The sequence below is a fragment of the Belliella aquatica genome (genome assembly GCF_014637795.1).
Lineage (GTDB): Bacteria > Bacteroidota > Bacteroidia > Cytophagales > Cyclobacteriaceae > Belliella > Belliella aquatica.
This window is the reverse complement of the sequence record NZ_BMFD01000001.1, coordinates 401,537-516,879: the sequence shown is the minus strand read 5'-3', so window position 1 is coordinate 516,879 and position 115,343 is coordinate 401,537. Positions and strand designations below refer to the sequence as shown.

At 38.1% G+C, this 115,343-nt stretch carries 101 protein-coding genes and 1 pseudogene (2 of these 102 running past the window's edge); 41 read left to right on the top strand and 61 right to left on the bottom strand.

Annotation, left to right across the window (positions count from 1 at the left end):
* The 5 genes from glyA to IEV57_RS02130 all read right to left on the bottom strand — a co-directional run.
* A protein-coding gene (gene glyA, locus IEV57_RS02150) for a serine hydroxymethyltransferase (RefSeq protein ID WP_188439143.1) crosses the window boundary here: on the bottom strand, positions 1 to 331 show its beginning. Its footprint begins 938 nt before the window's first position; 331 of the gene's 1,269 nt are visible here — the first part of the coding sequence; its start codon is at positions 329 to 331; its stop codon lies beyond the left edge, outside the window.
* Positions 332 to 474: 143 nt separating this feature from the next.
* Positions 475 to 1,155, bottom strand: coding sequence for an SGNH/GDSL hydrolase family protein (locus tag IEV57_RS02145; RefSeq protein WP_188439142.1), 681 nt, complete (start codon positions 1,153 to 1,155; stop codon positions 475 to 477).
* 290 nt (positions 1,156 to 1,445) lie between these two features.
* Positions 1,446 to 3,713 carry a TonB-dependent receptor gene (locus IEV57_RS02140; RefSeq protein ID WP_188439140.1) on the bottom strand — a complete coding sequence of 756 codons (2,268 nt, stop codon included), beginning with the start codon at positions 3,711 to 3,713 and terminating at the stop codon, positions 1,446 to 1,448.
* Between the two features lie 79 nt (positions 3,714 to 3,792).
* On the bottom strand, positions 3,793 to 4,155 hold the full coding sequence (locus tag IEV57_RS02135; protein ID WP_188439138.1) for a DUF8478 family putative metalloprotein: 363 nt from the start codon (positions 4,153 to 4,155) through the stop codon (positions 3,793 to 3,795).
* A gap of 149 nt (positions 4,156 to 4,304) precedes the next feature.
* On the bottom strand, positions 4,305 to 4,532 hold the full coding sequence (locus IEV57_RS02130) for a hypothetical protein (protein WP_188439136.1): 228 nt from the start codon (positions 4,530 to 4,532) through the stop codon (positions 4,305 to 4,307).
* Positions 4,533 to 4,735: 203 nt separating this feature from the next.
* Between IEV57_RS02130 and IEV57_RS02125 the strand changes: the two genes are divergently transcribed.
* Entirely contained in the window at positions 4,736 to 5,110 is a 375-nt protein-coding gene (locus IEV57_RS02125) for a UDP-glucuronosyltransferase (protein ID WP_188439134.1), read from the top strand.
* Here IEV57_RS02125 and IEV57_RS02120 read toward each other — a convergent pair.
* On the bottom strand, positions 5,107 to 5,337 hold the full coding sequence (locus IEV57_RS02120) for a hypothetical protein (RefSeq protein WP_188439133.1): 231 nt from the start codon (positions 5,335 to 5,337) through the stop codon (positions 5,107 to 5,109). The two genes, IEV57_RS02125 and IEV57_RS02120, sit on opposite strands and share 4 nt — an antisense overlap.
* A 94-nt stretch (positions 5,338 to 5,431) precedes the next feature.
* Between IEV57_RS02120 and IEV57_RS02115 the strand changes: the two genes are divergently transcribed.
* Complete coding sequence (locus IEV57_RS02115; protein ID WP_188439131.1) at positions 5,432 to 6,337, top strand: AEC family transporter; 906 nt, start codon at positions 5,432 to 5,434, stop codon at positions 6,335 to 6,337.
* 277 nt (positions 6,338 to 6,614) lie between these two features.
* Here IEV57_RS02115 and IEV57_RS02110 read toward each other — a convergent pair whose 3' ends face one another.
* From IEV57_RS02110 to IEV57_RS02055, 12 genes are all read right to left on the bottom strand, one after another.
* Positions 6,615 to 9,629, bottom strand: a complete 3,015-nt coding sequence (locus IEV57_RS02110; protein WP_188439129.1) for an AsmA-like C-terminal region-containing protein — start codon at positions 9,627 to 9,629, stop codon at positions 6,615 to 6,617.
* An 85-nt stretch (positions 9,630 to 9,714) separates the two neighbouring features.
* Positions 9,715 to 10,512, bottom strand: coding sequence for an inositol monophosphatase family protein (locus tag IEV57_RS02105; RefSeq protein WP_188439127.1), 798 nt, complete (start codon positions 10,510 to 10,512; stop codon positions 9,715 to 9,717).
* A gap of 133 nt (positions 10,513 to 10,645) precedes the next feature.
* A complete protein-coding gene (rsmI, locus tag IEV57_RS02100; protein ID WP_188439125.1) occupies positions 10,646 to 11,329 on the bottom strand; it encodes a 16S rRNA (cytidine(1402)-2'-O)-methyltransferase in 684 nt (227 codons plus the stop codon).
* 1 nt (position 11,330) lies between these two features.
* On the bottom strand, positions 11,331 to 11,558 hold the full coding sequence (locus IEV57_RS02095; protein ID WP_188439123.1) for a 4a-hydroxytetrahydrobiopterin dehydratase: 228 nt from the start codon (positions 11,556 to 11,558) through the stop codon (positions 11,331 to 11,333).
* A 12-nt stretch (positions 11,559 to 11,570) separates the two neighbouring features.
* Positions 11,571 to 11,837 carry a DUF493 domain-containing protein gene (locus IEV57_RS02090; RefSeq protein WP_188439121.1) on the bottom strand — a complete coding sequence of 89 codons (267 nt, stop codon included), beginning with the start codon at positions 11,835 to 11,837 and terminating at the stop codon, positions 11,571 to 11,573.
* A gap of 194 nt (positions 11,838 to 12,031) precedes the next feature.
* Positions 12,032 to 14,143: a peptidylprolyl isomerase gene (locus IEV57_RS02085; RefSeq protein WP_188439119.1), complete on the bottom strand. Its 2,112-nt coding sequence runs from the start codon at positions 14,141 to 14,143 to the stop codon at positions 12,032 to 12,034.
* 74 nt (positions 14,144 to 14,217) lie between these two features.
* The gene (locus IEV57_RS02080; protein WP_188439117.1) at positions 14,218 to 15,504 is read right to left on the bottom strand and encodes a hemolysin family protein; all 1,287 of its coding nucleotides are present in this window, start codon (positions 15,502 to 15,504) and stop codon (positions 14,218 to 14,220) included.
* A complete protein-coding gene (locus tag IEV57_RS02075; protein ID WP_014771806.1) occupies positions 15,504 to 15,722 on the bottom strand; it encodes a hypothetical protein in 219 nt (72 codons plus the stop codon). Before IEV57_RS02075 ends, IEV57_RS02080 begins: the two co-directional genes overlap by 1 nt.
* Positions 15,723 to 15,745: 23 nt before the next feature.
* Positions 15,746 to 16,348 carry an LPS export ABC transporter periplasmic protein LptC gene (gene lptC, locus IEV57_RS02070; protein ID WP_188439115.1) on the bottom strand — a complete coding sequence of 201 codons (603 nt, stop codon included), beginning with the start codon at positions 16,346 to 16,348 and terminating at the stop codon, positions 15,746 to 15,748.
* An 80-nt stretch (positions 16,349 to 16,428) separates the two neighbouring features.
* A complete protein-coding gene (locus IEV57_RS02065) occupies positions 16,429 to 17,733 on the bottom strand; it encodes a tetratricopeptide repeat protein (protein ID WP_188439113.1) in 1,305 nt (434 codons plus the stop codon).
* 11 nt (positions 17,734 to 17,744) lie between these two features.
* Positions 17,745 to 19,028: a BamG family beta-barrel-assembly machinery protein gene (gene bamG, locus IEV57_RS02060; RefSeq protein WP_188439111.1), complete on the bottom strand. Its 1,284-nt coding sequence runs from the start codon at positions 19,026 to 19,028 to the stop codon at positions 17,745 to 17,747.
* Positions 19,012 to 19,737 carry a type III pantothenate kinase gene (locus tag IEV57_RS02055; RefSeq protein WP_188439109.1) on the bottom strand — a complete coding sequence of 242 codons (726 nt, stop codon included), beginning with the start codon at positions 19,735 to 19,737 and terminating at the stop codon, positions 19,012 to 19,014. The genes bamG and IEV57_RS02055 overlap by 17 nt, the downstream gene beginning before the upstream one ends.
* A gap of 140 nt (positions 19,738 to 19,877) precedes the next feature.
* On the opposite strand from IEV57_RS02055, the gene IEV57_RS02050 reads away from it, so the two are divergent.
* Positions 19,878 to 20,939, top strand: a complete 1,062-nt coding sequence (locus IEV57_RS02050; RefSeq protein ID WP_188439106.1) for an anhydro-N-acetylmuramic acid kinase — start codon at positions 19,878 to 19,880, stop codon at positions 20,937 to 20,939.
* Positions 20,940 to 21,347: 408 nt separating this feature from the next.
* Here the strand turns inward: IEV57_RS02050 and IEV57_RS02045 are convergent, their stop codons facing one another.
* Complete coding sequence (locus IEV57_RS02045) at positions 21,348 to 21,824, bottom strand: hypothetical protein (RefSeq protein ID WP_188439104.1); 477 nt, start codon at positions 21,822 to 21,824, stop codon at positions 21,348 to 21,350.
* Between the two features lie 281 nt (positions 21,825 to 22,105).
* Here IEV57_RS02045 and IEV57_RS02040 point away from each other — a divergent pair, with 281 nt between their 5' ends.
* Both IEV57_RS02040 and IEV57_RS02035 read left to right on the top strand, forming a co-directional pair.
* Positions 22,106 to 23,332 (top strand): Glu/Leu/Phe/Val dehydrogenase dimerization domain-containing protein, encoded by a 1,227-nt coding sequence (locus IEV57_RS02040; RefSeq protein WP_188439102.1) that lies wholly within the window; start codon positions 22,106 to 22,108, stop codon positions 23,330 to 23,332.
* Positions 23,333 to 23,524: 192 nt separating this feature from the next.
* Positions 23,525 to 25,030, top strand: coding sequence for a sodium:proton antiporter (locus IEV57_RS02035; RefSeq protein ID WP_188439100.1), 1,506 nt, complete (start codon positions 23,525 to 23,527; stop codon positions 25,028 to 25,030).
* Between the two features lie 229 nt (positions 25,031 to 25,259).
* On the opposite strand, the gene IEV57_RS02030 is transcribed toward IEV57_RS02035, so the two are convergent.
* Together IEV57_RS02030 and gpmI are read right to left on the bottom strand one after the other, a co-directional pair.
* Positions 25,260 to 25,817 (bottom strand): hypothetical protein, encoded by a 558-nt coding sequence (locus tag IEV57_RS02030; RefSeq protein ID WP_188439098.1) that lies wholly within the window; start codon positions 25,815 to 25,817, stop codon positions 25,260 to 25,262.
* Positions 25,817 to 27,340 carry a 2,3-bisphosphoglycerate-independent phosphoglycerate mutase gene (gene gpmI / locus IEV57_RS02025; protein WP_188439096.1) on the bottom strand — a complete coding sequence of 508 codons (1,524 nt, stop codon included), beginning with the start codon at positions 27,338 to 27,340 and terminating at the stop codon, positions 25,817 to 25,819. Before gpmI ends, IEV57_RS02030 begins: the two co-directional genes overlap by 1 nt.
* A 217-nt stretch (positions 27,341 to 27,557) precedes the next feature.
* Here gpmI and IEV57_RS02020 point away from each other — a divergent pair, with 217 nt between their 5' ends.
* Together IEV57_RS02020 and nadC are read left to right on the top strand one after the other, a co-directional pair.
* The gene (locus IEV57_RS02020) at positions 27,558 to 27,959 is read left to right on the top strand and encodes a DUF4783 domain-containing protein (RefSeq protein WP_229744208.1); all 402 of its coding nucleotides are present in this window, start codon (positions 27,558 to 27,560) and stop codon (positions 27,957 to 27,959) included.
* A 39-nt stretch (positions 27,960 to 27,998) separates the two neighbouring features.
* Positions 27,999 to 28,862, top strand: a complete 864-nt coding sequence (gene nadC, locus IEV57_RS02015) for a carboxylating nicotinate-nucleotide diphosphorylase (protein WP_188439094.1) — start codon at positions 27,999 to 28,001, stop codon at positions 28,860 to 28,862.
* 74 nt (positions 28,863 to 28,936) lie between these two features.
* Here the strand turns inward: nadC and IEV57_RS02010 are convergent, their stop codons facing one another.
* Both IEV57_RS02010 and IEV57_RS02005 read right to left on the bottom strand, forming a co-directional pair.
* Positions 28,937 to 30,169, bottom strand: coding sequence for an ammonium transporter (locus IEV57_RS02010; protein ID WP_188439092.1), 1,233 nt, complete (start codon positions 30,167 to 30,169; stop codon positions 28,937 to 28,939).
* Between the two features lie 61 nt (positions 30,170 to 30,230).
* Positions 30,231 to 30,569, bottom strand: a complete 339-nt coding sequence (locus tag IEV57_RS02005; protein ID WP_188439090.1) for a P-II family nitrogen regulator — start codon at positions 30,567 to 30,569, stop codon at positions 30,231 to 30,233.
* Between the two features lie 341 nt (positions 30,570 to 30,910).
* On the opposite strand from IEV57_RS02005, the gene IEV57_RS02000 reads away from it, so the two are divergent.
* A complete protein-coding gene (locus tag IEV57_RS02000; protein WP_188439088.1) occupies positions 30,911 to 31,816 on the top strand; it encodes a nucleotidyltransferase family protein in 906 nt (301 codons plus the stop codon).
* A 70-nt stretch (positions 31,817 to 31,886) separates the two neighbouring features.
* Here the strand turns inward: IEV57_RS02000 and IEV57_RS01995 are convergent, their stop codons facing one another.
* Positions 31,887 to 33,026 (bottom strand): TlpA family protein disulfide reductase, encoded by a 1,140-nt coding sequence (locus IEV57_RS01995; RefSeq protein ID WP_188439085.1) that lies wholly within the window; start codon positions 33,024 to 33,026, stop codon positions 31,887 to 31,889.
* Positions 33,027 to 33,138: 112 nt separating this feature from the next.
* Between IEV57_RS01995 and IEV57_RS01990 the strand changes: the two genes are divergently transcribed.
* Positions 33,139 to 33,555 carry a DoxX family protein gene (locus tag IEV57_RS01990; protein ID WP_188439083.1) on the top strand — a complete coding sequence of 139 codons (417 nt, stop codon included), beginning with the start codon at positions 33,139 to 33,141 and terminating at the stop codon, positions 33,553 to 33,555.
* Here the strand turns inward: IEV57_RS01990 and recF are convergent.
* Entirely contained in the window at positions 33,549 to 34,658 is a 1,110-nt protein-coding gene (gene recF / locus IEV57_RS01985) for a DNA replication/repair protein RecF (RefSeq protein ID WP_188439081.1), read from the bottom strand. The two genes, IEV57_RS01990 and recF, sit on opposite strands and share 7 nt — an antisense overlap.
* 104 nt (positions 34,659 to 34,762) lie before the next feature.
* Between recF and pdhA the strand changes: the two genes are divergently transcribed.
* The 4 genes from pdhA to IEV57_RS01965 all read left to right on the top strand — a co-directional run bounded on the left by pdhA (position 34,763) and on the right by IEV57_RS01965 (position 39,012).
* Positions 34,763 to 35,782, top strand: coding sequence for a pyruvate dehydrogenase (acetyl-transferring) E1 component subunit alpha (pdhA, locus tag IEV57_RS01980; RefSeq protein WP_188439079.1), 1,020 nt, complete (start codon positions 34,763 to 34,765; stop codon positions 35,780 to 35,782).
* A gap of 217 nt (positions 35,783 to 35,999) precedes the next feature.
* Positions 36,000 to 36,707, top strand: coding sequence for a tetratricopeptide repeat protein (locus IEV57_RS01975; protein WP_188439077.1), 708 nt, complete (start codon positions 36,000 to 36,002; stop codon positions 36,705 to 36,707).
* An 83-nt stretch (positions 36,708 to 36,790) separates the two neighbouring features.
* Positions 36,791 to 37,267 (top strand): 6,7-dimethyl-8-ribityllumazine synthase, encoded by a 477-nt coding sequence (gene ribH / locus IEV57_RS01970; protein ID WP_188439075.1) that lies wholly within the window; start codon positions 36,791 to 36,793, stop codon positions 37,265 to 37,267.
* Between the two features lie 425 nt (positions 37,268 to 37,692).
* Positions 37,693 to 39,012, top strand: a complete 1,320-nt coding sequence (locus tag IEV57_RS01965; RefSeq protein WP_188439073.1) for an aspartate kinase — start codon at positions 37,693 to 37,695, stop codon at positions 39,010 to 39,012.
* A 41-nt stretch (positions 39,013 to 39,053) separates the two neighbouring features.
* On the opposite strand, the gene IEV57_RS01960 is transcribed toward IEV57_RS01965, so the two are convergent.
* A complete protein-coding gene (locus IEV57_RS01960) occupies positions 39,054 to 40,175 on the bottom strand; it encodes an AAA family ATPase (protein ID WP_188439071.1) in 1,122 nt (373 codons plus the stop codon).
* Between the two features lie 161 nt (positions 40,176 to 40,336).
* Between IEV57_RS01960 and IEV57_RS01955 the strand changes: the two genes are divergently transcribed.
* From IEV57_RS01955 to IEV57_RS01940, 4 genes are all read left to right on the top strand, one after another.
* Positions 40,337 to 42,070, top strand: coding sequence for a M14 family metallopeptidase (locus tag IEV57_RS01955; RefSeq protein WP_188439068.1), 1,734 nt, complete (start codon positions 40,337 to 40,339; stop codon positions 42,068 to 42,070).
* A 67-nt stretch (positions 42,071 to 42,137) separates the two neighbouring features.
* A complete protein-coding gene (locus IEV57_RS01950) occupies positions 42,138 to 42,467 on the top strand; it encodes a DUF6787 family protein (protein WP_188439066.1) in 330 nt (109 codons plus the stop codon).
* A gap of 106 nt (positions 42,468 to 42,573) precedes the next feature.
* A complete protein-coding gene (locus IEV57_RS01945; RefSeq protein ID WP_188439064.1) occupies positions 42,574 to 44,364 on the top strand; it encodes an ABC transporter ATP-binding protein in 1,791 nt (596 codons plus the stop codon).
* Positions 44,365 to 44,500: 136 nt separating this feature from the next.
* Positions 44,501 to 44,731 carry a hypothetical protein gene (locus tag IEV57_RS01940; protein WP_188439062.1) on the top strand — a complete coding sequence of 77 codons (231 nt, stop codon included), beginning with the start codon at positions 44,501 to 44,503 and terminating at the stop codon, positions 44,729 to 44,731.
* A 34-nt stretch (positions 44,732 to 44,765) separates the two neighbouring features.
* Here IEV57_RS01940 and IEV57_RS01935 read toward each other — a convergent pair whose 3' ends face one another.
* On the bottom strand, positions 44,766 to 46,106 hold the full coding sequence (locus IEV57_RS01935; protein ID WP_188439059.1) for a transglutaminase-like domain-containing protein: 1,341 nt from the start codon (positions 46,104 to 46,106) through the stop codon (positions 44,766 to 44,768).
* Between the two features lie 136 nt (positions 46,107 to 46,242).
* Between IEV57_RS01935 and IEV57_RS01930 the strand changes: the two genes are divergently transcribed.
* Complete coding sequence (locus IEV57_RS01930; RefSeq protein ID WP_229744207.1) at positions 46,243 to 47,031, top strand: DUF3050 domain-containing protein; 789 nt, start codon at positions 46,243 to 46,245, stop codon at positions 47,029 to 47,031.
* A gap of 160 nt (positions 47,032 to 47,191) precedes the next feature.
* On the opposite strand, the gene IEV57_RS01925 is transcribed toward IEV57_RS01930, so the two are convergent.
* The 3 genes from IEV57_RS01925 to IEV57_RS01915 all read right to left on the bottom strand — a co-directional run bounded on the left by IEV57_RS01925 (position 47,192) and on the right by IEV57_RS01915 (position 50,832).
* Positions 47,192 to 48,334: a DUF4221 family protein gene (locus IEV57_RS01925; protein WP_188439057.1), complete on the bottom strand. Its 1,143-nt coding sequence runs from the start codon at positions 48,332 to 48,334 to the stop codon at positions 47,192 to 47,194.
* Between the two features lie 208 nt (positions 48,335 to 48,542).
* Positions 48,543 to 49,679 (bottom strand): DUF4221 family protein, encoded by a 1,137-nt coding sequence (locus IEV57_RS01920; protein WP_188439055.1) that lies wholly within the window; start codon positions 49,677 to 49,679, stop codon positions 48,543 to 48,545.
* Positions 49,680 to 49,689: 10 nt separating this feature from the next.
* Positions 49,690 to 50,832, bottom strand: coding sequence for a DUF4221 family protein (locus IEV57_RS01915; protein ID WP_188439053.1), 1,143 nt, complete (start codon positions 50,830 to 50,832; stop codon positions 49,690 to 49,692).
* A 167-nt stretch (positions 50,833 to 50,999) separates the two neighbouring features.
* Between IEV57_RS01915 and IEV57_RS01910 the strand changes: the two genes are divergently transcribed.
* Positions 51,000 to 52,199 (top strand): MFS transporter, encoded by a 1,200-nt coding sequence (locus tag IEV57_RS01910; protein WP_188439051.1) that lies wholly within the window; start codon positions 51,000 to 51,002, stop codon positions 52,197 to 52,199.
* 342 nt (positions 52,200 to 52,541) lie between these two features.
* On the opposite strand, the gene IEV57_RS01905 is transcribed toward IEV57_RS01910, so the two are convergent.
* The 3 genes from IEV57_RS01905 to IEV57_RS01895 are packed head-to-tail and all read right to left on the bottom strand — an operon-like array spanning position 52,542 to position 56,842.
* Positions 52,542 to 55,010 carry a bifunctional UDP-N-acetylmuramoyl-tripeptide:D-alanyl-D-alanine ligase/alanine racemase gene (locus IEV57_RS01905; protein ID WP_188439049.1) on the bottom strand — a complete coding sequence of 823 codons (2,469 nt, stop codon included), beginning with the start codon at positions 55,008 to 55,010 and terminating at the stop codon, positions 52,542 to 52,544.
* 23 nt (positions 55,011 to 55,033) lie between these two features.
* Positions 55,034 to 56,089 (bottom strand): lysylphosphatidylglycerol synthase transmembrane domain-containing protein, encoded by a 1,056-nt coding sequence (locus IEV57_RS01900; protein WP_188439047.1) that lies wholly within the window; start codon positions 56,087 to 56,089, stop codon positions 55,034 to 55,036.
* Positions 56,090 to 56,092: 3 nt separating this feature from the next.
* Positions 56,093 to 56,842: a segregation and condensation protein A gene (locus IEV57_RS01895; RefSeq protein WP_188439045.1), complete on the bottom strand. Its 750-nt coding sequence runs from the start codon at positions 56,840 to 56,842 to the stop codon at positions 56,093 to 56,095.
* Positions 56,843 to 57,029: 187 nt separating this feature from the next.
* Here IEV57_RS01895 and dxs point away from each other — a divergent pair, with 187 nt between their 5' ends.
* Both dxs and IEV57_RS01885 read left to right on the top strand, forming a co-directional pair.
* On the top strand, positions 57,030 to 58,946 hold the full coding sequence (gene dxs, locus IEV57_RS01890; RefSeq protein WP_188439043.1) for a 1-deoxy-D-xylulose-5-phosphate synthase: 1,917 nt from the start codon (positions 57,030 to 57,032) through the stop codon (positions 58,944 to 58,946).
* 66 nt (positions 58,947 to 59,012) lie between these two features.
* Complete coding sequence (locus IEV57_RS01885; protein ID WP_188439041.1) at positions 59,013 to 59,771, top strand: alpha/beta fold hydrolase; 759 nt, start codon at positions 59,013 to 59,015, stop codon at positions 59,769 to 59,771.
* Between the two features lie 140 nt (positions 59,772 to 59,911).
* Here the strand turns inward: IEV57_RS01885 and IEV57_RS01880 are convergent, their stop codons facing one another.
* Complete coding sequence (locus IEV57_RS01880; protein WP_188439039.1) at positions 59,912 to 61,336, bottom strand: DASH family cryptochrome; 1,425 nt, start codon at positions 61,334 to 61,336, stop codon at positions 59,912 to 59,914.
* A 127-nt stretch (positions 61,337 to 61,463) separates the two neighbouring features.
* Between IEV57_RS01880 and IEV57_RS01875 the strand changes: the two genes are divergently transcribed.
* Positions 61,464 to 62,045 carry a hypothetical protein gene (locus tag IEV57_RS01875; protein WP_188439037.1) on the top strand — a complete coding sequence of 194 codons (582 nt, stop codon included), beginning with the start codon at positions 61,464 to 61,466 and terminating at the stop codon, positions 62,043 to 62,045.
* A gap of 19 nt (positions 62,046 to 62,064) precedes the next feature.
* Here IEV57_RS01875 and IEV57_RS01870 read toward each other — a convergent pair whose 3' ends face one another.
* Complete coding sequence (locus tag IEV57_RS01870; RefSeq protein ID WP_188439035.1) at positions 62,065 to 63,021, bottom strand: Fic family protein; 957 nt, start codon at positions 63,019 to 63,021, stop codon at positions 62,065 to 62,067.
* A 292-nt stretch (positions 63,022 to 63,313) separates the two neighbouring features.
* Between IEV57_RS01870 and IEV57_RS01865 the strand changes: the two genes are divergently transcribed.
* Positions 63,314 to 65,368, top strand: a complete 2,055-nt coding sequence (locus tag IEV57_RS01865; RefSeq protein ID WP_229744206.1) for an alpha-L-rhamnosidase-related protein — start codon at positions 63,314 to 63,316, stop codon at positions 65,366 to 65,368.
* Positions 65,369 to 65,464: 96 nt separating this feature from the next.
* Entirely contained in the window at positions 65,465 to 65,719 is a 255-nt protein-coding gene (locus tag IEV57_RS19330; RefSeq protein WP_229744205.1) for a hypothetical protein, read from the top strand.
* On the opposite strand, the gene IEV57_RS01860 is transcribed toward IEV57_RS19330, so the two are convergent.
* Positions 65,720 to 66,142, bottom strand: a complete 423-nt coding sequence (locus tag IEV57_RS01860) for a secondary thiamine-phosphate synthase enzyme YjbQ (RefSeq protein ID WP_188439033.1) — start codon at positions 66,140 to 66,142, stop codon at positions 65,720 to 65,722. It abuts the gene before it with no gap.
* A 134-nt stretch (positions 66,143 to 66,276) separates the two neighbouring features.
* On the opposite strand from IEV57_RS01860, the gene IEV57_RS01855 reads away from it, so the two are divergent.
* Complete coding sequence (locus IEV57_RS01855; RefSeq protein ID WP_188439031.1) at positions 66,277 to 67,008, top strand: SIMPL domain-containing protein; 732 nt, start codon at positions 66,277 to 66,279, stop codon at positions 67,006 to 67,008.
* 156 nt (positions 67,009 to 67,164) lie between these two features.
* Positions 67,165 to 67,626, top strand: a complete 462-nt coding sequence (locus tag IEV57_RS01850; protein WP_188439030.1) for a YehS family protein — start codon at positions 67,165 to 67,167, stop codon at positions 67,624 to 67,626.
* Between the two features lie 5 nt (positions 67,627 to 67,631).
* Here the strand turns inward: IEV57_RS01850 and IEV57_RS01845 are convergent, their stop codons facing one another.
* From IEV57_RS01845 to IEV57_RS01805, 9 genes are all read right to left on the bottom strand, one after another.
* Positions 67,632 to 68,765: a DUF4221 family protein gene (locus IEV57_RS01845; protein ID WP_188439028.1), complete on the bottom strand. Its 1,134-nt coding sequence runs from the start codon at positions 68,763 to 68,765 to the stop codon at positions 67,632 to 67,634.
* 19 nt (positions 68,766 to 68,784) lie between these two features.
* Positions 68,785 to 69,810, bottom strand: coding sequence for a DUF4934 domain-containing protein (locus tag IEV57_RS01840; protein WP_188439026.1), 1,026 nt, complete (start codon positions 69,808 to 69,810; stop codon positions 68,785 to 68,787).
* A gap of 54 nt (positions 69,811 to 69,864) precedes the next feature.
* Entirely contained in the window at positions 69,865 to 71,259 is a 1,395-nt protein-coding gene (locus IEV57_RS01835; protein WP_188439024.1) for a TlpA family protein disulfide reductase, read from the bottom strand.
* Positions 71,260 to 71,269: 10 nt separating this feature from the next.
* On the bottom strand, positions 71,270 to 72,574 hold the full coding sequence (locus IEV57_RS01830; RefSeq protein ID WP_188439022.1) for a carboxypeptidase-like regulatory domain-containing protein: 1,305 nt from the start codon (positions 72,572 to 72,574) through the stop codon (positions 71,270 to 71,272).
* On the bottom strand, positions 72,571 to 73,707 hold the full coding sequence (locus tag IEV57_RS01825) for a hypothetical protein (RefSeq protein WP_188439020.1): 1,137 nt from the start codon (positions 73,705 to 73,707) through the stop codon (positions 72,571 to 72,573). Before IEV57_RS01825 ends, IEV57_RS01830 begins: the two co-directional genes overlap by 4 nt.
* Before the next feature lie 64 nt (positions 73,708 to 73,771).
* Complete coding sequence (locus IEV57_RS01820) at positions 73,772 to 74,899, bottom strand: hypothetical protein (protein WP_188439018.1); 1,128 nt, start codon at positions 74,897 to 74,899, stop codon at positions 73,772 to 73,774.
* Positions 74,900 to 75,069: 170 nt separating this feature from the next.
* Positions 75,070 to 76,641 (bottom strand): Rne/Rng family ribonuclease, encoded by a 1,572-nt coding sequence (locus IEV57_RS01815; RefSeq protein WP_188439016.1) that lies wholly within the window; start codon positions 76,639 to 76,641, stop codon positions 75,070 to 75,072.
* Between the two features lie 182 nt (positions 76,642 to 76,823).
* The gene (locus IEV57_RS01810) at positions 76,824 to 77,642 is read right to left on the bottom strand and encodes a tetratricopeptide repeat protein (protein ID WP_188439014.1); all 819 of its coding nucleotides are present in this window, start codon (positions 77,640 to 77,642) and stop codon (positions 76,824 to 76,826) included.
* A 22-nt stretch (positions 77,643 to 77,664) separates the two neighbouring features.
* A complete protein-coding gene (locus IEV57_RS01805) occupies positions 77,665 to 77,973 on the bottom strand; it encodes an HU family DNA-binding protein (protein WP_188439012.1) in 309 nt (102 codons plus the stop codon).
* Between the two features lie 136 nt (positions 77,974 to 78,109).
* Here IEV57_RS01805 and mutY point away from each other — a divergent pair, with 136 nt between their 5' ends.
* From mutY to IEV57_RS01780, 5 genes are all read left to right on the top strand, one after another.
* Positions 78,110 to 79,207 (top strand): A/G-specific adenine glycosylase, encoded by a 1,098-nt coding sequence (gene mutY / locus IEV57_RS01800; protein WP_229744204.1) that lies wholly within the window; start codon positions 78,110 to 78,112, stop codon positions 79,205 to 79,207.
* Positions 79,208 to 79,259: 52 nt separating this feature from the next.
* Complete coding sequence (locus IEV57_RS01795) at positions 79,260 to 79,724, top strand: single-stranded DNA-binding protein (RefSeq protein WP_188439011.1); 465 nt, start codon at positions 79,260 to 79,262, stop codon at positions 79,722 to 79,724.
* 304 nt (positions 79,725 to 80,028) lie between these two features.
* Positions 80,029 to 81,378 (top strand): gliding motility-associated protein GldE, encoded by a 1,350-nt coding sequence (gene gldE / locus IEV57_RS01790; protein ID WP_188439009.1) that lies wholly within the window; start codon positions 80,029 to 80,031, stop codon positions 81,376 to 81,378.
* Positions 81,379 to 81,790: 412 nt separating this feature from the next.
* Positions 81,791 to 86,281: a glutamate synthase large subunit gene (gene gltB / locus IEV57_RS01785; RefSeq protein WP_188439007.1), complete on the top strand. Its 4,491-nt coding sequence runs from the start codon at positions 81,791 to 81,793 to the stop codon at positions 86,279 to 86,281.
* 1 nt (position 86,282) lies between these two features.
* A complete protein-coding gene (locus IEV57_RS01780) occupies positions 86,283 to 87,755 on the top strand; it encodes a glutamate synthase subunit beta (protein WP_188439005.1) in 1,473 nt (490 codons plus the stop codon).
* 150 nt (positions 87,756 to 87,905) lie between these two features.
* Here IEV57_RS01780 and IEV57_RS01775 read toward each other — a convergent pair whose 3' ends face one another.
* Both IEV57_RS01775 and IEV57_RS01770 read right to left on the bottom strand, forming a co-directional pair.
* On the bottom strand, positions 87,906 to 88,379 hold the full coding sequence (locus IEV57_RS01775) for a DUF4890 domain-containing protein (protein WP_188439003.1): 474 nt from the start codon (positions 88,377 to 88,379) through the stop codon (positions 87,906 to 87,908).
* Positions 88,380 to 88,593: 214 nt separating this feature from the next.
* Positions 88,594 to 89,091, bottom strand: a complete 498-nt coding sequence (locus IEV57_RS01770) for a DUF4890 domain-containing protein (RefSeq protein WP_188439001.1) — start codon at positions 89,089 to 89,091, stop codon at positions 88,594 to 88,596.
* A 110-nt stretch (positions 89,092 to 89,201) separates the two neighbouring features.
* On the opposite strand from IEV57_RS01770, the gene IEV57_RS01765 reads away from it, so the two are divergent.
* Positions 89,202 to 89,651 carry a gamma-glutamylcyclotransferase family protein gene (locus IEV57_RS01765; protein ID WP_188438999.1) on the top strand — a complete coding sequence of 150 codons (450 nt, stop codon included), beginning with the start codon at positions 89,202 to 89,204 and terminating at the stop codon, positions 89,649 to 89,651.
* Here the strand turns inward: IEV57_RS01765 and IEV57_RS01760 are convergent, their stop codons facing one another.
* Positions 89,652 to 90,980 (bottom strand): NAD(P)/FAD-dependent oxidoreductase, encoded by a 1,329-nt coding sequence (locus IEV57_RS01760; protein WP_188438996.1) that lies wholly within the window; start codon positions 90,978 to 90,980, stop codon positions 89,652 to 89,654.
* 331 nt (positions 90,981 to 91,311) lie between these two features.
* Here IEV57_RS01760 and IEV57_RS01755 point away from each other — a divergent pair, with 331 nt between their 5' ends.
* From IEV57_RS01755 to IEV57_RS01730, 6 genes are all read left to right on the top strand, one after another.
* Positions 91,312 to 92,418, top strand: a complete 1,107-nt coding sequence (locus IEV57_RS01755; protein WP_188438994.1) for a glycoside hydrolase family 130 protein — start codon at positions 91,312 to 91,314, stop codon at positions 92,416 to 92,418.
* Between the two features lie 34 nt (positions 92,419 to 92,452).
* Positions 92,453 to 93,391 carry an ROK family protein gene (locus IEV57_RS01750; RefSeq protein WP_188438992.1) on the top strand — a complete coding sequence of 313 codons (939 nt, stop codon included), beginning with the start codon at positions 92,453 to 92,455 and terminating at the stop codon, positions 93,389 to 93,391.
* A gap of 101 nt (positions 93,392 to 93,492) precedes the next feature.
* On the top strand, positions 93,493 to 94,200 hold the full coding sequence (locus IEV57_RS01745; RefSeq protein WP_188438990.1) for a YebC/PmpR family DNA-binding transcriptional regulator: 708 nt from the start codon (positions 93,493 to 93,495) through the stop codon (positions 94,198 to 94,200).
* A gap of 55 nt (positions 94,201 to 94,255) precedes the next feature.
* Positions 94,256 to 94,828, top strand: a complete 573-nt coding sequence (yjjX, locus tag IEV57_RS01740) for an inosine/xanthosine triphosphatase (RefSeq protein WP_188438988.1) — start codon at positions 94,256 to 94,258, stop codon at positions 94,826 to 94,828.
* A 96-nt stretch (positions 94,829 to 94,924) separates the two neighbouring features.
* Positions 94,925 to 95,239 carry a thioredoxin family protein gene (locus IEV57_RS01735; RefSeq protein ID WP_188438986.1) on the top strand — a complete coding sequence of 105 codons (315 nt, stop codon included), beginning with the start codon at positions 94,925 to 94,927 and terminating at the stop codon, positions 95,237 to 95,239.
* Complete coding sequence (locus IEV57_RS01730) at positions 95,220 to 95,477, top strand: DUF6952 family protein (RefSeq protein WP_188438984.1); 258 nt, start codon at positions 95,220 to 95,222, stop codon at positions 95,475 to 95,477. The genes IEV57_RS01735 and IEV57_RS01730 overlap by 20 nt, the downstream gene beginning before the upstream one ends.
* A 164-nt stretch (positions 95,478 to 95,641) precedes the next feature.
* On the opposite strand, the gene IEV57_RS01725 is transcribed toward IEV57_RS01730, so the two are convergent.
* Complete coding sequence (locus tag IEV57_RS01725) at positions 95,642 to 96,622, bottom strand: virulence RhuM family protein (protein WP_188438982.1); 981 nt, start codon at positions 96,620 to 96,622, stop codon at positions 95,642 to 95,644.
* 207 nt (positions 96,623 to 96,829) lie between these two features.
* On the bottom strand, positions 96,830 to 97,816 hold the full coding sequence (locus IEV57_RS01720; protein ID WP_188438980.1) for an NTPase: 987 nt from the start codon (positions 97,814 to 97,816) through the stop codon (positions 96,830 to 96,832).
* 269 nt (positions 97,817 to 98,085) lie between these two features.
* Here IEV57_RS01720 and IEV57_RS01715 point away from each other — a divergent pair, with 269 nt between their 5' ends.
* Positions 98,086 to 98,997, top strand: a complete 912-nt coding sequence (locus IEV57_RS01715; protein WP_188438978.1) for a M28 family peptidase — start codon at positions 98,086 to 98,088, stop codon at positions 98,995 to 98,997.
* 68 nt (positions 98,998 to 99,065) lie between these two features.
* A complete protein-coding gene (locus IEV57_RS01710) occupies positions 99,066 to 100,844 on the top strand; it encodes a chloride channel protein (RefSeq protein ID WP_188438977.1) in 1,779 nt (592 codons plus the stop codon).
* 2 nt (positions 100,845 to 100,846) lie between these two features.
* Here the strand turns inward: IEV57_RS01710 and IEV57_RS01705 are convergent, their stop codons facing one another.
* The 3 genes and pseudogenes from IEV57_RS01705 to tpiA all read right to left on the bottom strand — a co-directional run bounded on the left by IEV57_RS01705 (position 100,847) and on the right by tpiA (position 102,620).
* Entirely contained in the window at positions 100,847 to 101,032 is a 186-nt protein-coding gene (locus IEV57_RS01705; RefSeq protein WP_188438975.1) for a hypothetical protein, read from the bottom strand.
* Positions 101,029 to 101,771, bottom strand: a pseudogene (gene prmA / locus IEV57_RS01700) (50S ribosomal protein L11 methyltransferase). Before prmA ends, IEV57_RS01705 begins: the two are co-directional and overlap by 4 nt.
* 87 nt (positions 101,772 to 101,858) lie before the next feature.
* Positions 101,859 to 102,620: a triose-phosphate isomerase gene (gene tpiA / locus IEV57_RS01695; RefSeq protein ID WP_188438973.1), complete on the bottom strand. Its 762-nt coding sequence runs from the start codon at positions 102,618 to 102,620 to the stop codon at positions 101,859 to 101,861.
* Between the two features lie 72 nt (positions 102,621 to 102,692).
* Between tpiA and IEV57_RS01690 the strand changes: the two genes are divergently transcribed.
* Positions 102,693 to 103,196: a regulatory protein RecX gene (locus tag IEV57_RS01690; protein WP_188438971.1), complete on the top strand. Its 504-nt coding sequence runs from the start codon at positions 102,693 to 102,695 to the stop codon at positions 103,194 to 103,196.
* On the opposite strand, the gene IEV57_RS01685 is transcribed toward IEV57_RS01690, so the two are convergent.
* The 8 genes from IEV57_RS01685 to IEV57_RS01650 all read right to left on the bottom strand — a co-directional run.
* Positions 103,193 to 104,395: an ATP-binding protein gene (locus IEV57_RS01685; protein ID WP_188438969.1), complete on the bottom strand. Its 1,203-nt coding sequence runs from the start codon at positions 104,393 to 104,395 to the stop codon at positions 103,193 to 103,195. The two genes, IEV57_RS01690 and IEV57_RS01685, sit on opposite strands and share 4 nt — an antisense overlap.
* Positions 104,396 to 104,599: 204 nt before the next feature.
* A complete protein-coding gene (gene lacZ, locus IEV57_RS01680) occupies positions 104,600 to 107,713 on the bottom strand; it encodes a beta-galactosidase, LacZ type (protein ID WP_188438967.1) in 3,114 nt (1,037 codons plus the stop codon).
* Between the two features lie 190 nt (positions 107,714 to 107,903).
* Positions 107,904 to 109,805, bottom strand: a complete 1,902-nt coding sequence (locus IEV57_RS01675) for a glycoside hydrolase family 43 protein (protein WP_188438965.1) — start codon at positions 109,803 to 109,805, stop codon at positions 107,904 to 107,906.
* Between the two features lie 5 nt (positions 109,806 to 109,810).
* Positions 109,811 to 111,013 (bottom strand): glycoside hydrolase family 88 protein, encoded by a 1,203-nt coding sequence (locus IEV57_RS01670; RefSeq protein WP_188438963.1) that lies wholly within the window; start codon positions 111,011 to 111,013, stop codon positions 109,811 to 109,813.
* Positions 111,014 to 111,028: 15 nt separating this feature from the next.
* Complete coding sequence (locus tag IEV57_RS01665; RefSeq protein WP_188438961.1) at positions 111,029 to 112,321, bottom strand: BNR repeat-containing protein; 1,293 nt, start codon at positions 112,319 to 112,321, stop codon at positions 111,029 to 111,031.
* A gap of 1 nt (position 112,322) precedes the next feature.
* Positions 112,323 to 113,531: a DUF2264 domain-containing protein gene (locus tag IEV57_RS01660; protein WP_188438959.1), complete on the bottom strand. Its 1,209-nt coding sequence runs from the start codon at positions 113,529 to 113,531 to the stop codon at positions 112,323 to 112,325.
* Between the two features lie 34 nt (positions 113,532 to 113,565).
* Complete coding sequence (locus tag IEV57_RS01655; protein ID WP_188438957.1) at positions 113,566 to 114,906, bottom strand: rhamnogalacturonan acetylesterase; 1,341 nt, start codon at positions 114,904 to 114,906, stop codon at positions 113,566 to 113,568.
* Between the two features lie 144 nt (positions 114,907 to 115,050).
* On the bottom strand, positions 115,051 to 115,343 hold the 3' end of the coding sequence (locus IEV57_RS01650; RefSeq protein WP_188438955.1) for a glycoside hydrolase family 88/105 protein. It continues 1,078 nt past the right edge of the window; only the last 293 of its 1,371 coding nucleotides appear in the window; the start codon falls outside the window, past its right edge — the gene reads right to left on this strand; it ends in the stop codon at positions 115,051 to 115,053.

Sequence of the window (115,343 nt, the reverse complement as noted above, 5' to 3'; positions counted from 1 at the left end):
AACCTAAGATGCTATCTCCAGCATTCAAAACTGCAAGAAACACCGCCGCATTAGCTTGTGCACCGGAATGTGGCTGAACATTCGCCCAAGTAGCTCCAAAAAGCTTTTTGGCACGATCTATTGCTAATTGCTCGATCTGATCGACCACTTCGCAGCCACCGTAGTAGCGCTTATTTGGAAGGCCTTCCGCATATTTATTTGTTAGCACACTTCCTGCCGCTTCCATTACCTGCTTACTGGTAAAGTTTTCTGATGCGATCAACTCAATACCTGTCTTCTGACGGTTTTCTTCTTTTGCAATAAGGTCAAAGATTGCCTGATCTCTTTTCATGGATATGATTTTTAATAGGTAGCCCAAAATTAGTTTTATTCGATGGATTATCCAATTGAAAGTAAAGCTAAAAGCCTAACTTAAATGAACTAGCTTATAAAACTTTGAGGACGTATTTTGTTTGAAAAAACTAAATGTTGATCTTATTTGATGTATTTCTTCAAACCTGAAAAAATCCTATTAGCGATCCTTTCCATTCCTAAATCTCCTGGGTGTGTAGCAACGCCAACATTGTCAAATTTACCTATGGCCATGTTTTCTTGGTAATCTCCTAAATCTGAAAGTTCGACTAACTCCCAATTTTGCTCCGCTGCAAGCCTTCTCAGTTGATCGTTGGTAATGGCATTATTCCAAAAAGTGGTGGTTACGATTACTTTTGACGGTCTATCTTCAAAAAAGTAATTCATAAAATTAAGTGATGCAATTTTGAGATTGTCACTTTCTACCGTTGAAGCATCGACATTTTCTCCATATCTGATTACGATAATATCTGGCTTGAAGTCTAACAAAGAATCATAAGCCGCAAAATCGAAATTATCAAACCCTCGCTCAAATGGAAACACATTCACTCCTTTCAAAACAATTTCAGGGGATTCAACTTGCAATTTTGCTCTTAGCTGAGAAATAAAATCTTTACTTGGTTCCGATGCAGCCATTCCCCAAGCATTATTCCAACCAACTTCCGGAGTAGGAGGACACCAAGTTATACTGTTTCCTAAAACAAGAATATTTTTAGGCTTTGGTCCTACCTCTGTCACTTCCTGATCAGAACATCCTATAAAAATCAATGCTACAAAAATTAGATAATATTGTATATTTTTCATCTTTTTCATATAACAAAAAGCTAAACTAGCTTAAAAAGCCTGATTTTAAAAATTCCAAAATAGAAAGATAAGATTTAATGGGTTTTTTGTCTTATATCAACTTTCTGTTTACAATTGACTTGAGGTTTCAAAACTTGATTGCTCTTTTTAGAATCTAATTATTAAAAAATCAAACTATTCGATATAAGTTTTCCCCAAAACTCACAAAACCAAATAACCCTCCAAACTAAATGTCTGAAGGGTTATTTTCACCTGCTAAGTTTATCAAGTCCGCCTTTTTCTCTTGCTTCTTAAAACGGAATCCTCACATTCAGCGCTACATTTCTACCCATCTGATTCACACCAAAAGGTCTGAAGAGGGATAAGTGATCGACGTAAGTTTTGTTGAGCATATTCGATCCGCTGATGTAGATATCAAGCGCTTTTCCACCCATCATCACTTGACTTCCCACATTTAGTCCTAACAAGTAATAACCTGGAGTAGCTTCCTCCAAAGGTGCTTCTCTGTTTTGATCAAAAATGTATGAACCCAAAACACTGATGTATGGATTCTTCAAAGCTCCTACATTATTCAATCTGAAATCAACTGATTGATTCCATCTAAATGCTGGGATATAGGGCAAATAGCTCATATCTGATCTTCTTTGGCCGATAACCATGCTGTAGGAAGTAGATGCTGAAATCCACTTGGCTGCTGTTGGGTGAATATCCAATTCCAACTCACCTCCATATAATCTTGCATCTGCCTGCTCAAATTCCCAAACCGTCAAATCGCCTACAAAATCATCTGTTGGAGCGAAGAAGATATAATTGTCAATGTGATTGTAGAACACCTCTCCTGAGATAGAGAAATTTGACCTGCTGTATCTGACACCAAAATCAGACTGAATATTCTGCTCTCTGACAAAGTCAGCACTTCCTCTTTCAAATCTATTTGTTCCCGGGTGTGGTCCATTGGAAAACAACTCACCCAAATCCGGCGCTCTGAATCCTTGTGCCACATTCAATCTAAACCTCCAAGCAGAATTCGGCCTGAAGGTCGTCCCAGCACTTGCTGTGACACCATCAAAAGTTCTGGTTAATGTTCTGTCTGCTGGCTCTCCAGGAAGCAAGAATCCATAATCAACAATATGATCCGCACTCGCATCTGCTGTTACTTTTCTGTAATCATATCGAATACCACCTTGAGCTACCCACTTGTCTTTGTTGTAGTTCAATAAGAAATAAACCGATCTGTCATCCTTTTTAGCATCAGGAATCAAATATTCATTAGCATCCTCGTAATTCACATTTTGCAAATAAAATCCCTGAACTCCCAAAATCGCTTCAACATTTGGGAATAGCTCTTTGGCGTATTTGATATCATACATGAAGTTGGATTGCCTCAAACCCAAATCCACCTCATCTACTGACCCTTCTACTTCCTCTCTAAAGTTGAAGTGATAGCCGAATGTTGCTTTCAAGCGATCTTCACCAACAAAAATATTTGTCTCTGAATTGATAAAGTGATCTCTTACATCTTGGAAAGGAAGTTGTACTTTTCTGTCTCCACGGTTTGTCACTAATTCACTGACATCTTCCTCATCAATGATTCCGAGGTTTTGTCTCAGATAAGTGTAGCGTAATCTGGTATCTCCCCATTTTTTGCGCAATCCAACTCCCGCTTTGATATTTTGTGTATTGAATCTCGTATTGCCGACAGCATTGCCATCTCCATCCAAATAATCCGCATGTGATTCTGCCGCTGCTCTCAAAGACCATAAAAATCCGTTTTCGCTCGCTCCTTTTGCTCCAGCATCAGTTCGGAAACCTAGAGAATTGCTGTATCCTCTCAAATTCACATCCCCCTCAACAGTTCCTGGAGCAGCATCTTTATCTTCAATCAAATTGACAACTCCTGCCATAGCGCCCGAACCATAAATGATCGATGCCGGACCTTTGATCAATTCAATGTTACCAATCCCCGTTTCTGATAAACCCAAACCATGGTCGGCACCCCATTGCTGATTTTCGAATCTTGCTCCCTGATAGACAGACAAAACTCTACTGAATGACAAACCTCTAATCACGGGCTTACTGATCCCAGGACCTAAAGAGATTTCATTTACGCCAGGTGTTCTGGTAAGTGAAGTCATCAAGCTTGGAGAAGGCATTTTTAGAATGGCATCTCTACTTACTTTTTCGATAGAAATGGGCGAGCTTTCTTTGCTCATGATATATGCTCCTGAGACAACCACTTCATCAATATTAGAAACAGTCTCTTCGAGTTCAATCACAACCTGCCTATTGGATGTACTAAGCCTTACAACTTCTATCTGAGTAGCGTAGCCGATATAGGAAAACTGTACGGTTATATTTCTTTCTGGCATTGATCCAAGTGAAAAAGTGCCATCCAATTCTGTGACCACCCCTCGATTGAGTTCGGGAACGAAAACGGAAACACCGGGAATCGGCTCTCTTGAATTCTTGTCAATGACTTTACCTGTAATATCTCTATTCTGTGATGCCAATGTACCTAGGGAAATAAGGCACATTGCAATTAGTATCATTAATCGCATTGCGTTGATTTTAATTTGGGAAAATAAAACTAGTACTCTCTTTGTCTGTAAAACAAAGGAGATTTAAATCAGAAAAAAATCAAATGCAAGGTGGTCCCCTATGCTCAAATCCAATTTCTATTTCTACAAAAGAGTCTTTTGCTTTTACAAACGTATCTGCTGAAGTTTTTGAAATATCAGGGGATTGAAAATCAAATTGAAAATCAAAAATAAAATACTCAGCATGGGAAATAAGATCTAGGTAAATCAGTTCTTCTTCCGTGTGACCATGATCCGGTAATTCCTGCTGCTCCTCTGTCAGTAGCGGGTGAGCGTGTGTGATGATTCGGCCATTGTCAAGCTCGTGGGAGTGAAAAAAGAATACCCCGTTCGCTAAAACACTTAGCAACAATGCCAAACAGAAGTGGCTAAAAAGAGGTAATATGTTTCTAAATTGACTCACGCTTTACAATAATCTTCAAACTAGATATTTGCTGTTTGGTTGCGAATATAGCGAAGAAAGTTGATTTGACTTTTATAGAATTACTTTTTGATGGTGTTTTGGGGTTTGGGTGGTGGATTTATTTATGATCTGCAATAATCACCAAAAAATTAAGAAATGAATTCAGAGATATTTTTTGACTTTCTTTTATGCTTGACATAATTGATTACATATAACAAACATAAAAGAAACCAAAATATTCCCATTGTAGTCCTGTAATCTGGTCTCCCAAATGATGTTGCATTCATCAAGTCCTCAAAAAGACCATGACCTAATACTGCTACTCCAACAACAGCCCAGATGAAAATAAATATATTGAATGGTATTATAATTTTCATGTGATTGAATGGTATAATTTTTAAATAATATTCAAAGTAAAACTATAACCTTGATTTTAAAAGGAAAACATAACATTTTACACATAAAATATAAGTCTAAAATAATTAACGATTCAAAAATCAATCTGAGCAAAATTGAAGATTTATAAGATTATAGCTTTTTTGACGCTTCCATCACAAATAATTATCCCTAATTTTACTCCGTGATCAATTTTAACTATAGACCGGAAAGTTATTTCAATGGAACAGGGCCGAATACGCTGCTTTGTAAGCTGAGTTATCCTGAAAGTCAGTGGGGTGAGGAAATTAGCATTTATGCCAATGCCTTGGATGGTGTGTATTACTATGAAGCAGTTGACTTTTATGGCAATGAAATCAAACTGAATCCCGAAAAATCTGATCAGCCACTGACGCTTCAAGAGCTGATTTTTATGACGGAGACGATGGATGTGGATCCAAAAAGTGCTCAGGGAAATATTGAATTGACTTTATCAGGAATCCCGCTAGCGGAAAGTCTGATTTACAATCACCTCGAAGCCTATTTTGCCGAAAAGAGAAAGACCTTTGGGATGATCTAAAAATCCAAAATGGTCTCGTAAGCCTTGGATAACACGTGGTTGGTTTTGAACCAGTATTCGTAAGTCTCAAATGAAAGGCAATCCTGTAATTCTACTCCGTGCAAATGGACTTTTTTCAATCCATCAGATGGCAACCAACTCCTCAAGTCGTTCGCCTGATCAATGGTCAGTTGGGATAGTTGCACAAGCTTCTGTCCTTCGATTTCTATGGGTATTAGTTTAGTCATAACTGTCTTATTTTGAACCCAAATCAAATCAAAAAAATTAACTTGTTGGTTAAAACCAAATTACGATTGTGTTAACTTTCGGGGAATTCTGCTTATGACAAACCTTATCATCGTCATCATTTTTCTTCTCGCAGGCATTGGCCTTCAGTTTGTACGGCAAGTACCTGCCAATACCGCACAGTATCTTAACAAATACTTGATCTATGTGGTGTTGCCCATTTTAGCCTTGAAATATATCCCCGAGATTGAGTTGGAACTGTCTCTGCTTTGGCCTATTTCCACTGCTTGGATAAGTTTTGGCATTTCTTGGTTACTTTTTGGCACCTTGGGCAAGCATCTCAATTGGAAAAAATCTCTTACGGGCTGTCTAATCATCACCACAGGATTGGCAAATACTTCTTTTGTGGGTTTTCCTATCGTCCAAGCACTCTATGGAGAAGAAGCACTAAAAATAGCCTTGTTGATCGATCAGGCAGGATCCTTTATTCTTGTCAGCAGTGTTGCTATAATTGTGGCTTCTATCTACTCTGAGGAGAAAAAACGAAAGCGAGATATAACAAGAAAGATCTTGACATTCCCACCATTCATCTTTTTCATCATTGCCTTCATGCTCAATTTATTAGATTTTCAATTTTCTGCTGGGATCTCTGCTATTTTTGATTTAATAGCAAAAACCCTCACCCCTGTTGCGCTGATTGCGGTTGGCCTTCAAATCAAAGTCAGTGCAGATGCTATTCGCTCGCAATACCTTTGGTTAGGTTTAGGGTATAAGTTGGTGTTGATTCCGGCGGTGATCTTTGTTCTTTTTGGGTTTGTATTTCGATTGGAGGACTTTGTCTTCAAGATATCCGTCATCGAAACTGCCATGGCCCCAATGATCACGGGTTCTATCATTGCCATTTCGCACAATTTAGAACCCAAGTTAGCCTCGCTCTTGGTAGGCATAGGAATCCCTCTATCATTTGTGACTATTGGGATTTGGTATTTTATTCTAGGGTAAAAAGTTCTCACTAAGAGGCGCTGAGGGGCAAAGGTCCCAAAAGGAAAAGTTTTGATTATGTATTTCAAAAATCCCCTCTGCGTTCCTTTGCGAACCTCTGCGGCTTAAATATTTTTGCCGCGGTGAAACGCTAAGAAGCGCAGAGGAAAAATAAATCGATAACCTTCAGGGTCATAACTGAAACCCAATATTAATCAAGCTATCCTCACAACTTTAAAACATTCAAACTTTCCAAAGTTAAAACAACATAACCTATGGATCCTCTGCGAGCTATTCACTAATTAGTCCCAGTTTTAGTAGTATCTATCTTCACGGTATCTGGCTTGACGACAGGCCTGGACTTGTTGCCTAAGACTCCACGAAGGATGCTTTTGGCTTCTTCTACTGCTTTATCTTTTGTTTCAGACACCTTTTTCTCTGCTTCTTTTTTGGCACTGTCTTGAAGTGCTTCTGACCTGGATTTTAATTCACTCTTGATGCTATCTTCTGCAGCTTTAAATTGCTCAGTCGCTTTTGCTTGCAAATTTTCCTTTTCAGAACTTACTCTTGATCTCAAAGCATTTGTCAGCAAACTCTCGATTGAATTTTCTCCAGAAAGCCCAATTTTAGGACTGTTGTATGTTCCTCCAAGATTGATAGAAACTGGAATAAGCGTAGAACCTGTAGCTTCTGTACCTGAAATAGTTGCTAGCAAATTATTGGCTTGAGAACCGAATTTACCTGCGGGAACTTGCATGTTGATCAGATAATTAATGGATCCATCAAAACCAGTACTTCCTTGGATATTGGCTTGATAATCCCAAAGTTTCAGATCAACAGGCCTTAGACTTAGCATCCCATCTTCTATATCTATCGGCAAGTTTAGATTTTTAAATTGAATCGTATTGGTATCATTTAACTTGGTCAGACTAGTCACTCCTTTTAAAACAGGGCTGTCTTTCAATGCGGCATCGAGGATCCTCAATATTCCCTTACCATCCAAAGATGCTAATATTGGCATCATATCCTGACCTAAGAGTCCAGCAAAATCAAACTTTGTGGAAAATTTCCCAGTCAAATGCTGAGCCACTGGGGCAAGTACTTTTACGGTATTGAGTGAATTAAATGCCTCTGCAATACTCAAGTCAATTACATTGAAATTCAAATCAAATTTTGGAGCTGTAAGATCACGAGGATCATAGGATCCATTCATGACTACTTGACCACCTAGCGTGGCCATAGAAGCTTCTCGAAAGGTTAAAATTCCCTCACGCAGTGTCATGCTGCCTTTCACTTGCTTTAGGTTCAAATTGTCATAAAGCACTTCGTTGGCAGCAATATCCATGGTAAAGTCAATGTTCTTCGGCAATTCGATCACGGTCAACTCCGAATCTTCTGAATCGCCGGATTCAACCATCCATTGGTTCACATTGAATTTTGGTGATTGTAATGCAAGCTGTCCTTTGAGCGTTTCATCATCCTTCAGGAAATAATTCATGTAATTGGACAAGAAACCTGAAGCGGTCAGTGGACTTTCGCCAACTCGTGCGTCAAATTTTGTCAAATTGATTCTTTCTGGAGTGAAATCTGCTTTGGCATCATTGATCCTAATTCCTTGTGGCAAGTCTGTTGACGTGTAATAGAATTTCTGAACCAACATTTCTCCACGCGTATCCAATCGGTTGAATCTTCCTTCCTCTACATCTTTGTATGATCCTTTTGATTTCAGATCGGCGATGATTTTCCCTTCCATGATGGTATTTTCAATAGGAAAAATGGCCATCATTTTCCCTACATCAACAGTTCCCTCTATCGCACCATCCCAATTCAACAATTCAAAATCCTGAATCCTCATGTTTCCATTGATTCTTTCATCTTCCAGTTCAAAACCAAAATTGCTCAGGTTGACCAAGAAATCATTCATATTTCCACTTGTATTCAAGATACTTGCGTTGACATTCAGCTTATCGATCGGGGCAGGATAATCAGCGCTTTTCACATATCCATTGGTGAGGAACATTTTGGCATCGATACTCGGAATGATATTGGCAACAGAATCATATCTGCCTTTTGCCGTAGCATTGACATCGAGCATGCCTTTCAGCGTCATTCCTTCAATCGGAAAAATAGAAGTCAATTCTTCCAAATTCAATTTCCCGACCAGATTCCCATCAATATCATAAGTCACTAAGTTTTCTAAAAGCAAACGACCAGAAATCGGATTGCTTCCGAAATTCATGTTGAATGCCGAAATATCGACTTTGGTCAAATCCAAGTTGTCCGTTGTATTGACCACTTTCATGGCCACATTGATATTGCTGACAGGTTTTGGCAAATCAGGATATTGGAACATCCCATCTACCACATTCAAATTGATATCGAATGAAGGAAAGCTATTGTCATTATAAATTCCTTTGAAAAACCCCTTGAAATCCATCGTTCCAGAGGTTTTGATTCCTTCAAAACTTTCTGAGTAGATTCCTGGAACGAGAGACAGGATGCTTTTGAAGGTATTGTCTTTTCCTGCAAACTCTATGTCAAATTCAATATCATCAGCTGGTAAGGCAACGTAACCAAAGAGATCAAAAAGGAAATCATTAACTGTAAATTCACCATCTGAGAATGCAAACTTCATGTTTTCCATATCCACATCCACATTGGTGTTCCCTCTAAAGCTTTTGTTTCTCAGGTAATTCGTGCCCTCGTAAGTTACATCAGCAATTAAAGCATTCATTTCCACTGGCAGTTTGTACACGTCTGCGGTAAAGTTTCCTTTCCCTATCATGCGGACATTTCCAAGAGCCATAAAATAATCCAATTGCCTATCGTCATAAATGAAATTGAGGTTCTTGACTTCGATCAGGTCAACACCAATTTCAAAAGTGCTTTCAGATTCAGCTATCTCTTCTGAAGGAATTGTAATATCATAATTGGCTTGGCCATCTTCGAGCACTTTTACATAAATGCTACCACCATCCAAATGCATCCCCGATAGCGAAGGTGTATCTGCAAAAAGTACAGACCTCAAATTGAAATCTACTTGCAGTTGATCCACATGAACTAGCGTATCATTTTGGAAAGGAGAATTTCCTGTAATACCAAATTCACGCAATGTCACGCTGACATCAGGAAAGCGCTTGAAAACACTCAAACTGATGTTGTTGAAATCGTAGTGAACTTGTGCATTGACAGACTGAGCAATTTCCTTGTCGATGCGCTCAATGATTTTATCTTTAAAAATAAATGGCACTGCTATCAAAGCAACCAAGAGAAAAGCAAAAACTGTCAGTATGATAATGAATGTCTTTTTCATAAAATAGAATTTTTAATCCCAAATACTTTAAACGTAAAGTGATAGAAAGTAGAGAAGCGATAAATGAAAAAGAATTAGAAAAGGATTATTTATTCCAGATTTGGTCAAGTTCCTTCCAAAGTTCTTCATGAACAGGTTTATTTCCAGCAATAATTTCTCTTCCAAAGATGAAGTCATCGCCTTTTTTGAAATCTGTTACTTTTCCACCTGCTTCTTGTACAATCAAAGACCCTGCCGCTACATCGTAGGAGTTGAGGTTGTACTCGAAATACGCATCCATTCTACCGCAGGCCACATAACATAAATCAGCAGCAGCACTTCCGAGTCTTCTTAATCCATGGGATTTTTGCATCAAAACCTTCATGATTTCTAAGTATTCATCAATCTGAGCAAAAGCACTATAAGGAAAACCCGTGGCAATCAAGCTTTGAGAAAGTGATGGTGCAGCACTGACATGAATTGGCGTGTCATTGCAGAAAGCTCCATGACCTTTGAGGGCATAGAAGCATTCATGAAGATTCACTTCATACACTACCCCTAGTACAATTTCATTGTCTTTCATCAAACCAATACTCACACAGAAAACAGGGATTCCATGAATAAAATTAGTAGTGCCATCAAGTGGATCGATGATCCAAGTGTAATTTTTATTTTCTTCCTCTCGAGTACCTTCTTCTGTGATAAACCCTGCTTCAGGCAAGACCTTCGAAAGTTTGTCAACAATGATCTTTTCTGCCTCCTTATCCACGTAGGAAACGAGGTCGTTCAGTCCTTTTTCTTCTACTTTTTTGAGGTCAAAATGCTGACGCTCTTTTCTGATAAAAGCGCCCGCTTCTTTGGCAATACTCTTAGTCTGATCAAGGACTTGACTTAAATCAATCATGGTTTTGAGTTGGTTGAGTTGATATTTTTTATTAGATACTTGTGGATATTATATGGGGATGCCTTTGGAAACTAATTAACTGATAACCAATAACTAGCTATCTTAACATTAAAATATCCACAAATATCATTTTCTATTTCCCTTGCACCACTAAGACGATTTCTCCTTTGATCGGATGCTCTTCGTAATAGGTAATCAGTTCGGCCAAGGTTCCCCTGACGTTTTCTTCGTAGATTTTTGTTAATTCTCGAGAAACACAAGCCATGCGCTCTTCTCCAAATGCCTCGGAAAATTGCACCAAAGTTTTCATAAGGCGATGAGGTGATTCATAAAAGATCATGGTTCTTTCTTCTTCGAGCAAACTCTCGATTCTGGTTTTTCTTCCTTTTTTATGGGGGAGAAATCCTTCAAAAGTAAATCGATCATTGGGCAGCCCAGAATTTACCAATGCAGGAACAAAGGCAGTAGCTCCCGGAAGACAATTCACCTCAAGTCCTGCTTCCCGCGCAGCTCTGACAAGGAGAAAACCTGGATCTGAAATCGCAGGTGTGCCCGCATCGCTACACATCGCCATTACTTCACCTCTTTCCATTCGCTCGATCAATTTCTCAACAGTCTTATGCTCATTGAAAATATGATAGCTTTGAAGTGGTCTTTGGATTTCAAGGTGTTTGAGTAGCCTCCCTGTCGTTCTTGTATCTTCGGCAAGGATGACATCTACTGATTTGAGAACTTCGATAGCACGTAGTGTAATATCACCTAGATTACCAATCGGTGTGGGGATCAGGTAGAGATGAATATGTTTATCTTCTGGCATCTTAAATTTTGTCGATCGCAGCGGCTAACTTTTTGTCTTTCTCTGTTACCACATTTCCTTTGTCATGGGTTGTAAGCTCGATCGTTACCGAGTTGTAAACATTGCTCCAATTCGGATGGTGACCTTGAGCTTCTGCCAAAAAAGCAACTCTTGTCATAAAAGCAAAAGCTTCTTGGAAGTCACCAAATTCAAAAGTTCTTACCAGTTTATTATTTTCTTCTTTCCACATCTTGTTTTTGATTTAAAGTGAGATTACGCCTTCTATTTTAGAAGCACGTTCATAAACATCCAACACCATGCCACTTGATCCCATCATGGCTTGAATAGTTACACTCACATATTTTCCTTTGCTAGAGCTTTTGGTTTCGATTGCATTATTTGGCAAAAGAGCAGCTACTTCATGTTCTTGTCCCGCGGGAACGATAAATTTAAACATATACAAAGCCGGAAAGGTCATCTGAGCTTCTAGTTTTTCCTTGAAAGCTTCTTTATCGAATGTCTTGTTCATATGATTACGAATTTAAGGGATAAACGTGATTGAAAAAAATAAAAAAGTCAACAGACGATGGTCAACGGTCCACGGAAGATGGAAATGATCCAAACACATTCTTTTTAGTGGATAATACCAGCAGAAAAGAAAAATTGTGTTACACAAAAAAACCCGTGAGTTCGTCACGGGTTTTTTGTAATTATTATTCTTTCTTAGAAGAATTTGTATCTGTAGTCTTTCACTTTAGCCAAATCCTCTAATGCCATCATAATCATGTAGGCAGTTCTCTGGGAATTGTTTTGAGTGATTTGATTTTGGAAGCTTGTATAATCTGCTACTTCACCTGCTGGAGTGATTGAATTCAATTTAGCAACGATAACTCCAACATCTTCATGAATTGGTTTGGTCATCTCTCCTGAGTTTTTCAATCCGAAGATTGCTCCAATTGCTTTTGGTGCAAAACCTACGCCAGGCAATACACTAGCACCTAGATTCAAATCAGCTGTATTTCCTAAAGAAGCGGCATCATCAAATGTTGCTTTCATTTCTTCAAGCGTTGCCATTCCTTTGATTTTTTCAGAGATTTTTGCAGCTTTCTTTTCATTTCTTACTTGGATAGTTGCCTGTACTCTCGCTTGCTCAACTGATGCAGTACCTTCTTCATATATACCTCTCAAAGAAGCTACAACATAGCTATTGTCTAATTCAAATACTTGAGAAACACCACCCACTGAAGCATCATTGAATGCCCATCTGATGATTTCTCTTGCGTTGGTTTGATTGTTTAAGTTTCTAGCAAATGCATCTACTCCATTTGCTTGAATGATTCTGTAGTTTGAAGCTTCAGCATTTGATTTGAATTCACTCGCATTTCCAGAGTTTGCCGCAAAAGCATCTGCATTTCTAAATGCATCATTTCTGGTCGCATCACTTGGACCTAGTTCTAATTCAATCGTTGCAACCTTGGTTGTCTCAGTCTTTGGCATCTCTGTCACATTGATAATGTGGAAGCCATATTCTGTTTCGACCAATGTATTAATCAAACCAGTAGATTTAGCCGCGAAAACTGCATCTGCAAATTCAGTCACGAAGTCTTCTTTTGCAAACCAACCTAAGTCACCACCTCTTTGAGCAGTACCGTCCTGTCCATATTGAGATGCTGCTGTCGCAAAGTTTAATCCTTCTTGGATATCTTTCAATACTTCTTCTGCACTTGCTCTTACCTCTGCTTTTGCAGCGTCTTCAAGGCCATTCGTTCCGAAAAGAATATGACTCGCACGCATTCTTGCCGTGCCATTATATTTCGAATTGATTTTATAAGAAACATAAGTTGAATTAGGCGTAATAAATGGACCATAAGTCTCACCTGCTACAATTTCATCTACATTCAAAGTCAATGACTCTGGAAGGTTATCACCTGGAAGATATGTTCTAAAAGGATTTTCACCCTCTGAATTTCTGATTGCAAAAGCAGAGTCGGTCTCAGTAGCTCTCAATTCCTCTGTTAAAGTTGTGATTTCAGAAATCACTCTCGCAGAGTCTTCACTGCTTGGCTGAAGTTCAAAAACCACATAGTCTAGATCCGCAGAATTAGACACTTTAAATTTGTCTTGATGCTTGCTGATGTAAGCCTTCAAGTCTGCATCTGAAACTTCTACTTCAGAATCTGGAACAGCATAGAATGGAATGAATACATGATCCACATCGGCAATGCTATTAGACGCTTTGTGCTGTAGTTTAGCTTCAGCTGTCGTGGCGTACTCAGAAGTAGCCAACAAGTTGTCATATTTGATTCTCAATCTCGCATCAGCAAAAAGCTTTTCTTGCTGTGCCCAAAAAGCTCTTTGCTCTGGACCCGCAGTTTCTAAACTCTGAAGAAACGTAATCAATTGACTTCGGTCAAATTCACCTGTAGCGGGATTTACCAACTGTTGTCTTAATTCAGCAACGATATTTTGACCTTGAACCATGTCTACCAATTCCGCATCGGAGATAGTAAGACCTAATTCTTCATATTGGTCTTTGAAAACCTTCTCGACGATCAATGCTTGCCACGCTTGTTCACGTATGCTATACATCTCCGGCTCTGATGGAGTTCTACCTGTATTCTGCTGGAAAGAGAATTTGACATCCTCTATTTTACGAAGGTATTCTTCATAAGAAATACTTTCACCTGCAATCTCACCTACTTCATTGGAATTGCCACCCAAAAGGGTTGAATTAGGGCTCAATATGTCTCCTCCTACGAGGAAAAATATCAAACCTACTGCAATTACACCGATTGCAAGACCTGTTCTCTGTCTGATTTTTTTAATTAATGCCATTCTTCTGGTTTTTTGAAGTGCCGCAAAATAATTACATCTAAAGCTAAATTCAAAATATTATCGCTGTCAATAAATTACTTCTTGGAAATTAGTGCGGAATTGACTTTGATTTTCAAAGTATCTATGCGGTGGTCCTGCTTGGCCACTACGGTAAAGGTAAATGCCCCATAGGTGACGGATTCACCTTTATTGGGGATATTTTCAGCCAATGAAATCACCAAACCAGAGAGTGTTTCGAACTCTCCATATGGCAATTCCCAGTTATATTTATCATTCAAATAATCTATCTCATGTCGGGCGCTCATCAGGTATTCGTACTCGGAAACCTTCTGTTCTACCAAATCATCATTGTCATACTCGTCTTGAATCTCTCCAAATATCTCTTCGATGATGTCTTCCATGGAAACAATTCCACTGGTTCCACCAAATTCATCCACTACTAAAGCCAAACTTTTACGCTCTTGAATAAATTGTACCAAAAGCTCATTAGCAAGAGCCGATTCTGGAACAATAATGATCGGAGTTAGAATATCTTCAATGGTCTTCGGCTTCTTGAATAATTCTAATTGATGACAATACCCAATTACATCATCAATCGTCTCGCGGTAAACGATGATCTTTGAATGACCACTTTCAGCAAAGACTTCTTTCAATTCGATAATACTCTCATCAATCTCTACCGCGGCAATATCTGTACGGGGAACCATGCATTCCCTCACTCGAATGGTTTTGAATTCTACGGCATTATCAAAAATCTTAGAATCGACCTCCACTTTAGCATCTTCTCCTGCTGCATGTAGGTTATTTTGAATAAAACTATTCAAGTCTGTAACCTTAAAAACTGGCTTGTCTTCAGAATATTCTAATCTCAAAACATGGGTGATAAAAAACCTGGAAAGACCTACCACAAACCACACCACCGGATACATGATGATGTAAATAATCATAAATGGCACAGAAAGTCCCGCCAACAAACTGTTCGGATTGAGCATAAAAATACTCTTGGGAATAAACTCAGCCGTGATCAGCACCAATATGGTAGAAAGCACAGTCTGAATCAGCATGATACTGACTTGATTGTCAAAATTATCTGGAACCCAACCCTGAATCCAAGGCTCGAGAAGACTCGCCATGAAGATACCGTATAGCACCAAAGCAATGGTGTTTCCAATTAAAGTTGTGCCTATAAATTGCCCAGGTCTTTTTACAAAGTTGGAAAGGATTTTTCCTGATAATTGGCCTTGCTTGCTTTGAAGCTCAATTTGAAGCTTATTTGCCGAAATAAAAGCAATCTCAACGCCCGAAAACAGGCCTGAAAAAATTAGTGTAATCAATACATAGGTAAAATACTGATATTCCATTACTTCCTTTTACTGGATTTTTTAGCTTTTGACTGCTGCTCCTTTTCTTTTTCTTCAAAGATAGCAGCGTTTTTCCGATATCTGTACCAAAATAAAAAAACTACTGCCAGCATAAAGACTGGATAAGACAAAGAGATTCCTGTCGTTATCGTCAAATGCGTACCTATTATCACCAAAGCGGCAGATAATGATAAAAGAATTATATCTAGTAATTTCATCTATTAACAATTATTTTCCAATGTTACTCTGGAATTTGGCGTTGATTATCATCTCCCTGAACATCCGTTTTGTTCTGCTTGATTTCATTCTCTTCACCCGGAATGATCGTCCTACTGTCAATCACTTTCTTGATTTCATATTCACTGAATGATTCATCCGCTTCCATCCCAGTACCCTTAATCAAGCGCTGAGGATCTTGGATGGTGACGAATTTCTCCGTGTATATTCTTTTTGTGGTCGGGTTCCAAAATAATTCCTCAGAAGCCAATTTTTGCTGTTTTTCCATGTTCTCCACCTGCACATCCCCTTCTCCTCTGTAAACATCATCTTTTCTGATGTAATATCCTCTGTCCGCACGGATCGTGGTCGTGAGTTCTCCTTTGTCATCGTAAAAGAATATTTCTATTCCTTCGGGAAATTCATAATCTCCACTAGAGAACTCTAATTGTTTTTTGGCCTTGAGATTGATTTTGATCTGCGTACTATCGGAGTGAACGAGGTCAATGTCATATCCTATACCTGTAGGACCAAGATAGGACTCCATAAAACTCGTATCCACCTCTTCCTTGCAAGAACTAAAGCTCACTACAAGTAGAATAAATACAAAGGACAGTAATCTCAACATGGATCAAATATACGTAATGCTTAAAAACAGAAAAAAGGCGGTTTTAAAACCGCCTTTTTAATATCTAAATAATTTTATTCTTAGTCTCTTGTTGCCAAAGTTACAGTCTCACCAATCCAACATCCTGTATTAATGGTGGAACCTGGCTGTAAACCTTCAGTAAATAACTCCTCTTTAGAGGGGAACTGGGCTCTCGCTGAGGCCATTCCAGAAGAACTTCCTGCTCTTTGGTAAGCATTGTAAGCTGCGATATATACTGATCTGTCTTTTGCTCTACTTACGCCACCTTTACAATCGTTAAATGATTCCATATACAATTGCGCTACAGTTAACCAAGCGTCTTTTGCTCTTTCTGGATCTAACTTTGCAGCTTCCATAGCAGCAGATCTAGCAGCACTTTTTCTTCCTGCTTGTGCATGTACTTTAGACAAGTCCATGTACACATCAGCTTTTTGACTGTCATCCTCAGCAAGTGTCAAAGCCTTCTCCAAGATCGGTTGCGCTTTATCATATTCTCTATTTTGCAAGTATCTCAATGCTCTTACTTGAGACGTAGCGAATGTTGGATTTTTAGAATCTATTAACTCCAAAGAAGTCATAAACGCTTCTGTATTTGTGCATTTATATTGTACAGAATATTTGAAGATTTGATTAGCTAAAGCTTCATCACCCATATTAGCTTTTAATTTCTTGCCTAAGGTATTTTCAATGAAGTCACAATCAATCAGTTCCATTGCAACAATTAATTGATCTCTTGTTGAAATTGGTACAGAAACATCAGTTCCATTCGATTCAGCCATCTCAACAAAAGAAGTTATTTCATCATATTTACTAATGATTTCTTCTTTTGAATATGCTTTATTGTAAGCATAATTTCGATAAACTAAATCATAATATGCTTGAAGCAACTGAGCTGATTCAAAATTCTTATTCACTTCAATTACCCTTTCAAATGATTTTATAGAAGCTGGTATTTTAGCTTTATCAGTTCTATAATAAATGTAAGAATAGAAAGCTTTATTTTCGATCCATCTTGCTTCATTATCAAATTTCTCTTTTCTAAGATCGAAAACTGTAATTACAGAATCCTGATAAACTCTTTTTTGAGCTTCATCTGAAACAGCACCAGCAGCTCCATGATATACTTTTACACCATTGATGTATATAGATTCATTCAAATCAGGAGCATTCACCAATAACCAGCTGAGTGGTTTGGTTGCTTCTACAAATTGTTCTGAGTTCATATAATCTACATAAGCAGCATTATACTCTCTAGCTGTTTTTTCTTTTTCTTCATCAGATGGCCAATTCCATCCGTCCTGTGCTTGGGCAAATCCCACCACCATGAAGGTCACTATCCCGGCTAATACAAATTTAAGTTTCATAGGTGTTTTGTTTATTCAAATGATCGTTTATAAAACCACGTGTTATCGTTAAGAGAAAATCCTAAACTAAAGTTTACATAATTTTCTCTAATTAGTCCATTATCTGTCGAGCCTCTTGTCCCGACTTTCACGGCTAGATTTACCATAGACAGGGAGTTTACTGGAATCGAACCTCCAAAATTGATGCCAATATCCGTAATCTGGGATTGGTTGACTATATAAGGAGTTTGCTGATATTCGAGTCCAACTCGGTACATGGTGCGTTTCAGCATGTTATCCATAGAAGTGACATCAGGGGTCCATTGACCACCCAATCCTATTTTGAAGCTCTCGCCAAGCTCTCCCGACTCTCCCGAAAAGGACCTATAATCGGTAAAGTCTTGGAACTGTGCTTCTAGTCCAACTACAAATTTATTAATTTTTTCGAAAGATATACCATAACCTAATTTATTAGGAAGGAAAATTTTTCCTCGCTCGTCATCATTGATCACATCACCTGGTTGATCTGGGTTATTTGCATTGCCCAAGTCAGCCACCTTTGCAAACTGCTTGCCTCTGATATCTCCAAATGCATGATAAATCATTCCTAGGTGTAGGTTACTTCTAGCACCTGTTTTGAAGAAATAATGAATTCCTCCTTTTACCGTGACATCCGACACAGTGAACCTTTCATAATACTCAGAAGTAGTCCCCACTTCAAATCCTGCGCTGTCTACTAAGGATAATTGATTCGTTCTTATGGTTGATCCAAATAAATAAGATCCATGAATACCTACACTCAGGTTTTTGGCAATCATGTATCCTGTTGATATGTAAGCTTCTGAAATCCCACCATCTCCTTCTACACGATTGATAGATCTTAAATCTGAATTAGCAACTTGCCCATTTACCAAAATGTTGTAATTCACACCACTTATTTGGTTTAATCCCATACCAACACTCATTTTCCCTGAGTTGATCGGTAACGACAAAGCTAAATACGATAAGCCTCCACCATCTAGACTCTCGCTTTCTGAGCTTGTTGCAGCCTGAACAGAACGGTAGTTCATTGCGGCTTGAAAATTAAAAACTGTGTTTCTAGAAGCAAGTGCGGGATTGACATTATTTATAGACCAAGCTGTACCGTAGCTAATTCCTAGTCCACCCATGGCTTGATTTTGGGTAAGTCCTCCGTAGTTGAATTCTCCAAGTCCAAGTGCACTGTAAGAAGAAGCACTTGATTGAGAAAAAGATTCTGAAAATATGAAAATGGCACCTACAGCACCTATTAATCGTAATCTATTTTTTATTGACATTGTAAGTTAAAATTCTATTCAATCCATAAAGGACCAAATTGGGGATTACAAATATGTGGTCTTTTGTTAAGGTTTCAAAGAATTTTGAGTCTCCTCCGCAAATAATGACCTTTAAATCTTGATGTTGCTGCTCATAAGCTGCTATAAACCCTTCGATTTCGAAGAGGATACCATGATATACGCCACTCTGAAGTCCTGATTCAGTTCGGTCTCCAATTATATTTATTTTTTTATTTTCTTTTAATTCCGCTAGAGGCAATCTTGCTGTCAACTGATGCATGGCTTGAAATCGCATTCTCAAGCCTGGCGAAATAGCTCCCCCAAGAAATTCATTTTTCTGGTTTAGAAAATCATACGTGATACAACTTCCTAAATCAATGGAAAGCAAATTGCCTTTACCAAACATAGCTCTGGCACCTACCGCAGCGGCTTTTCGATCTACTCCCAAGGTGTCGGGCGTCCCATATTTATTTGTGATTGGAATTGCCGTCTGTCTTGTCAAGTAGAGGAATTGAAAGTCCAACTTTATTTTCAACTCTGCTTCGCTAAATTTCACCGAGCTGATGATGCAATGCTCAAAGTCCAGCATTCCAATTTCAAGCATGAAATCCTCTAAGGATTCATAAGCCTTTTCAAGAACAATGTGCGCTTCTTCAAAAAGTGCTGTTTTGATTCTTGTATTGCCAATATCGATGATCAGATTTCTCAAATAAGCTTAAGTTTACTCCCGAATGCTGAAATTTTCATTTTGAACATTCGGCTAAATTAGTCATTTTCAACATCGGGCTGTTTTGAAAAGATTATTTTTAACTTTAAGGCTGAATATTTAACAAAAATTAACCCCTTACTATGTCTCAACAATACCATTTGATCGGCTTGATGTCCGGAACTTCCGGAGATGGTCTTGATATCGCCTATTGTCAATTTGAAAAATCTGAGAAATGGACTTTTAAAATTATAGAGGCAGAAACGGTGGCTTTTCCAAATGATTTAGAAAATCAACTCAAAAATTCACATCAGCTGTCAAGCCTGGAGCTTCATCTTTTGGATGTTGCCTTTGGAAAATGGATGGGCGAGGAAAGCAAAAAGTTTGTCGCAAAGCATCAGATCCAAGTAGAGGCCATCGCCTCACATGGCCACACGGTCTTCCATCAACCTGAAAAAGGTCTTAGTCTTCAAATCGGGAATGGCTGGGCGCTGCATGCGGCTTCTGGCTTGCCCGTTATCAATGACTTCCGCATGCTTGACGTGCAACTAGGAGGCCAAGGTGCACCTTTGGTTCCTATCGGAGATATGCTGCTTTTCGATGTGTATGATTACTGTATCAATTTGGGTGGCATTGCCAATATCAGTTTGGATGCTGCAGGTCAAAGGACTGCCTTTGATGTCTGCCCTTTCAATTTGCTTCTGAATCATTATGCTCAGCAAAAGGGGATGCCTTATGACAAAGGAGGAACTCTCGCAAGCAGCGGTGTTTTGTTCCCTGAAATTTTAAGAGAGCTCAATGAAATTCCATTTTACCATAAACGAGGAGCCAAATCTCTGGGAAGAGAAGATCTTGGGGTATTTTATGATATTTTGGAAAAGTACCCTAATGTACCGATGGAGGATAAATTACATACCTTAATCATCCACTATGTTTATCAGATCAAAAAAGTCATCCCGCAAGCAAAAGGGAAGATGCTTGTAACTGGTGGAGGTGCTTACAATAGCTTTTTTATGGAAGAATTAAGAAAAGCTATGGGGGAAAATCTCGATATTCCTAAAGCTGATCCAATCCTTATCGACTTTAAAGAAGCGCTGATTTTTGCCTTTTTGGGAGTGCTTCGCTTAAGGAACGAAAATAACTGCTTGGCTTCTGTCACAGGAGCAAGCAGGGATAGTTGTGGGGGGATGATTTATGGTATTTAAACAAAATCAGTGGAAACCCGAAAAATATGCGTGTCAATAGAACGCTGATTGAGCTGATTGAGCAGATGGTCACTGATCAAAAAAAGGATGACAAAATTTTATAGCAAATCCAAAAGATATTGAGCGTGTAGATACAACACCTAGCTAAGCGAATAAAATCAGTGGAAATCCGCAAAATCCGTATCATCCGTGTGCAAATAGAACGCTGATTGAGCAGATTGGGCGGATGATCGCTGATCAAAAAAAGGGTGACAAAATTTTATAGCAAATCCAAAAGATATTGAGGGTGTAGATGCAATCTACACCTTGCTAAGCGAATAAAATCAGTGGAAATCTGCAAAATCCGTGTCATCCCGATTTTCGGGACAGGTTCCGTGTGCAAATAGAACGATGATAAGAGGATTCTTTTTAGAAAGTTAATACCAGTCCAGATGCCAGGGGATCGACTTTAAAATCTAATCTCGTACTTGTCTTTTGACCTTCAAATAAGTTCTTATTGTATAAATTGACAGCTCTTTGCACATTAAGGTTGTAATTGGCTTCGAATATTGAGGCAGTGATTCCTAGACCCGTAGCCGAAAGGCCAACAATATCTCTTGTCCCAGAATCACTTATGAAAAAGGTAGAAATTAAACCTACAGTCGTGATCACATAAAGTGGCAATACTATTTTTTGGCTTCTCAATGCTTTATCCAAAAATTGCTTAGTATCTGAATTTAACTCCATCAATGTTTTTATTTCGCTGTTTTTAAGACGAGTTTCATTTTGATAGTATTTTGGAGCCGAAAGCAAACGGTTTTTTGTGTCTATAAAAGTATTTGCTTGTTGACCAAAAGAAGTAAAAGCAAAAGCAAGAAAGAAAAGAATTAACGTTATCTTTTTCATATACATTAGTTTTTAATTAAATAATCAAAAAAAAACAAAATCATATTTTTAGTTACGTTAGACTGTGATCCAAGTTGCAAAAGTCTAGAATTAAACTCAAAAAATTAATGAACTCCAAGTAGTCTAATAATCAAGAAATAGAGAAAATGCATTTCATCAAATCTGTAGACAATGTGAATCGAATTTATTAGTTTTCTAAATTCTTCAAAATCCATATCCATACTGTCTATCTCCCAAATATTTCTATTTTTGCCTAAGATTTAAACCCAAATTTTATACAGATGAAAGATTTACTCAAGAAATTTGAGAATAAGCAACCGGAGATTGTGTTTGAATGGAGCGATAGTGAGACAGAAGCAGAAGGTTGGGTTGTGATTAACTCTTTGCGTGGAGGTGCAGCGGGTGGTGGTACAAGGATGAGAAAAGGCTTGGACAAAAGAGAGGTAGAGTCTCTTGCCAAAACCATGGAAGTGAAATTCACAGTTTCAGGACCTGCGATCGGCGGTGCAAAATCAGGAATCAATTTTGACCCAAATGATCCAAGAAAATCTGAAGTTCTCAAAAGATGGTATGCAGCGGTCATACCTTTATTGAAAAACTACTATGGAACAGGCGGAGACCTGAATGTTGATGAAATCCATGAAGTCATTCCTATCACGGAATCCTATGGCCTTTGGCATCCACAAGAAGGTGTGGTAAATGGCCATTTCAACGCTACAGAACCTCAAAAAATCAGAAAAATAGGTCAATTGCGTCAAGGAGTTTCCAAAGTTTTGGAAGATCCAGATTATACGCCGAATGGACCCAAAAAATATACAGTAGCCGATATGATCACCGGTTTTGGCGTGGCTGAAGCGGTGAGACATTATTACAAAATCTGGGGTGGTCAACTCAAAGGAAAAAAAGCTGTCATTCAAGGTTGGGGAAATGTCGGTGCTGCTGCTGCTTGTTTCCTTGCAGTGGAAGGCGTGAAAATCGTTGGTATCATTGATAGAGACGGTGGTCTAATCAAAGAAGAAGGTTTCAGTCTTGACGAAATCAGAGAACTATTTATCCTTAGAGAGGGCAACAAATTGGTAGCAGAAAATATGATTCCATTTGATGAAATCAATGCAAAGATCTGGGATTTGAAATCTGAGATATTTATTCCTGCTGCAGCATCTCGATTGATTAATAAAGACCAAGCTGAAAGAATGGTGAAGGCTGGATTGGAAGTAATCTCATGTGGAGCAAATGTGCCATTTTCAGATCCTGAGATTTTCTTCGGTCCTACAGGAATGTGGGCAGATGAACAAGTTTCTGTGATTCCTGATTTTATTGCAAACTGTGGTATGGCAAGAGTATTTGCTTATTTGATGTCTGATAAGGTAGAATTGACAGATGATGGGATCTTCAAAGATGTGAGCAAGACCATTGCAAAAGCTTTGAAAAAAACACACGAAGTCAATCCACAAAAAACTAAGATCGCACAGGCTTCTTTTGAAATAGCGCTCAAGCAACTCGTATAACAAATTAACCAATCATCAGTCAGTATCAGATAATTTAAATTATTTGGAACTGACTGATCTGTTTTCACTAGTGCTTTTCATTCAAAATAAGTAGTTTAGCGGTATAAAATCTTTTAGAGCCATGAACTAATCTCTAAAAGTATATGCTAGGAATTAGGCTAATCTTTCGATATACCCCTTAATAACATTTGAATGAAGAATTTTATTGCTGCTATTTTGCTGCTTTCTGGAATTTTCTTTGTTTTCAACATTTCAGAAGTTAAAGCGCAAGCAGAAACTCAAACCGAAATACAAGATACTACCGCTCAGGATAACCCAATATCCAGTGTTGCTGCTCATATTCATGATGAAGCTCATGAAGAACATCACCATGCTGCTCCTGTTTGGTTGGTGATTCCTTTTGTGCTTTTGCTACTTATGATTGCAACAGGACCTTTGTTTTACGAGCATTTTTGGCATCACAATTATCCCAAAGTAGCTGTTGGCTTAGCCATATTAGTTGTTTTTTACTACCTATTTGTATTAGACAATGTCCACGGACCTGTTCATGCCTTAGCTGAATATGTTCAGTTTATTGCTTTGCTTGCTTCTCTCTACATCGCCTCGGGTGGGATTTTGATAGAAATAGACAAGAAATCCACTCCAATGGCCAATGTGACCTTACTTTTGGTTGGTGCATTGGTTTCTAATCTAATCGGAACGACAGGAGCTTCTATGTTGCTTATTCGACCATTCATCAGGTTAAACAAAGGTAATATTCAAGCTTATCACATCATTTTCTTCATCTTTATGGTGAGTAATGTGGGGGGGTCATTAACTCCAATCGGGGATCCTCCGTTATTTCTTGGTTTTCTGAAAGGCATTCCTTTCTTCTGGACATTGGAACACAATTGGCCTGCGTGGCTGGTAGCTTTGGCATTTTTAGCTACAGTTTTCTACTTTATTGATAGAAAAATGGGTAAAGCCAATGATGACGAGTTAGAAGAAATTACCTACACGAATAAATTCGCCTTGATTGGGTCGAGAAATTTCCTTTGGCTGGCAGTAGTCATAGCATCGGTGTTTTTAGATCCAAACGTAATCGAATGGGTTCCTGCGATCCATTATGATGGACAAAAATTCTCTTTCTTAAGAGAAATCATCATGCTTTCAGTAGCCTATTTCTCTTTCAAGTTTGCTGATCAAAAAGCAATCAAAGGGAATGAATTCAATTTCGAGCCAATCAGAGAAGTTGCCTTTATATTTATAGGAATTTTTGGCACCATGATGCCTGCATTGGAGTTGGTTGGAAACTTTGCCAAATCACCCGAAGGTGCTGCTTTGATTACTCATAATACGCTTTATTGGGGAACAGGAATCCTTTCAGGTGTGCTAGATAACGCACCAACTTACCTCAATTTCCTTGCTGCTGCTATGGCTTCACAAGGAGCAGAAATCAGCAATGTAGCGATGGTGAAAGATTTTGCGATGAATAACTATGAAGATTCAGCTTTTGAGTTGATGGCAATCTCTCTTGCTGCTGTTTTCTTTGGTGCCATGACCTATATCGGAAATGGTCCGAACTTTATGGTGAAATCGATCGCAGAACAAAGTGGAATTAAAATGCCTTCCTTCTTCGGATACATTATCAGATTCTCCATTCCAATTTTGCTACCTGTATTGGTGATTATTTGGTTGATCTTCTTTGCTTTTGTATAGCATCAATAAAGTTTGGTTTGTTTTATAACTCAAGTTTTGAATTTTAACTTTTCAAAATGTTTTGTTGTAGAGAACAACACAAAGGTCACAAGCATAAACTTGTGACCTTTGTGCATTCTTGGTATTCTCCTTCGTGGTAAATATTGCTTCTGAAATTAGAAGTGACTCCTAATAAGAAATGACCAATGAATCAGATTTTATAAATAGATGAATCGAAATCAATTCTATTTCAATCTTTCACGCTAGCTTTCACATGCATCAAGATGGGATCTAAAAAAACCACTTTTTGCTTCCCATCTATCTCAAATGAATCTATGATGCCTGCATCAACATTCATAAGCAGCCAACCTGTTGTTTCAGTTTCATAAAACGTATTCTCAGAACCAATTACAAATTCGATTCTCTTAACTTCTTGCTTGTCATTATATAAAATCTTGAGAGATTTTAGCTTACTTTTCTCTCCTTTTTTCAGATCGTAAATCGTTTCTGAATCATCTTTAGTGATTGAATACGCTTTTGCAAGAGCGGGTCTATTGATATCGGCTTGAATGAAAAAATCCAATTCTCTCAGCCACTCTTCCTGATTAGGTGTAACTTCAAATTTTTCGACTGTTTCTTTAATCTGAATTTCCTTTTGCAAGGACTTTCCTTCCAATTTTGAAGCTTGTTCCTCAATAAATTGCTCTAATTGAAAATAAGGAGGATCGAAATCCTCCTTATCTGATGTTTGAGTTTGACAAGCGATAATTGTTGTCAAAAAGAATATCCAAATAGTTTTTTTCATCATTATTTCAATAAAATGTGCCCTGTCATTTCTGCAGGAATTGCTACACCGAGCAAGGTTAAAATAGTAGGCGCCAAATCACCAAGTTTTCCATCGTTGACTTCTAATCTGTCTTGATCATCTACCATGATACAAGGCACCAGATTAGTGGTATGCGCTGTATTTGGCGAGCCGTCTTCATTGATCATCACATCCGAATTTCCATGATCAGCAATGACGATAGTCGTGTACCCATTTTGCAAAGCGTGAGTTATAACATCTTCTGCGCATTTGTCAACTGCTTCGCAGGCCTTAACGGCGGCATCAAACACACCTGTGTGCCCTACCATATCAGGATTGGCAAAATTCAGACACACAAAATCAACTTCCTTCTTTTTCAATTCAGGCTTGATCTTATTTGCAATTTCAAAAGCACTCATTTCAGGCTTCAAATCATAAGTTGCCACCTTAGGAGATGGACAAAGAATCCTGCTTTCTCCCTCAAAGACCTTCTCTCTCCCGCCGGAGAAGAAAAATGTGACGTGAGGATATTTTTCTGTTTCGGCAATTCTGATTTGTTTTTTGCCATGAGCGGCTAAGACTTCCCCGATTGTATTTTGAAGATTATCTTTTTCAAAAAGTACTTTTACACCTTTGAATGTCTCATCATAACTTGTGAAAGTGATGTAATTCAAAGCTAGTTTCTTCATTTTATAGTCTTCAAAATCCTTCTGAGTAAGCACTTGTGTGATTTCTCTTCCTCTATCAGTTCTGAAGTTGAAACAAATGACAACGTCACCTTCTTCGATTTTAGCTAAGGGTTTCCCTTCTTTATTTGCTTTGACAATGGGACGAATAAATTCATCAGTAACGCCGTTTTCATAGGACTTTTTGATCGAAGTTAGGATGTCTTTTGACATTTCTCCTTCGCCCAAAACCATCGCGTCATAAGCGAGTTTGACACGCTCCCAACGATTGTCTCTATCCATCGCGTAATATCTTCCAACTACAGAAGCGATTTCACCTGTGGAATCCTTTAGATGGTCTTGCAAATCTTGAAGATAACCTATCCCACCTTTAGGATCAGTGTCTCGACCATCTGTAAATGCATGGATATAGGCTTTTTCCAAACCATTTGCTTTTGCAGCGTCACAAAGGCCTTTGAGGTGATTGATATGAGCATGAACTCCACCATCAGAAAGCAATCCGATAAAGTGGACCTTTTTATTTGATTCTATCGCATATTGAAATGCTTCTTTCAAAATTAAATTTTCCTTTAAATCACCATCTGCTACTGCTTTGTTGATTTTTACTAAATCTTGATAGACCACTCTTCCTGCACCAATATTCATGTGCCCAACCTCTGAATTTCCCATTTGACCTTCGGGAAGACCAACAGCAAGACCTGAAGCTTCTAATTTAGAGTGCGGGTATTTTTCAAAAAGACTATCTACAAAAGGAGTATTGGCTTTATCGATAGCTGAAACGCTGGGATTGGGTGCAATTCCCCATCCATCCAAAATCATCAGTATTACTTTCTTCTTCATAGTGCAAATATAGGTATTTCTAATAGGTTTAATTTCCAATTATAGAACCTCAAAAATGAGCATTCTTATTTGTCTTTTCAAATTTATTTTAGCGCTTCATCTATAATTCATAATTATAACATGATAGATTTTGCAGATTCTAAGAGATTGAAACAATAGTTTGGTATTTATTAATAGATGCTATTTCTTTGGCTTAGAATTTGTTTCACCGACAGACATGAATAAAATAGTGCCCATATTGATTTCTTTTTTTGTTCTTTTAAGCCTATCGCTTTTTACATTTGCGAGTACCGAAGTAGAAAATGAGGTAATTTTTGTATCATTCAAAAATGGGTCAAGTAAAGATTTGGCGAGACATTTTGAAAATGGTGTTGAGCTAAATATTAATGGTAGTCAAGGAGAATTTTCTAAAAATCAAGCGGAATTAGTCTTAAGAGATTTTTTCAAGAAGTATCCACCCGAAGATTTTGAGATACTCCATGAAGGTTATTCAGGCGAACAAATCAAACATTATATCGGTACTTATACCTCCATGGGTGAGGCATATAGGATTTTGATCAAGGGAAAAATTTATCAGGAAGTCTATAAAATCTACAGTTTAGAAATCATCAGATACTAATTTTTAGCCTAATTTCCTTTATTTCCTTATTTTTGCCTTGTGAGAAATTTACCCTATTTGACCGATTCCAGCATCCAAAAATTTATTGAAAATGCACTTTTAGAAGATGTAGGTCCCGGAGATTATTCTTCCCTCTCTTCGATTCCCGCTCATCAACAAGGCCATGCACAATTGTTGATCAAAGAAGATGGGGTGATTGCTGGACTGGAACTTGCCGAAATGATTTTCAAGCAATTTGATCCAACCCTGGAGGTTGAGAGAATATCGAAAGATGGAGACTTAGTCAAAACTGGGGACATTGGCTTGCGTGTAAAAGGTAATGCGATTTCAATTTTGACAACCGAAAGACTGGTTTTGAATTGTATGCAACGCATGAGCGGCATTGCCACCAAAACACATCAGCTCAACAAATTAATCTCCCATACCAAAGCAAAGTTGATGGATACCAGAAAGACCACACCCAATTTCAGAATGATGGAAAAATGGGCCGTCGTCTTGGGCGGTGGAATAAATCACCGATTTGCACTCTATGACATGGTCATGTTGAAGGACAATCACGTTGATTTCGCAGGAGGCATAGAAAAAGCTATCCTTGCTACAAAATCATACCTACAGGCTAATCAACTGAACTTAAAAATAGAAGTAGAGACAAGAAATCTAGAAGAAGTTGCGGAAGTGCTTCGGGTAGGTGGAATTGATTACATCATGTTGGATAATATGGATTATCCGACCATGCGCAAAGCAGTAGAAATGGTCAATGGTCAGTTTCCTCTCGAAGCTTCTGGAGGAATTACGGAAGACACACTCAAAGATGTTGCAGAATGCGGAGTTGATTTTATATCCGTAGGAGCACTCACCCATCAGGTAAAAAGTATGGATATCAGTTTGAAAGCAATAAATTAGCTCTAAACATATACAAAAATAAAAAAAGGCCATTCACTGTGTGAAATGGCCTTTTTAATTAAATATGGCTGTGGTTAATCTTTTGTTGCAAAATCCGGATAGGCTCTCATGCTGTGTTCGTTGATGTCTAAACCTTCGATCTCCTCTTTTTCATCGACTCTAATCCCTACAGTTCTTTTCATTGTAAAGAAAATCAACCAACTCGCTACAAAACAGAAAGCTCCAACTACTCCAATTCCTATGAGCTGAGACCAAATTTGACTCATTCCAGCCAAGTCCCCAAAGAAACCAACCGCAAGTGTGCCCCAAATACCCCCAACCAAGTGAACTGAAATGGCACCGACTGGATCATCGATCTTAATCCGATCAAAGAATACAACTGCAAAAACGACTAATGTACCTCCGATAAAACCTATAATCGCTGACTCACCAACACTCATCAAATCAGCACCTGCTGTAATTCCAACTAGGCCAGCCAAAATCCCATTGAGAACCATGGTGATATCGTAAGTTTTGAATTTTAAATAAGAAGCCATTAAAGCCCCAAAAGCTCCTGAAGCTCCTGCAATAGCTGTGGTTACAAAAACCAAAGAAACTGTACCTGGATCAGCGGTCAAAACAGACCCTCCATTGAATCCAAACCAGCCAAACCATAGTAAAAATACGCCAATTGTAGCCATTGGGATATTGTGGCCAGGAATAGCACTCATGCCTTTCTCTGTGTACTTTCCGATTCTTGGACCTAAAAGATAAGCGCCTACTAGGGCACCCCATCCACCAACAGAGTGTACAATGGTAGAGCCAGCAAAATCATAAAACGGAGTAGCCAAAGTATCCAAAAATCCTCCACCCCATTTCCACATTCCTACAATTGGGTAAATAATTCCAACATATAGGATGGAGAAGAAAATGAATGGTCCAAGCTTAACCCTTTCTGCTACTGCACCTGATACAATTGTCGCTGCGGTGGCTGCAAACATGGCTTGAAAGATAAAGTCAGTGAAGAATGTATACCCTTCATTGTAAGCAGAAGTATTCCAGCCCTCAGGAAGGGAAATCCCAACTCCAGTAAGACCAAAGAAGCTCCCAATAAAATCATCTCCAGGATACATGAGGTTAAAACCAATAAAGGCATAAGTCAATAAGCCTATCGCTGGAATGATGGTGTTTTTAAAAAGTATATTAACAGTGTTTTTTGCTCGTGTGAGTCCAGCTTCTAGACTCGCAAATCCAAGATGCATGATGAAGACCAAAATGGTCGCCACCATCATCCAAAGATTGTTTATAGTAAACATTTCTTGATTCATAGGTTTGTATAGGTAGGTTTGAAATAGGTTGTACTAATAGGTGTCAATCAGAATTCTTTTCTTAGAGCGCATCTTCTCCTTTGTCGTTATTTCTGATTCTGTAGGCGTCGAGCACATCAGAAACAAAGATTTTTCCATCGCCGACTTCGCCTGTTTTTCCTTCAGTCAGGATACAATTGATCACAGGCTCGACCAAATCCTCTGTAGTTACGATTTCTATCTTCGTCCTTGGAATATAAGAGGGTTCAAAAGCGACTCCACGATAGGTCTGTGGGCGAGCATGCTCCAAGCCCATTCCTTTTACTTCGTAAAAAGAAAGAAACTTTACACCCAACCCTGCGACGCATTTATATATCTCTTGGAATTTGGATGTTCTAATGATTGCTTCGATTTTTTTCATTTTAGTCAATGAATTAGTGGTTTTCTTGAAATATAGACGCTAATGTAAAACAAAAATTACAAAAAAAATAAATCAAGTTTATTTTTAACCCTATTTTTATTAAAATCATGTTTAAAAATTACTTTTTGGATATTTTTCGATCTAATATTCTAAAATTTTATACTCTTTTAGATAAAATACACCTATTTTAATACCTAAATCCTGAGAAATTAGAGATGATGAAAACATGTTTTCGGATTTAATCTGGTGTAAACAGCCATATTTTTGTTTCAATTGCCTTTGTATGAGTGATGAAAGGAGTAAATTTGAATCCGTGAAATTTTAAACATCAATTAAAAATTATGCAAAACAAACCAACACTTTTGGTACTTGCCGCCGGTATGGGCAGTAGATATGGCGGAAATAAGCAAATCGACGGTTTCGGCCCAAATGGCGAAACAATTTTAGAATATTCAATCTATGATGCTATCAGAGCTGGATTTGGTAAAGTAGTCTTTATAATAAGGCAAGAAATATTAGAACTTGCTAAAGAAAAATTTCTTCCAAAGATCGAGGGGAAAATCGAAGTGGATTTCGTACTTCAATCTTTAACTTCTTTCGTCCCTGAGGAATTTCAAAATCCCGATCGTGTCAAGCCTTATGGTACCGCACATGCAGTACTTTGTGCCAAAGATGCTATTAATGAACCATTTGCAGTGATTAATGCAGATGATTTTTATGGCAAAGAAGCATTTGAGGTGATCGGCAAGTTCCTGAAAAACGGCGTACAACCAAATCTACACGCTATGGTAGGCTACGCAATACAAAATGTACTTTCTGAACACGGTACAGTCAGCAGAGGAGTATGTTCTATGAATGCTTCTAATCAGCTTATTGGCATGGTAGAAAGAACGGCTATCGCAAAAGAAAACGGGAAAATCATCGCAAATGGGGATGGTGAATCTATTGAAATCAAAGAAGGCACGCCAGTTTCAATGAATTTCTGGGGTTTTCATCCAGCAGTTTTCCAGCAACTTGAAAAAATGTGGGACGCATTTTTACCCGCAAACAAAGAAAATATCAAATCTGAGTTTTTTATCCCACTTGTAGCCAACAACCTGATTGAAAGTGGTGAAGGAGCAGTTGAAGTTTTGGAAGGTGGAAAAACCTGGTTTGGCGTAACTTACACAGAAGACAAACCTGTTGTAATCGACTCCTTAAAGAAAATGCACGATTCGGGAGAATATCCTGAAAATCTTTGGAATTGATTTACGACAATGAATCAAAAAAGGGCTGGAATCAAATTCCAGCCCTTTTTTATTGCTTCAACCTTTAAACTTACGCTCCTTTTGCTTCCAACAAAGCTGCTACAGCGTCATCTCCTGGTCTTGGTGCATTCGCATTGACAAGTTTGTTGTCTTTACCAATAATCAGGTATCTTGGAATGCCCCATACTTTGAAATATTTCATAATGTCCGCTTCAAAACCTTTACCAGTGTAAACATGCACACCTCGCATAGGATTTTTATCTAAATAATTCTTCCATGGTGCTTGCTGATCATCTACAGAAACATACATCAATACGATATCTTCATGTTCTCTCAGCTGCTTTTCAAAATCAGGAGTTTTTGTTCTAAAGGTATTGATACATGGACCGCACCAACTCGCCCACAAATCCAAATAAATCACTTTGTCTTTATACTCTGATAGACTTACTTTCTCTCCTTCCAAGTTCACAAAACTGAAGTCCTCTACAACAGATCCTGTTTTCAATTTTTCTAAAGAAATCAATCCATCCTTTAATTTTGCAAGATGGGTTGAGTTAGTATAATTCTTAGAAAAATCTGATACTGCCCTTTCACTATCTTCATAACTGCCAGTTAGCATCAACATGTCATTCATTATACTTGAAGCAGCAAAAAGTTCGCCTTGATCTCCAGAAATTGATTTAATTTGATCAGCGACATCTGTATTTGGCATTCCAAAAGGAATCTTCATTGCTGAATGCATTGCCATCATCAATGATCTCGCCAAGTCGTCCGTTAAATTTTTGATATCTTGATCTAGATTTGTTTTGGAAAGGTACTCTTTTAAGAAAACTAAGCGCTCTTCGACTTCCATTTCCTGAGCCCTATCAAGGTAGAGTTCTCCTAACTGAACGAGCATGGTGTGTGTAAAAGAAGCTGCTACACTTTTCTCATCCTCCATCAACTCCCCAGCATTGTCAAGATAAAATTGATTCATTTCTTTCTGAATTTCTTTTACAAAAGATATGAAATCCTCTTTGGAGGGAGCGTCTTCTACATCATATAAAACTGAGCTTACTTTTCCATAAAGATCGTTTTGGACATAATTTTCTAGTCCTGACATATAATTGACGTAGGATTCAGAGTAGTCTTGTGCCTTTACCGTCAAACTAAAAAAAAGACCTAAAAACAAAAATAGTGTCAGTTTTGAAAGTTTTAAGATGATGTTCATAAGTTTAGGTGTTAGTTTTGAATACTTCAAGAATAAGGTAGTCTGATAACTCAACGCAATTTCTTACTAATTTGATCAAAAAAACGAAAAACATTCCAAATTCATTACCAAGATGAAAAAAATCTTCTTCTACAGCGACACTATATTAAAAAATCTGGCCTTATTAATTTTGAGAGTAAGCGCAGGCTTAATGATGGCCACCCACGGATGGGCCAAGTTATCTGAATTCAGTGCCAAACTTCAGACATTTTCAGATCCGATAGGACTAGGACCAGCAGTTTCTTTACAGCTCGTGATTTTCGCAGAATTCTTTTGCGCCATTTTCTTAGCGATTGGATTTTTGACAAGGTTATCATTGATTCCTCTGATCATAGTAATGCTTGTAGCAGCTTTTATTGCACATGGGGATGACCCATTTTCAGCTCAAGAAAAATCACTTTTGTTCTTAACTATTTTCGTCAGCCTCTTTTTGTTAGGTCCCGGAAAATGGTCTGTAGATGGACAAATCAACAGAAAAAATAATTATTGATCCCAGATTCCTACTGCTCCGCTGTCAACCATAAAAAACTTAGCGTTTGAGTCAATCTCTCTTAAGATTGACTTGGACCGCTCAGGTCTTGCATCTGTGATAAACAACTGTCCAAATTTATGATTTGCGACTAATTTCATGAGCTTTTCGATCCGATGGTCATCGAGTTTATCGAAAATATCATCCAAAAGCAGAATTGGCTTGGTCTCTTTATGAGCAAAGAAAATTTCAAATTGGGCTAATTTAAGCGCAATGACAAATGATTTTTGCTGTCCTTGAGACCCAAATTTTTTGATAGGGTAGTTGTCAATTTCAAAGACAAAATCATCTTTGTGAATCCCCATTGTTGTCCTTTTTAGAATCAGATCTTTTTGTTGATTCTGCAAAAAAGCCCGTTCAAAGTCTGATTCCAAGCAATCTGAATCATACTGAATAGATATGTTTTCTTGTCGACCCGAAATATCGGCATAATGATCCAAAAGCAAAGGCTTGTATTCCTCCAAAAAGCGCTCTCTAGCTTTTGCAATTTGCATAGAGAGCTGGATAATCTCCCTATCATAAGGTTCTAACAAGGGTTTATTCACTCTGTTGGTATCAGCAAATTGCTTCAGTAACGCATTTCTTTGTTTGAGAAAATGCTGATAACGCACCAAGCTTTCTAGATAAGTTTTATCCAATTGACAAAGCATGTTGTCAAAAAATCGTCTCCGCTCCTCGCTTCCATCCTTTATCAAAAGGGTGTCATCAGGAGCGATCATCACCACAGGAAGCAAACCAACATGTTCACTCATTTTTTCAATAGGCTTCCCGTTTTGAATCAATTGTTTTTTCTTGCCTGATTCCACCACACATCGGATTTCCAAAGTCTTGGCATCCATGTCAAAATCACCAAAAACAGTAAAAAAATCTTGTTCATGCAGAATATTTTGGCTGTCTTGGGCATTTACCGCGCTTTTGGTTAGGCAGAGATAATGAATTGCATCCAGTAGATTTGTTTTCCCAGATCCATTGATCCCCACAAAGCAATTGATCTCTGTAGAGAATTCCAGCTTTGCCTGCTTATAATTCTTAAACTGATTGAGCTGGAGATTTTTCAGGTGCATTTTTAGAAACTGTAGTGTTTTTGACTATTTTCGCATTCGGACTTAAATTTCAGCCCTTTTGCTTATATTTGGGTCCTAATTTAGCATATTTTACAACAAACGATATGGCAAAGAAGAGTACGACTGCAAAGTCAAAAGCAAAATACTCAAAAGAAACATATGCTTACTGGTATGAAAGCATGTTGTTGATGAGAAGGTTTGAAGAAAAAGCAGGTCAACTATATGGTCAGCAAAAAATAAGAGGTTTTTGTCATTTGTACATCGGACAGGAAGCTTGTGCTGCGGGAGCAATCACAGCTTTGGAAAAAGATGATAAGTGGATCACAGCTTATAGAGACCATGCGCATCCACTAGGTCTAGGAACGGATCCAGGAGCGGTGATGGCGGAACTTTATGGCAAGGCAACCGGAACTACCAAAGGAAAAGGCGGATCGATGCACATTTTCGACAAAGAAAGAAACTTCATGGGTGGTCATGGTATCGTAGGAGCACAAGTTCCTATGGGCTTGGGTATAGGTTTTGCCGAGAAATACCAAGGCACCAAAAACCTTTGCATCTGTCACATGGGTGATGGTGCCGTAAGACAAGGTGCTGTTCATGAAGCATTCAACTTAGCCATGCTTTATAAAACTCCAGTGATTTTCGTAATCGAAAACAATGGATATGCCATGGGAACTTCTGTAGCAAGAACATCAAATGTAACTGAACTATACAAAATTGGAGAAGCTTATGACATGCCTTCTTTCCCTGTGGATGGAATGAATGTAGAAGCCATTCACGAAGCAGTCGCAGAAGCAGCTGAAAGAGCTAGAAAAGGCGATGGACCAACCTTGTTGGAATTCAGAACTTACAGATATAAAGGACACTCAATGTCCGATCCTCAGAAATACAGAACTCGTGAAGAGGTAGAGGAATATAAAGAAAGAGATCCAATCGCTCAAGTAAAAGCAACTATCCTAGACAATAAAATCTTAACTGAAGATGAACTCAAGGAAATTGATAAAAGAGTGAAAAAGCAAGTAGATGATTCCGTGAAATTTGCAGAAGAATCTCCTTGGCCTGATGGACAAGATGCTTTCAAAGACATCTACAAACAAGAAGATTATCCTTTTGTAATGGAATAAGCTAATTGAAAATTTTAAAACCCTTGAAGGATCTTCTTTCAAGGGTTTTTTGATTTTATAGAAGCCAAAACAGTCCAAAAACATTTTATAATATTTTAGTTTTGACTAATTAATAATAACTTTTCTTCACTTTTTGTGGTCAGATTATTAGGTATTAGTTCAATGGCTTTGCATTTGTATCAAAGAAATATATCTTTGCGCCAATAATTTTAATAGAATGGCTAAGAAACAAACAAAAAATAGCGAAGTAGAGTACGAATTACTGGAAAACCCAGAGGTAATCGCAAGCAGATTAGAAAGAGGTGAAGACTTTGTAAAAAAGAACTCAAAAATCTTTGGCGGAATTTTAATTGCTGTGGTGATTTTAATTGCTGGCATCTTGTTTTTCCAAATCAATAAGCAAAATCAAAACGAAAAAGGTCAAGCAGAAATGTTTCAGGCTGTATACTATTTCGAGCAAGATCAAACTGACTTGGCTTTAAATGGTGATGGTACGAATGCTGGCTTTTTGAAAATAGCTGAAGATTATTCAGGTACTGATGCTGCTAATTTGGCTAATTTCTACATTGGTTCTATTTACCTATCAGAAGGTCAATTTGAAAAATCAATTACTCACTTAAAGAAATTTTCAGCTGACGATTTCTTTGTACAAGCTAAAGCGTTTGCTTTGCTAGGTGATGCTTATTTAGAATTAGGCAACACCAGTGAAGCGATCTCTAATTATAAAAAAGCGTCCACTGAGAGTGAAAATAAATTTTTCACGCCAAGGTATTTGAACAAACTTGCTGTCGCTTATGAAGAGGCAGGAGACATGGCAAATGCTATCAAAACTTATGAAACTATCGAAGAGAAATACTTCGAGTCATACGAATATACAAACGCACGAAAGCATAAAGCTCGCTTGGAAGGTCTTGCCTCTAAGTAAATGCTTTCTATACATCGCATTTTAGAAGAGTAAGATCAGAAGGTCTTACTCTTTTTTTATTATCAAACTCAACAACGAAATTTATGGCTACTTCCTTAAAAAGCTTAAGTCAATACACTGACAAAAATATTATCGATGTTTCTGGAAAAAAATTCGGTATCGTCGTATCAGAATGGAATGATCAAGTAACCGAGTCCTTATTTTCCGGTGCTTTGGAGACTTTACTGAAACATGGTGTAAAGAAAGATAATATCTACAGAAAAAATGTTCCCGGATCATTTGAACTGACCTTAGGAGCGCAATGGCTTGCGGAATTAGAGGAAATAGATGCTGTCATCTGCTTAGGCTGTGTAATCCAAGGGGAAACACGTCATTTCGATTTCATCTGTGATGCTGTTGCCAATGGTATTACAAATGTAGGTTTGAAGTACAACAAACCAGTCATTTTTGGAGTTTTGACTCCCGATACATTACAACAGGCGTTGGATAGATCAGGAGGAAAGCATGGGAACAAAGGAGACGAAGCGGCTATTACAGCTGTCAAGATGCTAGGGTTTTAGGAGATGGGAGAAAATAGATAGAAGCAAGAGGCGAGAGTCAAGAAGCAAGAAGCGAAGATGCAGTAAACCCCTAATGGACTTGCCTGTTGCAGACAGGGTTGAACTTCTCTAAATCAAAAGAAAAAAGTGTCAATTAATCTCAGAACGTGAGAATTTGCCCTGAAATAACTGTTCCGATACCGATAGTTCGTCACCGAAGGTTAAATTTCTTCAATCAATGAAATAAAGTACCAATCAATTTTAGGACGTTAAGAAAGATTGAGCTAATTCTTAATTCATAACTAGAAATCAGATATTCTAAATTTAAAAAATCTCGAATGTAGAATATCGAAATGTGAATTGTAGAAAATAAAGTGAAAGGAAAGAGTCGGGAGACAGAAAAACCAAAATTGGAATCAAAAAACAACCTCAAACCTAACAGATATATGAAAATAATGAAATTCGGGGGAACGTCTGTGGGCAGACCCGAAAGAATGCATCAAGTAAAAGAGCTGATCACGAGAGACAACCAAAAGAAGATTGTTGTCCTATCAGCACTATCAGGCACCACTAATGCACTTGTAGGAATCGGTGATGCACTTGCTGATGCTGATAAGACACTTGCCAAAGAGCGTATTGATACTTTGCACAAACATTATTTAGCGTTTTATAAAGAGCTACTCAAAACAGAATCAGCTCAAAAAAAGGCCGAGAAAATCATCGCTGAGCACTTTGAGTTTCTAAATATTATCTTGAAGATTTCATTTAATGAAGCAATCAACAGGGATATTTTAGCTCAAGGCGAGCTGCTTTCAACCAAGCTGTTCTACACATTACTTCAAGAACTCGATATTCCAGCTGTTTTCTTGCCTGCCTTAGATTTCATGAGTATCGATGAAAATCACGAGCCTGAACTCAAGAAGATATCTGAAAAGCTTGAAAGCATTCTTGGCAATTATGCCGATGAAAGCATTTTCATTACTCAAGGATACATCTGCAAAAACCATAGAAATGAAGTTGACAACCTGAAGCGTGGTGGATCGGATTATTCTGCTTCCCTGATTGGTGCAGCCATCAATGCCAGTGTGGTGGAGATATGGACAGACATCGATGGAATGCATAACAATGATCCAAGGATAGTTGATAAAACCCGACCTATTGCAGAAATGTCATTTGACGAAGCTGCCGAGTTGGCCTACTTTGGAGCTAAAATTTTACATCCCGCATCCATTTGGCCTGCACAGCAGAATAATATCGCTGTAAAACTCCTGAATACCATGGAACCAGATGCTCCAGGGACAACCATCACCGCGCAAGAAGTTGGGATGGGAGTGAAAGCTTTAGCAGCAAAAGATGGCATCACAGCGATCAAGATCAAATCAAGCCGAATGCTTTTAGCTTATGGTTTCTTGAGAAAGGTCTTTGAGGTTTTTGAGAAATATAAAACTTCCATTGACATGATTACTACGTCAGAAGTTGCCGTGTCAGTTACGATCGATGATGTATCTCATTTGAATGAAATAGTCAAAGAGCTTCAGGCTTATGGAATTGTAGAAGTCGACCAAAATCAAGCGATTATTTCTATAGTAGGAAATATGATTGCTGAGTCCAAAGGAAGCATTGCTCAGATTATGAATTGCCTGACAGCCTACCCGATCAGGATGGTCTCTTATGGTGGAAGCCGGCATAACGTCTCCCTACTCGTAGATGCACAATTTAAAAATGCTGCGCTACAAAGTCTAAACGATGGACTCTTTGAATGGTAAAATCTTCAAATCCCCTTTTTGATTTTCAGAAAGGGGATTTTTTATAACCTAGCCATCCACCTTGCCAAAAGTACTTCATGGGCAAGGTAAATTCCCTCATCTTCGATGACTAGCTCTTGTTTTTGAAGGGATTTTATCGCTGTATTTACCGTACTGGCAGCACCCAATTGATACTTATTGATAAACTCTTTTGAAAGTGGATTTTGTAGAGGCTCTTCTTTGGCGATAGCCTGAAAAACCTTCCACTGTGTCTTCGTGAGCATCTTGGGGAAATTAGCAAAAACAGCTTGCTGCTGCGCCAATATATCGGCTCTCACCCGGTGGAAATCTGATTCTTTTACAGTTTGACACTGAGCATAGAGATAATTACAAATCAATTGAACGGTATAAGTCTGACCCCTCGACCAGTCAATGATTAATTCAATAATCTCCGCAGAAATCACCTTTTTCTTTGCAGCAAAATGCCCTTGAATAAACGGAGTATATTTCTCCAAAGGAATTGGTCCCAATGAAATCAATTGTGCACTTTGATAGAAAGGTCTATTTTTCTCCAAAAACATCTCGGCCATCATTCCTCTATGACTTCCCGAAAAAATAAACCTGATACTTGGAAATTTTTGAACCCAAGTTCTAAACATGGCTTCGGCATTTCGCTCACTGTAAGTTGCCACATGCTGAAATTCATCAATCGCAACTACTATTCGCTTTTTTCGCTGATTCAAAAATTCTCCCAATGCTTGAAGTGATTGTTCTTCGTGTCCTTGAGCATTCAAACCTAAATTCAAAGACGGAACACCTGATACTGGATCAAAACTAATTGACGCTCCTATAGAGGAAATCATTTTTTGAATGGTCGCATTGATCCCTGATTTCGTTTTTCCAAAGCGATCAAAAACAGCTTGAGACAATTCCTTAACTGCATCTTCCAAAGTTACCGCCGACAAAAAATCTACATAAAGGGTTTCATAGTCGCCTGAATCTTCTATTTCTTCAAAAAACCGTTGAACCAAAGCGGATTTCCCAAGTCTTCTCCACGCATATAAGACTACATTCCTGCCGTTTTTGATGTGCTCTTCGAGAATAAGCAAGTCATCCTCTCTATCGCAGAAATAAGCTTTTCCGTGGTAAGTATTCAATACAAAAGGATTATCAGGCTTTTTCATCTTTCAAATATTCTGAACAATCGAATTTAATTAGCGATATAATATTACGTACATTGCGTTACGCAAATTACGTAACGCAATGTACATAACAAATTTAGGTTTATCAAAACCAATTATAAAATCCTTTTAGTATTTATTCTTCTTTTTGGCCAAATTCGGGGATGAAGAAACTTGCAATCCTTTTTATTATGCTTCTGACTATCGGAAGTGTCGCTGCTCAAGATCGTTATGAAACCCATTTTGAAAAATCAGATGGGAAGCAAACGCCTGTTTACTCGGACGTTATCGCCTATTTTAATCAATTGGCCAATGATTTCGAATCAGTAAAAATGGTCGAAATGGGTGTGACGGATTCAGGATTTCCTTTACATGTTGTATTGTTTGACACACAAAAGGTGTTTGACCCAATAGACTGGCATAAAAATGACCGTTTGATTTTGTACATCAACAATGGAATTCACCCTGGAGAACCTGATGGAATTGATGCTTCCATGATGTATTTGAGAGATATTTTACTCGGGAAAATTGAAGTTCCAGCTGATATAGCAATTGCGATTACACCTGTTTACAATATTGGTGGACATCTCAATCGCGGTTCACACAGCAGAGTAAATCAAAATGGCCCTGAGGAATTTGGTTTTAGAGGAAATGCGAGAAGCTATGACCTCAACAGAGATTTCATCAAGGCAGATACAAAAAATGCCCGTTCATTTCAGCAAATTTTCAATTGGCTGAAGCCACATGTGTTTATAGATACCCATGTCAGCAATGGGGCAGATTATCAGCACGTGATGACTCTGATATCTACACAACACAATAGATTAGGCGGACAACTGGGTGAATACTTAGAAAAAGAGCTCAATCCTGCCCTTTATAATGGAATGAAGGCAAGGGATTTTCCAATGATCCCCTATGTCAACGCTTATGGAAGCAAACCTGAGAATGGGTGGCCTCAGTTCAAAGACAATGGAAGGTACAGCAGTGGTTATGCAGCACTTTTCAAGACTTTGAGTTTTATGCCTGAGACACATATGCTCAAACCTTATGATCAGCGTGTGGAATCAACTTACGAGTTGTTCTTAACGTTCACCGATATTTTCCAAAAGGATGCGTCCAAAATCGTGGAAATGGCCAAGGCAGATAGAAAAGAAATTGCAACAAAAGAGCAATTTGGTCTCAACCATACTTCAGACAGAAGTTCGCATAAATTGATGGAGTTCAACGGATATGAATCAGGGATGAAACCTTCTGATATTTCTGGATTGCCTAGACTTTATTACGATCGCGAAAAGCCCTTTTCGGTTGATATCAAATTCTATGATGTCTATCAGGCAGGACTAGAAATCAACAAACCAGAAGCCTATATTATTCCACAGGGTTGGCACACAGTTATTGACAACCTTAGGAGAAATAGTGTTCAGGTGCAAGAATTAAAGCAGGACACGAGTATACAAGTTACTGTTTATCACATCAAAGATTTTCAAACTGGACAGAGACCATATGAAGGACATTATTTGCACAGTAAGGTTGAAATAGAAAAATCAGCTGCAATGATGGATTTCAGAAAAGGAGATCTCATGGTGATGATGAATCAAGAAGCAAATAACTACATCATAGAAGTTTTAGAACCACAAGGAGAAGACAGTTTCTTTGCTTGGAATTTCTTTGACACCATATTGCAGTCCAAAGAAGGCTATTCTGCGTATGTCTTTGAAGATTTGGCAGCAGCGTTTTTGGCTGAAAACCCTCAGCTCAAAGCATCTTTGGAAAAGGCCAAATCCGAAAATGAGGAATTAGCAAAAAGTGGATCAGCACAATTGAGATGGGTCTATGAAAACTCTCCTTGGAAAGAAAAAGAGCATAACAGATATCCTGTGTATAGGGTAGAAAATTGATCCTTGAGAAACTTATCACTAATTTCGAAAGCTAGTCCAAAAAGAAAAATTACCCTTCAGAAAGTACATGGCTAAAAAAGAAAGTACCCCTTCATTCTTAGAAAAACTTCAAACTAAATGGAAGCTGAAAAGTCTCTGGCAAGTGGTGATTGTCTTGTTGGTTTTTGCTTTGACGGGATTTACTATTTTGTTTATCAAAAAACCAATTTTTGACCTTTTGGGAGTTAATATGGAAAGTGGGGGATTTTGGAAAACAATCCTGTACCTACTTCTTGTTTTACCTTTATACCAAGTTGTTCTGCTATTTTGGGGCTTCCTATTGGGGCAGTTTGACTTTTTTTGGGAAAAGGAAAAACAAATCTTTAGAAGAATATTTGGTAGAAGGAAAAAAGACTAAAGTTTATCAAAATCTAGAGTTTTCAAAAAAAACTCAAATCAAATGGTCTTGACAAATCATGATTGCGTAAATTTGTAGATTATATCAATACAGAATAAATATTTCAATGGCGAAAAAGAAAGGTAAATCTCTAGAAGAGCACGAAAAGCGAAAGCTTAACAAAGAAAGTCTAGGGAAATTAGGAGGGATTTTTAGATTTATTTTGCCATATAAATGGACTTTTATTTTAGGTCTTCTTTTCTTGTTGTTGTCAAGTCTGACACTCCTCACATTTCCTTATGTTGCCGGTAAATTAATCGATACCGCTTCGGGAGAATCTTGGCTAATCAAGGACATCAATGGAATAGCCTTCTTGCTTTTAGGCATTTTGTTAATCCAAAGTGTTTTTTCCTTTTTCCGTGTTTGGCTTTTCGCAAAAGTTTCCGAAAGAAGCATGCGAGATGTTAGAATTTCGCTTTATAGACAGTTGGTGCAACTTCCGATGACGTTTTTTGACAAACGAAGAACAGGTGAGTTGATTTCCAGAATCACTGCCGATGTCAGCATGTTGCAGGATACTTTTTCTACTACTTTAGCGGAGCTTTTCCGTCAGATTATCACCCTGCTAGCAGGTGTCGTATTCTTGATGGTGACCACACCAAAACTCACTTTCTTTATGCTTGCCACTTTCCCGATTTTGGTAATCATAGCCATTGTTTTCGGGAAATTTATCAGAACATTATCCAAAGAAGCACAAGATGAACTTGCAGCAGCCAATGTCATCGTCGAGGAAACTTTGCAATCCATCATGACAGTGAAGTCATTTGCTGGAGAAGATTACGAATCCAATAGATATAGAAATGGATTAAATAAGGTAGTAAAAGTTGCCCTAAAAGCTGCCGGATTTAGGGGTGCGTTTATTTCCTTTATCATATTTGCCTTATTTGGCGGAATCGTCGCGGTCATGTGGTACGGAGCAACATTGGTTGCCTCAGGAGAAATGAGTGTGGGAGATTTGGTTTCATTTGTTCTTTACACCACTTTTATAGGTGGGTCTATTGCAGGCTTGGGAGATATCTATGGTCAGATCCAAAAGGCGATTGGGTCATCAGAGCGTGTGTTGGAAATCCTTCAGGAAACGCCAGAATTCTCCACTGCTGATTTCCAACAAGTACCAATGAAAGGAGATATCTCCTTTTCTAATATTGGTTTTACTTATCCAACAAGACCAGAAATCGAGGTTCTCAAAAACATCAACTTAAATATCGCAGCGGGAGAAAAAGTAGCGCTCGCAGGACATAGTGGCGCCGGAAAATCTACCATCATCCAATTGCTTCTCAGCTTTTATCCAATCAACAGAGGTTCACTCACTGTAGATGGCAAACCTGTCAATCAATGGAATCTCAAACAACTCAGATCCAACATTGGTATCGTGCCACAGGAAGTACTACTTTTTGGTGGAAGTATCAGGGAAAATATCGCTTATGCAAAGCCTGACGCCACAGAAGAGGAAATCATCGAAGCCGCCAAAAAAGCCAATGCATGGCAGTTTATTAGCAAATTCCCTGAAGGATTAGAAACCAAAGTCGGGGAAAGAGGAATCAAACTATCCGGTGGACAGCGTCAGCGTGTGGCCATCGCAAGAGCAATTTTGAAGGATCCTGCCATCTTGATTTTGGATGAAGCCACTTCTTCCCTTGATGCCGAATCAGAGTCATTGGTTCAGCAAGCATTAGATGAATTGATGAAAAACAGAACCACCATCATCATCGCCCACAGGCTGTCAACTATCAGAAAAGTAGATCGAATTTATGTTCTTAAAGACGGAGAAATTGTCGAAGAAGGCACGCATGATGCCCTTGCAGGACAAGAAGAGGGCTTCTATGCAAACTTGGTCAGATTGCAATTTGCAGAGTAAAATTATTCCCTATTAGTGGTGGATTTAGGAGGTTTTATCGGAATTTTATTGGGTTTTATTAAAAATACCTATATTTGAATTGCATAAAGATCACAAAAAGACAAAATAAATTACCACCCTTTAATTAAAACTAATCATGATCAAAAAATTCAAATCTCTTACAGCAATGTTATTCGCATTCGGATTCCTATTTGCGGTAGCGACCACTTCATGTGGTGACAAAAAATCAGATGGCGAGTCTGAAGATGCAGCCACGGAAGAAATGATGGAGGAAACTCCTGAGCATCCTGCTGAAGGTAGTGAACACCCAACTGAAGAGGGAGAAGGCGAGCATCCTACCGAAGGTGGTGAGCATCCAAGCAACTAATTAAAAATCCCGGGTTTCGAAACCCGGGATTTTTTTATGCACCTCTTTCAAATGAAAATCTAACTTTTGGATAAATGACTTCTCCCTTGACTTCTACAAGTGGATAAGCGATAAAATTTATTGGTCCTGTACCTGGGCTAGGATTTACTTTTAAGTCTCTCCCCTTGCTGAGTTCTATTCTGTTGGCTGGGTGTCTCCCAAAATAATAAGTCGCTAAAGCAGTGTATTTATTTCCTTCTGAAATATCGACAGGCCACCATTTCCCATCAGCATAAAACTCCGCCCAACAATGGTACCCGTCTATTCCGCCTTCATTCCTATCTGATGGAATCGATGCGCCAATTGCAAATCGGGAAGGAATTCCGATGCTTCTTGCCAATGAAATAAAGAAGGAATGAAATTCGGTGCAATTTCCCGTCTTGGTATCACAAGCATAGACGGCATCCCCTCTTCCATAATCTCCAAATTTCATATAGCGCATATTATCAATGATATAATCATAGAGTGCGCGTGCTTTGACCAAATCGCCATCATTTTCCTTCCCCTTCGTGGCTTCCAGTGCTATTTCTTCAAATTCCCCACCGATCGGCATCAATAAATTAGGCTCCAGATACATCGGGTCAACTTTTCCATTTGCATCATAAGGCCCTTTTTCTATTCTATTTACATGGTAAATGATCTCGATTTCTGACCCACTATGCTCAGGTCCCAATTCCATGTAGATCATTTTATTACCATTTTCTTTATCTTCTATATTCCTTTCTTTCGTCGGCAGGTTCATAGACTTCACTGTAATCGTTTGAAAGTCGTCAGATTGTGCAATCGGAATCCATACCTCTGCCTTTTCCTTCAACTCAGGAAGCTGTGCATAATAGGTGAAATCAAAACTATCTTCCAGTTCTACGACACCCAACAAATCAGATGATGCAGTTTCAACTGGTACTTTTCTCCATGTTTTATCCACCACTTGCTTCCATGTGTAAAAAGGCTTCCCATTTAATTTGTGTAGGGAAGTTTCTGTCACTTTCATTTCTCCAGGTTTGCCTTCCAAAAAGAAATCCACATCATATACATCGCCTTTCTCATCTGCCAAATCTACACAGGCAAAATGCTTGCTTGGACCCAAATTACTGAGGTATTCTGTATGCACGCGCACAAGTTTGAGACGGAGTTGCTTTTCTTCATTATTGATCAAAAAATAACCATTATTATCTGCCGTCTCAGCGTCTATGTAGGCTTTAATTCCAGCCTCTATTTCATCAATGGATACCCGCTTTTGTATTGCTGTCTCCACCTCTTGATTGTTATTATCAGTCCTCTGACAAGCGAATAAGGAAAAAAGTAAAAGAAAGAAATACGGTTTTAAGATTTTCATAAAATTCGTTTTTTTGGGATTACTTCAAATATAAGATTAAAATTTTTATGCTCATATAGAGGCAATTGATTTACAATTTTCAGAAATATAGAAATCAATTTGAGCCGTTTTGAGTTTGATTCTCGTAAATCAAAACATGATGAATCAGAATATTGAAAAACTCCTGGCTGAAATCAAGCCATACAGAAAAGCCCTACTTGATCACCCCATATACAATGACCTCAAAACGCTAGAGGACTTCCAAAATTTTATGGAACAACATGTCTATGCAGTATGGGATTTTATGACTTTACTGAAAGCTTTGCAGCTGAAATTAACAGGAACCAGTATTCCTTGGATCCCTTCAAACGAGCCTGCAGTCACCAGATTGATTAATGACATCGTTCTTGCAGAAGAGAGTGACGAAGATGGACAAGGCGGGTATTGCAGTCACTATGAGTTGTATTTGAGAGCCATGAAAGAAGCTGGAGCAAGTACAGAAAATATCAATCTGCTTATTCAAGATTTAAGAGAAGGAGCTTCTTTTGAAAAAGCACTGGAAAATTTGGATCAGCCTGATGCTGTCAAACATTTCCTTAAAGTCAACTATTCGGTGGTCCAAGCTGGAAAGCCGCATCAAATCGCTGCTTCCTTCACCTTGGGCAGAGAAGAATTGATCCCTGACTTATTCCGTCAACTGGTCAATGACCTGATCAAAAGTAAACCTGGTGAATTACAAACTTTGGAGTATTACTTCGAACGACATATTCATCTGGATGAAGATCATCACGGACCATTAGCCATGAAAATGTTGGATCACCTTTGCGGCAATGATCCTGTAAAATGGGAGGAAACGAAGCTTGCTGCTATTGAAGCACTGGAAGCGAGAAAAGTACTCTGGGATGGGATTCATAAGTCATTGAAAAGTGCTCTTATTTTGAAATAATTAGATAGTAACAAAATTCAATTCACCAAAAACCATGATTTTTGGTGAATTGAATCCCTATATATCGTAATATTCGGTGAATTGACTAAATAAAATGACATATAGCGTGTTCTAGGAAGCTGTTTCAAATAATACAAAAGATTTTTCTTGAAGTAGTACGTTAATCAAGCCTAATCCTCACAAACCCCAATTCATCATCAATATTTTCATAAAGCCAGATGGTACTATTTAGGAAGAAGTACTTTGGTGGTTCTTTAGTGTAATTTTCGAGTTTTGTTTCCTTAATGATCTTTAGGTTTTTGTCCAAAAGGGTTAGAAAAACCTCTGATTTCAAAACTTTTGGACTGCCATATTCATCCAATTCTTCTCCATAGATGGTTTTATAGGACATTCTGACAAATTGCTGAGAAATCGAATCCCAAGAAAGTGGCATAAAATTTATTGACTCACCAAACATTCTAAAATACTTCTCACCTTCTTCCATTTCCACTGTTTTGGGAAGTTTAGCTTCATTTTTATTTCCTGTCAAAGTACTATTCCAAGGAACTAAATACAGAGAATCCAAAACCATATCGTAGACATAAGCTTCATTGAAAGCCATGTTTGTCATAATTATTCTTTCATCAACAGAAACTGGATCAGGCGAAGGGCAAAATGCTCCTACGGAACCTCCACTTGATTCAAACTCCATTCTGAACTCCTTAAACTTTTCTGTTTCTGGCAATTGGATTTTAGCAAATGATTCATTCTCTAGGTCATATTTCATCAAGAAATATTCATTGTCTTCCCATTTCACGTAAAGTCCAAATATTGTATTTGGATCTTGAGGATGCTCAAATAAGCGGATCGGTAGGAAGCCTGTACCTCTAAACTCATCATCAACGATTTTACTAAGCCTAAAATCCCTGACTTTTTCTCCAGATTGATCAAAAACTCCATGGAGTCCATAAGACCACATCACGATTTGATCTTTGGGTGTCAAGGAAAATCCCGCAACATAAGTCTCGATACCATTCGGCCCTTCCTTTTCAAATTCAAGGGTTTTCTCAAAAGTCAAAGTTTCTAAATTGATTTTATCAATTTTTGGCTGCATGAAAACAAGGTTATATAGGTATTTACCGTCACTTGAGATTTCAGAACTACGTAAACCTCCGTTCAGGTCAATAATCCCATCACCGGCATCCACCACCACAGTATCTTGAGTCAAATTAAATTCAAAATTCTCCAAAGACTCGTTTTTCTCAGTAGAGCAAGCAGCTATGAAAGACAGCCCAGATATCATTCCGATTATAATTTTTTTCATTTTATGTTAGTTTATGGTTATCCTCACAAATCCCACAATTCATCATCTATATTTTCATAAAGCCAGATTTTGGCGTCTTTGACAAAGTGCTTGGCAGGTCTTTTCTGGATTTCAGGGATTTTTGACTCAGCAATATGCTTAAACTCTGCATCAAATACGCCTCAAACAAAACATTGAAGTAAAACTAAGGACATTCCTTAAATTCAATTTAATTAACTCCAATTCTGATATACCCCAACTCGTCATCCACATTCAAATAGGCATGGATTTTTCCATCTTTCACAAACTGTGCAGTTGGAACTGATTTGAAAATTTCTGTAACTTCCTTTTCTCCAATGACCTCAAAATCGTTATTGAGGATGCTAATGAAAACCTTAGACTTAACCGCTTCATCTGCAATTTTGGGTAAATTGTAATGCGCAAATCTGTAAAAAACCTTATTCTGATCATCCCAAAAGAGCTTGGAAAAACTAACTTCCTGTTGAATTTGCTGTCTAACTTCTGTCATAGCCTCCAAAGTAGACACATCATTTTGATAAGTCCCCGACTTTTCGTTTGGGGTTAATGTATTGGTGATGGTACGATAACTTAAGGAATCAGCTTCAGGATCATATTCATATAAAGCATTGAAAGCATTAGACCAAAAAATTAGCTTGTCTTGATGTCTATCTAATGACAAAGAAGGGTAAGTCATCGACATACTCATACCTCCTCCCTCTTCAGACTTAAAAGTCACTCTAAAATTTTCCCTTTTATCGTACTCTGGTAATTCAATCAACTTCGTTTTCTTATTTTCCAAATCGACTTGGATGATATTAGAATTCAGTCTTTCAAAATTTGAAATGGTACAATATACTGTACTTCCATCATCAGAAAACCCAAGTGGGTTAAGAGACTCTTTTTCACCTAAACCTTCTTTCATCCATTCTTCGTCCATTTTGACTTTTTTGATCAAATTGCCATTCATGTCTGCGATGACGATTTGATTCCATTCTACGAAAGCCACTTTATCATCACCAATCAACATCATTTGATAAGGATATTGACCTACGCCATTTGGCCCTTCTTTCTCGTAGGGCATTTTCTCAAGTAAGACCATTTCATCTAGATCCACTACTTCTAAATTGTAGGATTGGATATCCCAAAAATAAAGTCTGTCTACTTTATCATTTATGTTATGGCTATAAGATTGAGTAGCCGCCATCAGGATTTCATTGCCAGAATCAACTACCACTGTATCCATGCTTATGGTCATATCTGCATAAGAATTCGCTGTGTTCTCTGAATCTTTACCTCCGCAAGAGTCCAAAATTGTTACAAAAAGAATAAATACTAATTTTTTCATGGTTTGTGGATTAATTTAGTGTGAGTTTGATAAATGCTAGTTCGTCGTCAAAATTTTGATAGAGCCAAATGCTACCATCTTTGACAAATTCATTTTTTGGTTTTTTTAGGGTTTGCACTACTTCATATTCTTTTAATAAATCGAAACCTAAAGAATATTCACTGACGAAAATTTTAAAGTTATCAGTTGAAACTTTTCGATAGAGCAGTCTCAAGTATCTGTCGTTTTGTTCGTCAAATAAAAACTTACCATAGTTGAACTCCTTCTCCATCTCTAAGATAAGGTTTTGCCATTCTTCAAAATCATTGATGGATGCGATGGGTTCTGATTTTAGAGTCTGTGTTGCCACCTGAGAACCTAGATTATAAAATTCAAGATTGGTTTCGTTTAAATTATATACATACAAGCCATCAATAGCATCAGCGCTTATTAATATTTTGTCTTTCAGTGCATTGAAATGAAGAGTCGGCAAATGTACTTTCATGTCCATCCCATTCTTACTTTCATACAGGAGTCGATAATTATCCAATGCATTAAATTTTGGTAAAGGATTAACAGATCCTTGATAGTTTTCAAGATTAAAATGATTCAGCGTTGGATTGAATTTTTTGAACCCTACTTGAAATCCATAGGTATCTGAAGTTGCTTCATCAAAATGCAATATTCTAGGAGCTCCTACTTCACTGAAAGCCTTTCTCAACTTTTCTTCATACAAGTCGATCTCCTTGAGCTTTTCTCCTTTAACATTAAAGAGAAGCACTTGAAAAGGATTTAGTAAAACAAACTCACTCTTATTAAGCATTTGAAAATGTGAAAATGAATTTGTTCCAGCTCCATTTGGACCATCTTTTTCAAAAGTGATCCGGCTTTCAAGGGTCAAATTTTCTAAATCAATGACTTCAAGTATGGCGTTGTTTTGATCCCAGTGGTACAGGTATTTATGGTCTTCCAGTAGACTTACCAACTCAAATTTCACAGCAGCTTGAATTAATTCATCTCCAGAATCAATAAACAAGGTGTCGATTGAAGCCTGAGTAAGTTGAAGTGAATCCTCCAAATTCAAGGAGCCATCTTTTTCTTTACATGAAAAAGAAAAGGTTAACAAAAAGATATAATTTACTGCTTTAACCCAAGATTGATTCCTAAATTTCATATGAGGAGATTTTTAAAAGTTTCAATATAAACTAGGTTTATAAAAAATCATATATTTCTTTGGATAAATTAACATCTTCTCTTACAATTATTTCATATCCTACGTGACATAAGTCTCATTTAAAAAATCAAAGAAGTACTCACTTTTGCAGATAGAATTAAATTTCAATGAAAAGCGTACAATTAGGACTCAAAGAAAACTGGAAACAATTTACCCTCTTAGTCATCATCAATGCTTTTGTCGGTGGGATGGTTGGACTAGAGCGAAGTATTCTTCCACAGATAGCAGAGGTTGAGTTTGCCATCGCTGCCAAAACAGCAATTTTGTCCTTTATAATTGTTTTCGGAATCGTCAAGGCCATTACGAATTACTTTGCTGGAGCATTTGCCAATAAAATAGGAAGAAAAAACTTACTCGTTATTGGTTGGCTGTTTGGTTTGCCTGTTCCTTTTATCTTGATGTTTGCGCCTTCATGGGATTGGATAGTAGCAGCCAACGTACTTTTGGGAATCAATCAAGGTCTTGCTTGGTCATCTACTGTGGTGATGAAAATTGACCTAGTCGGTGAAAAGCAAAGAGGCTTTGCCATGGGGCTGAATGAATTTGCAGGCTATCTGGCCGTGGCGGTAGTGGCTTTTCTTACAGGATATATTGCTGCAGAATACGGTTTGAGACCTTATCCATTTTATCTGGGAATTGGATTGGCTGTTTTGGGATTGTTGGGAAGTATTTTCTTCATCAAAGACACCCGAAAGCATGTTGCGGCCGAAAACCAACACAGTGATGTTCCCAAACTGAAGAACATCTTTTGGGAAACCACTTGGAAGCATCCGAACCTTGGATCGGTCACTCAGGCTGGATTGATCAACAACCTCAATGATGGGATGGCTTGGGGAATATTTCCTATTCTACTTTCTGTCAAAGGTTTTGATCTTGAGCAAATTGGCATCATCACTGCGACCTATCCTGCTGTATGGGGATTTGGACAGCTATTTACTGGAAAAATGGCTGACTTGTACAGTAAAAAGTACCTGTTGTTTATTGGGATGATGCTTCAGGGGATTGCACTTGCATTCTTTCTTTTTGCTAGTTCGATGACGCATTATTTGATTTTAGCTGCTGTTTTGGGTTGGGGTACTGCGATGGTCTATCCTACATTTTTGGCAACAGTAGCAGAAAACACCCATCCAACAGATCGTGCCAATAGCATTGGAGTTTTTAGACTATGGAGAGACTTGGGTTATGCCATAGGAGCGATTCTTACAGGAATCATAGCAGATGCCTTTGGAATAGAAATGTCAATTTTGACCATTGGTGGGCTGACAATTTTGTCTGCATTTGTTATCCTTTTGAGAATGAAAGGCTAGGTGAATTGAGTCCTGCGTTTAGAGTTCTACATTTTACATTCGACATTAAAAATTATGATTTTCCGCAAGGACACCAGCATGTGATTTTATCACAAATAATCTTACCGATAACTGTCAACTGTTGACAGCTAAGGGTCCAAAGCTGATTGAAATGAACTGCAACCAATATTATAAATGGCTACTGGTAATAAAGCAGATATACATATTGAAAAAATTTTGGATTTAGACCTCTAAATTTCGGATCAGGAATTGAAAAAAATTTATAGTTGTTATAGAAGTAAGATTAAATCTAAAACCTGCCTAACGGTAGGTAAATCTACCCTCTAAAATCTAAAATCCTCATCAATCCAAATAATACACCCGCTTCACTCTGCTGCTGATATTAGTGAGGAGTTCGTAGGGAATGGTGCCGATATTGGAAGCGAGTTCTTTGAGAGAAATGCCAGGTCCATATATGATAACTTCATCGCCTTCTTTGGCATCGATTCCTGAGATGTCCACCATGCACATATCCATGCAGACATTGCCGATGATAGGCGCTTTTTTTCCATGGATCAAGACAGCCCCTTTGCCGTTGCTGAATCTCCTGTCATAGCCATCTGCATAGCCAATAGCAATTGTTGCGATTTTTCCATTGGAGCTTAGTCTTCCTTTTCGGCTGTAGCCAATGGTTTCTCCTGCATCTACTGTTTTGATTTGAGAAATGGTTGTCTTCAAAGAAGAAATTGGTCTTAACGCAGCATCATAAATCCCATTTACTTCTACACCATACAAGCCAATTCCTAACCTGACCATATCAAATTGATAGGCAGGATAACGGATAATTCCCGCTGAATTGAGCGCATGTCGGATAGGCATAAATCCAATGAATCCTGCAATCTGCTGACACATTTTGGAAAACAGCTCTAATTGATGCAGTGAAAAATCTTCATGAACTGCTTCATCAGCTCCAACCAAATGGGTATAAAGACTCGCAATTTCCAACTCAGGGAATTGCGCAGTCAAATCCTTAAGCTCTGCCAATTGCTGCTGATCAAATCCCAGTCTGTGCATCCCTGTATCAAGATCAAGATGAATCTTCATCGTGGTTTGATGCGTGCGGCAATATTTTCCTAATTGTTTGTAAAAATTGGGGCTATAGACAACAGGTTCTAAATTGTGCTTTTGCAAATGATGGAAAGATTCCTGAGCTGGATTGAGCACCATGATGGGCAAAGCAATTCCTTCTTCCCGCAAGGCGACACCTTCATCCGTATAGGCGACAGCCAAATAATCCGCTCGCAACTGCTGCAAGTGGTTGGCAATTTCAGTCGCTCCACCGCCATAAGCAAAGGCCTTAACCATCACCATGATTTTGGTCTGCGGAAGGACTTTGGTTTTGTAAAAATTATAATTGTGCGTTAGTGCATTGAGGTTGATCTCGAGGGTAGTCCCATGGATTCGCTGCTGCAATTTGTTGACGATTCTTTCAAATCCATAAACCCGAGCTCCTGTAACCAAGATCAGATCACTGTCAAAACTATCTTCCCGAAGTTCCTCAAGCAATGCCTCTGTGTCTTTATAAAAAATGGTACTGCAAGAAACTTCTCCTTCCAAAACCTGTATCGTCTCCCCAACTCCAATCAACAAATCAATGCCATAATGCTTGATCAATTGCGCAACTTCCTGATAGACTTCCTCGGGCTGACCTACCTGCATAAAATCAGAAAGGATCAGGACTTTCCTGTTTTTTGGCCTTTGTGCAGCCATAAAATCAAGTGCCAATCGCAGTCCTGCCAAGTCATTGTTATAAGTATCATCGATGATCAAGGTCTCGTTGTAGCCAGACTTGAGCGTCAGCCGCATGTCCACCGTTTTGAGATGATCAATTCCCGATTGAATGTCCTTCGGCAGCATGCCCAAAGTAAGCGCTGTGGTGATCACATGACGGATGTTTTCCAAAGATGCTACATCAGAAAAAGGAACCGTAAAAGTAAACATCTGAAAATCCGGCTTGATCAATAGGATTTTGGTTTTTTCTAGGTCTTTCTTAATCGTAAGCGTATAATCTGCTCCGGGTTGATCGGACCAAGCGATAAGTTGTGAGGCGTCGAATTCCGCCTCTAAAAATTCTGCAATCTGATCATGCTCTTTTCTATATATTACATATTTCGCATGTTCAAAAAGCTTGGCTTTCTCCCTCAGTTTTTCACCCATGGAGGCAAATCCCTCTTCGTGCGCAGTGCCAATATTTGTAAAAACCCCAATATCAGGCTTAATGATATTCTGAAGGGTTTCCATTTCCCCAACTTTGGAAATTCCAGCTTCTAAAATCGCTACTTGATGATATGGGGAAATCCCAAAAATGGAAAGTGGAACACCTACTTGGCTGTTGTAACTTTTTGGACTTTTGGCTACTGCATATTTTTGAGCCAAAACTTGCCCAAGCCATTCTTTAATGATTGTTTTCCCATTGCTTCCCGTGATGGAAATAACAGGGGATTCAAATAAAGCGCGTTGGTAAGCTGCTATTTGCTGCAACCCTACTCTGGTGTCTTTTACAAAAATCAGTTCTATTTTACCCTCTAATTTCTTTTGTATTTTATAAGTATCCTTGACCAAAAAGCATTTTACACCCAATTCAAAAAGCTCAGGAATAAAGTCATGCCCGTCAAACTTTGCACCCTTCAAAGCCACGAATATCGTATGCTCGGGCTGCAACATGGATCTAGAATCGATGATGACGTGGTGTATCAATACAGGTTCAGCTTTTGCCTCCTGCTGATCACCGACTATTTTTCTGATTTCCTCAGTGGTGAGTGATTGGATCATTTACTCAAAGTATGAATTTTTTATTAATCCTCTTTCTTTTTGAAGAAAACTTGCTTGATCCATCTCGGTAGGAAAATCGCTCCTAAAATGAGATATGGATAGTAAGAAAGCATTCTCCAAAGGATACTTGTCACAAAAGTATAGCCAGTCAAGAATTCTGTGAAAAACTGTGCAAAGAAAAACTCTGCTGTACCACTACTTCCAGGTGTAGGAGAGATCATCATAACAATCCACATGATCACCTGTCTTGCAAATACAATCACATGTTCGCTTACACTCAAAGTTTCATAAGCTGCCACCAATGCATTCAGCATCAAATATCTCGAGCTCCAAATAAAAATTGTCACTGCGATGATTGGCAGCCAATAATTCCATTTTTTTCCTTTAAGTTCTTTCGAGGCATCAATAATCTGATTTCCGTATTCGTTGGCTGAATGCTTCCACTTGAGCAGCCATTTGATAGAATATAATTTCAGTAAAAACCATTTGAAAACACGTGGCCTATAAAACAAAGCCGCCGCCATCACGATCGAATAAATGGCATACAAAGAGTAGCTACTCCAGAAAAGAATTTCTAGACTTTTTCCCAGCTTCATTTCCATTACCCTGCTTTCGGGGAAAATATTTCCTTGAGCAAAAAACAAGATAATCGGAGCTCCAATGACAAAGAAGAGATTGTCCAAAATTGCTGTTACCATCACAAAAGCGATGGCTTTCCCAAGCTTGATTCCCTCTTTATTTAAAATAAAAATTGCCACTGCAGAGCCACCAACAACTGATGGGGTAACTGCTGAAGCAAATTCCCAAAGAATGATGACATAAATAGCTCGTGTCCAAGTGAGTTGCTTATCTGTAACCGCTCTGATTCTATAAACATAGCCTAAGTCTCTAAAGAAAATAACAACAATTGCGACTAAAATCGCTACAAAAGAAGCATCAAAAACACCCCTCAGCGTCTTGGCATTGACACTCGGGTCAAGGTAAAACATAAGAAATACGATTCCCAAACCAATAATGACAGGAACCCAAATCTTATTAGGATTAAGCGTTTCAAAAATTTTCTTATTATCTATCTTCATACACTAAGCCATTGTAACCGGCTCTGTTTTTTCAACCCAGAAATTATTAAATCCCTCACCTATCCTGATTGTAACCAAGGAAAGTTGGAGAAGTTCCAAAATGGCCAAAAAAGTATAAATCACGAAAATTTTATCTGGTTTGTAAGAAATGAATTCAGTAAAAGGCACCTTATCTCTAAAGCTTATTTTATCCATAACAAAATCCTTTTGCTGTTCGATGGAATACGGATACTGAACAACCGTATGCATGGTTTCATCCGTCCTAGCAGCGAATTTTGACATTACTTTTTGATAGACTTTCAGCAATTTGTATAAATCTAAGTCTTGCATTTCAGCCTCTACATCATCTACCTTAGACAATTGCTTGAGCTCTGACAAGATATTTCCCCGCTTCTCTTTGGCAAGTTGACTTTCTTCCAAAGTAGCCAAATCACCAATCACTGATTTATACTTTTTATATTCCAACAAATGTCTGATCAGCTCCTCTCTTGGATCGACCTCTTCCCCATGCTCGTTGATTTCAGGTCTTGGAATCAGCATTTTGGACTTTATTTTCATCAAAGTCGCAGCAAATAGGATAAATTCGCTCGCCACTTCTATCTCCATTTTTTCCAAATGATGGAGGTATTCCAAGAAGTCATTCGTTATCTTAAAGATAGGAATATCATAGATATCCAACTCATCTCTTTCAATAAAGAAGAGCATCAAATCGAACGGTCCTTCGAAAAGTGGTAATTTGATTTCGAAACTCACTGGATACTATTTATTTTATCTTAATTTTGCGGTGCACTAGCATTCAAAGATATCTAAATTAATGCTAAATTAAACGCCTGTTAAGATAAAAGCTTATTTACAGATTTGCTTTGGCTTGAATCTTGACTTGTTCAAAACAATAGCTTAGTAACAGAGTTTACTATTTTTATAAAACAAAACATACATAATGATTATTACCCCAGGTAAATTACTCGCTCAGATCGACTCCCCAGCCGATCTTAAAAAGTTTTCCAAAGATCAGCTTATCCAAATCAGTGATGAACTTCGTCAGTTTATTGTGGATAATGTGTCTATCTATGGTGGTCATTTTGGTGCAAGTTTGGGTGTAGTAGAATTGACTGTTGCACTTCATTATGTACTGAATACGCCAGAAGATCAACTTGTGTGGGATGTCGGTCATCAGGCTTATGGACACAAAATTTTAACTGGGCGAAAAAATCAATTTCACACAAACCGGATTTATGGGGGCTTATCTGGTTTTCCAAAAAGAAAAGAAAGCGAATACGATACTTTTGGTGTAGGTCATTCGAGCACCTCTATTTCTGCTGCTCTTGGAATGGCCATGGCCTCAAAATATAAGGGTGATAAATTGAAGCAACATGTGGCTGTGATTGGTGATGGATCAATGACTGGTGGGATGGCATTCGAAGCCATGAATCATGCAGGTGTTTCAGATACCAATTTGATTATTATTCTGAATGATAATTGCATGTCTATCGACCCAAATGTGGGTGCATTGAAAGATTATTTGACAGACATCACCACTTCACATACTTACAATAAGGTCAAAGACGAAGTTTGGAATTTGTTGGGCAAGTTTAGCAAGTTTGGCTCTTCTGCTCAAGAAGTGATTTCTAAAGTAGAAGGTGCGATCAAGTCTACTGTCTTAAAACAAAGCAATTTATTTGAATCCTTAAATCTAAGATATTTTGGCCCTGTAGATGGTCATGATGTGAATCATTTGGTAGAAGTACTCTCTGATTTGAGAGATATTCCTGGACCAAAAATCCTTCACTGTGTTACAGTAAAAGGAAAAGGTTATGCACCTGCCGAAAATGGAAATAAAACTACTTGGCATGCCCCAGGATTGTTTGATAAGGTAACTGGTGAGATTTATAAAAAAACTCCTACGGCACCACAACCACCAAAATACCAAGATGTATTTGGACATACTTTGGTAGAGTTGGCTAAGGAAAATGATAAAATCATGGGGATCACCCCAGCAATGCCTTCAGGTTCTTCACTGAATATCATGATGAAGGAAATGCCTGACCGAGCATTTGACGTCGGAATCGCTGAGCAGCACGCAGTAACTTTCTCTGCGGGTTTGGCTACTCAGGGAATGATCCCTTTCTGTAATATTTACAGTTCCTTCATGCAGCGAGCTTATGATCAAGTTGTGCATGATGTCGCTTTGCAAAATTTGCAAGTTGTATTCTGTTTAGACAGAGCTGGCTTTGCTGGCGCTGATGGACCTACGCATCATGGCGCTTATGACATTGCCTTTTTCAGATGTGTTCCAAATATGGTCGTAACAGCTCCGATGAATGAAGAAGAGTTGAGAAACCTGATGTATACCGCTACGCAATACCAAGGTCCTTTCTCTATCCGTTACCCAAGAGGTCAAGGTGTGATGACTGAATGGAGAACACCAATGCGTGAAATTCCAATAGGTCAAGGTAGAATCATTAAAGAAGGTGAGGAAGTGGCAATTTTGACGCTAGGACATATTGGGAATTACGCCGTAGAAGCAACAGAGAAACTTGCAGAAGAAGGTATAAATCCAGCGCATTATGATATGAGATTTGTGAAGCCATTGGATGCAGACTTATTGCATGAAGTTTTTGGAAAATTCAAGAAAGTGATCACTGTAGAAGATGGAGCATTGATGGGAGGATTTGGTTCTGCGGTCGTGGAATGGATGACAGACCATGGTTACACTTCTCAGGTTAAGAGATTAGGTATTCCAGATACCATCGTAGAACATGGTGAGCAAATTGAGCTTCACAGAGAATGTGGCTTTGATCCAGAAGGAATTGCAGATGCTGTAAGGGAACTGGTTGAAGTACAGGTTAGAAGATAATATTAGATTGATATTTTAGTAGAAGCCTTGCTGTAAATTCAGCAAGGCTTTTTTTATTTTTACATTATGATCTCTTTTACCAAACAAGGCGCTGGAAAGCCAATCATCCTACTTCATGGATTTTGTGAAACGAAGGAAATGTGGAAAACTTTTTCCGTACAACTTTCAGAAAGCCACACTGTTTATTGTCTTGATTTGCCTGGTTTTGGTGAGTCTTTATTAAGCTCTTCACAATTGAATCTTGAAGAAGTAGCAGTTACCCTTCATGAATGGATGGAAGAACAAAAAATCCAAAAGCCGATTATCATAGGCCATTCTCTTGGAGGTTATGTTGCTTTGGCTATGGCGAAGTTGATGGGTTCGGAGCTTAGAGGTATTGGATTGTTTCATTCCACAGCGTTTGCTGATGACCAAGAAAAAAAGCACACCCGAAACAAAACCATCACATTTATCAAAAAACATGGTGTGGAAAAGTTCATAGAATCTTTTGTACCTCCTTTGTTTGCTGTTCAGCATCAAGAACGATTGGAGGAAGAAATCGCTACCTTGATTCAATACGGAAAAAAGACAGCCAAGAAAACTGTCATCGTATACATCGAAGCCATGCGAGACCGAAAAGACAGATTTGAAGTGTGGAAAACTTTTGGAGGCGCAAAACTGATGATCGTCGGCACCTTAGATCCTGCTATAAAAATAGAGGCAAGCAAAGAACATGCAGCTTTTGTTACTGCCTACCATGAATTAGAAGGAGTTGGTCACATGGGGATGTTTGAAGAGAAAAATAAATGTTTGGAGATAGTTAAAGCTTTTTTGATGGAACGCTGATAACGCTGATTTTGCATATTAACGCTGATGCATAAGATCCCTCTAATTTTAATCTATCGTACCACTGTTACTAATATAAGACTCACTAAGCTTTCTTAATCCGTGACTATCCGCTAAATCTGCGTCATCAGCGTTCTATCCTAAAGGAAGGACTTAGGTATCTTGATCATCGGATGTGGATAAGTACCTCCTAGGGAAATTCCAGATTCCTTCAACTGCTTTGTGGATAACTCGAAAGGCTGATGGATGTCAAATCCCTGAATCGGATCAAGTTCTGGTATCCAATGTCGAATATACTCTCCTTTTCTATCATAATTGTGCGCTTGCTTAAGGATGTTGAAATACCTATTCTCTCTAGGATCATTACCAACTCCAGCAACGTACATCCAATTTCCCCAATTGGAACAAACATCATAATCTATCAACTGACTCTCAAAATACGCTGCACCCCATCTCCAATCGATATTCAAATCATTCACTAGAAAAGAAGCTACAATCTGTCTACCTCTGTTTGACATAAAACCAGAGGCATTAAGCTCCCGCATGTTTGCATCAATAAAAGGAATACCGGTATTACCATCAGTCCATTTTTGAAAAAGCCGCTCACTTCTATTCCAGTTATCCACAGTGTTTTTGATTCCGGACACTTGGAAAATCTTGTTTCCATGCTTTTTAGCAATAAACCTGAAGTAGTCTCTCCAAATCAACTCAAAAATCAACCAATAAGTAGACTGATTTTTCTTTATTTCTTTTTCGTATTTCTTAACCTCTTCAAAGATATATCTAGGCGATAGACATCCTAAAGCCATCCAGGGAGAAAATTTACTGCTGTAGTCCGCGCCCAAAAGACCATTTCTAGTTTCTTTATACGTTTTTAAGCAGTCATTTTTCCAAAAGTAAGTTTGGAGTCGCCTGATTCCTTCATCCTCTCCACCTTCGAACACCATCACAGCTTGAGATGAAATGGCAGGGTTCTCCAAACCATATTTTGAAAGAGCAGGGAAGTCTCCCCATTCTATTGTTGGTGACTTGATAATTTTCGGAGCAGGAAAAGCCTTTCTCACTTTTGAAAATTTCTCACATTCCTTTCTGAACTGTGTAAAAACTTCAGGAGTTTGATTGACAGGAAATGGCAAATCTTCCAAATTAAATAAGGTGCTTTGCCAAAATGAAGCCGTCTCAACCCCCAATTTATAAGCTGCATTTTCTAATGCGCTTTCAACAGCTTTTTCTTCTGCGGTAACTTCTTCAGAAAAATATATGGCTTGCACACCAAGTTCTTTTGCCACTTGTGGAATTAAATCCTCTGGCTTACCATGCAATATCAATAAGTTCGAACCCACGTTCTGAAGATTTCTCTTCAAGTTTTCCACTGCTTGAAGTAAGAATTTTGCCCTGTGATTTCCAGTTTTAACAAACCCTAGATGGGTTTCTCTGAACATTCTAGGATCAAAACAATAAACAGGAATAACTTCTTCCGATTTTTCAACAGCGGAAAATAAGGCTGCATGATCATGCAGCCTTAAGTCATTTCTAAACCAAACTAATAAACGCTTGTACTTCATCGATAAAACAACTGCCTGTTTATATAAAGTGTTTGTGCATTATCAAGAATTTTAACCTTATTGTAAACTTATAAGTAATTAACTCAAAAGATATCACACAAATCAATTGTACAAAATCAAAAAAAGAATGAAAAATCTTCTTATCCTATTTTTAATGTTGATCAGCCTGCATGTTCAGGCTCAAAGAACAGCAGCACCTGAAGGCCCTGGATCATTAGCTTTCTGGGAAAATCTATCCAAGCATTGCGGTAAATCATTTGAAGGCGAGATGCTAAATGCCTCAGAAAATGATCAATTCTATGGAAAAAAACTAGTCATGCATGTGAGGACTTGCGAAGATGGAAAGATCACTGTTCCGTTTCACGTTGGTGACGACCACTCTCGAACTTGGGTATTGACAATGGAAGAAGGAAACTTGATCAAACTCAAGCATGACCATAGACACGAGGATGGAACTGAAGACAGAGTAACTCAGTATGGAGGATTGAGCAGCAATACAGGAATGGCTAAAGTTCAATTTTTCCCAGCAGATCAAGAAACTACGGATTTGATTCCTTATGCAGCTACTAATATTTGGTGGATAACTTTGGATGACACTTCCTTTACTTATAACCTTCGAAGAATCAATAACAACTCTCCTATCACAGTTAAATTTGATCTAACCAAAGAGGTAGAAACACCTCCGACCCCTTGGGGATGGGAAGATTAATTATAAAAAAAGGGAAGATTTAAGATTTCTTCCCTTTTTTGCCTTTTAGATAATTTTCAACAGACTTTTTGGAGGTGTACCATACACGACCCTCTTTATAGGCTTCTATTTTTCCTTGACGTGCCAACAAGCTGATGTACTCCTGACCATAAGGTACATCCGACTCTCTGACAATATTAGAAATCGCATCAAAATCACCAGTGGTATCCTCCAAACTGTTTAAATAAATGGTAAGCGATCTGTCTATAGCTTGCGCAATCAGAAACGTCAGCTTATCAAAATTACCTGTGTTGGCCAGATTCAAAGCTTGGTAATAGCGCTTTCTGTCCACACCTAAAATCACCGCAGGAGGAAACCCTTCTTTCATTAGCAGTAAATTCATTATCAAGCGAACCGTGCGGCCATTGCCATCAAAAAAAGGATGAACCCACACAAACCGATGGTGAAATAAGGCGACTTTTTCAAGAATATCCATCGTACAAGTATTCTCCCAGTCAATCAATTCGGTAATCAAATCGGGCACTTTTAGCGCATTGGGCGGTATAAAATTAGCCCCTCCAATACGAACACCAGCCGTACGAAATCTTCCAGCAAAGTCCTTTTGGATTTTATTGAGCACCAATTCGTGCACATCCAAAATGTCTCTTTCAGTAAGTTTATAATCTGATGATACCAAAGACTCTACATAGTTTATGGCCTCTCTGTGGTTTACAATCTCAAGATGCTCGTTCAAAGATTTGCCACCCACGGTAATCCCATCTTCAAGCACCATACGGGTCTCTTGTAAGGTGAGTGTATTCCCTTCAATATGATTGGAATTATAGGTCCATTCTATATTCAGGTTTTCTCTAATATTGGCCAGCAAAGCATGAGGAATAGGACCAAACACATCCAATCTTTGCTTTTTATTGTGCACAGATTGCATCAATTGCAAGGTGTTTTCGCTCAGCTGCCCTATATTAAAATCGTATTTCATGCTTCAAAGTTACAATTTTTATTTTAAAATCGGTAAGGTCTATTTTTATTTTATCCGATATTTTACATATAACCAAAGTTAAATACCATGAAATGTATCTTCCTGAGCAATAAAAAACATGCATTACATTGGAAAAAAATCCAAAAAACAGCAAGCATAATAAGCTCAATCAATTTGCCAATCATAAATTCAACCACAAAAATCTTGTTATCGAGCTGTAAAGGTGGAGTGATAAAGTATGATAATTAAGGTATAAGACTTACATTTATTATCAAGTCTTATATCTTTTGCTATGAATAAATTTACCCTAGATCACCTCTACTTTGCTTTTTTAGCCCTTCTTGTTTTTGGATGCAAATCCGAACCACCTCAAACTAATTTACAAAATCTTATTGCTGATAGTCCTCAGTTGATCGGAAAAAAAGAATATCTCAACTCTCCTTTTGTTTCCGCAGGTGACCGTGTCTATATGGTAGGGCATCAAAATGGAACTTTCCCGGATTTAGGATGGCATGTCGAAGGTGAAATGGGTGGGATTTGGAATCATCCAATCAAACTGATGGATGGGTTTACAAACTCGGTCCAATTAGATGGAAGTTCTTATTGTCTAGATCGCGCTGATCAGTTTGTTAATTTCCCATTTGGAAACAAGCATGTCTTTGAAACAACCATCCCAGATTTAGAAATCTCAAGGTTTCAATTTGTTCCTGATGCAATAGAAGGCGTCATCATAGAATACACTTTTACAAATAAGAGTGATCAAAAGCAGACTTTTGATTTTAATTTTTCGGGCTATACTGATTTGATACCGGCATGGCTAGGTGAAAGAGTGGGGATGATTGATGATGTGGATAACCTGGTTTTCGATGAAATTAGGCAAGCTTGGCGGGGAAAAGATCAATCCAATGAATGGCATGTACTTTTTGGTTCAAATGAAATAGCAATACAATCAGAAGCGGCTGATCCGAACTGTAACTACACACCACAGGGAAAAGGAACTTCTGCCAATCTAAAATACAAAATATCCTTAAAATCGAAAGAAGAAAAGACATTCAAGGTTTTCATAGCAGGTTCTTATACTTCTCAGCAAAATGTTGAAAAAACCTATGACCTTTTGGCGCAACACTATGAGACTTACTTGAAGGACAAAATCAAGCATTATGAAAGAATCGCTTCCATGTCAAAGTTAACTATTCCCGATAAGGAATTGCAGGAAGCTTTTGAGTGGGTGAAATATAACACCGAATGGTTGGTGAGAGATGTGCCTGAAGTAGGTCGAGGGCTTGGCGCGGGGATGCCGGATTATCCTTGGTGGTTTGGTGTGGACAATGAATACACCTTAAAAGGAGCGATAGCTACTGGAAGAAAAGACTTGGTTTATCGTACGATCGAACTTATCCACAAACTCTCTGAATCAAACGGCAACGGTCAAGTGATTCATGAAGTCAGTACAAATGGTGTGATTTTCAATCCAGGAAATATCAATGAAACGCCACAGTTTACCTCTCTGATTTGGTGGGTATATCAATGGACTGGAGATAGGGAATTTTTAGGAAAGTATTATCCCTTTATCAAGAAAGGGCTGAAATGGCTAATGGAAGAAAAGGACAAGGATGGAAATCTTTTCCCTGATGGGTATGGCATGATGGAAATTCACGGATTAGAATCCGAGATGATTGATGTGGCTGTTTACACGCAAAAAGCTTTTGCTGATGCCGCAAAAATGGCCAAGGTTATCGGTGATGCAGAACAAGCCAAAAGTTATCAACAAACCGCTGATTTACTGAAAGAAAAGATCAACGAAGAATTTTGGGTTGAAGAATTCAATTCGTATGCCGATTTTATAGGCACTACTTCGGAAGCTTTGAAATTGATCGATGCTGCAATTGTAAGAGCTGATACCTTAAATAAACCTTGGGCTGTGGAAGAATTGAAAGCTACTAAAAGGAAGTTATCCACATATCCTCGCAATAAAAAGCAAGGCTTCGTCCTTTTTCACAACTGGGTTGTCAACACACCCATGGAAATGGGAATTGCCGAAGAAGAAAAAGCCATTAAAGCTTTAGACAAAGGATCAAAATTCGTCAACCCATTTGGCGTATTTGTGACAGGAATAGATAGAGATGAAGCATCTGAATCCGAAGACGGGAAGTTTGAAGGCAGCAAGGTCTTCTCTTATACAGGAGCAGTGATGACTTTGCCAACGGGCGTGCAAGCTATCGCTGAGAACAATTACGGAAGACCCGATAAGGCCTTAGACTATTTAAAGCGGATGACCCGCTCATTTGGTTTTGCATTGCCAGGTTCAATTTATGAAGTCTCTCCTGACTATGGAATGATGGCGTAAGCTTGGAATCTGTATAGCTATGCCGTACCAGTCGTAACACAGTTCTTCGGGATCAAGCCGGATGCCTCAAAGAAAGTTATCCACATTAAACCTCAAATGCCAAGTGCTTGGAATGAAGCCAAGATCGAAAATGTGATCATATCCGACAACAGCATTTCAATGAAATTCAAAAAGGAAGGAAATGAAATTGAGATAGAGATCACACAAGAAAATGGGGATTGGGAAATTCACTTTGACCCTTCATTTTATCAATTTAAATCTTTGAAACTAAACAACAATGAAATAGAAACCGTTGAAAATAAAGTTATCTCAAGCTCTGGCAAATCTATTTCTCTAACATTAACACTTTAATCACACTCCAAAAGCAGTCAAAACCAGTTTCCTAGGCCCTCCATGGTCTCTGAATTCGCAGAGATAAATCCCTTGCCAAGTTCCAAGGTTAAGTTTTCCACCAGTTATCGGTATTTGCAGACTATTTCCTAAAATACTGCTTTTCAAGTGCGCAGGCATATCATCTGAGCCTTCATAAGTGTGGATAAATCGTGGATAAGTTTCCGGAACAAGCTCATTAACAAAGGTTTCAAAGTCTTTTCTGACAGTCGGATCAGCATTCTCATTGATAGTCAATCCTGCTGAAGTATGTTTGATAAATATCTGAAGCATTCCTGTTTGAATCTGACTGATTTCTGGAATCTTATTTTCCACAATTTCTGTAATCAAATGATAACCCCTTGGAAAGCTTTTTAGCCGAATTTCGTTTTGAAATAATTTCATTGTAGCTACTTATCTTATAAATTTTGATTCAATTGAGGAATACATTTTTAAAATTATAAAAGAAAAAGAAAAAGCAAAGCTACGGCTCGTACTTAAAACCGTATTTTATCTATAAATTTGAAAAACAACAAAAAATGAAAAAGCACCTCACAGCCGGTATTTTTGCTTTAGCAATTGTCATTTCAGCCGCAATCTTGGGCAATTCCATTGTCAATAGGAACAAAAAATCCGGAACAGTGGATGTGACCGGACTGGGAGAACAAAATTTCTCATCCGATTTGGTCGTATGGGAAGGAAACTTCAGTAGAGAAAGTTTCGAGATCAAAGATGCTTATGCTGATTTGGAAAAAGATCGAAAAGCAGTCACTGATTATTTGATTGGAAAAGGAATTCCAAAAGATCAAATCATTTTCAAAGCTGTGAACACAAATCCTCAATACCAGCAAAATTATAACAACAATGGCAATTACATGGGTCAGACATTTTTGGGATATCAGCTGAACCAATCCATTCAAATTGAATCCAATGATGTGGATAAAGTAGAGCAAATTTCCAGGGAAATCACAGAACTGCTGCTGCAGGGTGTCAAATTCTATTCTCAGGCTCCACGCTATTATTACACAAAACTAGAGAGCCTCAAAATAGAAATGATCTCCAAAGCGACAGAAGATGCTCGTCTCAGGGCAGAACGAATCGCTGAAAACTCAGGCTCCAAATTAGGAAAATTGATCTCTGCCAATATGGGAATATTTCAAATCACAGGACAAAATTCCTCTGAAGACTACTCTTGGGGCGGAACTTTCAATACAAGTTCAAAAGAAAAAACAGCTTCAATCACGATGAGATTGAGTTACCGCGTAAAGTAAATCTTAAAATCCCTTGAGCCTCAGTGTTCTTGGTGGTAAAAAACACTTTAAAGAATAAACTACGAGGAGCACAAAGGTTATCACGAAGTTCACCAATTATTCCTTGATAAAAATATTGTGTTCTTTTGTATTAGAATACCAAAATCAAAAACAAACATGACCAACAACGATATCCTCCGAAGCTTGCGCTATACTTTTGACTTCTCTGATGACGAAATGATTTCAATCTTTGGGTTAGGAACGCTAGAGATTGGAAGATCTGAAGTAAGCGATTGGCTGAAAAAAGATGATGATCCTGAAAGTAAGCCCATTTATGACAAAGACTTAGCAGCATTTTTAAATGGCTTGATAATTAAGAAAAGAGGTAAAAAAGATGGTGAGCAACCTTTGCCTGAAAAAAGCTTAAACAACAACACGGTTTTCAGAAAACTGAAAATTGCCATGAATATGAAAGATGAAGATATTCTGGACACTTTGGACTTGATCGGATTTAGGTTTGGCAAGCATGAGCTCAGCGCCCTTTTTAGAAAACCAGAACAAAGCCAATACAGACCTTGCAAGGATCAAGTTTTAAGGAATTTTTTGAGGGGTTTGCAGGAGAAATTTAGGCCAGTTTGAGGAAATTAATTTTCTAAGTTAAGTATAACAAACCCCAACTCATCATCCACATTAGTAAAGTACCAAAGCTTACCGTCTTTTGCAAAGTACTTCACGCTTTCTGAGTTGAACTCTGGAACTTCCCCTTCTGAGATCAGGTTAAAATCTTCATCAAAAACCGTCAGGAATATCTTATACTTTTTTGTTTGTGGCAAGAAAGCATTCTCAGCTTTGGTATCTGTAAAAACTCTTTGGGCAGATAAGCGCAGATATCTTTTGTTTAATTTGTCCCAAACCGGCGCACCAAATTTGACTTGCTCCAAGAAACCCTGATAAGTATTTTCTAAAATCTCTCTTGATACGATCCCATTCTTATCAATCTGCTTGACACTTTTAGGTGTCAAAGTTGGCTCGTAGCTGACTTTTTTCACAAACTCTCCTGCTGCATTGAAAATATAGATTTCATTGGTAAAACCATGGCTGACAAGTGCAAGACCGTTTTCAGCATTAAGATGAAGCTCTGGTTCTAAAAAGATATATATTCCAGAATCATCAAGTTCCAAAACATTGTTTTGATATGCTTTTTCAAGATCAATGTCAAATCGCTTTTTTGTAAGATTCTTGGTGGACAAAACATCGAGATAAATACTTCTTTCTAAACCATAAGCAATCCCAAAAACCTTCATAGAGTCGCTATATTCCAAAACCAACTCATTTTTGAGCGTTTGAAAACCATCACCATTTTTCACCTTAGACCATTGTGCATTTTTTAAGAGCCTTCCATTTTTATCGAAAACTCCAGATTTTTCATACCCTTTGATAAAAAATAATTCGTCATTCAACGAATAGATATAAAAAATAGAACTCGTGCCATTCGGACCTTCTTTTTCTAAAGGAATGCTTTGTACATATTCTAGCTGATCCAAGTTGATTTCATCAATTGAGTGATCAAAACTATTGAACAAGTAGATTGTACTTTCTTCTACGTTTAAATCCGAATTGGTAATATTCCTATTCAGATCCAGGTTTTTCCCTTTGGAGTCAATCAGAACTGTATCCAATTGATAGGAAAAGGTCTGCTTTAAATCATCAGTACCTTTTTGCCCGCAAGAGTAGAGGATAATTAAAAGTAGGAATAAGAGTAGTTTGATGTGGTTCATGGAGTTTTAAAGTTTGTGATTATTTCAAATAAACAATTCCTATTAACGGATTTTCCTCCTCAGTCGATAGGTTCGTGTAAGCAGACTTTTTAATATAATAAAACATATCATTGGATAAATCATAAGGTCTTAATACTATTGGATCACCTTCTGAATCAAGCAGCCCTTCCTTCATATTATATCCTTTTGATTCCTTTTTATCATATAAGAAAAACATTTTGTCACCTAAATTTGAATATTCACAAATGATGTATGACTTCGAATGGACAATATTATAAATCCAGGTTGATTTAATGCCTTTTTCATTCAGTATCAATTTGCCAAAATCTAGTTTTAAGTAAGGAATAGCTTCACTTTCTTTAATTTGATATAAGGTATCTCTCAGAAATTCCTCGTTGGTGAGGACTGATGCATAATAAAATAAATCATGATCGACTGATGAAAGATAATGATTGAATGGATAAGATGAAGCAGAGTTTGCATTGAGTTGAACGGCTCTCACTGACAGCGTATCGATGATTGATAGCTCTGAATTAAGTTCATATAAACTGGTATAGTTAACATAACCCAGCTCATTCGGCACTCCATATTTCTGCTCAACGGTGTATCTTTTTTCATTCGAAAAATAGAGGTAATCCCAAGTGTTTTTTAATAATTTTTCTCTTAGAAATTCATGAGTTTTTGAAAAAACCAAAACTTTCTTGGTACTTGTCAAATAGATTTCTTTGATTTTCTTATCTACTGTAATAGACTTGATATATTGATGCTCCCCAGGACCCTCACCCCGATTACCAAGTTCCTGAATGAAATTACCCTCCAAGTCGAATATCAATACTTTCTGACTGGAAACTTGAATGTATAGCCTATCATCATATTGAAATAAATCATATATGGAGTTGATATAAGATACTTCAGAAGTTTCTAAAGCAATTACATTGATTTCTCTGGATACATCAGATAAATGCAAATCAGTGACTTTTTTAAGCCCAACTTCAATAACCCTTAAATCTCCTGTATGACTTTGACTGCAGCCAATCAATAGCATTAACCAAACACATATTTGACATTTAAAGTATGGTTTCCCTATTCCCATCTATACTTATTGAAATTTAAATATTTTCTTCAAATCTTCGGTTTTATCTGGCTTTGGCGCATTCGGGTGAATAAAGTTGCCTTCTCGATCAAAAATCAGATAGCGAGGGATCGATTGTAATTGTATCCCTTTTAAAAAAACTGATTCTTCCTTATTTTTAATCAGAAAGCTCTGATTCTGAATATTGATATCATACTTTTGAATTGCATCTTTCCATAAATTTTTGTTTTCATCTATGGATAGATAAAGGACTTCTAAGTCATTGTATTTTTCATTTAAGGCAAGTGAAGCCGGAAATGACCTGATGCAGGGAATACACCAAGCAGCCCAAAAATCAATGTATAAATACTTTCCTCTTTTTTGAGCAAGCAAATCTTCAAATTCGAAAGTATTACCAGCTTCATCTTCCAATTGGATATCAGGTATCAATGATTTTGTTGACCGAGCATTTTCTTCCAAAATCGAAAACCATGAAGGCTTTACCTCATCTTTATATCGACCGATCAATTGCTCACTCTCTTCAAAAGAAAGTCTGAATATCTGCCTTTCCAAATACTTAAATAGCAAAAACTTTCCAAATTCACCCTTGAACGCATCATCCAAATCCACCTTTTCATCCGAAAAACTATCCAACCTGTCAAGCACCAAATCCGCAAATTCAATTTGATAAAGGTTGCTGTAATCAGGGATTTCTAAAATCACTTTAGATAAATCATCCAAAGAAAGTGAATCTTTTTTTGGATCGAACAAGGCGAGCTTATTTCGTTCAAATTCAGTTTTGTTCATAAAATAGTCTGCTGCTTTTTCCGGAATAGCTTCAAGATGAAGCAAAGAATCCAACCATGCTTTTTCCAATGAAAGTTTATCAAGTGCCTTCGATTTGGCAGCATTCAAATCTTCACTGAAGTCAACCATTGGATTTCCTTTACTCATATTCCAGATCAAATAGAAATCTTGATACCCTGTATATCGGGATTGAAATAGCGCTTTGTTTCTTAAGGATTCAAAATTAATTTCATGCGCTTTCGTCTTGCGGTTCACTACTTCAAACCAAGGCATTTTATCTTTTACCTTAATCAATACTGAATCTCCTTTTTGGAACAAATAAGAAAAATCGATAGACGAATTATCCCTGTAATTGATTTCTAAAGTTGGGTTTGCAGTTGGGAAATGAAAAGAGAAATTATCGCTTGATAAAAAGAGTGATTCTACAAATAGCTCATTTTCCACATATTTCAACCCTGCATTTTGATAGTGAAGATAGTCGAGTGTCAGACTGTCCTCGATCATAAAATATACAGCTTCGATTTCCAAATGATCGTTCCCCTCAATTTCCTTAGACCCACAAGACCAAAAAGCTATAAAAAACATCAGAAAAACAAAGCTCGGAATTCTTACCATAGTGTATAAGTTATCTATTTTTTGAATTTTCTTCGAATTGTTTTTCTAAGCTTTTGAAACGCTCAAGACTTTTTTTAATTGATGGATCAAGAGGATGCTTTTTGATCAATTTATACCTTTCCCAAAAATCTTTATCGTAGTCAAAACTCCTAGTTTCTATCCGAAGATCTCTATCCAATACATCGCGTGGACGAATCTTTTGTAGGTTTTCCGTTTGTACATCATCAAACCAAAAGGTATGTATATCGACCTGTTGACTTCCAATATCTCTATTGATAAAGCGCATCATTCTATATTCAACTTTCTCTGGATAATATACTCCCTCTATTTCCTTATACTTCAAATAATATTGAACATAGAAGGATTTATTCCAAGATTCATTAGGAGTCATTTGGAATTCCTCTATTGCATAATTTCTACTATTGATCTTGATAAAACTATCTCCTGTGGGAGGATCTGTATTACCAAAGGCAATATGGAATATAGTGTCCTGACCACGAATTTCTGTACCAACTAACCTTTGATAAACAGGAAATCTGCTTGAGCCCAGAAACCAAGATTTGTAATACTCCTCTGAAAAAACTGAAGAAGAGGAACGAGCTTTTCTGATAAAATTACTTTCGAAACCTTCATTAATCATAGATTTTGCCCTCATCCTTTCGACTTGTTTGGCAATATTTTCACCCATCCTCTGAAAAGATTGAATTAAAACAGAATCAATATCCCCCAACTCATCACTTTGTCTAAGCGCTTCAATTTTTATTTTCGAATCATCGATATCCCTTTTGTAATCATAGTCCTCAATCAAAACAGCTGCCTCCACCAATTTAGTGTATTCATTGTAATCTGTAGAAACCCTTCTGTAGAAAGCATTGAACTGATGTTTTTTTGTTGGGTAGTTATTGGGAATATTTTTGATCACCTTGGCAAAAAACTCCTCAAACAAAGATTCATCAGGTTGAACCACAATCTCTTGAAGGCTGAGATCAACTTGGTTTAGGGATATTTGATTGTTATTTTCTTTTAAACTCTCCAGCAGAAGTTGTTTCTTTTGATAGCCAAGAAGTGATATCACAAGGGTGTCCGTTTGAAATAATTTCGGATAAGAAAGCACAAACTCACCATTTAGATCCGACAAAACATTGAATTCAGAATGATTTTTGAGATAAATAAATGCATTTACCAGTGGTACTTCACTTTTTGAATCTTGAATTACTCCAGTAACTTGAACTTCTTTTACTCCTTGCGCATCTACTTCATTCCAGAAGAAAATAAAAACAAAAAGTAGGAAGGAGAGTAGTTTGATATGGTTCATGGAGTTACAAAGTTTAGTTTAAAAATGGAGTAATTGGAAAAGTCTTGCTCAACATTAGGACTTTCTTGATCTCTTAATAAAATGGAATCTTTTCCAAAGTTTAAAATTTCCGAATGTGGCTCTACACCTTTTGGAAATGGAATTTCAATCATTTCTTCACTATTGCTGTCAATAATCATAAATCGATAACAACTTGGATCTTGATAGGCTAAATAGTTTGGATTTTTTTCTGTTTCGATTTGAATATCTCCTTCTGATTTCCCGGAAAAGTAAAGCAACATCAGCTGACCATTTCCAAGCTTATTTAAGGAGACATTTCTAGCCTGATTGGTTTTTAAAAATGAAGAATGCTCCAAGTTAACTTTCTTAAGCAATTTGAAATCATCATTCAAATCATAGATTCCAAGCAGGTTACTGTTTCTGAATGTTAAATAAAGCAGGTTTTCCTTTTGATCAAGATGATAAATCTGAATAGGACTAAAATATTGTTGATCAAGTTCTGATGGACTGAAGAAATCCAAGTCTAAATTCATAGCCCATTTGATTTCCTCTGAATTGGTATCGTAATATTCTATAAGCTTCTGCTCATCCAAGTTATCTTTGAGATCAAACCTATGAACTCCTACATTTGAAAAAAAGCTACTAAAGAATCGAATTCCTGAATCTCCTTCTTTTGTAAAATAAGGAACCTTAGTACGAGGTCCAGAATATAGATTTACGGTGTAATAAGAAGAAAAAATAGTTCTATCAATAATTCTCCATGAATAATCATAGTGAATGAATTCTTGAGAACTCAACAAATAATATCCCAAATTATCCCGATCAAATGAAGCCGCTATTAGGTTAGTTTTATATTCATTTGGCCCTTCACCTACTCTTTTTACATGCTCTAAAACTTCCCCTTCTTTATTAAGCAAAAGAAACTCTTCCCTGATCGCATCATAACCTAAAAATGATTCTCTAGACTCCTGAAAATCTAGTATCCTGATTTTATTCTCACGACTCACTTTAAAAGAATCAATTTTCACCAAACTATAAACCCCATCACTTTGTGAAGTATCTGACTCCTTTTTACTACAAGAAAATAAGGTAGAAGCAGATAGGAGAAATGCAAGAAGCAATTTTCTGTTCATTTGGATAGGTGGTTTCGTTTTAGATGTGTTTTAGTGAATTATCTTTTGAAAATTTTTTCATTGATTATTTGGACACTTGATAAATGCCATACCTCACAAAATCCTCTTCCTCCTCGGGATTGATTAGTTTGATAAGGATGGAATTATTCGGCATAGCGATTTTGACTTGACCATAAGGGATTTGTAGATCCTTGCTGAGTTGCTTCTCTTCGTCAAAGATGATTATTCTATGATAATCTGGATCTTTGAAATGGTGATAAAATTGATCTTCAGTGATTTTTTTCTCAAAAGTCCCATATGGAATTTCTCTGACATAATTCAAGATAATAAGGCCTCCATCTAGCTTTATGATTTTCAAATTCAAAGAAGCTAAGGTATGAGGAGGGTAGCTAGGCAAGGTTTTGTCAGTTATGGGTAATTTTTTGAAACTCCCAAAATCTCCATGATTGATGTTGATTTTTGATATGGAGTTACCTGTGAGAAGATCAATTATAGTTATTTCATTATCAAGAGAGGCAGTTATATACAACTTATTTTTTTCTTTATCCTGTGTGAATACAGGTCTATATAAACTGTTGATGGAATTATCTAAATCTTTGGAAATTGGTCTGTTTTTTATCGGGGCAAGAAAATAATTGTGGTTTTCAGATAAGTCATGGAGTTCTAACAAATGTTGAGTTCCTAAGTCTTTTACACTGGTAAATCTAGCTGTATTTGAAGGGTAGGTTCCAAAGACAAGTTCATTCTTGAACTTATCCTTGTAAAAGAATATTGGGGATTCAGCTATCCTATATGTAAAAAATGCATTGATATTGACATATTTAACAGCACTTTTGAAATTCAAGTTTTTATCGAAAGTAAGCAATTGGTTGGGAGTTATTACCCAAATGTCTTTTTTATCAGAATATCCGAGGGAATTCATTGCTGAATTAAATTGACCTGGACCCTGTCCCATCAAATTTTTTTTCTGGAGGATTCTTCCTTTCTCATCAAGAACCATTACAACAAAACCTTTGCTTTCATTTTCATACCCCAAATACCGCTTATTCACTGGATCATAATCAACAATCTCCACTGAATTCAGCGAGTTGATTTTAAATTCATTGGTTTTCTTAAGTTGATATTGAGCTAAACTAAAATGACTGATAAACAAGATGACCACAGTCAAAAAGTATGTTTTTAAATAGTTCATTTCTGTTGATTTTGAAAAACATAACAAACTAAAAAATTAACATTTAAAAACAAAGGCTTAGGAATAGAAGTTTAGGAATGGCTGAATTTACTCATAGCAAACCCTTTTCCAAAGTATTAGAACTTTGGAAAAAATATACCTTGCAAAGACCAATACAAAAAAAAGCGAGACTATTCAGTCTCGCTTTTTACATTAAGTTCTATTTCTTCTCCTGAATCGTCCAGGAATCTGTACTCCGTCACTGGAAGTGATGAATCTTTGATCAATTTTACCCACTTGAAGTATTTGAAAAACCATCTTACCCTTTGTGATATAATACCATTCGTAAAGAAGGCATGTAGGTAAGGATGTAATCCAATGTGGATATTAGAAATATTTTGGATAGTAGCCATATGCTCTAGGTCTTTCTCCAGTTTATCTGCCACCAATATGGAAGCCTGGATCTTGCCTGTTCCGTTACAAGAAGGGCAAGTTTCTTTTGTGATGATATTAACTTCGGGCCTTACACGCTGTCTAGTGATCTGCATCAACCCAAACTTGGTCAAAGGAAGCACCGTGTTTTTCGACCTGTCGTCTTTCATCTCATCTTTCATTGCATCATAGATCGCCTTCTTATTGTCGGCTTTTTTCATATCTATAAAGTCAATGACGATGATACCTCCCATATCTCGGAGGCGTAATTGTCTAGCAATTTCTTTCGCAGCGGCCAGGTTGGTCTTCAATGCCGTAGTTTCCTGATCGCTTTCTTGATTGGATTTATTTCCACTGTTCACGTCGATGACGTGCAAGGCTTCTGTATGTTCTATAATGACATATCCGCCTTGTGGAAGACTTATTGTTTGACCAAACAAGCTTTTGATTTGCTTTTCTATTCCAAAACTTTCAAAGAGCTTAGCTTTACCATTGTGAAGCTTTACTATTCTTTCCTTTTCAGGAGCGATAGATCTGATATAAGATCGGATCTGATCGTAGATCAATTCATCCTCTACTGTGATTGCATCGAATGATTCGTTGAGTAGGTCTCTAATGATAGAGGAGGCCATACTCATTTCTCCGATTACCTTGTCTTTTGGTTTTGCTTTTGGAAGCTTTTTCATACCATCTTCCCAAGTGCTTACCAAGTTTCTGAGATCTTTGTCAAGCTCTGTGACCGACTGACCTTCAGCTACTGTTCTGATAATCACGCCAAAATTGGCTGGTTTGATGGAAGTGATCAAGCGTACGAGCCTTCTTCTTTCTTCTGCACTCCGAATCTTTTTAGAAACGTTGACAGTGTTGGAAAAAGGAACCAATACCAAATATCGACCGGCAATGGAGAGCTCACAGGATAGTCGAGGGCCTTTCGTTGAGATAGGCTCTTTTACAACCTGAACCAAAATTTGGTTGTTTTTAGGAAGAACATTGGAAATCTTTCCAAGTTTTTCTATGTCAGGCTCTAGGTCAAACCCTTTTAAATTGTAGCTGGTGTAATTACCATTCTTGGCTAGTTTCGAAAACTTATTTAAGCTATTGATCTGTGGCCCCAGATCCTGATAATGCAGGAAGGCATCTTTTTCATAACCTACGTCAATGAAGGCTGCATTCAGCCCATTGACGATTTTTCGAACAGTTCCCAGATAGATATCACCAACTTTAAACTGATTGTCTTCTCCATCTGAATGGAGCTCAACCAAGCTTTTGTCTTTTAAAAGAGCGATACGACTACCGCTTTGAGCAGAATCGATTACTAATTCTGTGCTCAAATCGTGTCTCTGTTTATGTGAATGAACGTTTACTGTAAAAACTCAAAAAGAAGAAGTAATTAATTACTTCTTCTTATGTCTGTTTTTTCTAAGTCTCTTCTTACGCTTGTGCGTAGCGATCTTATGTCTCTTTCTTTTTTTACCGCAAGGCATAGTTTTAAAGATTTAAGGTGAACAATTATTTATAGCCTTTCTAGATAGCTTTCAACACTTGACAAAACCATAGGGTCTGTTGTCATGCCTTTCACTTGCTCGAACTGCTTTTTTGCTTTATTAGTTTGCTTGGATTCAAAATAACTTACGGCAAGATAAAATTGCCCTTGAAGGTTATTTGGATGGAATTTAATCAATTCTTCAAACCTCTCAGATGCTCTATTATACTGCCCAGATTGAATAGAAAGTACACCCATATTAAATAGCGCATCTTCATTTGTAGGCTCTTCTACCAATATTTCCCTTAGCATGGTTATCCCCTGCATTGGATTGGAAGAAGACACATACGTCATCGCAACCTTAGTTTTTAAATCCAAACGTTTTGGATCGTTTTCCAAAACATTATTTAAGTATGTTCTTGTCTTTTCAGCCAAGTAGCTTACTTTTTGCTCATCCAAAGCGAATGTGTACGCTTCAAAGTAGGCAATTCCTGTTTTTTCGATTCTTTCCATCGTCGGAGCTCTCTCAACGGCCTGTTCGTAATAGAATCCAGCACTGTCAAATTTGCTCGCTTGGAAATATAGCGAAGCTAAAGAATCTGCGAAGTTAGCAAAATTTTCCTTATTTTCTTCAGATTTCAACTTTGTCCTCAACACCTCTATTTTTGATAGCAGAGATTCATCCACAGGGGATGAATGCATACTTTCAGGAATGATAGGGCTAGATTCTTCAGTTTCGGAAATTTGAGTTCCTCCCTCTTCATTATCTACCACTACACGAGGAAGTGAAAATAGAATCGCTACAGCGACAATTCCTATAATTAAGACTATGATTTGGGATTTTTTCATAAGAGAAAAATAGTCCTCAGGACTATTCCTGAGGAGCTAATTCTATAATTTTTTTGCTACTTTTGATTTTCTCAATAAACACTTTGGAAGGCTTGAAAGCCGGTACATAATGCTCATCGATTACAATCGCAGTATTCTTAGAGATATTTCGGGCGATTTTTTTAGCTCTCTTCTTGTTAATGAAGCTGCCAAATCCTCTCACATAAATGTTGTCTCCCTCTGCCATGGAATCTTTTACAACTTTGAAAAACGCCTCAATGGTCTGAGTTACATCGTCCTTCTGGATTCCAGTTTTGTCCGAAATCTTGGTAATTACTTCTGCTTTAGTCACTGTTGTATTAATTTAAATTATTATCGAATAAGCTTAACGACCTATTAACCAACTAATTTTGGGACTGCAAATTTACAAGAAGCATTTCAATATAAAAACAAATTGCCCAAAATTAGCTTCATTTGTTTAACGAAAGATGAGTAACAAAAATTTCAACGTTTTGAATAACAAGCATTTTGCCTCTATTTTATTAGACTGGTACGAACAAAACAAGAGGGATTTACCTTGGAGAAACACCACAGAACCATATATCATTTGGTTGTCAGAAGTTATCCTTCAGCAAACCCGCGTCGCTCAAGGGCTTCCTTATTTTGAAAAATTTCTCGAAAATTTCCCCAAAGTTGAAGATCTAGCGCATGCTCCCTCTGAAGAGGTGATGAGACTCTGGCAAGGATTGGGATATTATAGCCGCGCAAGAAACCTCCATCAATGTGCAAAAGATATTGTGGCAACTCACAATGGTAAGTTTCCTGACCGTTATAATTCGCTAATCAAACTCAAAGGTGTCGGCAGCTACACCGCTGCTGCGATTGCCTCTTTTTCATTTAATGAGCCCGTGGCCGTGGTTGATGGAAATGTCTTCCGTGTGTTAGCAAGATATTTCGGTGTCAGTACCGATATAGCAAGCAGCTCAGGGAAAAAGGAGTTTGAGAAAATTGCTAACGAATGTATTCCCAAAGACAACCCCGCCACTTTCAATCAAGCCATCATGGAGTTTGGTTCTTTGCAGTGTACACCCAAAAACCCAAATTGTGACGTGTGTCCCTTGAGCAATTCCTGCTTTGCTTTCAAAAATGAACTGACTACCCAACTCCCGGTGAAAATTAATAAAGTGAAAGTCAAGCAACGCTATTTCACTTATTTTTATATCGTATGTGGTGATCAGGTAGTAGTCAATCTTCGTGGCGCAGGTGATATCTGGCAAGGACTTTATGATTTTCCCGTATTCGAAAGTGCGCAAAAGCCTCTTGCAGAATTGAATGGAGCTTCATTATTCCAAAGTTTGACACAATTTGACCCAGAAATACATTTTGATTCGGCAACTATCTTCAAACATATCCTGACACATCAAAGAATTTTTGCCAACTTTGCCACCTTGATTATTCAACCCAAACATCGGGAAAAGCTTCAAAAATGGGTTAAAGAGTCAAATTATAACCTTATACAACAAGAAAAACTTGAATCCCTAGGGAAACCAAGGTTAATATTGAAGTTTTTGGACGATGAAAAATAATGCTTAAATTTAGGAGTAAACTTTTTGTCAAATATATAAACAACATCAAATTATGGCTGGAGTAAATAAAGTAATTTTAGTGGGCAACTTGGGACAAGACCCCGAAGTAAAGCATCTGGAAGGCGACAAAGTGGTCGCCAATGTAAGTTTAGCGACAACAGAATCTTATAAAGACAGGTCAGGAAATCGTGTTGACAATACTGAGTGGCATGACTTAGAACTTTGGGATGGTTTAGCAAAAATTGCAGAAAGCTATCTCAAAAAAGGAAGTAAAGTCTATGTAGAAGGAAAGATCAAAACAGATAGCTGGCAAGATGAGCAAGGTAATAACCGTAAGAAAGTTAAAATTCGTGTACTCAACATGACGATGTTAGACTCTAGAACTGATAGCCCAAATACGGGTGGTGGAAATCAGAACACAAACTACGCTAACAATAGTACCAGCAACAATGCACAATCAATGCCTGCTCCTGCGGTATCAGAAGGACCTGGTGAAGATGACGATTTACCATTTTAATTCTCTCAAAAAACTGCTATTTTAACCATTGAATTATTCATTAAAAATATATCTACTGATACCGTAGCATCATAAAATAGTGTAAATACTATATTTAGATTGCTGTAACCCGATAGCCGATAAAAATTCTCCTCAAAATCATTTGGGATAAATATGTAAACCGGCGTTGTTGTGGATAATCATAATTAATTTCATCTTATAGTTGACTTAAACACAATTAATTATCAATTTTAAATCTATTGTTAAATTATAATTGAGTTGTATGTCATAATTGGTTAATTTTGCAGAAATAATTTTATCATTAATGGACGACCCCTATCCGAGTATACTATTGCTAGCTGAAATTTCTCAAGTTTCAGCTAGTTATCTTTTGACTAATGGATTGATTTTTATTCTATTACTCATCGCCTCAGGCTTGATTTCTGGATCTGAGGTAGCCTTTTTTTCCCTTACCAAAGATGACCTTGTGAATATCGATATTGATGGACAGAAGAATTCTGATAAAGTAATCTTGCTTATAGAAGATCCACAAAGACTCCTCAGTACGGTTCTCATTCTCAATAATCTTATTAATATCGGAATTGTCACACTCACTACCTTCGTAGCTTGGACGATTTTTGGGCTCAATGCAACGGGGATTGTCATAGTCTTGATTCAGACTATAGGCGTGACCTTTGCAATCGTATTTTTTGGAGAAATTGTACCTAAAGTTTATGCCACTAAAGCAAAAGTGGAGTTTTCTTTAATGATGGCACCGGCTATCAGTTTCTTTTCTATCCTACTCAAGCCACTTTCTATTTTCTTAATGAGCATCAGCAATGTAATCGAGCGAAGAATCGAGAAAAAAGCTTATTCTTTGTCCATTGATGAGCTTCATCAAGCCTTAGAAATTACTTCTGATGATGCCACTGACGAAGAAAAAGATATTCTTAAAGGTATTGTAAACTTCGGAACACTCTCTGTCAAGCAAGTGATGCATTCTCGAATGGAAATTACAGCAGTTGATCTAGAAACTGATTTCCATGAATTGATGGACAAAATCAATAAGAGTGGCTATTCTAGGATTCCTGTTTATAATGAAACTATCGACAGTATTGAAGGAATTCTCTATATCAAAGACTTACTTCCGCATATCGAAAAAGGGGAGGAATTTGAGTGGCAGAGCTTAATAAGAAAAGGGTTTTTTGTACCTGAAAATAAAAAAGTGGACTCCCTACTCAAAGATTTTCAAAAGAAAAGAGTTCACATGGCAATCGTGGTTGATGAATATGGAGGAACGTCAGGACTCATCACTCTAGAAGATTTAATCGAAGAGATTATAGGAGAAATTAATGATGAATTTGATGATGTACAGGAATTCTACTTCCAAGAGATAGATCCTCAGACATTTATCTTTGAAGGAAAAGTATCACTGAATGATTTTTGCAAAAAGCTAGACTTAGACATTCAGATTTTCGACGAAGTAAAAGGAGAAAGTGAATCTTTGGGTGGGCTATTACTCGAACTCAATTCTAATCTCCCAAAAAACGGTACTAAGATTTGTTTTGAAGATTTTGAGTTTACAATCCTCGCTGTCGATACCAGAAAGATCAAAAAAGTGAAGGTAAAAATGATCTCACGAGAAGAGAAAAATCTCAACTCAAATGAAGATTGAAAAAATCTGAAAATTCCTAAATAATACAATATTCTTCAAATAGCACTTATTACAAAATAATGTGAATTTGGATTTCAATATATAATCACAGAAACGTTTTGATTTTTAAAAATAAAGTAGAAAAAAAATTTACAATTTTTTCATTTAATTCTCTAAACCCTCACATCAATATTTTTACATAAAAAATCATTTATATGGTTAATTTTTAAACCACTTTTTAATTATATCACAAAATTATTAAAAATACCAATTAGATTTTAAACCAAATCATATTTTTTATTAAAGGCAATTAAAGTGAATTTCCAATACAAACTATTCACATAAACGGTCATTTGATTGCTTAAATTTTAATAGAAAGAAAATTTTTTGTAAATTTTGCAACTGAAATTGAAACCTATTAAACTTATTGATAATGAATAAAGGATTATATCGTGCGGAATTTGAACATGATTCTTGTGGTATAGGTGCAGTCATAAATGTCAAGGGAACAAAAACTCACGAGACAATCAGTGATGCACTCTATATGTTGAGCAACATGGAGCACAGGGGGGGAAGAGGAAGTGATCCCAAAACAGGAGATGGTGCAGGAATTCTTATTCAAGTGCCTCACCCATTTCTGAAAGAAGTGACCTCGAGAGCAGGATTTTCTATTCCAGATGCAGGAAGCTATGGCGTAGGAATGACATTTTTTCCAAAAAACAAACAGCTTTACAAGAGATCAAAAGAAAGATTAAACCAAATCATCAAAGAACTTGGCTTCAAACTGATTGGCTACAGGGAAGTGCCAGTTGATGAAACTGTACCTGGTTCAGGAGCTTTGGATGTCATGCCTGTCATTGAGCAGGTGTTTGTAAGCCATAGTGACGGCTTACAGGGCATAGATTTGGAACGCAAGCTCTATGTCTTGAGAAATTATGCTTCAAGCCAGATCAACAGTGAAATCGCTGGTGTGAACAACGCTTTTTACTTCGCCAGTTTCAGCTGCAACACGTTGATATATAAGGGTCAGTTGAGAACAGATCAGGTACTACCATTTTACAAAGACCTCCAAAACAACAAAATCACATCCGGACTAGCCATCGTCCACTCGAGATTCTCAACCAATACCTTCCCTAATTGGAGGTTGGCACAGCCGTTCCGCTACCTATCACATAATGGTGAGATCAATACCATCAGAGGGAACCTGAACAAGATGAAATCTAAAATGTCGCTGATGCGATCAGTAAATTTTACAGATTCAGAATTGGCTAAATTGATGCCCATTACTAACAAACAATATTCCGATTCTGCAAACTTGGATGCGCTTGTAGAATTACTGACGCTAAGCGGAAGAAGTTTGCCTCATGTGATGATGATGCTCGTGCCTGAAGCATGGCAAGACAATCAGATGATGGATAAAGACAGAAAGGCATTTTATAAATTCCACGCTGCCTTGATGGAGCCATGGGATGGACCTGCTGCGCTATTGTTTTCTGACGGTAAGTCCGTGGGAGCTACTTTGGACAGAAATGGCCTTCGCCCATTACGCTATTTTATTACCAACGATGACCGTCTGATTCTTTCTTCAGAAGCAGGTGCCTTGCCTATTCGTGAGGCAACGATCACAGAAAAAGGAAGAATAAGTCCAGGAAAAATGCTTTGGGTGGATTTGGAAAAAGGTAAAATCTCATTCGATGATGAGGTCAAAGCTTCTGTATGTGACAATAAGCCTTATGACAAATGGGTAAGAGAAGAAAGGCTGAAGCTTCGATTAATGCCTGATCCAGAAAAACTTGTCAATCCATATACCACTGAAGAGATTAAGAAACGCCAAACAATATTTGGCTATACTTCGGAAGAGTTGAACATGATCCTAAAGCCGATGGGAGATACTTCTTACGAACCAATTGGTTCGATGGGAGCAGATACTCCACTCGCTGTTTTGTCAAAACAAAGTCAACATGTCGCCAATTACTTCAAGCAACTATTTGCTCAGGTAAGTAATCCACCGATTGATCCAATCAGGGAAAAATTGGTGATGTCCCTATTCACTAGAATTGGAGAAAGCCACAATATACTCGACGAAAGCCCAAGACACAGCAGACAGATTCATATCTCACAGCCTGTATTACTCAATGAAGACTTAGAGAAACTCAAACACCTGGAAGATCAAGGCTATAGAACAGTCACTTTGACTGCTCATTTTGAAGCCAATCATCAACCTGGGAAACTTCTTGAGGCACTAAACAATCTTTGTAGAGAGGCTGAAGGAGCAATTTATGCTGGCAAAAACATCATAATTATCTCTGATAGAAATAGTACTGAAACCCATGCGCCAATCCCATCATTACTCGCTATAGGTGCAGTTCATCATCATTTGGTGAAAAAGAAATTGCGAACTAGAGCCGGCTTAGTCATTGAAGCGGGTGATATCAGAGAGACCCATCATTTTGCCACTGTCATTGGATATGGTGCTTCCGCAATCAATCCATATTTGGCACTTGAAAGCTTGATTTATCTCAACGAAAAAGGGCATCTTTCTAAAGAAATCCCAACCAAACAGCTTTTCGCTAATTATCAGGCAGCAGTTGGAAAAGGATTGCTGAAAGTACTTTCCAAAATGGGAATCAGCACACTACAGTCTTACCAAGGTGCACAGATTTTTGAGGCAATTGGCTTAGGCCCTGAAGTGATAGATAGATGTTTCAAAGGCACAGTCAGCAGAATTTCAGGAATATCTTTTGACGAATTAGCCGAAGAAGTATTAATCAGACATCATGCAGCTTACCATACAGAGAGTCCTGTATTGGAGACTGGCGGGGTTTATCAATGGAAAAGAAGAGGTGAAAAACACCTTTTCAACCCAGAAACAATACATCTCCTTCAGAAATCCACGAGACTAAACGACTTCAATCTTTACAAAAAGTTTGCAGAAAAAATCAACGTGCAGACCAAAGATGCACTGACACTTCGAGGGCTTTTTGAATTCAAAAAACGGATATCGATTCCAATCGAAGAAGTTGAACCTATAGAATCAATCTTAAAGAGATTTGCTACCGGCGCCATGTCATTCGGATCTATTTCCCATGAAGCTCATAGCACTTTGGCGATTGCGATGAACAGAATCGGTGCCAAGAGCAACAGTGGAGAAGGTGGAGAAGACGAGATTAGGTTTCAAAGAAAAGAAAATGGTGACTGGGAACGCTCTGCCATCAAGCAGGTCGCATCTGGTCGATTTGGTGTGACGAGCAATTATCTCAGCAATGCTGCAGAAATTCAAATCAAAATGGCTCAAGGTGCCAAACCTGGTGAAGGTGGACAGCTTCCTGGCCACAAAGTAGATGATTGGATTGGAAGAGTGAGGCATTCGACTCCAGGAGTAGGATTGATTTCCCCACCTCCACACCATGATATATATTCTATTGAGGATTTGGCACAGTTGATCTATGATCTTAAAAATGCTAATAGAAAAGCGAGAATTAATGTAAAATTAGTGTCTCAAGCAGGTGTAGGAACTGTAGCTGCTGGTGTTGCCAAGGCTCAGGCTGATGTAATCCTTATATCAGGTGCTGACGGAGGCACAGGTGCATCTCCATTGAGCTCTATCCGACATGCGGGCTTACCTTGGGAGCTCGGTCTTTCGGAAGCACATCAGACTTTGGTGAAAAATAACCTGAGAAGTAGAGTTGTCTTGCAAACTGACGGACAACTCCGAACAGGAAGAGACATTGCCATTGCCACACTTTTAGGTGCTGAAGAATGGGGGATTTCTACAGGAGCATTGGTAGTCGAAGGCTGTATCATGATGCGTAAGTGTCATTTGAATACCTGCCCGGTCGGAATTGCTACGCAAAATCCTGAATTGAGGAAACTCTTTACAGGTAGTGCCGATCATGTGGTGAATTATTTTATGTTTCTCGCCCAAGACTTAAGAGAAATCATGGCTTCATTAGGCTTTGCCACCATAGATGAGATGGTAGGTCAGAGTGATGTCTTGAAAGCAACAGGAAATATGAATCATTGGAAATGGGACAAAGTCGATCTCAGCCCAATATTCCACAAAGTGGAAGTTCCAGATCATGTAGGAATTCACAAGCAGATCGATCAGGAGTTTGAATTGAAAAAAGTCCTTGATAGAAAGCTGATCAAACAAGCACTTCCGGCACTTGAACAAGCAAATCCAGTCTCTGGAAAGTTTGAAATCAAAAACACTGACAGAACAGTTGGTGCGATGCTTTCCCATGAAATTTCAAAAATATATGGAAGTCCTGGGTTACCAGAAGACACCATTCAATACAAATTCATTGGCTCAGCAGGGCAGACATTTGGAGGGTTTTTAGCTAAAGGTGTAAGTTTTGAGCTAGAAGGTGAAGCAAATGATTACTTTGGAAAAGGGCTTTCCGGAGGAAAACTGATCGTCTATCCAAGCCGAAACGCAAACTTTGATGCAAAGGACAATATCATCATTGGCAATGTGGCCTTTTATGGAGGAACTTCCGGTGAAGCCTACATCAATGGAAAAGGCGGTGAGAGATTCTGTGTAAGAAATTCAGGCGTAGAGACCGTTGTAGAAGGCATTGGCGATCATGGTTGTGAATACATGACAGGCGGATTGGTTGTGAATTTGGGGGAAATAGGTAGAAACTTTGCCGCTGGTATGAGTGGTGGAATTGCTTACATTCTCAAGGATTATCTTCACTTGATCAATCCAGAAATGGTCGATCTAGATCCACTCAATGAAGATGATTTTGTCACCATCAAAAACCATTTGAAGAAGCATAAGGCTTTTACAAACAGCAATCTAGCCACCGAATTCCTAGAAAATTGGGATAGCTACAAAGAACAATTTATCAAAGTCATTCCTAGAGATTATAAGGAAGTATTGAAAAAAAGGGCTTTGGAACAATCAAAAACATTAGTCTAATATGGGAGCGAAAGAAGGATTTATCCAATACAACAGAGAGCTACCCGAAACACGCTCTCCAGAAGAAAGAATCAACGATTACAAAGAGATATATCAGCCATTTGACGGTAAGAAACTCAATGAACAATCTGCCAGATGCATGGATTGTGGAATACCATTTTGCCATCAGGGATGTCCGCTGGGCAATGTAATACCTGAGTTTAACGATGCAGTGTACCAGAATGAATGGGAGGAAGCTTTTCATATTTTACAGAGCACTAACAATTTCCCAGAATTTACCGGTAGGATTTGCCCAGCGCCCTGCGAGGCATCATGTGTATTGGGAATCAACAAAGACCCTGTTGCAATCGAGCTGATTGAAAAGAATATTGTTGAGAAAGCCTATGAAATGGGTCTTGTAAAGCCAAGAATTCCAAAAAGCCGAACAGGGAAAAGCGTAGCTGTGATCGGTTCAGGCCCTGCGGGACTTGCTGCTGCCGATCAACTCAATCAAGCGGGTCATGAAGTAACTGTCTTCGAAAAAGACAAAGAAGTCGGTGGATTACTGCGCTATGGTATCCCTGATTTCAAATTAGAAAAATGGGTCATTGATCGTAGAGTCATAATCATGGAGCAAGAAGGGGTGATTTTCTCTACTGAAACTGATATTGGTTTCAACGTAAAAGCAGAAAATATCCTCACCAATTTTGACGCCATCGTCTTGGCGACAGGTGCCGCACAACCCAGAGAACTCAAAATCAAAGGTTCTGATCTGAAAGGAGTTCATTTTGCAATGGATTTTCTTGGAAAACAAAATCAAGTAATCGCAGGAGAAATCAAGGAAAACCCTATTTCTGCTAAGGACAAAAACGTCATTGTCATAGGCGGTGGAGATACAGGCTCTGACTGTATCGGAACTTCAAATCGTCATGGTGCAAAAAGCATTACACAACTGGAATTACTTCCAAAGCCCCCTCAACAAAGAACTGTTCTCAATCCATGGCCAGAATGGCCAATGACATTGAAAACTTCAAGTTCTCACGAGGAAGGCGCTGAACGTGTATTCTCTATTCTTACAAAAGAATTTGTCGGCAATGACAAAGGAGAAGTAACAGGCCTTGTCTTGGTAGATTTGGAATGGAAAGAAGAGAATGGAAGAATGCAGTTTGTGGAAGTTCCAAAAACTGAGAGAACAGTCCCATGTGACCTTGCATTTATAGCCATTGGCTACACAGGACCTGCACAAAACGGTCTGTTGGAGGCTTTCAAGGTAGAGAAAATGGAAAATAGCCTTCCAAAATCTAAAGGCTACCAGTCAACATCCAAGAAGGTATTTTTAGCAGGAGACATGCGAAGGGGACAATCCCTCGTCGTTTGGGCAATTTCCGAAGGAAGAGAAGCTGCCGTAAGTGTGGATGAATTCCTAATGGGAAGCTCTTCACTTCCTAGAAAAGATGAAGGCTTCTATCAAGTAGAAGAAGAAATGGCTTCCTAATTATTCAATTAAAACCACTAATTCAATCCAAACCGATCCGGGATTTCTCGGGTCGGTTTTATTTATTTGAATAAAAAAAGCAGGCCATAGACCTGCTCTTTATTTTTTCGCCTGATTGTTCAGACTATTAAGCAACACCTATTATGAAAATTATCTTCTGCCACCTGGACCTCTATTTCCTCTTCTTCGTTGCTGAATTTTCTCCCTGTCAGGGTTTGTTCTCGCATCACGAATTGTATTCATTTTATCTCTATTTTCATCTCTAAGCTCGATGAATTTTTCTTTTTGCTCAGGTGTCAAAACCGCTTCAATTTTAGCATGCTGCTCTTTTTGATTGGCTTGCATGTCAGCTTTCTTGGCTTTCATCTCTGCCCTTCGGGCTTCCATTTCTGCCTGTCTTTTAGAAGCGTTTTCTAAGTGGATTGCATAAACCTCTTCTTTCTGCACGTCAGACAATTCTAGTTTTTCCGCCATTCTACTGGTCATCATTTCAGCCCTTTTTTCAGGATTAGCCATTTCGGCTCTTTTTTCTGGTGACATTTGTGGGCCTCTTGGACCTCTTTGTGCTTCAACTGTAAGTGCACCTAAAGAAAATATTGCAAGTATTGCGATTAGCTTTTTCATGTTTTTAGTTTTTAGTCTTTTGTTTTTGAATCAATTTTTTTAGAAAAACTCTCAATCCCGGGAGCGATTTGAATTCTAATTTAATTTCCTTTTTGTTTTGAAATCTGACTCTTAGACCAAAGAAAAAGGTGAGGGTTTAAGCCCTCACCCAAAGAAAAATGTTAACAAATCTTAAATTTAAAATAGTACTTGCAGACACTGCAGAAAGTATTCTTTATAAATTCCCTCCTCCTCTATTCATACCTCCCCTTGTAGGGCGCTGTCCACCTTGCTGTCCCGCGGGTCTTCTCTGTTGTTTTACTTCCTCCCATTTTTTCCGCTGCTCTGGGCTAAGAATTTTTTCTATTTCCTGATCAAATTCCTCCTCTGTTACCACTTCGACTTCTTCTTCCACATCTTTTTGGGCAGCCTCTTTTTTCGCCTTCCCTTTTTGTTTGGCTCCAGCTCTTTTATTCATCGCTTCAGCTTTTCTAGCTTCGGACTGTCCTCTTTCCCCCATCATTTCCATATTTTTGGCTCTGGCCAAATTCACCTTACGGACTTTTTCCACTTGCTCAGCAGAGAGCTCAAGACGCTCTTGCATCATGTTGGTCATCATTTCAGCTCTTAATTCAGGGGTCATTCCTTGTCCGCGCTGCTGTCCACCTCGCTGGGCTTGGGCCGTAAATGTCCCTATGGCAAAACATATCAATACTGTCAGCAATTTTTTCATGGTGTTTCTAGGTTTATTTTGATTTATATTTTCTCTTACAATTCTGAGTTTGTAAGTTTGATAGAGGGTTTATTTAAGACACTAACTGTTCTAAATTTAAGAAAAAATTTATGAAAAAGGAGACATTTCTTTATTTCGGCTATGCGAGTAATTTGGATATCAGTACTTTGACAGGAAGGTTAAATAATCCCCCCAAATTGAACGGCCTAGCGGTATTGCCACATTATGGTTTTAGGTTCAACTTCCAAAATCCAGATGGCTCTGCCCGTGCCAATGTCATAGAAAGTAAGAATGAATCTGTCTATGGTCTCCTGTTCGAAGTGGAATATTCCGAATTAGAGTACTTTCTAAAATCTGAACCGGGATATGACTTTGTCGAAAAGGAAGTTTTGACAAAAAATGGCCCTGTAAAAGCCAGAGTTTTCATTTCTCAAAAGTTGGTGAAGGGTATTTTCCCTCACCAAGAATACTTTGAAACCATCATCAGAGGTGGCGAGGCCAATGGAATCCCAAAAGGCTACTTGGCCAGTATCATCAACCGTGCCGGCAAAATCATGTAATTAATCTTCGACTAGATCCTTGTCTTTTTGAGTTTTGATTTGCCTAGGCCTGATCAATAAGCGCAAACTTGGGTCAAATGCCAAGTAATTCCAGGACCAGTTGAGAAAGATAAACAGTTTATTTTTGACTCCTAAGATGGCCATCAAATGAACGAAAAGCCAGGTCATCCATGCCAATAAACCTTGAAATTTAATAAATGGCAAATCAACCACAGCGAGCTTTCTACCTATTGTTGCCATGGAGCCTAGGTCTTTGTATTTGAATTTCTTCCAAGGTTTATTCTTTTTCTCCGCCAACAAGTTATCGGCAAGATTGCTAGCCTGCTGAAGTGCTACTTGAGCCACCTGCGGATGACCTCTTTCAAATTCTTCCGTGATAGAAATAGCAATATCTCCCAATGCAAAAATATTCTCCCGCTCTTGTAATCGGTTAAATTCATCAACGATCATTCTACCATTTGGTAGTGTTTGACTCTCTTTTATCCCCTCAATATGATTTGGCTTGATCCCAGCTGCCCAAAGTAAGGTCTTCGTTTCAATAGATTCTTTGCCCTTCAGGTCAACCTTATTTCCATCATAATCCAACACCTGAGTATCAGTCATCACGACAACCCCAAGCTTTTCCAAATAAGTTCTAGCCTTTGTTTTTGCCTGTTCTGACATACTCGACAAGAGATGTGTTCCTGCTTCTATCAAAACCACCTTCATGTTTTTGAAATTTAATTCAGGATAATCTTTCGGAAACACATTATTTCTCAATTCCGCTACAGCGCCTGCAAGTTCTACTCCTGTCGGACCTCCACCGACGATCACCACATTCATGATCGGCTTTCGCTCCTTTTCTTCCCCGATATTGATGGCTGTTTCGTAATTTGAGATGATTTTATTTCGAATAAAAAGTGCCTCAGACACCGTTTTCATCGGCGTGCTGTACTTTTCTATATTTTCCAATCCAAAATAATTGGTATCAGCTCCCATCGCCAAAATCAGATAATCATAATCTATATATCCCACATTTGTATAAAGCCGATTGGAATCCTGATCGATCATCTCTGCCTCAGCCATTCTAAATATGATGTTTTTCGAGTTATGAAAAACTTTCCTCAAGGGAAAAGAAATCGCACTTGGTTCAAGCCCAGAGGTGGCAACTTGGTAGAATAAAGGCTGAAATTGATGGTAGTTGTTTTTATCCAGTAGCAGTACTTGGTACGAACTTCCCATCAACTTTCTAGCTAATTTGAGACCTGCAAACCCTGCTCCAATGATTACAACTCTTTTGGTTTTAACAATCGGAAGATTTGGGATAGGGTTTTGATTATAAAAGTTCATTTTGGAATTACAAAAGGTACATCTACCTATACGAACTGAAGAAATAAAGGTCGGTATTTTGGGAAGATTTATTTATTACTTGCTTTTTCCTTAAAAACAAATAAATTTGATCTGCTAAATCGTTTTATCTAAATATGATTATCCGCGATGACACTAGTATGCGATTATATCACAAATGATCTTGCGGATAATCGTTATCTGTTATTAGGCAATTAGTTACCAGTGTATCAATTGCTTAAAAACACACCATTTCGTTTAGCTAAAGTTGTGAAAGCGGATATACATATATCTCAAAATTATTATTGATAAAAATCAAACCCAAAACGACTTTATGAAAAAGAGCCTATTTTATATATTTTTCGTTTTCGTCGCCTGTTCTAGTCCTGAACCTATTTCAGAGGAAAAATCTTGGATGCTTGGACCTTTCGAAAGAGCTGAAGATCAGGAAGCGATCATAGTGCCCTCAGATTCAACTTCTTTTGAAGATCCCATGACTGGTAGAATTGTCAATTGGGAATCCATGGCCACATTCAATCCTGCGGCTATCGTGAAAGATGAAAAGATTCATGTGTTCTACAGAGCAGAAGAAAAACTGGGAGAAAAAGAAATTGGTGGGCATACTTCGAGGTTAGGATTGGCTATCTCGACTGATGGTATCAACTATTCAAGAGAAAGTGAGCCAGTATTTTATCCAAAAGAAGATAATCAAAAAATATTTGAATGGACAGGTGGGACTGAAGACCCAAGAATCGTGGAGACAGAGGATGGAACTTATGTTTTGACATATACCCAGTGGAATCGAGAATTTCCAAGACTTGCCATCGCCACATCCAAAGACCTGATAACTTGGGAAAAACATGGTCCCATTTTCCAGAATTGGAAAGAAGGGAAATATCACAACATGGAGACTAAATCCGGAGCCATTGTCACCAAGGAAGTCGGCGGAAATCTTGTCGCAACCAAAATCAATGGAAAATATTGGATGTACTATGGCGTCCCTCACATTTGGTTAGCAAGTTCTGAGGATCTAATCAACTGGCAGCCCATAGAAAATCATGAAGGAAATCTAGTCCCAGTACTCAGCCCAAGGGCAGGATATTTTGATTCTTGGCTGGTAGAAGCTGGTCCTCCACCCGTGTTGACAGAAGATGGAATCGTAGTCTTATACAATGCTGGAAATTCAAAGGATGTTGGTGTACAGGAATTGGCAAACCGAATTTATACAGGAGGACAAGCACTCTACGACGCAAAAGAGCCTTGGAAGATATTGGATCGCTCGGACGAACCCTTTATCAAACCAGAGCAGGATTTTGAAAAATCAGGTCAATATGTCGATGGAACTACTTTTGTCGAGGGTTTAGTGATTTTTAAGGGCACTTGGTACCTCTACTATGGCACAGCAGACAGTAAAGTAGGAGTCGTAAAATGGAAAAAATAATAACCGCCTTTGTGCGAAATATTAATCAAATATCATGAATCATTTCAATTCTGAAAACCTCTGGGGAATAGATATGGGAGGCACTAAGATCGAAGGGATAATTTTGAAATCTCAAGATGAACCCGAAGAGCTGCTTCGCCTAAGAGTTCCAACAGAAGCTAATTTGGGCTACGAACATATTTTGAGTCAGTTTGAAAAATTGCTTTCCCAAATGACTCTTCATGCAGGATATCAACCTGACATCATCGGTCTGGCTTCACCTGGAACCTATATTCCTACTAAGGGAATGATGAAAAACTGCAATGTCACGATCATCAATGGCAAAAACTTCAAAGCTGATTTAGAAGCTAAACTAGGTCTAGAAATTAGATTAGCGAATGATGCCAATTGCTTTGCCTTAGCAGAAGCTACACTTGGAATTGGTAAGAAAAAAGTAGGGAATGCAGTGATTTTCGGAGTAATCCTGGGAACAGGCGTAGGAGGAGGAATTGTGGTCAATGGAAATCTAATTCAAGGAAAACATGGAATTGGAGGGGAATGGGGACACAATTATCTCTATCCTGAAGAAGGAAACCTATGCTATTGTGGCAAAAGAGGCTGCAATGAACAAATTATCTCCGGTCCTGCATTAGAGCGTTTTTATGCAGAATTATCAGGAGCCCCGAGACCCATGAAAGAAATCCATCAGAGACATTTAGATGGCAATGACATCGCTGCAAGTAAAACCATTCAGCGGCTTTTAGATGGCTTCGCTCGGGCGCTGAGTGTAGTTGTGAACATCATCGACCCGGATATCATTGTCGTGGGTGGCGGCGTCAGCCATATCGATGCTATCTATCAAAATTCGAATTTACTCCGAGAAATGATATTTAACAATGAATTTGAAACACCTATTCTTAAAGCAAAATTAGGCGATAGCGCAGGCGTCTTCGGAGCTGCTCTTTTGGCGAGTAAAAACTCAATTTTCGTTTAATATTTTCTGAGATCGCTGGGAATATTGTAAAGATTGGCCAATATTACCTCCTCGCATTTAAAAAGATTTGTTAATTTTGAGTCTTTAAAAATCAATTCAATATGGGAAGAGCTTTCGAGTTTAGAAAAGAGAGAAAATTTAAGCGTTGGAACAAGATGTCTAAGGTTTTCACCCGCCTTGGCAAAGAAATCGTGATGGCTGTAAAAGCAGGCGGTCCTGATCCTGTCAACAACACGAAGCTCCGTACAGTAATTCAAAACGCCAAAGGTGCAGCGATGCCCAAGGATCGAATCGAGGCGGCTATCAAAAGAGCTTCCAATAAAGACGAAAAAGACTACGAAGAAGTATTATACGAAGGTTACGGCCCTCACGGTGTAGCAGTCATTATAGAAACTTCAACAGACAACACCAATAGAACGGTAGCCAACATCAGAAGCTACTTTTCAAAATCAAATGGCTCTTTGAGTACATCAGGCTCTGTAAGCTTTATGTTCAACAAAAAGGCTGTATTTAGATTTGCTCAAGGTGAATATGATATTGAGGAATTAGAATTGGAATTGATTGATTTTGGATTAGATGAAGTTGATGAAAATGAAGGAGAAATCTTCGTTTACACAGCATTTGAGGATTTTGGAAATATGCAAAAGGCCCTTGAAGACAGAAATATAGAGATCATCAATGCTGATTTCCAATGGTTCCCAACTACGACCGTAGAGCTACCCGAAGATCAAGAAGAAGAAATCAACAAGCTTATTGAAAAACTCGAGGATGATGACGACATCAATTCAGTTTTTACCAATATGGCATAAACTTTAAAACCTGTGGAACACAACTTCGCAGGTTTTTACATTTATAGAATAGACAATGATATTTCCTCAGAGAAATAATATAAAAGAAGAAAAAAGACAGCAATTGGTAATCGTGGGAAGTAAAAACCCAGTTAAAATCAGTTGTACAGACGTAGGCTTCCATCATGCTTTTGATTCCGCATTTTTGGTAGAAGGTTTGAATGTGAGTTCTGAAGTGGAAGACCAACCAATCGGAGATCAAGAGACCTATTTAGGAGCCTTCAATCGAGCAAAAAATGCCAAGGTAGTTTTCCCTGAAGCTGATTTTTGGGTTGGCATAGAAGGCGGTGTTGATGAAAAGGACGGGGAAATGTTTGCCTTTGCTTGGGTAGTCATTCAAAACCGAAATGGAAAAATCGGCAAGGCTAAAACCTCCACATTTTTCCTACCGGGAGTCATATCAGATTTGATCAAAGGAGGCATGGAGCTTGGCGCAGCAGATGATCAAGTATTCAATAAGGAAAATTCAAAACAAGGAAATGGAGCTGTTGGAATATTGACCAATGGGGCTGTGAATAGGAAAGAATATTACAGTCAAGCAGTTATTTTGGCTTTAATTCCGTTTCTGAATGAAAACATCTACGTTTAATTCATGTTTCAATGATGTATTGAAAATATCAATTAGAAATTAGGGAAGTATCTTACTAATTTTGCAGATATAAAATTGATCTAAACAAAAGAATATATGTTACAAGAATTAGAAACAGACACCTTACAGAATTTAATTAAAGAAAACGATAAAGTCGTAGTACAGTACAGTGCCTCATGGTGTGGCAATTGCAGAATCATGAAGCCTAAAATGAAGCGTCTTTCTAACGATTACGAAGGCATTACTTTTCTCTACGTGGATGCAGAAAAATTACCAGAATCTAGAAAACTAGCTGCAGTAACCAATTTGCCTACTTTTGCAACTTTCAGTGGAGGTTCTTTGGTGAATCAAATCCAAACAAATAAAGAAGAAGCACTAAAATCCTTGATCGATGAGATTGCCAATAATTAAGCACGTTTTAGGATTCATTGAGGCCAATGATGAAGATTGGGTCAATGAAACGATCGAATTACTTGAGAACATGACCGAAATCCCATCTTTGAAGGATGAGGAATTGGAAGTAATGGGAGAATTGCTTTCCAACCTCTACGGTACATTAGAAGTAAATCAAATGATCAAAGGCGGCATGGACAAGAAAGAAGCGATGAACGCTTTTATGAAACGTGTTACCGGATCGATTGATAAGTAAAAAGCGAGAAGTTGGTTAATCACCCTTATACTAATTACAACGCTTTGACTATAGGGCTCTTTCGGGAGCCCTATTTATTTTTTCAGATTTTCTAGAAATCGACTTATTAGTACTTTAAAATGAAGCCACGATTCAACTCAAAGACTTTAAGCAATACTTGGCAATTAGAGTAGTTTTTTAATTTCCTTGTCAAAATCACTTTCATAATTCTGATCCTGGATGACCCTGAATTTATCGAATTCACCTTCCGCTTTAAGCTTCGCTTCCAACATAGAAACTTTGCCTTTATCATTTAGAATTGGGTAATTAGAAAGTTCTAAAAACCTATTTAAAAAGGTGACCCACTGATGCATATTAAATGCAATTCCTCTTTGCGCATTGTTTTCAGCCAAATCTAAATACGCTGATACAATTCTGTTTAATTCAGAAATATGCTGATGCGCTAGGTAATTTTTGGCTACAACCACATCACTTTTCATTATTTTCCCATCGGGAGCAGCTTTCCATGTTTTTAAACCCATGTAAAGTTTGGTGGCATCTGCCTCAGAGTAAATAATCTCAGCAGCTGTTTTTCCAGTTATTGCCCAATGTAGCTTGTTTTGAACAGCAGCAAAAAAATCTTTGGTTTGCTGGCTTTCTTTGTTGTAGTCAGTACTTAAGGCATATAAATCAGTAATTTTTTGATAAAACCTTCGCTCGCTGGTCCTTATTTCACGGATGCGTTCAAGCAATTCATCAAAAAAATCTTGCCCAAAATTCTTACCTTGCTTTAGTCTTTCATCATCTAACACAAACCCTTTGATGATAAATTCATTGAGTGTTTGAGTTGCCCATTTACGGAAGTCAGTAGCTTGAATTGAATTCACACGATAACCTACAGCAAGGATGGCTTCTAATCTGTAAAAGTTAGTTTTATAATTTTTTCCATCTTCAGCAGTATGTGCAATTTTTACACATACTGAATGTTCCTCTAATTCTTGAGTTTTAAAAATGTTTTTTAAATGCCTGGTTACAACAGACCTATCAACAAAAAACAATTCTGCCATCCCTTTTTGTGTCAACCAAAAACTTCCATCCTGAAAATAAACTGATACGTTTACTTTCTGATCTTGAGTATGATATAGTAAAAGGTCTCTTGCTTTCATATCAATTATTTGAAGTAAAACTTTTTGAAAAATGCTCTTTCTCTATATTTATGTCCTATTTGTTTTTACGTATATCCACTTTCAAAACATTAGCCATTTAAAATAATGTCCATACCATATTTGGAGTTCTGCTGTGGACTGTTGACTATTATCCGCATGATTACAAATGATATTTATGCAAGCTCGTGTCTTAGTGGATAATCATTTTTACTTCTTCAGATTTTCCAAAAATTGCCTTAGCGCAACCCTCCAATTTGGATCGGCATCCCATTCTGGACCGATGTAAAGTTCGTTTCGAACAAGGAATTTGATGTAATATTTCACGACAATTCTAGATCCTTCTTCACCCTCAGAGACAGGTAAACCCATACTGCTTTTGAGGTCGTTTTCTCTTCCTTCTACGCGCATCAAGACAAACTGAACCCGATCACGAATCAATTCAGCTTCTGTTTTGGCATCAGTTAGGTACTCTACCTGATGAGGATAGCTTGATTTAAAAATTCCTTCCAATCCGCTTTTCTCAGCAGCTTGCTCAGCTGCTATGGCTGCCTCAGATTTACCCAATAGGTCATAGCGGTATAAACTCAAGAAAGCAGACTCTCCCGCTGCTCCTGAGAGTGGGATGCCTAGCTTGAAAACATCCAGATTCAGTGGATTTCTATTCAAAAATCTACTTGCTCCTCCAGCTAAAGAACCTTCACTTGCCGGAAATTCTGGAACATCTAAAACTAGGAGGTTTTTGGTCCGGACGCTACTTCCCATCGCTGACAAACTCTCTTTTAATCCCTCAATACTTGAGGTAGACAGGGCATAAACTCCCGAATTCGAGACAATATTTTTATTATTCGTGTATAGAGCAATATTTAAAACGATCTCTCCAGAGGATTTTCTTGTGACAATGACTATATTTTTAATCATTCTTTTATTAAATGCTTCTGCGTAGCCTGCTTGTGTTTCTTCTGAGAGTGTAAGATCTTCTAATTCATAGTAGGCAACAGGGTCACCCCCAGCCTCAACTATCGCTTGATGAATCTCTTCTGACAAGGCAGTCCATGTCATTGCAGGTCTTGCTTGTGGAGAATTTGAAATCAATACGACAGATTTTCCATCTAAAAATCCTTCTGGCACCCCTCCCTGAGCAAAGGATTTTGAAAAAATTAAAAAACATATCAACGTAGCTGAGAAAATTTTCATAGTTAAATATTTTTGAGACAATCAGTTGCCACGAATATAATTAACGTCTTGATATAATTTTCATTATAATATTGAATTCTATATTCGTAAAGGAAATAAGGTAATGACCTCAATAAATTTGATTCTGAATTTTATATTTGGGATGGTAATTGATAATAATCCAATTTAGATCATCAATTACGCAATTTATTCAAGTCTAAAATATTACTTTGCACTACTCTAGACGATCTTGATTAATCGATAGTTAAAAAATTAAAACTCTTTTCTTTATGAAATCATTCTTAAAAATAACGCTGTTCATTTTTACCCTGAGCTTGCCCACCTTATCCGAAGCTCAAAAAGTCAATCAGGATCAGTTAATCTCTGATATTCAGTATTTATCTTCCGATGAACTTGAGGGAAGAAAACCTATGTCTGAAGGAAATATAAAGGCACAGAATTTTATCAAAGAAAAGTTTGAAAAATTAGGCTTAAGCAGTCAATACGATGATTTTACACAAACTTTTTCCTTTACAAACAGGAGAGACGGAAAAACTTATGACAAGGCTTCCAATATTGTTGGATTTGTGCCTGGCAGTGAGTCTGACAAAATCATCGTGGTCATGGGACACTATGATCATATCGGGAGAAATGGCGACGACATCTTCAATGGCGCTGACGACAATGCATCTGGAACCGTCGCGATGATGGCTTTGGCAGAATATTTCTCTAAAAACAGACCCAAGCATTCGATGATGTTTGTGGCTTTAGACGCTGAAGAAATGGGCATGCAAGGTGCACGGGCGTTGGTTGCTGATTTTCCTTTTCCGATCGATCAGGTCAAACTCAATATCAATATGGACATGGTCAGCAGAAACGATCAGAATGAATTGTATGCTGTCGGTACACACCACTATCCCTTCTTGAAACCCAGTTTGGAAAGAGCGTCTGTAGGTTCTTCACCCAAATTAATGTTTGGTCATGACGTTCCTGGATCGGGAAGAGATGACTGGACCAATGCTTCAGATCATGCTCAATTCCATCAAAAGAAAGTGCCATTTATCTACTTTGGGGTAGAAGATCATGACGATTACCATACGCCTAGAGATACTTTTGAAAACATCCAACCTGAGTTTTTCAAAGGAGCCGTAGAGCTAATTCTCAATTGTCTAATAACGCTTGACACAGACTTGCTGAATTGATTTTCAGCAAGTCTTTTTTTTAAAGTCTATTAATGCGCTAAATTTACCCTTTAAATAAAATTTAAGATTTGGCTAAAACTGACATTATCACCCGATTTTTGATTTGGAGACTCAGACACCTAAGTACCAAAAACTTCATATTAATCTTAAGTGGTTTGATCGGGATAGTTGCAGGCTTAGCAGCTGTTATATTAAAAACGGCTGTACATGCCATTCAGAAATTTTTGACAGAAGATTTCAATGAAGCTTACGCTAATTTTTTCTATATCATCTATCCACTAGTTGGTATTTCACTGGCATTTCTAGCAGGAACATATCTTCTCAAAGATCAGGGTGGACATGGTATCCCTGATTTGCTTTACAATATTTCGAGAAAAAGTAGTCTTATCGCTAAAGTAAAAATGTACAGCCGCGTGATTACTTCGGCAATTACTGTGGGTTTTGGCGGATCAGTGGGATTGGAAGCACCAATAGTTGTAACTGGATCGGCTATAGGTTCGAATTTCGGGAACTTAATGCACCTCAATGCAAAAAAGCGCACCTTACTTATAGGTTGTGGGGCTGCTGGGGCCATTTCAGCTATTTTCGGTGCGCCGATAGGTGCTGTCATTTTCGCTATAGAAGTTATCTTGCTTGAAGTGAGCGTGGGAAGTTTCATCCCGCTTTTAATTGCTTCGGTAACTGGCTCTATTACATCAATGCTGCTTTTGGGAGAAGATGTGATGTTCAATTTCAACCTTTCAGATAGTTTTTTGGCAGCACACATGCCGTACTATTTCCTCTTGGCGATTTTTACAGGAATCATCTCTCTCTACTTCTCTAGGGTAGTATTGAAAACTGAAAATCTCCTTGGGATGATGACTAGCCCTTGGCTCAAACTCCTTTATGGCGGGGCATTTTTGGGTTTGATCGTTTTCTTCTTTCCTCCAATTTATGGTGAAGGATATGACACACTAAACGCATTGATTGATGGAGACCCTCAGCGCCTGCTAGCGAACAGTCCTTTCTTCTCAGAAATTAACAATCCCTATTTTATCATCGTTTTCTTGATGCTGATCATTTTCATCAAGCCGATCGCTTCCGCCATTACCATTGGAGCTGGAGGTAGCGGGGGGATTTTTGCACCTTCATTATTCGTAGGAGGGATCACCGGTTTTGTGTTTGCCTATGCAGCCAATCTTTTTGGATTGCCAATTGCATTGCCTATTGCACATTTCACGTTGGTGGCTATGTGTGGTGTCATGAGTGGAGTACAGCATGCACCCCTTTCTGCAATATTCTTGATTGCAGAAATTACTGGTGGTTACGAGCTATTCCTACCTTTGATGTTGGTTTCTGCGATTTCATTTGTCACCACCACATACTTTGATAAGGATTCTTTATATGTGAAGCAACTCAAAGATACAGGGCGCTACCTGACTGAATCCAAAGACGAAGAAGTCTTGGATAATATCAATATCAAAAAAGTCATGGAAAGAGACTTACTACCTATCGATCCCAAAGCAAGTTTGGGTGATCTGTGCAAACTTGTAAGACTTTCTAAAAGGAATATTTTTCCTGTCGTAAACGAAGATGGAGAACTCAATGGAATCATTACTTTGGATGATATTCGGGACATTATGTTTGATGAAAACAAACAAAAAGACATCAAAGTCCAACAGCTGATGCATAGTCCTCCAGAGATAATTTTTCCTGACGAAAACATGCAAAAAGTCATGGACAAGTTTGAAAAGTCAGGCGCATGGAATTTACCTGTAGTAGAAGATGGTATCTATTTGGGCTTTATCTCCAAGTCTAGAATTTTTAATGCCTACAGAAAGCGCTTGATGAGGCAGAATTTGGAGTAACCCTATCTACTTTCTTTATATTTTCCCCAAAAATAAATAGGGAAAATCAGCGCCTTTAATTTCCAGTCGTTCTTTTCTTTGAATGTAAGCTTTGTGTCTTCATGAACGGTTCGATACATTTTACCGGCCATCATTGCATGTCCGATCAGTAATAAAAACACAACTGCATAAATGATTAGTTCTGTCATATTTTTTCGAAAATTAAAGCTGCCCAATTGTCTTTGTCTTTCTGGCTTAGAAGTTTGAACCCAACGGATTTTGCCTTTTCGTGAATATCCTCAATATCGTGTGTGTAAAAACCACTAAGGAGCAAATTGCCTTGCTTTTTGACTAATGAAGCATAAATTTCTAGTTCGTCTAAAAGTACATTTTTATTGATATTGGCCAAAACAATATCGAAAGTGCCTTGAGGTGCAACTTCACGAACTGTTCCCAAACCCATCTTGACAGCTTGTGGGCCATGATGGCCAAAATCCCTGTTCCCGCTCCTATATCAATCACTCTCTTGCCTTGATGATCAATCGTCAGCTGATGTGACAACATCAAAAAAGTAGTCGCATGGTGCCCTGTACCAAATGACATTTTTGGATTGATCAAGATTTCATGCTTAAACTCAGCCTTTGCAGTATGAAAAGAAGCTCTCACATAGACTTCCTCACCAACTGCTATCGGGTCATAGTGCTTTTCCCATTCTTCATTCCAGTTGACTTTTTCCATCACTCCTTCGACAACTTCCAAATCAGCTGAGCTTTGGTAGCGATTCACTACTTCCTGAAAACTTTCACGCTGAAAAGATTTTTCTTCGATATAGGCATCGAGTCCTGTATCAGTTTCCAAAAAAGAATCGAAACCCACCTCTGCCAGTTCAGCTATGAGGATTTCACGAAAATCTTCTTTACAATTAATTTTAAACTCTAAATACTGCATAAATTGATAGAAATTTGTAAAAAAAAGTGATTGAAAAGTCAACTGTCAACAGACGACTGATGCTATCGTCCGTTGACCGTTGACATTTTAGAATGAATTAATAATATCCATAAAGTCACGTGACTTCAAAGAAGCACCACCGATCAAACCACCATCTACATCGGCTTTTGAGAAAATGTCTTTGGCATTTGCTGGGTTACAGCTACCACCATAAAGGATCGATGTATTGTCAGCAGCTTCTTGCCCATATTTACTTGCCAAATGATCTCGGAGTGCTTTGTGCATTTCTTGCGCTTGGTCTGAAGACGCAGTTTTTCCTGTACCAATAGCCCAAATCGGCTCATAAGCGATCACTATTTTTGCAAAATCCTCTTCACTCAAGCCAAAAAGGCTTTCTGTCAATTGGTTTTTCACATAATCTTCGTGCGTACCAGCTTCTCTGATTTCCAAAGGCTCGCCACAGCAGAATATTGGTGTCAAGCCATTTTCCAATGCTTGTTTTACTTTAGCAGTAAGGAGTTCATTGCTTTCTTTGAAATACTCTCTTCTTTCACTGTGACCAATGATCACATACTCGGCTCCAAAAGACTTCAACATAGTAGCTGATGTTTCTCCTGTAAATGCTCCAGAAGCCTTATCAGAACAGTTTTGTCCTCCTAAAAATAGGTTTGGAGTATTCCCTACTAATTTTTTGACAGAAAAAAGATGAACAAAAGGCGGGTTCAAAACCACAGTTACATCTTTGATATTTTCATCTTTGTACATATTGACAATCTCAGTGGTCAGCTTCTGACCTTCTTCAAAAGTGAGATTCATTTTCCAGTTTCCTGCTACAATTTTCTTACGCATAGTTCTAAAGGTTTGGTAAATAGATTTGATAAAAATAACGTAAGCCGTTACTTTGTTATAAAATTACACAAAATGTCCTACCCACGAAAAGAATATGGTGCCGAACAGCCCAAAAAATACTGGAGCTTGGAAGAAGCAAAGCTGAAAATCGCATCATATTGTGCCTATCAGGATCGCTGCCAAAAGGAGGTTAGGACCAAGCTTCATGAAAAGGGAATCTATGGTGAGCAGGCCGAGGAGTTGATTTCGGAGATGATTAGTGAGAATTTTTTGAATGAAGAGCGCTTTGCACAGTCCTTTACACGTGGAAGATATCGCTTGAAAAAATGGGGCAGAAATAAAATTTTGCAAGAGTTAAAATTCAAAGGTGTAAGTCCAAACTGTATCAAATCAGGAATGAAAGAGATCGATCCCGAGGAATATTTCAAAATACTCTGTCATGTTGCGGAAAGAAAATGGGCTTTGACCAAAGAAACAGACCCATTCAAAAAGAAATACAAAGTGCAGCAGTATTTGATGTCTAGGGGATTTGAAATGGATTTGATTCTGGAGGCCATGGATGTGATTGATAGCTAATACAAAAACCCAAATAACCACAAAGGTATTTTACTTCCAATTCCATACTCAAGATCATCTAAAGCCAAAAATGAGTTTTCTACATTTTTGATTTGTGATTTATCTTTATTCCTTCCACCAATTTCAAAGGTATATTTTTCATCAACCAGAAAGTCCCCTTTTTTACTAAGACTTATAAGGCGTCCACTATTTCTGAGTTGATTCATAAAGAAGGTTTCTCGAACTGTCCCAGAAGAAGGATTCATTTGCAAAGAGAAAAGAAAATTGGAGTTTTCAAAATAAATTTTCCCTGGTTTTTGCAATTGGCTAATCCCCTTAACTTGTTCATAGAGTAGATTCAAAATTTTTGCATCTTCTAGATGCTTGATGTAAATATTTACAGTTTGTCTTCCAAGATGCATTTTCTCTGCAATTTTTGAAATGTTAGGCTCAAAAGGAACACTTTCAGCTATCACTCCAAGAAGTTGCTTGATTTTAATGACATTGGATGCACTGTAGCCCTGGATGGCAGAAAGGTCACTTTCTAGGACGGTGTTGATTATTTGGATCAACCTTTGAGGAATTCTTTCAGCCTTCAGCTCTTTGGTAAAGGGAAAATAACCTGCTTGAAGATACTCTTTGAATAGGGGCAATACTGGTACACCAATTTTTTTTATAAGTCCATCTGAAATACGCAACGTGTTTTCAATAATGTCTTGAAAATCTATTGGTTCAAGAGAAATTTGATGATACAAAGAAAGGTACTCTCTGAAAGATAGTCCATGCAAAATTTGAGTTTCCAATCTTCTACTAAGGTCTGCTTCCCCCCGATAAAGATCCAATGCTGACGAACTGGTAAATATTATCCTCAATTCAGGAAATCCATCATAAATTAATTTGAGCTCTCTAGACCAATCAGGATATTTATGAATTTCATCCACCAACAAAACCTTTCCCCCATAGCTATACCAGAGAGATGCGAGTTCAAATAAAGTTTGATTATAGAAATAAGGATGTTCAGCTGTTACATATAATCCTTTTTCACCCTGATCTAAAATTTCCTTCAAATGCTGTAACAAAAGAGTGGTTTTACCAACACCTCTCAAACCTTTAATTCCTAGGAGCCTTTCCTGTACTAGCAAATCTTTAAACAAGTATCTATACCAGCTGCTTTGGAAATTTTTTAATAAATTCCCCTGATACTTCAATAACTCTTCCATATAGATTGATTTGGTTTCAAATCAAAAATAAATACATTTTGATTTGAAACCAAATCAATTTTGATATATTTATGGTTTGATTATAAATCAATGTGAATCTAATATCAGCTGATATCTCAAAAATTAATAAGAGAAAAACCCTTCCTACATTGATGCGGGAAGGGTTTTATAACTTTCAATAACTCTATAAACTATGTCTGATAATTAATCTCCTATCAAGGAAATTTTATAACTGTAAGCATATTTTTTGTCTAAAAGAAGATACGCTCTATGTGGATACCTTCCCCAGCTGTCATCGCCCCCGAGTCCACGCTGCTTCCAGTCGATTTGTAAGAAAACGGTATTCCTTGGTTTGAGGTCGGTAGGGTGCTGTTGCTTTTTGGAAAATCCTGGATCCAAATCCTCGGCAGGGAAATTTAGCGCAGTAAAGGCAATTTCCTGAACACCTTCTATCTTCAGCCCATTTCCATCCTTATCGGTCAGCTCTATCCAACGAACGTCTGATCTGTTTCCAGATTCCTGTGGCCTGATGTAATTCCAGTTATATTGATTGGAGACTTTGTCTTGGTAAATTCCGATGTGTGAAGCTGATTTTCTATCCTCATAATTTTCCCAAGGACCACGACCATAGTATTCAAGGTTTTCAAATTGACCCGGCAGCTGCATGCGCATACCAAAACGTACCAGCTCTGGCAATTCTCTATCTGAAAAATCCATGCTTGCAGTTACCCTGACTTGGCCATCATGTTGGATCAAATAGTCGACATGATAATTCACCATGATATTATTGAGCAAATATTTAGCTTCAATCAAGATCCCATCTTCGTGGTTCTTATTGACGTTGATTTCTTGAAGCTTTCTATCCATGTGAGCTGTTCTCCAAACAGCCAGTCTATTTTGCATTTGATTGCCGAAATCATTGTCTGTTGGCGCTCTCCAGAAATACGGTTCCGGAAAATTTCTGATAATTCCAGGTTCGGAGTCTTTCAAAGTGTACTTTTTAAAAGATCCATTCTTGAGATCAAATTCTCCTTTAATAGATCCTGTTTCAAAATGTAAAACCCCTTCCTTTTCTCCATATTGAAGACTTTTGGCTATGGCTTTTTTAAGATCAAAGTATGACTTATTTCCAATAGCCATCTGTTCAGAGGCAATGATATAATTTGCAGGTAAAGCAGCTGTAGCCTTTCTGGTTTTTGCATAAACATTCAAAAAATACTCTGCATCATCTCCGATTACAGGTAATTCCAAATTTATGTTCTTTTCTCCATGGGCAGCAAGTTCTACTTCAAAGGTTTCTGATTGCGTCGCTTCCCCATTTTTCAGCAACTCCCAATAGAAATCATATTGATCCAAATTGGTGAAATCAAAATAGTTTTTAACCCAAATTGAATTGTCTTCATTGAGTTTGAAGTGAACATTTTGGTAGACTTTTTTTACTTCATATAAGGATGGATGTGGCGTTCTGTCTGCAGAAACTAAGCCGTTTGCGTTAAAGTTTTCATCATTTTGAAAATGAAATCCCCCTAAATCGCCACCATAAGCCCAATATGCTCTTCCATTTTCGTCATGCGTCAACAAGCCCTGATCTACCCAGTCCCAGATAAATCCTCCTTGCATGTGTCTGCTTCCCAAAATAATATCCCAATATTCCTGAAAATTACCCACACTATTCCCCATTGCATGGGCATATTCACACATGATAAATGGCCTGTCCTTGCTTTGATCATTTGCGTATCGTTTCATATGCTCGATTGAAGGGTACATCGGAGCTACGATATCTGTATTTCTATTTTCACCTGCCTGCTCGAATTGGACAGGACGTGTTTTGTCATTTGACTTCAACCAATCATAAGCATCATAGAAAACAGAGCCATTTCCGGATTCATTTCCCATTGACCAGATGATTACCGAGGTGCTGTTTTTATCCCGCTCAAACATCCTCTGAATCCTGTCCATGTGGGCATTTTTCCATTCCTCTCTATAAGCAGGATGTCTCTCTTTGTTAAACCAGCCTTGAAGTTCAGCTCCCATGCCATGTGTTTCGATGTTGGCTTCGTTGACTACGTAAAGTCCATATTCGTCACATAGCTCGTACCATTCCTGATCGTGTGGATAATGACTCATTCTCACAGCATTCATATTGAACTGCTTCATCAACTGAATATCCTTGATCATGATATCCCTGTCTGGCACATGACCTTTGACCTCGTGATGCTCGTGTCTGTTGACCCCTTTTACCAAAACAGCTACGCCATTGACCATCAGTTGGGCATTTTTGATTTCTATGGATCTGAAACCTGTCTTTTTGCTTACTGCAGAGAGCACATTTCCATTGCCGTCTTCCAGTTTGATCAGGTAGGTGTAGAGATAGGGAGACTCTGCTGACCATTTATTGACTGCATTTATTTTTCCTTCGAATGTAATTGGAGAGTTAAAGTTTGATGTAGATTTCTTTTGCGAATATACCTTCTTGCCATTGGCGTCCATTAGCTCAAAAGTCACACTTGCCGTATTCAATTTATTTCCCTCGGAATTTTTCAATTTGATATTGGTGGCTAGTATTCCATTCTTGTATCCTGCATCTAGACCAGACTGAATTGTGAAATCAGCTATCGATAGTTTCGGTGTGGCCTGCAAAAATACATCCCGCTCAATTCCACTCAATCTCCAAAAATCCTGATCTTCCAAATAACTTCCGTCATGCCATCTGAACACTTGGACCGCCAAAAGATTTTCTCCTTTTTGGACATGATTTGTGATGTCAAACTCAGCAGGAGATTTTGAGGCTTTGGTCATTCCTATTTCCTTACCATTCAAAAAGACCTTTGCATAACCCGAGATAGACCCGAAATGCAACACGATTTGCTTGTCTGACCAATCAGCGGGTACGGAAAATGACTTTCTGTAACTTCCAACTGGATTGTAATTATTGTCCACAAAGGGTGGATTCGCTGGAAAAGGATAGGCTACATTGGTGTAGATAGGTATATCATGTCCTTCCATTTCCCAATTGGAAGGTACTGGAATCATATCCCAATCTTTGTCATTGAAGTTGCTCTCATGGAAATTTTGAGGTCTTTGGTCGGGTGTTCTCACCAAGTTAAACCTCCAACTACCATTCAGGCTTTTATAGTAGTGGTTGAATTGAAGGTCTTTTTTGATCGCTTTTTCTTCCGAATCGTATTGGATAAAATAGGCACGACCAGCCTCTTTTCCCCTATCAACTATTGTGGGGTTTTCCCATTCGTTTTTTTCATTTTGGGAAAAAACAAAGGTGCTCAAAAGCATAAGGGGAATAGCAAATAAATACTTCATGATTATTTTAGGTTTGATTCAAGAAAACAGGAGGAGTAACATCACACTTGATTGTTAAGAGTATTTTGATTCCAAAATTTGATCATTAATTAAAAAAAACCTCCTGTTTTGCCAAACATGATAAATGGGAGCAAATAATTCGATTTTTTGCTTTTTTGAAATATTTGCCCTCAAGATATTTTTATATTAACTAGTCTAACACCACACCATCAAGTGTAGGTTCTACTTTTAGGATATATCCATTTTCGTCAAACTCCATTTTATCTATACACACTTCTCTATTGAAACCTGCTGATTGACCCATTCTGATTCCTTCAGGCCTCTTGAAGCGGTGATAGACAATCATCCAGTCATCGGTATCCTTGACATTGATCACTGAGTTGTGGCCAGTTCCATAGATTCCCAACTTTGGGTTTTTGCTTAAAATCAGGTTGTTTTCAGGGATTTCCAAAGGGCCGACTGGACTATCTGAGATAGCATATCTCACCCGATAGTTTTCTGATCTGGTATCATCTTCTGACCACAGAAAGTAGTATTTCCCATTTCTAAAAAACACCTCCACACCTTCCCTAAAGGTCTGATCAGGAGTCATCAAGGTGATTTTTTTCTTGTCAAAACTCTTCAAATCGTCATTCAAGGGAACTGCCGCCAAATAGCCATTGCCCCAATAGAGGTAAGTGATGTCTGACTGTGGATCTTTGAAAATATCTGGGTCGATTTCTTGTCCGCCGGAAACACCGTTAGGTTTGAAATCAATTAATGGCTTACCTGAATCTGTAAAAGGTCCAGATGGGCTATCGGAAGTTGCAACACCTATTCTTTGACTAGCTGTGAAATAGTAGAAATATTCATATCCGTCTTCTTTTTTGACTTCCAGCATGGTCGGTGCCCAAGCATTCCTGTCACTCCAGGATACATCCTTCTTCAAATCCAAAATCACTGCTTCTTCCTTCCAATCGCGAAGATTTTCTGAAGAAAATGTCTTGAAATAGGTTCCAGACCAGCCATCGTATCCATCACTTGTAGGATAAAGGAAGTATTTCTGCTCTTTTTCAGAATAGATGATTTCTGGATCAGCATAGTAACCTTTCAAAACAGGATTACCAGAAGCTACCTCGTCGGCATAGCCAAATTCCTTGATCAATCTTTCCTTTTCTTCCAAACTGATAGGAAGCACAGAACCATGTCTAGGATGGAAATCCATACTGATCTGCTCATCGATTACGGTGAAATTTTCCAAGTCCGTGCTTTCGGTAAACTGATAGGAGCCCTTCATATATACATCATACATGAGGATGAATTTCTCTGAATCATTCAGTTTGAAAATCCCTGATCCTTCGACAGCCTCTTTTGTCTGCTGAAGGTATTTGTCCTGCATCTCATAACCTTCAGTCAACTTATCGGAAACTGCCTTTTTGAGACCATTGCCATGTCCTTCTGTTTTGAAAAATAAATGGTATTTCCCTTCATGAAATATGATGTCTCCATCGATACAAGATTTTCCTTCCGGGTGGAAAAAAAGTTGCTGTGGCTCAGTTTCCAAAGCCGTAAAATCACTGTTTGCATAAGCATAATAGATGATATCTGCTTCCCCTTCAAACTGCATGGACCAATAAATCATATATTTTCCAGCTTTGGAATCATAAATCGTCTGTGGCGCCCAAACTCTCCTTACTTCACCGAATTTCTCAGGAAAAACCGTAGGAATGTGAATATTGCTGTGAGTCCAATTGACCAAATCATCTGATTTCAACAAGATCATACTTTCATTTGTCCAGCCGTCATTTGGTACATAAAGATCTGTCAAGATCATAAAGAAAGTCTTGCCATCATCGGATCTTAGAATATGTGGATTACGAACGCCTCCTTGCTTGCTGATGATATCGTTGTCAATGATAGGAAGGTAGTTATTCAAAGCACGGTAATTGAATCCATCATCGCTGATTGCATAATGAACAGCTTCTTGACCTGGACCATTGCCAATAAAGTAGGCAAATAAATAAGCTTCTGTCTTGACCGGCTCAGAGCAAGAGTTCAAAGTCAATGCACAGGTACAAAGAATACCGAAAAGAAGATTCTTAAAGTTGATCATTTTAATTATTTTGATAGGTTTTTATATCTTTTGATGGCTTCCAAGAAGTAGTAATCTCCATAAGACAGCGGTGTATCCACTTCAGTATTTTCAGGAATATGTCCTACACCATGCTTTAAGATAAATCCTCCATTTGTTTTTGTTTCGGCCAAATAAGGTTCAGAGGAAAGAGATGTCAACATGGTTTCTGCATTTTGGAAATATTTCTCAGACTTGTCACTTTCCACATAAGTTGATAATTCAAAAAGTGCAGAAGCAAGGATTGCACCTGCCGAAGAATCTCTCAAAGCATCGGGAATATTTGGAGCATCAAAATCCCAATAAGGAATCTTATCTGCTGGTAGATTTGGATGATCCAAGAGAAAGCTAGCGATATTATTCGCTAGTTCTAAATATTTTTCATCTTTGGTAAACCTGTACATGACTATATATCCATACAATCCCCAAGCCTGCCCTCTTGCCCAAGCCGACTCGTCCGCATACCCTTGAGCGGTGTGCTTTTTGTTTACCTCGCCAGTTTGTGGGTTATAGTTGACTACATGGTAAGTGCTGTAATCCTCACGGAAATGGTTTTTGATCGTATTGTCAGCATGTGTGATTGCTATATCTCTGTAGGTTGTGTCTCCTGTCTCTTCAGAGGCCCAAAAAAGCAATTCCAAATTCATCATATTGTCAATGATCACCAAGTAGTCTCCCTCCTTGGAATCCCATGATTTGATCAAACCTACTTTTTCATCAAACCTAGTACTCAAAGATTTTGCACTTTGGATCAAAATATCTTTGTAGTCTTCTTCTGGAGCAATGTCGAGTGCATTTCCAAAGCTGCAAAACATCATAAACCCAAGATCATGCGTAGTCGTATTGAGCTTTTCTTTCTCCAACACTTTCATAATTCTCTTGGCTTCTGACAAAAGTGTAGCATCTTGATTTTGTTCGTACATGTATAGCAAAGATCCTGGGTAGAATCCACTGCACCACCATCCTGAATTTGATGTCTCCAGTCTATCTTGATCCGCATGATAAGTCTTTGGGAATCTATTTTCAGGAAGAATTCCCATCAAATATTTATACTGGTCAGAGGCCTGAGATACTACATTATCTAATTTTGCACTCAAGTCATTATTTTGGGTTTCGCTCTTTGTTTCGGTCTGACAACTTGTGAAAATTATCAATGAAAATAAGATAGCTGATGTCAAAAGGCTTTTCATTGTATAGGTTTTATTTTAGTGATTAATTTCGATGATTTTTATTGGACTTGACAGTCCTTCTGTAATTCCTTCTGCATCCAACTGCTCTACATTTTGGACAAATAAATGGAGTGATTGCCTCGCCTTCCAAAGCCCAATATCATAAGTAGGTTCCCACTGACCCACTGAATATGCTGTCAAATCTCTGACTGCCCAGCCAGAATTGTTTTGATAGACAAGAGACACTTTATTGCCTCTTTCTTCATCCCGGTATATGATATAAATACGCTCCTGATTATCTACAAGCAGTTGAGGTCTGGAAATTGGAATTCTTTTGGTTCCTCCACCGCCCAAAGCAAAGGGTTCGATTCTGTGATTTGGGCTTACTTTTTGCCATTTTCCATCATTATGGAAAATTACATGAAGCTGAGGAATATCTTCTTCAGCCCAATATGTGGCGATGTATGGATTGCCATTTTTATCCGCGGCCATGGCAGTCTGATTGATTAAGCTGCTATTTTGAGGGATTTTCCAGGCATACTCTGCTGAACTTATGGTAATCGGTAAAGTGTATTTCTCTCCGGTTGATTTCTCCCAACTTACTCCTTCATCTCTGGATACGGCATAACCCATATCATGATTGGTGGAAACGTCCCAAGACTCCCTCCAAACCCAGCTCAAGTGGATATTTCCAAGCTGATCGACATAAGATTGCCAATAGGCATTCCTTTCTCCTTCTCCATCAATGAGCTTGTTGTGCATCTGATTCCAAGATTTTGATTGGGTATCATATTTATTGATCAGCAGATTTCCTCTTCCTGAGGATCCAGACCTGTACATAAATATCAAATTCCCGTTAGGCAATCGGTGAAATTCAGGATAGGTGACTTTTGATTCTTCAAGTCCTGTCATCCTCTCCTTTTCGCCAAATTCCAAACTTAAAGGATACTTGCTTTTGGCATATCTCAATTCATTGTCATGATGATCCCAAGATAGATGAACATAACCATCTCCATCCAAAGCCAGGCTGATAGAATTGTGTGCGTCGCTGGTATTTCCTTTGAACGCTGTCTTTTTTAATTCCCAATTGTCAGAATCTAGACTTCTTTTACCTATCACTACATACCCTTCAGGATCATAATAGGCCACAAACTGATTTTCACCATCCGAGTCAAGAGAATTCCTTCTGAAGATAACTGTATTGATAGAATTATTTGCCCAACCTTCTCCGACCAAAGTCTCTAAGATGGGGGCTTTTTCTAACTTTTGTATTTTGCAGGAAGTAATAAGAAGAATCAGAATGAATGATATCTTGATTTTTTGGATCATCTCAAATTGCTTTGTCAATTACTGCTTTTTTACCTCCCCAAATTTTCTTCTGAGTCCATTCTTCACTTGGCTTAGACCAAAAATCTGCTGATGATGGCAAGCCAAGCACCAAGAAAACTTCAGTACATAAGTATAAACTTCCTGTAGAAATATAAGGCTCTGCCAATTCTGGTTGAACGCCATTAAACCCTAGTTTTAGCCAGCCATTGTGATCAAACATCGACTCAGACTGCATGTGTTTGTCCACGATTGCTATCAATGCTCCACGAACTTGAGCAGGAGCTATTTCTTTGGGTAATTCTTCCCACAGTGCGATTTGAGAAAGTGCTTGAAATGCACCAAACCTATAAGCCATGGATCTTCCAATTACGGGATAAGTTCCTTCAGGGGAAATCAATCTTTCTTGGATGGCTGCATATCTTCTTGCTCTTTTGAGGGAAAGCTCAAAATCAGCTTTATTTCCAATTCCTGCTTCGATCAAGGTCTTAGAAATATCTAAGATCATCGGTTGAATCACAAAGCTATTGTAATAGTCAAAGTGAAATTCAGGACCATCACCATAGACCCCATCTCCCAAATACCATTCTTTATGCTTGTTGAGCGCGTAGGCAATTCTAACCTGATCACCTTCCCCGTCAAACTTGATCAAGGCTGCTTCTACCATGGCTGTAAATAGCAACCAATTGCTATAATAAGGATTGATACTTCTCGTAGACTTTAATGCCTCGATGGTATTTTTCTTAGTTTGGGTATCTAATCTATCCCAAAGCTGGGTTGGAGCACGCAATAATCCTTGTGCTAAAAATGCAGCATCAACAAGTGGTTGACCAGCTTCTGTGAAATTCATAAAATCCTTAGCCCTCGGATCTGTTGCGTTTTTGAGGGATTGATGAACCAAAAGGATGTATTTCTCTCTCAAGATCCCTTCCTCAGAATCATCTGGGCCGAGCTCCAACCAAGGAGCCATACCAGACACAAGTCTACCAAAAGCTTCCAAGTATGTCACTTTATCTCTATCTCCATAAGCATTTGGAGCCACCTCGACAGGCATATTTTCTTTCAACTTATCCTGACTCAAATTTGTCAAAACAGGATCTGCAATCTTGGTAAGGTGAGAAATAAATGTTTTTCTGTCTTCTTGATTATTCGCTTGGGCATTTCCAAAACACCAAACTAGAAAAAGGATGCTGAGTATTTTGATATTTTTCATTTTTCTGTTTTTGAAAGTCAGTATCATTTTATACTTAATTCCCATCAGGCTTCACAGTTGAAACTCTTTTACTCAATGGCCAATAAAAATCTTCAAATTTTCTCGGTTCAGCAGGGTTGAACTTTGGGAGATCTTTTTTGAGATAATACTTCAGGTCTAGGTCTGTTTTAACCAATCCTTCCACAACACAATTAGCCAGTTCATAGGCTCCATAAGTGCTGAAATGCGTATTGTCTGCAAAAGCTTCGTTCTGTCCCTCGAATGTTCCCGCAGGAAAATGGACAAATGCTTTTTTGGAATATTCAAATCCCATCGCCTCAAAAAGTGTTTTGCTCATTGCATTTAGATCAATCAAAGCTACATTTTCTTCTGATGCAACCTGACGCATTGCTTCGGGGTAATCACCTAGGGTATTGACGAGCTTACCATCACTATCAAAATTTCTCCTGTACATGGATGTTACCAACACAGGAACACCACCTTTAGATTTAGCTTGCTGAATATAATGTTTCAGTTCATCCTTATAGGTTGTAAATGCTTCTAAATAATTGTTCCCCGGTTTTTGATCGTTGTGCGTAAATTCAATAAAAAGGTAATCACCTCTTTTCATCAAATTGAGTATTTTTTCTAAACGTCCCTCTCTTTTGAAAGCAAGAAGACTTTCGCCTGATTCCGCATGATTGGCGATTGCAATTTGATCAGGCTGAAAGAAAAACGGAAACATCTGTCCCCAAGCTGCCCAAGGCTCATAAGCTTGATCAACCACCGTACTATTACCAGCTAAAAAAACAGTGATGGCATCTTCCATTTTTGTGACTTCAACAGCACAGATTTTGGGAATTTCTCCATTAAATTCTAGTGTAAGCTTTTCGTCCCAGTGAAAATAATCCTTCTCTCTTTCTTTAAGCGCAACCTTTTTGTCTGTTCCCTGTATGTTCGGATGCCTTACATTGACGATAAATTCTCGATTAAGGACTTCTCGATCAAAGGTCTGCAGCTTATCAATCATCATCCGGCGTGATTCTGCACGGACTACATTGACCGAACTCCCTTTTAAGTCTCCAAAAGTCACCTTCACTTTGTAGTTTCCTTCGGGTACATTCATAGAAAAGTAAAACGGGCGATCACTTTGCATAAATCCATTTTTAGAAGCTTTCCCTTTTCTAGGATTCACCGATTCCAAACCATCAATTTCTTCGAAACCAAAGCCTTTTGCATGGTCAAAAAGGTCATCCTCGGATATGGCTATCCATCCCTTTTTGGTTTTTTCTTTGCCAAAATCAAATTTCCAACTGACTTGCTGCTCCGCTAAGGAGCATGAAATTTCACAAAAAATTAGAAAGGCTGTTAAAATTAAAGAGCGTGGATTTTTCATTTGATCGGAACCTGAATAATTAAAAGTATTTGACACTTTAGGATTCTTGCATCAATAAAAAATCAAAGAGAGTAAAACCACTCTCTTTTCATTTTAATCAAAAAAAGGACATAACGCTGGGCTATGTCCTTTTTTGGATGCAAATTATTTCAAAATCTGCAAAGAGCTGTCATTGATTTCAAATTCATTTTCTTGAAGCAGTCTGATGATCTCTGCTCCTGCAGCGACTACAGGACCATAACCATGTGCTGCAAATTTATTAACAGGTCTGTGATAGTAGAATGCCGGGTCAAATGCCATTCCTGTACCTACACAAGTTCCTTCGACTTGGCCTTTGTCATTGACCATCGTGGCTACTGCATTCCAGGCCAAAATAGCCATTGGCGCATGTGCCATATCATCAATCCAACCTTCATTCACCGCAGCTGCAATACAAT

Coding starts and splice junctions, on each gene's coding strand:
- IEV57_RS02145 (WP_188439142.1), bottom strand. CDS start 1,155: ATGAAAAATATACAATATTATCTAATTTTTGTAGCATTGATTTTTATA.
- IEV57_RS02140 (WP_188439140.1), bottom strand. CDS start 3,713: ATGCGATTAATGATACTAATTGCAATGTGCCTTATTTCCCTAGGTACA.
- IEV57_RS02130 (WP_188439136.1), bottom strand. CDS start 4,532: ATGAAAATTATAATACCATTCAATATATTTATTTTCATCTGGGCTGTT.
- IEV57_RS02120 (WP_188439133.1), bottom strand. CDS start 5,337: ATGACTAAACTAATACCCATAGAAATCGAAGGACAGAAGCTTGTGCAA.
- IEV57_RS02115 (WP_188439131.1), top strand. CDS start 5,432: ATGACAAACCTTATCATCGTCATCATTTTTCTTCTCGCAGGCATTGGC.
- IEV57_RS02110 (WP_188439129.1), bottom strand. CDS start 9,629: ATGAAAAAGACATTCATTATCATACTGACAGTTTTTGCTTTTCTCTTG.
- IEV57_RS02105 (WP_188439127.1), bottom strand. CDS start 10,512: ATGATTGATTTAAGTCAAGTCCTTGATCAGACTAAGAGTATTGCCAAA.
- rsmI (WP_188439125.1), bottom strand. CDS start 11,329: ATGCCAGAAGATAAACATATTCATCTCTACCTGATCCCCACACCGATT.
- IEV57_RS02095 (WP_188439123.1), bottom strand. CDS start 11,558: ATGTGGAAAGAAGAAAATAATAAACTGGTAAGAACTTTTGAATTTGGT.
- IEV57_RS02090 (WP_188439121.1), bottom strand. CDS start 11,837: ATGAACAAGACATTCGATAAAGAAGCTTTCAAGGAAAAACTAGAAGCT.
- IEV57_RS02085 (WP_188439119.1), bottom strand. CDS start 14,143: ATGGCATTAATTAAAAAAATCAGACAGAGAACAGGTCTTGCAATCGGT.
- IEV57_RS02080 (WP_188439117.1), bottom strand. CDS start 15,504: ATGGAATATCAGTATTTTACCTATGTATTGATTACACTAATTTTTTCA.
- IEV57_RS02075 (WP_014771806.1), bottom strand. CDS start 15,722: ATGAAATTACTAGATATAATTCTTTTATCATTATCTGCCGCTTTGGTG.
- lptC (WP_188439115.1), bottom strand. CDS start 16,348: ATGTTGAGATTACTGTCCTTTGTATTTATTCTACTTGTAGTGAGCTTT.
- IEV57_RS02065 (WP_188439113.1), bottom strand. CDS start 17,733: ATGAAACTTAAATTTGTATTAGCCGGGATAGTGACCTTCATGGTGGTG.
- bamG (WP_188439111.1), bottom strand. CDS start 19,028: ATGTCAATAAAAAATAGATTACGATTAATAGGTGCTGTAGGTGCCATT.
- IEV57_RS02050 (WP_188439106.1), top strand. CDS start 19,878: ATGTCTCAACAATACCATTTGATCGGCTTGATGTCCGGAACTTCCGGA.
- IEV57_RS02045 (WP_188439104.1), bottom strand. CDS start 21,824: ATGAAAAAGATAACGTTAATTCTTTTCTTTCTTGCTTTTGCTTTTACT.
- IEV57_RS02040 (WP_188439102.1), top strand. CDS start 22,106: ATGAAAGATTTACTCAAGAAATTTGAGAATAAGCAACCGGAGATTGTG.
- IEV57_RS02035 (WP_188439100.1), top strand. CDS start 23,525: ATGAAGAATTTTATTGCTGCTATTTTGCTGCTTTCTGGAATTTTCTTT.
- IEV57_RS02030 (WP_188439098.1), bottom strand. CDS start 25,817: ATGATGAAAAAAACTATTTGGATATTCTTTTTGACAACAATTATCGCT.
- gpmI (WP_188439096.1), bottom strand. CDS start 27,340: ATGAAGAAGAAAGTAATACTGATGATTTTGGATGGATGGGGAATTGCA.
- IEV57_RS02020 (WP_229744208.1), top strand. CDS start 27,558: ATGAATAAAATAGTGCCCATATTGATTTCTTTTTTTGTTCTTTTAAGC.
- IEV57_RS02010 (WP_188439092.1), bottom strand. CDS start 30,169: ATGAATCAAGAAATGTTTACTATAAACAATCTTTGGATGATGGTGGCG.
- IEV57_RS02005 (WP_188439090.1), bottom strand. CDS start 30,569: ATGAAAAAAATCGAAGCAATCATTAGAACATCCAAATTCCAAGAGATA.
- IEV57_RS02000 (WP_188439088.1), top strand. CDS start 30,911: ATGCAAAACAAACCAACACTTTTGGTACTTGCCGCCGGTATGGGCAGT.
- IEV57_RS01995 (WP_188439085.1), bottom strand. CDS start 33,026: ATGAACATCATCTTAAAACTTTCAAAACTGACACTATTTTTGTTTTTA.
- IEV57_RS01990 (WP_188439083.1), top strand. CDS start 33,139: ATGAAAAAAATCTTCTTCTACAGCGACACTATATTAAAAAATCTGGCC.
- recF (WP_188439081.1), bottom strand. CDS start 34,658: ATGCACCTGAAAAATCTCCAGCTCAATCAGTTTAAGAATTATAAGCAG.
- pdhA (WP_188439079.1), top strand. CDS start 34,763: ATGGCAAAGAAGAGTACGACTGCAAAGTCAAAAGCAAAATACTCAAAA.
- IEV57_RS01975 (WP_188439077.1), top strand. CDS start 36,000: ATGGCTAAGAAACAAACAAAAAATAGCGAAGTAGAGTACGAATTACTG.
- ribH (WP_188439075.1), top strand. CDS start 36,791: ATGGCTACTTCCTTAAAAAGCTTAAGTCAATACACTGACAAAAATATT.
- IEV57_RS01965 (WP_188439073.1), top strand. CDS start 37,693: ATGAAAATAATGAAATTCGGGGGAACGTCTGTGGGCAGACCCGAAAGA.
- IEV57_RS01960 (WP_188439071.1), bottom strand. CDS start 40,175: ATGAAAAAGCCTGATAATCCTTTTGTATTGAATACTTACCACGGAAAA.
- IEV57_RS01955 (WP_188439068.1), top strand. CDS start 40,337: ATGAAGAAACTTGCAATCCTTTTTATTATGCTTCTGACTATCGGAAGT.
- IEV57_RS01950 (WP_188439066.1), top strand. CDS start 42,138: ATGGCTAAAAAAGAAAGTACCCCTTCATTCTTAGAAAAACTTCAAACT.
- IEV57_RS01945 (WP_188439064.1), top strand. CDS start 42,574: ATGGCGAAAAAGAAAGGTAAATCTCTAGAAGAGCACGAAAAGCGAAAG.
- IEV57_RS01940 (WP_188439062.1), top strand. CDS start 44,501: ATGATCAAAAAATTCAAATCTCTTACAGCAATGTTATTCGCATTCGGA.
- IEV57_RS01935 (WP_188439059.1), bottom strand. CDS start 46,106: ATGAAAATCTTAAAACCGTATTTCTTTCTTTTACTTTTTTCCTTATTC.
- IEV57_RS01930 (WP_229744207.1), top strand. CDS start 46,243: ATGATGAATCAGAATATTGAAAAACTCCTGGCTGAAATCAAGCCATAC.
- IEV57_RS01925 (WP_188439057.1), bottom strand. CDS start 48,334: ATGAAAAAAATTATAATCGGAATGATATCTGGGCTGTCTTTCATAGCT.
- IEV57_RS01920 (WP_188439055.1), bottom strand. CDS start 49,679: ATGAAAAAATTAGTATTTATTCTTTTTGTAACAATTTTGGACTCTTGC.
- IEV57_RS01915 (WP_188439053.1), bottom strand. CDS start 50,832: ATGAAATTTAGGAATCAATCTTGGGTTAAAGCAGTAAATTATATCTTT.
- IEV57_RS01910 (WP_188439051.1), top strand. CDS start 51,000: ATGAAAAGCGTACAATTAGGACTCAAAGAAAACTGGAAACAATTTACC.
- IEV57_RS01905 (WP_188439049.1), bottom strand. CDS start 55,010: ATGATCCAATCACTCACCACTGAGGAAATCAGAAAAATAGTCGGTGAT.
- IEV57_RS01900 (WP_188439047.1), bottom strand. CDS start 56,089: ATGAAGATAGATAATAAGAAAATTTTTGAAACGCTTAATCCTAATAAG.
- dxs (WP_188439043.1), top strand. CDS start 57,030: ATGATTATTACCCCAGGTAAATTACTCGCTCAGATCGACTCCCCAGCC.
- IEV57_RS01885 (WP_188439041.1), top strand. CDS start 59,013: ATGATCTCTTTTACCAAACAAGGCGCTGGAAAGCCAATCATCCTACTT.
- IEV57_RS01880 (WP_188439039.1), bottom strand. CDS start 61,336: ATGAAGTACAAGCGTTTATTAGTTTGGTTTAGAAATGACTTAAGGCTG.
- IEV57_RS01875 (WP_188439037.1), top strand. CDS start 61,464: ATGAAAAATCTTCTTATCCTATTTTTAATGTTGATCAGCCTGCATGTT.
- IEV57_RS01870 (WP_188439035.1), bottom strand. CDS start 63,021: ATGAAATACGATTTTAATATAGGGCAGCTGAGCGAAAACACCTTGCAA.
- IEV57_RS01865 (WP_229744206.1), top strand. CDS start 63,314: ATGAATAAATTTACCCTAGATCACCTCTACTTTGCTTTTTTAGCCCTT.
- IEV57_RS19330 (WP_229744205.1), top strand. CDS start 65,465: ATGCCAAGTGCTTGGAATGAAGCCAAGATCGAAAATGTGATCATATCC.
- IEV57_RS01860 (WP_188439033.1), bottom strand. CDS start 66,142: ATGAAATTATTTCAAAACGAAATTCGGCTAAAAAGCTTTCCAAGGGGT.
- IEV57_RS01855 (WP_188439031.1), top strand. CDS start 66,277: ATGAAAAAGCACCTCACAGCCGGTATTTTTGCTTTAGCAATTGTCATT.
- IEV57_RS01850 (WP_188439030.1), top strand. CDS start 67,165: ATGACCAACAACGATATCCTCCGAAGCTTGCGCTATACTTTTGACTTC.
- IEV57_RS01845 (WP_188439028.1), bottom strand. CDS start 68,765: ATGAACCACATCAAACTACTCTTATTCCTACTTTTAATTATCCTCTAC.
- IEV57_RS01840 (WP_188439026.1), bottom strand. CDS start 69,810: ATGCTATTGATTGGCTGCAGTCAAAGTCATACAGGAGATTTAAGGGTT.
- IEV57_RS01835 (WP_188439024.1), bottom strand. CDS start 71,259: ATGGTAAGAATTCCGAGCTTTGTTTTTCTGATGTTTTTTATAGCTTTT.
- IEV57_RS01830 (WP_188439022.1), bottom strand. CDS start 72,574: ATGAACCATATCAAACTACTCTCCTTCCTACTTTTTGTTTTTATTTTC.
- IEV57_RS01825 (WP_188439020.1), bottom strand. CDS start 73,707: ATGAACAGAAAATTGCTTCTTGCATTTCTCCTATCTGCTTCTACCTTA.
- IEV57_RS01820 (WP_188439018.1), bottom strand. CDS start 74,899: ATGAACTATTTAAAAACATACTTTTTGACTGTGGTCATCTTGTTTATC.
- IEV57_RS01810 (WP_188439014.1), bottom strand. CDS start 77,642: ATGAAAAAATCCCAAATCATAGTCTTAATTATAGGAATTGTCGCTGTA.
- mutY (WP_229744204.1), top strand. CDS start 78,110: ATGAGTAACAAAAATTTCAACGTTTTGAATAACAAGCATTTTGCCTCT.
- IEV57_RS01795 (WP_188439011.1), top strand. CDS start 79,260: ATGGCTGGAGTAAATAAAGTAATTTTAGTGGGCAACTTGGGACAAGAC.
- gldE (WP_188439009.1), top strand. CDS start 80,029: ATGGACGACCCCTATCCGAGTATACTATTGCTAGCTGAAATTTCTCAA.
- gltB (WP_188439007.1), top strand. CDS start 81,791: ATGAATAAAGGATTATATCGTGCGGAATTTGAACATGATTCTTGTGGT.
- IEV57_RS01780 (WP_188439005.1), top strand. CDS start 86,283: ATGGGAGCGAAAGAAGGATTTATCCAATACAACAGAGAGCTACCCGAA.
- IEV57_RS01775 (WP_188439003.1), bottom strand. CDS start 88,379: ATGAAAAAGCTAATCGCAATACTTGCAATATTTTCTTTAGGTGCACTT.
- IEV57_RS01770 (WP_188439001.1), bottom strand. CDS start 89,091: ATGAAAAAATTGCTGACAGTATTGATATGTTTTGCCATAGGGACATTT.
- IEV57_RS01765 (WP_188438999.1), top strand. CDS start 89,202: ATGAAAAAGGAGACATTTCTTTATTTCGGCTATGCGAGTAATTTGGAT.
- IEV57_RS01760 (WP_188438996.1), bottom strand. CDS start 90,980: ATGAACTTTTATAATCAAAACCCTATCCCAAATCTTCCGATTGTTAAA.
- IEV57_RS01755 (WP_188438994.1), top strand. CDS start 91,312: ATGAAAAAGAGCCTATTTTATATATTTTTCGTTTTCGTCGCCTGTTCT.
- IEV57_RS01750 (WP_188438992.1), top strand. CDS start 92,453: ATGAATCATTTCAATTCTGAAAACCTCTGGGGAATAGATATGGGAGGC.
- IEV57_RS01745 (WP_188438990.1), top strand. CDS start 93,493: ATGGGAAGAGCTTTCGAGTTTAGAAAAGAGAGAAAATTTAAGCGTTGG.
- yjjX (WP_188438988.1), top strand. CDS start 94,256: ATGATATTTCCTCAGAGAAATAATATAAAAGAAGAAAAAAGACAGCAA.
- IEV57_RS01735 (WP_188438986.1), top strand. CDS start 94,925: ATGTTACAAGAATTAGAAACAGACACCTTACAGAATTTAATTAAAGAA.
- IEV57_RS01730 (WP_188438984.1), top strand. CDS start 95,220: ATGAGATTGCCAATAATTAAGCACGTTTTAGGATTCATTGAGGCCAAT.
- IEV57_RS01725 (WP_188438982.1), bottom strand. CDS start 96,622: ATGAAAGCAAGAGACCTTTTACTATATCATACTCAAGATCAGAAAGTA.
- IEV57_RS01720 (WP_188438980.1), bottom strand. CDS start 97,816: ATGAAAATTTTCTCAGCTACGTTGATATGTTTTTTAATTTTTTCAAAA.
- IEV57_RS01715 (WP_188438978.1), top strand. CDS start 98,086: ATGAAATCATTCTTAAAAATAACGCTGTTCATTTTTACCCTGAGCTTG.
- IEV57_RS01705 (WP_188438975.1), bottom strand. CDS start 101,032: ATGACAGAACTAATCATTTATGCAGTTGTGTTTTTATTACTGATCGGA.
- tpiA (WP_188438973.1), bottom strand. CDS start 102,620: ATGCGTAAGAAAATTGTAGCAGGAAACTGGAAAATGAATCTCACTTTT.
- IEV57_RS01690 (WP_188438971.1), top strand. CDS start 102,693: ATGTCCTACCCACGAAAAGAATATGGTGCCGAACAGCCCAAAAAATAC.
- IEV57_RS01685 (WP_188438969.1), bottom strand. CDS start 104,395: ATGGAAGAGTTATTGAAGTATCAGGGGAATTTATTAAAAAATTTCCAA.
- lacZ (WP_188438967.1), bottom strand. CDS start 107,713: ATGAAGTATTTATTTGCTATTCCCCTTATGCTTTTGAGCACCTTTGTT.
- IEV57_RS01675 (WP_188438965.1), bottom strand. CDS start 109,805: ATGATCAACTTTAAGAATCTTCTTTTCGGTATTCTTTGTACCTGTGCA.
- IEV57_RS01670 (WP_188438963.1), bottom strand. CDS start 111,013: ATGAAAAGCCTTTTGACATCAGCTATCTTATTTTCATTGATAATTTTC.
- IEV57_RS01665 (WP_188438961.1), bottom strand. CDS start 112,321: ATGATCCAAAAAATCAAGATATCATTCATTCTGATTCTTCTTATTACT.
- IEV57_RS01660 (WP_188438959.1), bottom strand. CDS start 113,531: ATGAAAAATATCAAAATACTCAGCATCCTTTTTCTAGTTTGGTGTTTT.
- IEV57_RS01655 (WP_188438957.1), bottom strand. CDS start 114,906: ATGAAAAATCCACGCTCTTTAATTTTAACAGCCTTTCTAATTTTTTGT.